100 protein-coding genes, 2 tRNA genes and 2 rRNA genes (1 of these 104 only partly in view) are annotated in these 113,352 nt (G+C 69.8%); 47 read left to right on the top strand and 57 right to left on the bottom strand.

The genetic code is table 11. From position 1 onward, the window contains the following. Positions 1-1,967, bottom strand: partial view of a glycosyltransferase family 2 protein gene (locus ASG52_RS20580; protein ID WP_056247627.1) — the 5' portion only. 1,045 nt of this gene lie to the left of the window's left edge; the window shows 1,967 of its 3,012 coding nt (coding positions 1-1,967); the start codon lies at positions 1,965-1,967; the stop codon falls past the left edge of the window. A gap of 173 nt (positions 1,968-2,140) precedes the next feature. Here ASG52_RS20580 and ASG52_RS20575 point away from each other — a divergent pair, with 173 nt between their 5' ends. The 8 genes from ASG52_RS20575 (at position 2,141) to ASG52_RS20540 (ending at position 11,481) form a co-directional block, all read left to right on the top strand. After that, complete coding sequence (locus ASG52_RS20575; RefSeq protein WP_286159123.1) at positions 2,141-3,496, top strand: hemolysin family protein; 1,356 nt, start codon at positions 2,141-2,143, stop codon at positions 3,494-3,496. Positions 3,497-3,643: 147 nt separating this feature from the next. Further along, positions 3,644-4,057: a hypothetical protein gene (locus ASG52_RS20570; protein WP_056247263.1), complete on the top strand. Its 414-nt coding sequence runs from the start codon at positions 3,644-3,646 to the stop codon at positions 4,055-4,057. Positions 4,058-4,182: 125 nt separating this feature from the next. Beyond that, positions 4,183-4,908, top strand: coding sequence for an SIR2 family NAD-dependent protein deacylase (locus tag ASG52_RS20565; protein WP_056247262.1), 726 nt, complete (start codon positions 4,183-4,185; stop codon positions 4,906-4,908). Between the two features lie 232 nt (positions 4,909-5,140). Further along, positions 5,141-6,580 (top strand): circularly permuted type 2 ATP-grasp protein, encoded by a 1,440-nt coding sequence (locus ASG52_RS20560; protein ID WP_056247259.1) that lies wholly within the window; start codon positions 5,141-5,143, stop codon positions 6,578-6,580. Between the two features lie 109 nt (positions 6,581-6,689). After that, the gene (locus tag ASG52_RS20555) at positions 6,690-7,634 is read left to right on the top strand and encodes an alpha-E domain-containing protein (protein ID WP_056247257.1); all 945 of its coding nucleotides are present in this window, start codon (positions 6,690-6,692) and stop codon (positions 7,632-7,634) included. Between the two features lie 452 nt (positions 7,635-8,086). Beyond that, a complete protein-coding gene (locus ASG52_RS20550; RefSeq protein ID WP_056247255.1) occupies positions 8,087-9,565 on the top strand; it encodes an MFS transporter in 1,479 nt (492 codons plus the stop codon). Positions 9,566-9,775: 210 nt separating this feature from the next. Next, positions 9,776-10,645 carry a transglutaminase family protein gene (locus ASG52_RS20545; protein ID WP_056247253.1) on the top strand — a complete coding sequence of 290 codons (870 nt, stop codon included), beginning with the start codon at positions 9,776-9,778 and terminating at the stop codon, positions 10,643-10,645. Between the two features lie 86 nt (positions 10,646-10,731). Continuing rightward, positions 10,732-11,481, top strand: coding sequence for a proteasome-type protease (locus ASG52_RS20540; protein ID WP_056247251.1), 750 nt, complete (start codon positions 10,732-10,734; stop codon positions 11,479-11,481). Between the two features lie 175 nt (positions 11,482-11,656). On the opposite strand, the gene ASG52_RS20535 is transcribed toward ASG52_RS20540, so the two are convergent. Continuing rightward, positions 11,657-12,202: a TetR/AcrR family transcriptional regulator gene (locus ASG52_RS20535; protein WP_056247249.1), complete on the bottom strand. Its 546-nt coding sequence runs from the start codon at positions 12,200-12,202 to the stop codon at positions 11,657-11,659. A 105-nt stretch (positions 12,203-12,307) separates the two neighbouring features. Between ASG52_RS20535 and ASG52_RS20530 the strand changes: the two genes are divergently transcribed. After that, the gene (locus ASG52_RS20530; protein WP_056247247.1) at positions 12,308-12,859 is read left to right on the top strand and encodes a sugar O-acetyltransferase; all 552 of its coding nucleotides are present in this window, start codon (positions 12,308-12,310) and stop codon (positions 12,857-12,859) included. 128 nt (positions 12,860-12,987) lie between these two features. Here the strand turns inward: ASG52_RS20530 and radC are convergent, their stop codons facing one another. Together radC and map are read right to left on the bottom strand one after the other, a co-directional pair. After that, positions 12,988-13,725, bottom strand: a complete 738-nt coding sequence (gene radC / locus ASG52_RS20525; RefSeq protein ID WP_056247245.1) for a RadC family protein — start codon at positions 13,723-13,725, stop codon at positions 12,988-12,990. Positions 13,726-13,754: 29 nt separating this feature from the next. Next, complete coding sequence (map, locus tag ASG52_RS20520) at positions 13,755-14,576, bottom strand: type I methionyl aminopeptidase (RefSeq protein WP_056247243.1); 822 nt, start codon at positions 14,574-14,576, stop codon at positions 13,755-13,757. A gap of 196 nt (positions 14,577-14,772) precedes the next feature. Here map and ASG52_RS20515 point away from each other — a divergent pair, with 196 nt between their 5' ends. From ASG52_RS20515 to ASG52_RS27465, 3 genes are all read left to right on the top strand, one after another. Beyond that, entirely contained in the window at positions 14,773-15,378 is a 606-nt protein-coding gene (locus ASG52_RS20515; protein WP_056247242.1) for a sulfite oxidase-like oxidoreductase, read from the top strand. A 20-nt stretch (positions 15,379-15,398) separates the two neighbouring features. After that, the gene (locus ASG52_RS20510) at positions 15,399-16,112 is read left to right on the top strand and encodes an FAD-binding oxidoreductase (protein WP_286159122.1); all 714 of its coding nucleotides are present in this window, start codon (positions 15,399-15,401) and stop codon (positions 16,110-16,112) included. 151 nt (positions 16,113-16,263) lie between these two features. Then, a complete protein-coding gene (locus ASG52_RS27465; RefSeq protein WP_156384059.1) occupies positions 16,264-16,443 on the top strand; it encodes a hypothetical protein in 180 nt (59 codons plus the stop codon). A 501-nt stretch (positions 16,444-16,944) separates the two neighbouring features. On the opposite strand, the gene ASG52_RS20505 is transcribed toward ASG52_RS27465, so the two are convergent. After that, entirely contained in the window at positions 16,945-17,151 is a 207-nt protein-coding gene (locus ASG52_RS20505; protein ID WP_056247240.1) for a hypothetical protein, read from the bottom strand. A 141-nt stretch (positions 17,152-17,292) separates the two neighbouring features. Between ASG52_RS20505 and ASG52_RS20500 the strand changes: the two genes are divergently transcribed. Then, entirely contained in the window at positions 17,293-17,565 is a 273-nt protein-coding gene (locus ASG52_RS20500; RefSeq protein WP_056247238.1) for a hypothetical protein, read from the top strand. 155 nt (positions 17,566-17,720) lie between these two features. Here ASG52_RS20500 and ASG52_RS20495 read toward each other — a convergent pair whose 3' ends face one another. After that, the gene (locus ASG52_RS20495) at positions 17,721-17,942 is read right to left on the bottom strand and encodes a DUF6894 family protein (protein WP_056247236.1); all 222 of its coding nucleotides are present in this window, start codon (positions 17,940-17,942) and stop codon (positions 17,721-17,723) included. A gap of 208 nt (positions 17,943-18,150) precedes the next feature. On the opposite strand from ASG52_RS20495, the gene ASG52_RS20490 reads away from it, so the two are divergent. Next, complete coding sequence (locus tag ASG52_RS20490) at positions 18,151-18,477, top strand: hypothetical protein (RefSeq protein WP_056247234.1); 327 nt, start codon at positions 18,151-18,153, stop codon at positions 18,475-18,477. A 502-nt stretch (positions 18,478-18,979) separates the two neighbouring features. Here ASG52_RS20490 and ASG52_RS20485 read toward each other — a convergent pair. The 6 genes from ASG52_RS20485 to ASG52_RS27460 form a co-directional block, all read right to left on the bottom strand. Then, positions 18,980-19,066 (bottom strand) — tRNA-Leu (locus tag ASG52_RS20485). Positions 19,067-19,100: 34 nt separating this feature from the next. Continuing rightward, the gene (locus ASG52_RS20480; protein WP_056247232.1) at positions 19,101-20,291 is read right to left on the bottom strand and encodes an FAD-dependent monooxygenase; all 1,191 of its coding nucleotides are present in this window, start codon (positions 20,289-20,291) and stop codon (positions 19,101-19,103) included. Positions 20,292-20,298: 7 nt separating this feature from the next. Next, the gene (locus ASG52_RS20475) at positions 20,299-20,571 is read right to left on the bottom strand and encodes a zinc-finger domain-containing protein (protein ID WP_056247230.1); all 273 of its coding nucleotides are present in this window, start codon (positions 20,569-20,571) and stop codon (positions 20,299-20,301) included. Between the two features lie 79 nt (positions 20,572-20,650). Further along, complete coding sequence (locus tag ASG52_RS20470) at positions 20,651-20,974, bottom strand: hypothetical protein (RefSeq protein ID WP_286159121.1); 324 nt, start codon at positions 20,972-20,974, stop codon at positions 20,651-20,653. Positions 20,975-21,104: 130 nt separating this feature from the next. Beyond that, positions 21,105-22,031 (bottom strand): hypothetical protein, encoded by a 927-nt coding sequence (locus ASG52_RS20465; RefSeq protein WP_056247228.1) that lies wholly within the window; start codon positions 22,029-22,031, stop codon positions 21,105-21,107. 188 nt (positions 22,032-22,219) lie between these two features. Next, the gene (locus ASG52_RS27460; RefSeq protein WP_156384058.1) at positions 22,220-22,690 is read right to left on the bottom strand and encodes a hypothetical protein; all 471 of its coding nucleotides are present in this window, start codon (positions 22,688-22,690) and stop codon (positions 22,220-22,222) included. Positions 22,691-23,614: 924 nt separating this feature from the next. On the opposite strand from ASG52_RS27460, the gene ASG52_RS26645 reads away from it, so the two are divergent. Beyond that, positions 23,615-24,217: a phasin family protein gene (locus ASG52_RS26645; protein WP_082552664.1), complete on the top strand. Its 603-nt coding sequence runs from the start codon at positions 23,615-23,617 to the stop codon at positions 24,215-24,217. A gap of 693 nt (positions 24,218-24,910) precedes the next feature. On the opposite strand, the gene ASG52_RS20455 is transcribed toward ASG52_RS26645, so the two are convergent. Further along, positions 24,911-26,674 (bottom strand): sensor histidine kinase, encoded by a 1,764-nt coding sequence (locus ASG52_RS20455; protein WP_056247224.1) that lies wholly within the window; start codon positions 26,672-26,674, stop codon positions 24,911-24,913. A 350-nt stretch (positions 26,675-27,024) separates the two neighbouring features. Here ASG52_RS20455 and ASG52_RS20450 point away from each other — a divergent pair, with 350 nt between their 5' ends. The 10 genes from ASG52_RS20450 to ASG52_RS20405 all read left to right on the top strand — a co-directional run bounded on the left by ASG52_RS20450 (position 27,025) and on the right by ASG52_RS20405 (position 36,570). Then, positions 27,025-27,765, top strand: a complete 741-nt coding sequence (locus ASG52_RS20450; RefSeq protein ID WP_056247223.1) for a response regulator — start codon at positions 27,025-27,027, stop codon at positions 27,763-27,765. A gap of 174 nt (positions 27,766-27,939) precedes the next feature. Beyond that, a complete protein-coding gene (locus tag ASG52_RS20445) occupies positions 27,940-28,197 on the top strand; it encodes a hypothetical protein (RefSeq protein WP_156384057.1) in 258 nt (85 codons plus the stop codon). Positions 28,198-28,207: 10 nt separating this feature from the next. Continuing rightward, positions 28,208-28,411, top strand: a complete 204-nt coding sequence (locus ASG52_RS20440; RefSeq protein ID WP_056247219.1) for a hypothetical protein — start codon at positions 28,208-28,210, stop codon at positions 28,409-28,411. A 130-nt stretch (positions 28,412-28,541) separates the two neighbouring features. Next, positions 28,542-30,842: a sensor histidine kinase gene (locus ASG52_RS20435; protein WP_056247217.1), complete on the top strand. Its 2,301-nt coding sequence runs from the start codon at positions 28,542-28,544 to the stop codon at positions 30,840-30,842. Continuing rightward, the gene (locus ASG52_RS20430) at positions 30,839-32,446 is read left to right on the top strand and encodes an ABC transporter substrate-binding protein (protein WP_056247216.1); all 1,608 of its coding nucleotides are present in this window, start codon (positions 30,839-30,841) and stop codon (positions 32,444-32,446) included. Before ASG52_RS20435 ends, ASG52_RS20430 begins: the two co-directional genes overlap by 4 nt. A gap of 253 nt (positions 32,447-32,699) precedes the next feature. Then, complete coding sequence (locus ASG52_RS20425) at positions 32,700-33,599, top strand: helix-turn-helix transcriptional regulator (protein WP_056247214.1); 900 nt, start codon at positions 32,700-32,702, stop codon at positions 33,597-33,599. Positions 33,600-33,926: 327 nt separating this feature from the next. After that, positions 33,927-34,784 (top strand): serine O-acetyltransferase, encoded by an 858-nt coding sequence (gene cysE, locus ASG52_RS20420; protein WP_056247212.1) that lies wholly within the window; start codon positions 33,927-33,929, stop codon positions 34,782-34,784. A 50-nt stretch (positions 34,785-34,834) separates the two neighbouring features. Then, positions 34,835-35,833: a glycosyltransferase family 2 protein gene (locus ASG52_RS20415; protein WP_056247210.1), complete on the top strand. Its 999-nt coding sequence runs from the start codon at positions 34,835-34,837 to the stop codon at positions 35,831-35,833. 70 nt (positions 35,834-35,903) lie between these two features. Continuing rightward, positions 35,904-36,119 carry a DUF3126 family protein gene (locus ASG52_RS20410; RefSeq protein WP_056247207.1) on the top strand — a complete coding sequence of 72 codons (216 nt, stop codon included), beginning with the start codon at positions 35,904-35,906 and terminating at the stop codon, positions 36,117-36,119. A 121-nt stretch (positions 36,120-36,240) separates the two neighbouring features. Beyond that, entirely contained in the window at positions 36,241-36,570 is a 330-nt protein-coding gene (locus ASG52_RS20405; RefSeq protein WP_056247205.1) for a DUF6949 family protein, read from the top strand. Positions 36,571-36,675: 105 nt separating this feature from the next. Here ASG52_RS20405 and ASG52_RS20400 read toward each other — a convergent pair whose 3' ends face one another. Next, a complete protein-coding gene (locus ASG52_RS20400; protein ID WP_056247203.1) occupies positions 36,676-37,308 on the bottom strand; it encodes a S24 family peptidase in 633 nt (210 codons plus the stop codon). Positions 37,309-37,516: 208 nt separating this feature from the next. Here ASG52_RS20400 and ASG52_RS20395 point away from each other — a divergent pair, with 208 nt between their 5' ends. From ASG52_RS20395 to ASG52_RS20375, 5 genes are all read left to right on the top strand, one after another. Further along, entirely contained in the window at positions 37,517-37,867 is a 351-nt protein-coding gene (locus ASG52_RS20395) for a DUF952 domain-containing protein (RefSeq protein WP_056247201.1), read from the top strand. After that, positions 37,864-38,940, top strand: a complete 1,077-nt coding sequence (locus ASG52_RS20390; protein WP_056247200.1) for a quinone-dependent dihydroorotate dehydrogenase — start codon at positions 37,864-37,866, stop codon at positions 38,938-38,940. The genes ASG52_RS20395 and ASG52_RS20390 overlap by 4 nt, the downstream gene beginning before the upstream one ends. 504 nt (positions 38,941-39,444) lie before the next feature. Beyond that, a complete protein-coding gene (locus ASG52_RS20385; RefSeq protein ID WP_056247620.1) occupies positions 39,445-41,757 on the top strand; it encodes an FdhF/YdeP family oxidoreductase in 2,313 nt (770 codons plus the stop codon). Then, entirely contained in the window at positions 41,754-42,056 is a 303-nt protein-coding gene (locus ASG52_RS20380; RefSeq protein WP_056247198.1) for a hypothetical protein, read from the top strand. Before ASG52_RS20385 ends, ASG52_RS20380 begins: the two co-directional genes overlap by 4 nt. 56 nt (positions 42,057-42,112) lie before the next feature. After that, on the top strand, positions 42,113-43,393 hold the full coding sequence (locus ASG52_RS20375) for an MFS transporter (RefSeq protein WP_056247196.1): 1,281 nt from the start codon (positions 42,113-42,115) through the stop codon (positions 43,391-43,393). On the opposite strand, the gene ASG52_RS20370 is transcribed toward ASG52_RS20375, so the two are convergent. From ASG52_RS20370 to tesB, 5 genes are all read right to left on the bottom strand, one after another. Then, a complete protein-coding gene (locus ASG52_RS20370) occupies positions 43,387-46,008 on the bottom strand; it encodes a DNA translocase FtsK (protein ID WP_056247194.1) in 2,622 nt (873 codons plus the stop codon). The genes ASG52_RS20375 and ASG52_RS20370 overlap by 7 nt on opposite strands. Positions 46,009-46,177: 169 nt before the next feature. Then, positions 46,178-47,434, bottom strand: a complete 1,257-nt coding sequence (locus ASG52_RS20365) for an outer membrane beta-barrel protein (protein WP_056247192.1) — start codon at positions 47,432-47,434, stop codon at positions 46,178-46,180. Positions 47,435-47,787: 353 nt separating this feature from the next. After that, a complete protein-coding gene (locus ASG52_RS20360; RefSeq protein WP_056247190.1) occupies positions 47,788-49,290 on the bottom strand; it encodes an ammonium transporter in 1,503 nt (500 codons plus the stop codon). An 82-nt stretch (positions 49,291-49,372) separates the two neighbouring features. After that, positions 49,373-49,711 carry a P-II family nitrogen regulator gene (locus ASG52_RS20355; RefSeq protein WP_056247188.1) on the bottom strand — a complete coding sequence of 113 codons (339 nt, stop codon included), beginning with the start codon at positions 49,709-49,711 and terminating at the stop codon, positions 49,373-49,375. Positions 49,712-50,009: 298 nt separating this feature from the next. Further along, positions 50,010-50,870: an acyl-CoA thioesterase II gene (gene tesB / locus ASG52_RS20350; protein ID WP_056247186.1), complete on the bottom strand. Its 861-nt coding sequence runs from the start codon at positions 50,868-50,870 to the stop codon at positions 50,010-50,012. A gap of 105 nt (positions 50,871-50,975) precedes the next feature. Between tesB and ASG52_RS20345 the strand changes: the two genes are divergently transcribed. Further along, positions 50,976-52,241, top strand: coding sequence for an FAD-dependent monooxygenase (locus ASG52_RS20345; protein ID WP_056247184.1), 1,266 nt, complete (start codon positions 50,976-50,978; stop codon positions 52,239-52,241). 116 nt (positions 52,242-52,357) lie between these two features. Here the strand turns inward: ASG52_RS20345 and ppa are convergent, their stop codons facing one another. Together ppa and ASG52_RS20335 are read right to left on the bottom strand one after the other, a co-directional pair. Continuing rightward, positions 52,358-52,897, bottom strand: a complete 540-nt coding sequence (gene ppa / locus ASG52_RS20340) for an inorganic diphosphatase (protein WP_056247182.1) — start codon at positions 52,895-52,897, stop codon at positions 52,358-52,360. Positions 52,898-53,040: 143 nt separating this feature from the next. Further along, positions 53,041-53,547 (bottom strand): GNAT family N-acetyltransferase, encoded by a 507-nt coding sequence (locus tag ASG52_RS20335; RefSeq protein ID WP_056247179.1) that lies wholly within the window; start codon positions 53,545-53,547, stop codon positions 53,041-53,043. A 295-nt stretch (positions 53,548-53,842) separates the two neighbouring features. On the opposite strand from ASG52_RS20335, the gene ASG52_RS20330 reads away from it, so the two are divergent. Then, positions 53,843-54,568: a fused DSP-PTPase phosphatase/NAD kinase-like protein gene (locus tag ASG52_RS20330; protein ID WP_056247177.1), complete on the top strand. Its 726-nt coding sequence runs from the start codon at positions 53,843-53,845 to the stop codon at positions 54,566-54,568. Positions 54,569-54,718: 150 nt separating this feature from the next. Here ASG52_RS20330 and lpxD read toward each other — a convergent pair whose 3' ends face one another. The 13 genes from lpxD to ASG52_RS20265 form a co-directional block, all read right to left on the bottom strand. Next, on the bottom strand, positions 54,719-55,777 hold the full coding sequence (gene lpxD / locus ASG52_RS20325) for a UDP-3-O-(3-hydroxymyristoyl)glucosamine N-acyltransferase (RefSeq protein ID WP_056247176.1): 1,059 nt from the start codon (positions 55,775-55,777) through the stop codon (positions 54,719-54,721). Positions 55,778-55,822: 45 nt separating this feature from the next. Further along, positions 55,823-58,414: an outer membrane protein assembly factor BamA gene (bamA, locus tag ASG52_RS20320; RefSeq protein WP_056247174.1), complete on the bottom strand. Its 2,592-nt coding sequence runs from the start codon at positions 58,412-58,414 to the stop codon at positions 55,823-55,825. A gap of 374 nt (positions 58,415-58,788) precedes the next feature. Beyond that, positions 58,789-59,946, bottom strand: coding sequence for an RIP metalloprotease RseP (gene rseP, locus ASG52_RS20315; protein WP_056247172.1), 1,158 nt, complete (start codon positions 59,944-59,946; stop codon positions 58,789-58,791). A 162-nt stretch (positions 59,947-60,108) separates the two neighbouring features. Then, the gene (gene dxr / locus ASG52_RS20310; protein ID WP_056247170.1) at positions 60,109-61,287 is read right to left on the bottom strand and encodes a 1-deoxy-D-xylulose-5-phosphate reductoisomerase; all 1,179 of its coding nucleotides are present in this window, start codon (positions 61,285-61,287) and stop codon (positions 60,109-60,111) included. Between the two features lie 29 nt (positions 61,288-61,316). After that, positions 61,317-62,171, bottom strand: coding sequence for a phosphatidate cytidylyltransferase (locus ASG52_RS20305; RefSeq protein WP_056247168.1), 855 nt, complete (start codon positions 62,169-62,171; stop codon positions 61,317-61,319). After that, positions 62,171-62,950, bottom strand: coding sequence for an isoprenyl transferase (locus ASG52_RS20300; RefSeq protein WP_056247167.1), 780 nt, complete (start codon positions 62,948-62,950; stop codon positions 62,171-62,173). The genes ASG52_RS20305 and ASG52_RS20300 overlap by 1 nt, the downstream gene beginning before the upstream one ends. 167 nt (positions 62,951-63,117) lie before the next feature. Then, the gene (gene frr, locus ASG52_RS20295; protein WP_056247165.1) at positions 63,118-63,681 is read right to left on the bottom strand and encodes a ribosome recycling factor; all 564 of its coding nucleotides are present in this window, start codon (positions 63,679-63,681) and stop codon (positions 63,118-63,120) included. A gap of 122 nt (positions 63,682-63,803) precedes the next feature. After that, a complete protein-coding gene (pyrH, locus tag ASG52_RS20290; RefSeq protein ID WP_056247163.1) occupies positions 63,804-64,526 on the bottom strand; it encodes a UMP kinase in 723 nt (240 codons plus the stop codon). A 141-nt stretch (positions 64,527-64,667) separates the two neighbouring features. Beyond that, complete coding sequence (gene tsf, locus ASG52_RS20285; RefSeq protein ID WP_056247161.1) at positions 64,668-65,588, bottom strand: translation elongation factor Ts; 921 nt, start codon at positions 65,586-65,588, stop codon at positions 64,668-64,670. A gap of 117 nt (positions 65,589-65,705) precedes the next feature. Next, entirely contained in the window at positions 65,706-66,773 is a 1,068-nt protein-coding gene (locus ASG52_RS20280) for a 30S ribosomal protein S2 (protein ID WP_056247160.1), read from the bottom strand. Between the two features lie 279 nt (positions 66,774-67,052). After that, complete coding sequence (locus ASG52_RS20275; protein WP_082552673.1) at positions 67,053-68,723, bottom strand: methyl-accepting chemotaxis protein; 1,671 nt, start codon at positions 68,721-68,723, stop codon at positions 67,053-67,055. 254 nt (positions 68,724-68,977) lie between these two features. Further along, positions 68,978-69,961, bottom strand: coding sequence for a phytanoyl-CoA dioxygenase family protein (locus tag ASG52_RS20270; protein WP_156384056.1), 984 nt, complete (start codon positions 69,959-69,961; stop codon positions 68,978-68,980). 14 nt (positions 69,962-69,975) lie between these two features. Beyond that, complete coding sequence (locus ASG52_RS20265; RefSeq protein ID WP_056247156.1) at positions 69,976-71,958, bottom strand: acyl CoA:acetate/3-ketoacid CoA transferase; 1,983 nt, start codon at positions 71,956-71,958, stop codon at positions 69,976-69,978. A 474-nt stretch (positions 71,959-72,432) separates the two neighbouring features. On the opposite strand from ASG52_RS20265, the gene ASG52_RS20260 reads away from it, so the two are divergent. Both ASG52_RS20260 and ASG52_RS20255 read left to right on the top strand, forming a co-directional pair. Continuing rightward, positions 72,433-73,635, top strand: a complete 1,203-nt coding sequence (locus ASG52_RS20260; RefSeq protein ID WP_056247155.1) for a pyridoxal phosphate-dependent aminotransferase — start codon at positions 72,433-72,435, stop codon at positions 73,633-73,635. Positions 73,636-74,194: 559 nt separating this feature from the next. Further along, on the top strand, positions 74,195-74,503 hold the full coding sequence (locus tag ASG52_RS20255; RefSeq protein ID WP_056247153.1) for a hypothetical protein: 309 nt from the start codon (positions 74,195-74,197) through the stop codon (positions 74,501-74,503). Positions 74,504-74,517: 14 nt separating this feature from the next. On the opposite strand, the gene ASG52_RS20250 is transcribed toward ASG52_RS20255, so the two are convergent. From ASG52_RS20250 to ASG52_RS20195, 12 genes are all read right to left on the bottom strand, one after another. Continuing rightward, positions 74,518-74,952: a prepilin-type N-terminal cleavage/methylation domain-containing protein gene (locus ASG52_RS20250; protein WP_056247151.1), complete on the bottom strand. Its 435-nt coding sequence runs from the start codon at positions 74,950-74,952 to the stop codon at positions 74,518-74,520. A gap of 8 nt (positions 74,953-74,960) precedes the next feature. Then, the gene (gene gspG, locus ASG52_RS20245) at positions 74,961-75,401 is read right to left on the bottom strand and encodes a type II secretion system major pseudopilin GspG (protein ID WP_056247615.1); all 441 of its coding nucleotides are present in this window, start codon (positions 75,399-75,401) and stop codon (positions 74,961-74,963) included. Positions 75,402-75,418: 17 nt separating this feature from the next. Further along, positions 75,419-76,630, bottom strand: a complete 1,212-nt coding sequence (locus tag ASG52_RS20240; RefSeq protein ID WP_056247146.1) for a type II secretion system F family protein — start codon at positions 76,628-76,630, stop codon at positions 75,419-75,421. Next, the gene (locus ASG52_RS20235; RefSeq protein ID WP_056247144.1) at positions 76,630-77,214 is read right to left on the bottom strand and encodes a prepilin peptidase; all 585 of its coding nucleotides are present in this window, start codon (positions 77,212-77,214) and stop codon (positions 76,630-76,632) included. Before ASG52_RS20235 ends, ASG52_RS20240 begins: the two co-directional genes overlap by 1 nt. Positions 77,215-77,221: 7 nt before the next feature. Further along, positions 77,222-79,666, bottom strand: a complete 2,445-nt coding sequence (gene gspD, locus ASG52_RS20230) for a type II secretion system secretin GspD (RefSeq protein WP_056247142.1) — start codon at positions 79,664-79,666, stop codon at positions 77,222-77,224. Positions 79,667-79,879: 213 nt separating this feature from the next. After that, positions 79,880-80,572: a type II secretion system protein N gene (locus ASG52_RS20225; protein ID WP_156384054.1), complete on the bottom strand. Its 693-nt coding sequence runs from the start codon at positions 80,570-80,572 to the stop codon at positions 79,880-79,882. Beyond that, on the bottom strand, positions 80,569-81,159 hold the full coding sequence (gene gspM, locus ASG52_RS20220; protein ID WP_056247137.1) for a type II secretion system protein GspM: 591 nt from the start codon (positions 81,157-81,159) through the stop codon (positions 80,569-80,571). Before gspM ends, ASG52_RS20225 begins: the two co-directional genes overlap by 4 nt. Next, a complete protein-coding gene (locus ASG52_RS20215) occupies positions 81,156-82,241 on the bottom strand; it encodes a PilN domain-containing protein (RefSeq protein WP_156384053.1) in 1,086 nt (361 codons plus the stop codon). The genes gspM and ASG52_RS20215 overlap by 4 nt, the downstream gene beginning before the upstream one ends. A gap of 28 nt (positions 82,242-82,269) precedes the next feature. Beyond that, the gene (locus ASG52_RS20210) at positions 82,270-83,949 is read right to left on the bottom strand and encodes a GspE/PulE family protein (RefSeq protein ID WP_286159120.1); all 1,680 of its coding nucleotides are present in this window, start codon (positions 83,947-83,949) and stop codon (positions 82,270-82,272) included. Positions 83,950-84,089: 140 nt separating this feature from the next. Then, positions 84,090-85,889 (bottom strand): long-chain-acyl-CoA synthetase, encoded by a 1,800-nt coding sequence (locus tag ASG52_RS20205; RefSeq protein WP_056247135.1) that lies wholly within the window; start codon positions 85,887-85,889, stop codon positions 84,090-84,092. Positions 85,890-86,148: 259 nt separating this feature from the next. After that, complete coding sequence (gene metA, locus ASG52_RS20200) at positions 86,149-87,141, bottom strand: homoserine O-succinyltransferase MetA (RefSeq protein WP_056247133.1); 993 nt, start codon at positions 87,139-87,141, stop codon at positions 86,149-86,151. Positions 87,142-87,191: 50 nt separating this feature from the next. After that, a complete protein-coding gene (locus ASG52_RS20195) occupies positions 87,192-88,484 on the bottom strand; it encodes an O-acetylhomoserine aminocarboxypropyltransferase/cysteine synthase family protein (protein WP_056247131.1) in 1,293 nt (430 codons plus the stop codon). Positions 88,485-88,929: 445 nt separating this feature from the next. Between ASG52_RS20195 and ASG52_RS20190 the strand changes: the two genes are divergently transcribed. Further along, entirely contained in the window at positions 88,930-89,373 is a 444-nt protein-coding gene (locus tag ASG52_RS20190; protein WP_082552662.1) for a cupin domain-containing protein, read from the top strand. A gap of 215 nt (positions 89,374-89,588) precedes the next feature. Then, positions 89,589-90,455 carry a branched-chain amino acid aminotransferase gene (locus ASG52_RS20185; RefSeq protein WP_056247127.1) on the top strand — a complete coding sequence of 289 codons (867 nt, stop codon included), beginning with the start codon at positions 89,589-89,591 and terminating at the stop codon, positions 90,453-90,455. 159 nt (positions 90,456-90,614) lie between these two features. On the opposite strand, the gene ASG52_RS20180 is transcribed toward ASG52_RS20185, so the two are convergent. After that, the gene (locus ASG52_RS20180; RefSeq protein ID WP_056247611.1) at positions 90,615-92,291 is read right to left on the bottom strand and encodes a thiamine pyrophosphate-binding protein; all 1,677 of its coding nucleotides are present in this window, start codon (positions 92,289-92,291) and stop codon (positions 90,615-90,617) included. A gap of 319 nt (positions 92,292-92,610) precedes the next feature. Between ASG52_RS20180 and ASG52_RS20175 the strand changes: the two genes are divergently transcribed. The 10 genes from ASG52_RS20175 to ASG52_RS20130 all read left to right on the top strand — a co-directional run bounded on the left by ASG52_RS20175 (position 92,611) and on the right by ASG52_RS20130 (position 101,161). Next, the gene (locus ASG52_RS20175) at positions 92,611-93,132 is read left to right on the top strand and encodes a flavin reductase family protein (protein WP_056247608.1); all 522 of its coding nucleotides are present in this window, start codon (positions 92,611-92,613) and stop codon (positions 93,130-93,132) included. Positions 93,133-93,285: 153 nt separating this feature from the next. After that, positions 93,286-93,558, top strand: a complete 273-nt coding sequence (locus ASG52_RS20170; protein WP_056247125.1) for a phosphopantetheine-binding protein — start codon at positions 93,286-93,288, stop codon at positions 93,556-93,558. A gap of 59 nt (positions 93,559-93,617) precedes the next feature. Then, entirely contained in the window at positions 93,618-94,814 is a 1,197-nt protein-coding gene (locus ASG52_RS20165) for an acyl-CoA dehydrogenase family protein (RefSeq protein WP_056247122.1), read from the top strand. 53 nt (positions 94,815-94,867) lie between these two features. Then, a complete protein-coding gene (locus ASG52_RS20160; RefSeq protein ID WP_056247120.1) occupies positions 94,868-95,800 on the top strand; it encodes an amino acid--[acyl-carrier-protein] ligase in 933 nt (310 codons plus the stop codon). A gap of 9 nt (positions 95,801-95,809) precedes the next feature. After that, on the top strand, positions 95,810-96,745 hold the full coding sequence (locus ASG52_RS20155) for an alpha/beta hydrolase (protein WP_056247118.1): 936 nt from the start codon (positions 95,810-95,812) through the stop codon (positions 96,743-96,745). A 23-nt stretch (positions 96,746-96,768) separates the two neighbouring features. Then, on the top strand, positions 96,769-97,026 hold the full coding sequence (locus ASG52_RS20150; protein WP_056247116.1) for a hypothetical protein: 258 nt from the start codon (positions 96,769-96,771) through the stop codon (positions 97,024-97,026). Positions 97,027-97,031: 5 nt separating this feature from the next. Further along, entirely contained in the window at positions 97,032-98,408 is a 1,377-nt protein-coding gene (locus tag ASG52_RS20145; protein WP_056247115.1) for a class I adenylate-forming enzyme family protein, read from the top strand. Beyond that, a complete protein-coding gene (locus ASG52_RS20140; protein ID WP_286159119.1) occupies positions 98,405-99,148 on the top strand; it encodes an SDR family NAD(P)-dependent oxidoreductase in 744 nt (247 codons plus the stop codon). Before ASG52_RS20145 ends, ASG52_RS20140 begins: the two co-directional genes overlap by 4 nt. A gap of 263 nt (positions 99,149-99,411) precedes the next feature. Further along, the gene (locus tag ASG52_RS20135; RefSeq protein ID WP_056247113.1) at positions 99,412-100,371 is read left to right on the top strand and encodes a GNAT family N-acetyltransferase; all 960 of its coding nucleotides are present in this window, start codon (positions 99,412-99,414) and stop codon (positions 100,369-100,371) included. 112 nt (positions 100,372-100,483) lie between these two features. After that, positions 100,484-101,161 (top strand): SGNH/GDSL hydrolase family protein, encoded by a 678-nt coding sequence (locus ASG52_RS20130; protein WP_056247111.1) that lies wholly within the window; start codon positions 100,484-100,486, stop codon positions 101,159-101,161. Positions 101,162-101,168: 7 nt separating this feature from the next. Here ASG52_RS20130 and ASG52_RS20125 read toward each other — a convergent pair whose 3' ends face one another. The 7 genes from ASG52_RS20125 to ASG52_RS20095 form a co-directional block, all read right to left on the bottom strand. Next, positions 101,169-102,296 (bottom strand): acyltransferase family protein, encoded by a 1,128-nt coding sequence (locus tag ASG52_RS20125; RefSeq protein WP_056247109.1) that lies wholly within the window; start codon positions 102,294-102,296, stop codon positions 101,169-101,171. Further along, on the bottom strand, positions 102,293-103,486 hold the full coding sequence (locus tag ASG52_RS20120) for an acyltransferase family protein (protein WP_056247107.1): 1,194 nt from the start codon (positions 103,484-103,486) through the stop codon (positions 102,293-102,295). The genes ASG52_RS20125 and ASG52_RS20120 overlap by 4 nt, the downstream gene beginning before the upstream one ends. Beyond that, positions 103,486-104,826 carry an O-antigen ligase family protein gene (locus ASG52_RS20115; RefSeq protein WP_056247106.1) on the bottom strand — a complete coding sequence of 447 codons (1,341 nt, stop codon included), beginning with the start codon at positions 104,824-104,826 and terminating at the stop codon, positions 103,486-103,488. The genes ASG52_RS20120 and ASG52_RS20115 overlap by 1 nt, the downstream gene beginning before the upstream one ends. A gap of 175 nt (positions 104,827-105,001) precedes the next feature. After that, entirely contained in the window at positions 105,002-106,498 is a 1,497-nt protein-coding gene (locus ASG52_RS20110; protein WP_286159118.1) for a GumC family protein, read from the bottom strand. A 348-nt stretch (positions 106,499-106,846) separates the two neighbouring features. Beyond that, the gene (locus tag ASG52_RS20105; protein ID WP_056247104.1) at positions 106,847-108,823 is read right to left on the bottom strand and encodes a right-handed parallel beta-helix repeat-containing protein; all 1,977 of its coding nucleotides are present in this window, start codon (positions 108,821-108,823) and stop codon (positions 106,847-106,849) included. After that, a complete protein-coding gene (locus tag ASG52_RS20100; protein ID WP_056247103.1) occupies positions 108,820-109,971 on the bottom strand; it encodes a glycosyltransferase family 4 protein in 1,152 nt (383 codons plus the stop codon). Before ASG52_RS20100 ends, ASG52_RS20105 begins: the two co-directional genes overlap by 4 nt. Further along, entirely contained in the window at positions 109,958-110,755 is a 798-nt protein-coding gene (locus ASG52_RS20095) for a polysaccharide deacetylase family protein (protein ID WP_056247101.1), read from the bottom strand. The genes ASG52_RS20100 and ASG52_RS20095 overlap by 14 nt, the downstream gene beginning before the upstream one ends. A gap of 331 nt (positions 110,756-111,086) precedes the next feature. On the opposite strand from ASG52_RS20095, the gene ASG52_RS20090 reads away from it, so the two are divergent. Further along, positions 111,087-112,400: a lipopolysaccharide biosynthesis protein gene (locus ASG52_RS20090; RefSeq protein WP_056247099.1), complete on the top strand. Its 1,314-nt coding sequence runs from the start codon at positions 111,087-111,089 to the stop codon at positions 112,398-112,400. Between the two features lie 526 nt (positions 112,401-112,926). On the opposite strand, the gene ASG52_RS20085 is transcribed toward ASG52_RS20090, so the two are convergent. From ASG52_RS20085 to ASG52_RS20075, 3 genes are all read right to left on the bottom strand, one after another. Then, positions 112,927-113,003: transfer RNA gene (locus tag ASG52_RS20085), tRNA-Met, on the bottom strand. Between the two features lie 37 nt (positions 113,004-113,040). Next, a 5S ribosomal RNA gene (rrf, locus tag ASG52_RS20080) occupies positions 113,041-113,156 on the bottom strand. A gap of 118 nt (positions 113,157-113,274) precedes the next feature. Further along, a 23S ribosomal RNA gene (locus tag ASG52_RS20075) occupies positions 113,275-113,352 on the bottom strand; the annotation flags it as partial.

Genomic DNA, 113,352 nt, shown 5'->3' with positions numbered 1-113,352 from the left:
AAGTCGATGCCGCTCGCCTCCGGCAGGTCGGCCCGCAGGCCGGTCAGTTCGTCGGTGCGCAGATAGACCGCGTCGAGCCCGGCTTCGGCGAGGCGCGCGCTCATCGCCTCGACATGGGTCTCGATGCCGCCGCCGAAATCGTGGGTGACGATGAGCGCGACGCGCCGGCCCGCCGCCGCGGTCGCGCGGCGGGCGAAGCGGTAATGGTCGAGGCGGCGCCGCGCGAAGCGGGCCGGATCGACCTGGATGTGAGTCTCGATCCGGCGCTGGTAGTCGGCGTGCTTGGTCAGCACCGTGCGGAAGATGTCGGCGCCCTTGGTGGCGATGAGCGCTCCGAACGAGACCGAGCCGGAGTGGAACACGAACACGTCGTGGGCGAGCACGTTGGCAAAGCCGGCCTTGAGCGCCCGCATGCAGAAGTCGTTCTCCTCGCCGTAGCCGCGTCCGAAGGTCTCGGCGTCGAGGGGGCCGACGGCGTCGATCACGGCCCGGCGCATGTAGAAGCAGAAGCCGACGCCGGTCGGCACGGGGGAGCGGGTGCCGGCGTTGCAGACCTTGGCGTAGGCGTCGATCTCGGCAGGGCCGATCTCCAGCTGCGCCTGGTTGTCGATGCAGAAGACCGGGTAGCTGCAGATCGTGGCGTTGTTGGAGAACGGCGTCACCGTGGCGATGCGGGAATCGTCCGCGGCGTGCCGGAGCAGGCGGTCGAGCCAGTCGCCGAAGACGACGATGTCGGCGTTCAGCAGCACCACGTCGCGGCACCCCGCCAGCTCCAGGCCGCGGTTGCAGGTGCGGACGAAGCCGAGGTTCTCAGAGTTCCGTTCGAGCACGAACAGGCCGCGCCCGGCCAGCTGCGCGAGCGCGGCGGAAAGCGCCGGCTCGGGGCTGGAATCGTCGATCACGAGGAGGGCGAAGGACGTCGCCTGGCGCGCGCTCAGCACCGCATGGATCGCGCGAAGGGTGTCGTCCCGGCCCTTGTAGACCGGCATGATCAGGACGACCGATGCCCCCGCGAGGTCGGCGGCGGCCCGCGCTTGCGCCCACTCGTCCTCGCTCGGCGCGACCTGCGTCGGCCAGGGCCCGCGCCCGTAGGCGTTCGGCTTGAAGCCGCGTTCGCGTCCCACCGCGAGGTAGTGGAAGAACGGGTTCACGCCGGGGGCGATCTCGCGGCGGTACTGCGAGCGGTAGAAGCGGATGGAGAAGTGCGGGTTCGGGTCGCGGTCCTCGCGCACGCCGAAATCGAGGAAGTGGCGGATCGGATCGACGCCGGAATGGCGGATGTCGGCGTTGCGGTCGAGGTAATACGCTTTGTCGAATTCGGCGGCGACCGCCTCGTAGACCTGCGCGTCGGTGGCGTCCGCCGGATCGGCCGGGAGCCGGACCGCCGCCCCCGTTCCCCGCCGCTCGGGCAGGTTTTCCGCGGAGGGATTCAGCCGCCGTGTCGAAACGAGATGGTAGAACGGGCTGACGTCGAGGCGGCGCACATGAGCGTGGGCCTGGAGATAGGCGGTGCCGTCGAAGGCCTCGTTCGGCGACAGCCCGCGCCGCCAGCCCTTGGTGAGGTAGTGTTGAAGCGGGTCTTCCCCGCCCTCCTCCAGCCCGGCGACGCGGGCGTAGAAGCGGGCGTCGAAATACGGCGCGATCACCTCCGCCTGGAGCGCGACAACGTCCGGCCCCGGCCGGGTCGGCACCCGCAGCCGCTCGGGGGCCGAGAGCCGGGCGTAATGGAGGAGCGGGTTCTCCGGCACGCCGTCCGGCAGATGGCGGTCGGCATAGTAGAGCGTCGCGAACACGGCCGACGGGTTGCGGCCCTCGCGCCAGCCGTGGTCGAGATAGTGCAGGAGCGGGTCCATCCCGCCCGCGGCCACGTCGGGATATTCCGTCCGGTAGAACTCCGCGTCGAAGAAGGGTTGGGCCGACGCGGCGTCGCGGCGTTTCGGCCGAAGCAGCCTCGGCAGCTTGATCACGATCAATCCTTCGTCACGGCAATGGGCAGCGGCATCGGCTTCCGCCCGGTCCCTACACCGTCGATGGCGAAGCCTGGGAGCGAAAAGATGGCGCCAGCCCGCCGCCCCCCGAGGATTGATCCGCGCCCCCTTCCCCCGCCCCCGGCTTCGGCCTTAATTGCAGCCTGCCGCCGATGGGTGCGGTCATCGATGCGGCATCGCCCCGGGAGGGCACGATTTCCGACGGTCTCTGGTCTTCGGCGCTCGGTCTTCTGGCCGTCGTCGCCCTCGTCCTCGCCAACGGCTTCTTCGTCGCGGCGGAATTCTCCCTCGTGGCGGTGCGGCGCAGCCGGATCGCCGAACTCGTCAACGAGGGCCGGCTGAACGCCAAGGCGCTGCAACGCGCCACCGACCGGCTCGACGCGCATCTCGCCGCGACGCAGCTCGGCATCACCCTGTCCTCGCTCGCGCTCGGCTGGGTCGGCGAGCCGGCGCTCGCGCATCTGATCGAGCCCGCCTTCGCGTGGCTGCCGCCGATGGCGGTGGGCGTCACCACGCACACGCTCGCCGTCGTGCTGGCGTTTGCGATCATCACCACCCTGCACATCGTGCTGGGCGAGCTGGCCCCGAAAAGCCTCGCGCTCCAGCGCAGCGAGCGCACCGCGCTCGTCATCGTGCGCCCGCTCGGCATCTTCCTGCTGGTGTTCGGCCCGGCGATCCACTTCCTCAACGGGCTCGGCAACGGCGTGCTGCGGCTGCTCGGCCTGCGCCCCGGCGAGGGTGAGGGCCACCTCCCCTCGCCCGCCGAACTCAGCCTGCTCGTCACCGCGAGCCACGAGGCCGGCCTGCTGCACGAGGCGCAGGAGGACGCGGTCGCCCGCATCCTCGCCATCGGCGAGCGGCGCATCCGCGAGATCATGACGCCGAGGAACGAGGTCGACTGGGTCGATCTCGGCGATTCCCAGGAGGAGATGATCGAGGCGGTGCGCGCCTGCCGCCACGAGCAGATCGTGGTGAGCCGCGGCCAGATCGACGACGTCGTCGGCGTGCTGCGCAAGCAGGACCTGCTGGACCAGTTCCTCGACGGCAAGCCGCTCGACGTGAAGGCCGCGACCCGCGAGCCCATCGTCGTCCACGAGGGGCTCGCGATCCTCAAGGTGCTGGAGATGTTCCAGACCAAGCCCGTGCGCATGGCGATCGTCGTGGACGAGTACGGCAGCCTGGAGGGCATCATCACCCAGACCGACCTCCTGGAGGCCATGGCCGGCGAGATTCCCGAGCCCGGCGAGGAGAAGATGGTGGTCGAGCGCGAGGACGGCTCGCTCCTCATCGACGGCATGATGCCGGCGGGCGACGCCTTCGACCGCCTCGGCTTCACGGACAAGCCGCGCTCGGACGACTTTTCCACCTTCGCCGGCTTCTTCATCGTCCATCTCGGCCGCATCCCGACCGAGGGCGATGTCATCGAGGCCCAAGGCTGGCGCATCGAGGTGGTCGACATGGACGGACGGCGGATCGACAAGGTGCTGGCGCAGAAGGTGGCGGCTTAACGGGCAACGAGGCAGCGGCGGCACCGAGCGAAACGGCAGCTTTTATCGAATGTTGTTGTCCGCAACCGTTCGGCCACAGCTGCAATCAGGGCGACATGGTACCAGGGCGTATCTGTTCTCGTCAGGCTGCCTCCCGTGCTCCGGAAAATGCTCCCTCTCGGCGTCGCCGCCGCGTTCCTCGGCGGCTGCGCCTCGACGCCGCTCGTGCCCTTCAACGCCGACCAGACGAAGTCCCGGGAGCAGGAAATCAGGCTGAGTTTCGCTAGACTGGTCGCGCGCAGCAACGCCCTCGGCGTGGACAACTGGCTGGTCGGCAAGCGCTACTACAACAGCGCCCAAATCAGCGTTCCGCCGCGGGAGGCCGGGATCAATCCCGTCTGCGTCAAGGTAACGGTCGCCAACGACGTCACCGGCGTTCGCAACCGCGGTATCTCGGGCGATGTCGTCGAGGGACCGAGCGGCATGTCGGTCACCATCAACAAATACGCCGACGACTCCGACCAGCGCTGCAAGGCGCCATTCACGCCGTTCCCGGAGCTGGAAACGCTGTCGCCGAAATAGCCGCGCGGCCACCCTGTTTTGGTCGAGACAGCGGATGGACGAGACTTGCAGGTCAGGTGCATCTCCGTCAGCCTGTCGCCGGGATCGGCCAGGGGCCGAATGCGAATTGCCGTCGCCGGGACACGATGAACATCGAGAACATCTTCGTGCTGACGGGTGCCGGCATCTCCGCCGAGAGCGGGCTCGGCACGTTTCGCGACCGCGGCGGGGTGTGGAGCCGGTTCGATCCGATGAAGCTCGCCACGCCCGAGGCCTTCGCCGCCGATCCGGTGCTGGTGCACGACTTCTACAACATGCGCCGCCGCGACGCGGTGAAGGCCGAGCCCAACCCGGCCCACGCGGCACTCGCCCGGCTGGAAGCGGAGCTGACGGCGCGCGGCGGGCGGCTTTTCCTGTGCACGCAGAACGTCGATGACCTGCACGAACGGGCGGGTTCGCGCGAGGTCGTCCACATCCACGGCGAGTTGGTGCGGGCGCGCTGCACGGCCTGCGGCGCCAGCCGGGAGTGGCGCGAAGACCTTTCGGTCGAGACGCCCTGCCCGGCTTGCGAAAAGACCGGCGGGATGCGGCCGGACGTGGTGTGGTTCGGCGAGATGCCCAAGCATCTCGACGCGATCGAGGATGCGCTGCTCAAGTCCGATCTGTTCGTGGCGATCGGCACCTCGGGGGCGGTCTATCCGGCGGCGGGCTACGCCGCGCAGGCGCGGGAATTCGGCATTCCGACGCTCGCGCTGAACCTGGAAGCCGCCGACAATGCCGGGATGTTCGCCAAGACCCGCCTCGGGCCCGCGAGCGAGACCGTGCCGGCCTTCGTCGCCGACATTTTGGCAGGGGGTGACGGCGCGGGCTGAATCACGCCCCTCCGAGCGTCGCGGGGACGGGCCTGCGCCCCTGATCCGGTGGATTCCCGTGCGGCATCGGCTTTTGCCGCAAGCCGGCATCCACCTTTCGGGCCGACGCTCTAGTTCCCCCAAAACGTCGCCGCACGGGAAGCAGGGCCGGCGGGCGGGGCATGGCTCCAACCGTCGCCGTGGCCTGCCTCTTGCTCCGGTACGGCGGAAGACGATGGGAGGGGTGGCGCGGATGGCGCACACGGCGTTCGACGAGATGAACGGGGGCGGGGTCGGCCAAGCCGATCCGGCTGCCGTGCGGCAGGCCTACGACATCCTCAAGGCCTGGCTCGACAAGACCTCCCCGGAGCATTTCAACACCCGCCGCAGCCAGGCCGAGATGCTGTTCCGGCGCATCGGCATCACGTTCGCGGTCTACGGCGCCAACGAATCGACCGAGCGGCTGATCCCGTTCGACATCATCCCCCGCGTGCTGACCAAGCCCGAGTGGGACTTTCTGGAGCGCGGGCTGAAGCAGCGGGTCACCGCGCTCAACGCCTTCATCAACGACATCTACGGCGCCGAGGAATGCATCAAGGCCGGGATCATCCCGCCCGACCTCGTCTATCGCAACCCGCATTACCGCATGGAGATGCGCGCCTTCGACGTGCCGCACGATCTCTACGTCCACATCGCCGGCATCGACATCGTCAGGACCGGCGAGAACGACTTCTTCGTGCTCGAAGACAACGCCCGCACGCCCTCCGGCGTCTCCTACATGCTGGAGAACCGCGAGGTGATGATGCGGCTCTTCCCCGAGCTGTTCTCGCGCCACCGCGTCGCACCGGTCGAGAATTATCCGGATGCCCTGCTCGCGACCCTCCGCAGCCTCGCGCCGCACTCGGCCACGCGCGACCCGACCGTCGTGCTGCTGACGCCGGGGCGCTACAACTCCGCCTTCTACGAGCACTCGTTCCTGGCGGACAAACTCGGCGTCGAACTGGTGGAGGCGGGCGACCTCTTCACCAAGGACGACGTGGTCTACATGCGCACCACCGAGGGGCCGCGCCGGGTCGACGTGATCTACCGCCGCCTCGACGACGATTTTCTGGATCCCCTCGTCTTCCGCCCGGATTCGGTGCTCGGTGTCCCCGGCCTGATGAACGCCTACGAGCGCGGAAACGTGACGCTCTCGAATGCCGTCGGCACCGGCATCTCCGACGACAAGGCCGTCTACAGCTACATGCCGGAGATCGTGAAGTTCTTCACCGGCGAGGAGCCGATCCTGCACAACGTGCCGACCCATCGCTGCCGCGAGCGGGAGGCGTTCTCCTACGTGATGGACAACCTCAAGGACCTCGTGGTCAAGGAGGTCAACGGCTCGGGCGGCTACGGCATGCTGGTTGGCCCGCACGCGACCAAGCGCGAGATCGACGAGTTCGCCAAGAAGCTGCGGCACGCGCCGGACAACTTCATCGCCCAGCCGACGCTCTCGCTCTCCACCTGCCCGACCTTCGTGGCCTCGGGCGTCGCCCCGCGCCACGTGGACCTGCGCCCGTTCGTGCTGGCCGGCGCCGACGAGATCCGCATCGTGCCGGGCGGGCTGACCCGCGTCGCCCTGAAGGAGGGCTCGCTCGTGGTCAATTCGAGCCAGGGCGGCGGCACCAAGGACACCTGGGTGCTGGATGCGTGAGCATCCCGACCACCCGCTGAGCAACTTTTCCGTGGGGCGCCGCGGGCCTCTGCCTCGAAACCGGGCAGATGCCACGCCGACCGCCACCACGCCCGCGAGCTGAACGCCCATGCTGTCCCGCACCGCCGACAACCTCTACTGGCTCTCGCGCTACGCCGAGCGCGCCGACTTCCTCGCCCGCATCCTCGACGCGGCCCATCGGCTGGCGGCGCTGCCGTCGAGCTATGGCGGGCGCGAATCGAACGAGTGGGCCTCGGCCCTCCTGTCGGCGGGCGATCCGGAGCTGTTCCGCACGCTCTACGACACGGTCAACGAGCACACGGTCTGCAACTTCCTGGCCTTCTCGGCCGCCAACCCGTCCTCGATCCGCTCCTGCATCGCCACCGCGCGGGAGAACGCCCGCTCGATCCGCACGGCGCTCACCACCGAGATGTGGGACACGATCAACGGCGCGTGGCTGGAGCTGCGCTCCTACGAGGGCCGCGACTTGAGCCGGGAGGAGTTCACGCAGTTCCTCGACTGGGTGAAGCGCGTCTCGCTCACCTTCGACGGCTCGGCCTACCGGACGATGCTGCGCAACGACGCCTACTGGTTCACCCGGGCCGGCACGGCGATCGAGCGGGCCGACAACACCGCCCGCATCCTCGACGTGAAGTACCAGATCCTGCTGCCGGCCTCCGAGCGGGTCGGCGGTTCGCTCGACTACTTCCAGTGGACCACGATCCTGCGCGAGGTCTCGGCCTTCAACGCCTATCACTGGGTCTACCGCGAGAGCATCAAGCCGCTGCTGGTGGCCGACCTGCTGATCCTCAACCACGAGATGCCGCGCTCGCTGGCGAGCTGCTACCGCATGCTGGTCGAGCATCTCGACCTCATCGCCGACGCCTACGGCCGCCGCGGCGAGAGCCAGCGGCTCGCCAGCAAGATGCGGGCGAAGCTCGGCAGCGCCGACATCGAGCGCGTCTTCGCCTCGGGCCTGCACGAGTTCATCCAGGGCTTCATCGGCGAGAACAACGCGCTCGGGGCGGCGATCAGCGAGCAGTATCTGGTATGATGGTGGCTTCGGCCTGATCGCGACGGCGGCACAAGCATCGCCTCTCCCCGCCCGAAGTCGGGCCGGCTCATCTTCGGTCTTTGCTTGCCGATCCGGGTCAAGCCCTGGATCGGTCGGGGAGAGGGGGAAGCACGAACCCCGCCGCGCGTCCGTCGTCGCACCGGCTTTTGTTGCACCGCACCTATATTGCCTGACTCAGATCCCCTGCTCACGCTGTAAATCACAAGAGAATGTCGCTTCGCGACAATCTCCATCGTCACGACGGATCAAACTGCGCAGGGCTGCAGGGCTGTCTCGCGCAGGCTGCACGCCTCATGAATCAAAAGTCGGGGCGCTGCTCCTCGGGAGGATGGCGGCGGCCGGGCGCGCGCCCGCCGCGCGGGCGTACCCGCATCGCCACCGTCCCGACGAGCCCGAACGATCGCCCCGGACCGCCACGGAGAGACCGAGGGATGCTGTCGCAGCACGTCGAATCCGACAAGGAGTGGAAACCGTCCGACTGCACCGTCACCGAGCCGGCGACGGTCAACCGGGCGATTTCGGCGGCCTCCATCGGCAACGTCGCCGAATGGTACGATTTCGGCGTCTACGCCTTCTTCGAGCCGGTGATCCAGAAGGTGTTCTTCTCCAACCTCTCCCATCCGATGGGCGAGATCGCGACCTTCGGCCTGTTCGCGGTGGCGTTCCTGATCCGGCCGCTCGGCGGGGCGTTCTTCGGGCCGTTGGCCGACCGGATCGGCCGCAACAAGGTGCTCGCCGCCACCATGATCCTGATGGCGGTCGGCACCTTCGCCATCGGCTGCATCCCGAGCCAGGAGAGCATCGGCCTCCTGGCGCCGCTCCTGCTGCTCGCCGCCCGCCTCGTGCAAGGCTTCTCGACCGGCGGCGAGTACGGCAGCGCCATGACCTTCATCGCCGAGTACGCCCCGGACCGGAAGCGCGGCTTCCTCGGCAGCTGGCTCGAGTTCGGCACCTTCACCGGCTACCTGCTCGGCGCCATCGTGGTCACGCTCGCCCACATCGCGATGACCGAGCAGCAGCTGCTCGACTGGGGCTGGCGCCTGCCGTTCTTCCTCGCCCTGCCGCTCGGCCTGATCGGCCTGTATCTGCGCTCGCAACTCGCCGAGACGCCGGCCTTCGCCGCCCTCGAACAGGAGGCCGAGGAGCGCGAGAAGAGCGCGCGCGCGACCCAGAGCTACCGCGACGTCTTCGCCCTGTGGCCCTACGCTCTGGTCTGCATGGGGCTGGTGCTGGCCTGGAACGTGCCGAACTACATGCTGACGGCCTACATGCCGACCTACGTGACGCAGACGCTGCCGACGATGCAGGGCAGCGGCGGCATCTCGGCCACGGCCTCGCAGGTCCTCCAGATCGTCGTGATGGTGATCGCGCTGCTGGCGATCCCGCTGGTCGGGCACCTGTCGGACCGGTTCGGCCGCAAGCCGTTCGCGCTCGCCGGCGCGGTCGGCCTCGTGGTGCTGGCGCTGCCGATGATCCTGCTGATCCGCAGCCAGAGCGAGTCGGCGGTGTTCACCGGCCTCCTGATGATGGGCCTGCTGCTGATCTGCTTTTCCGCCACCATGCCCTCGACCCTGCCGGCGCTGTTTCCGACCAACATCCGCGCGACCGGGCTGTCGATCGCCTTCAACGTCTCGGTCTCGCTGTTCGCCGGCACGACCTCGCTGGTGGTGGGCTCGCTCGTCGCCTTCACCGGCGACCTCAACTGGCCGGCCTATTACCTGATGATCGCAGGCGCGATCGGCGTCGCGTCGGTGCTGGCGATCCGCGAGCCGAACGGCTCCAGCATGTGGGGCTCGCCCCCGGCCGCCGCGAGCGAGGCGGAGGCGCGCGACCTCGTGGCGAGCTACAACGCCGCTTCGACCGGCACCGCTGCGCCGCCGCTCGGCCCCGTGCCGCCGCAGGTGGTGTGAGACGGGCATAAGCTCCGTCCTGCCAACGCTTTGGGCACGCAAGGCGATTCCCAAAGCGCGCATCCCGCCCTATAGCGTGCTGCTGTTTCACGGAAACAGCAGCACGCTATAGCTCTTTGTAGCCGCACGATGATTTCGGAAAACCGGATTCCACTTTTCCGCATCGTGCTCTAGCTTGCCCGCAAGGCGCCGAGGCAGGACCATCACGGCATGCGCATCCGCATCGTCCACGACACCGTCTACACCTACGAGCAGCCGGCCCGCGGCCTGATCCAGCTCATGCGGCTGACACCGCGCGACCATGACGGGCAGCACGTGCGCGAGTGGCGCATCGAGCCCTCCGTGAACGGGCGGCTGACCGCGCGCGAGGACGGCTACGGCAACCTCGTCCACTGGTTCACGGCGGACGATCCCACCGACGCGCTGACCGTGCGGGTGACCGGCGAGGTCGAGACCTTCGAGACCGACGGCATCGTCCGCGGCGCGGTCGAGCGCCTGCCCGACCTGTTCTACCTGCGCGACACGCCGCTGACCGAGGCGAGCCCGGAGATCCAGGCTTTCGCCAAGCGCGTCGCGGGCGAGGGCGACGGCAGCCCGTTGGCGATCCTGCACCGCCTGCTCGCCGCCGTGCCTGAGACGGTGGCCTTCGTCCCCGGCCCGGCCAGCGCCAGCACCAGTGCGGCGCAGGCTTTCGCCGCGGGCAGCGGCGTCTGCCAGGACCTCGCCCAAGTCTTCGTCACGGCCGCGCGCCATCTCGAAATCCCGGCCCGCTACGTCTCCGGCTACGTCCGCCGCGACGACGAGGAGGAGGACGCAGCCCACGCCTGGGCCGAAGCCCTGGTGCCCGATCTCGGCTGGGTCGGGTTCGATCCGGCCTACGGATTCTCGACCACCGAGGCGCATGTCCGCGTCGCCACCGGCCTCGACTATCTCGGCGCCGCCCCGATCCGCGGCAGCCGCACCGGCGGCGGCACCGAGACGCTGACCGTGACGCTGCAGGTCGGCGAAGGCGGGGCACAGGCGCAGCGCAGCCGGGGGCAAGGTCAGGGACAGACGCAGAGCCAATCGCAGGGCGGCTGAGGCCTGCCCGAAAGATCGGCTTGCCGGGCAAGGCCGCGCCGTGCCATCCGGCGGGCTCAAGCGTTCCTGCAAGGCCCCGTGCCGCCATGACCTACTGCGTCGGAGTGCTCGTCGAGGACGGGCTCGTGATGATCGCCGACACCCGCACCAATGCGGGGCTCGACAACATCTCGACTTACCGCAAGCTCCACTTGTTCAACGTCGCCGACGAGCGGGTGATGATGCTGGCCTCGGCCGGCAACCTGTCGATGACGCAGTCGGTCCTGTCCATGCTGCACGAGGGCGTGGACGACGAGGAGACCGAAGGGCCGCCCCCGCGCCTGCGCGACGCGCCGACGATGTTCAAGGCGGCCCAGCTCGTCGGCCGGGCGATCCGCCGCGTGCGCGAGATCGAGAAGGCCGGCGCCGAGGCGGCCAACCTCCGCATGGAGGTCTCGTTCCTGTTCGGCGGCCAGATCGGCGCCGAGCCGATGCGGCTGTTCATGATCTACTCGGCGGGCAACTTCATCGAGTGCAGCCGCGACGCGCCGTTCCTGCAGATCGGCGAGCACAAATACGGCAAGCCGATCCTCGACCGCGCCGTCACCTTCGAGACCGACCTCTACGATGCGCTGAAGGTCGGCCTCGTCTCGATGGACTCGACCATGCGCTCGAATCTCGGCGTGGGCCTGCCCATCGACATCGCGGTCCTGCGCCGCAACGCGCTCGCTCTCGAAGTGAACTACCGGATCGAGGCCGGCGAGACCTATTTTCACGACCTGCGCGAGCGCTGGTCGGCGGCCTTGCGCGCCGCGCACCGGGCGATCCCGCGCCCGCCCTACGGGCCGCCGCGATAGGCCAACACCCTCCAACCCCCTCGTCCCATCCCCCCTCATCCTGAGGTGCTCAGCCGAAGGCTGAGCCTCGAAGGAGGGCTCCAGCTCGCGCGCGATCCGCTGGAGCCCTCCTTCGAGGCTTCGCTTTCGCTCCGCGCCTCAGGATGAGGGGGATGGGCGGGATTGGCCGGCGTCCCTACCCCACCAGCCGCGCGACGATGGCCCACACCGCCTCCCGATCCGCCGGGGCGCGGTCGACCGAGCGGTGGATTGACAGCCCCTCGATCATCGCGTCGAGCGCCTTGGCCGTCTCCGGGGCGAAGTGGCGCCCCAATGCCGCGCGGCTCTTGTCCATCCAGTCGCGCATGACGGCTTGCAGCGCGGGGCGGCGGGCGGCGAAGGCGTAGAGTTCGTAGCTGAGCAGCATGGTGCGCGGCGTTGCCCAGCTCTCGTCCACGACGAGATCGACCACCGCCTCGCAGGCTTCTTCACGGTTCGAGGCCGCGGCGAGCCGCTCGGTGAAGCGGGCCGCCACCGTGTCGGCGAGCAGCGTGAACGCCTCGCTCAAGAGCGGCTCCAGCCCCTCGAAATGATACGTCATCGAGCCGAGCGGCACGTCGGCGGCAGCCGCGATTCTGCGATGCGTGGTGCCGGCGACGCCGTGCTCGGCCACCACGTCGAGGGCAGCGCGCAGGATGCGGGCGCGGCGGTCGGGATCGTGGCGGCGCGAGGCGGAGGGCAAGCGGGCTTCCGGCGGTTGGCTTTTCAAAACGATGCGTACATATGTACGCATCGCTTCCGGCAACGGAAGCCCCTCCCCTCGGATCCCCGACACGGAAGGCCTCGGATGACGACCAAGACGCAGAAGCAGCGAATGCTGGCGGGCGAACTCTACGTCGCCGACGATCCCGAGATCGCCGCCGACAATCGGCGCATCTCGGAATGGATGGACCGCTATAACGCGACCAACACCCTGAGCCAGCCGGAGCGGCAGGCGCTTCTGGAGGAAGCGTTCGCCAGCGTCGGCGCGGGCTGCAACATCCGCCCGCCCTTCACCTGCGATTACGGCTACAACATCCGCCTCGGGCGCGGCGTGTTCCTGAACTTCAATTGCTGCATCCTCGACGTGGTCGCGGTCTCCATCGGCGACCTGACGCAGATCGGCCCCGGCGTGCAGATCCTCACCGCCGACCACCCGCGCGACCCGGCCGAGCGGCGGCAGATGCTCGAATTCGGGCGCCCGATCACCATCGGGGCCAATGTCTGGATCGGCGGCGGCGCCCTGATCCTGCCCGGCGTCACCATCGGCGACGACGCCATCATCGGCGCCGGCAGCGTCGTCACCCGCGACGTGCCGCCGGGCGGCACCGCCGTCGGCAATCCGGCCCGCCTACGCTGAATCAAAGGTTTCGAAAGGACGAGTCCTTTCGTGGGTCCAGGGCAAAGCCCTGGTTTGAAGGGAAACCGGGGCGCTGCCCCGGTGCCCCGCCAAAGGACTTGGTCCTTTGGAATCCCATGACCAGGGACTCAGATCAGCTTTAGACCTTTCAGGCTGGCGTGGCCGTCGCGGCCGAGGATGACGTGGTCGTGGACCACGATGCCGAGGGGGTCGAGCACCGTGACGATCTCGCGGGTCATGCGGATGTCGGGCCCCGAGGGCGTCGGATCGCCGGACGGATGGTTGTGCGCCAGGATGATCGCGGTGGAGGACAGCTCCAGCGCCCGCCGCACCACCTCGCGCGGATAGACCGGCGTGTGATCGACGGTGCCGCGGCCCTGCACCTCGTCGGCGATGAGGTGGTTGCGCCGGTCGAGAAAAAGCACCCGGAACTCTTCGCGGGGCGAAAAGGCCATCGTCGCCCGCAGGTATTCGATCAGAGCGCTCCACGAGGCGAGCAGGGGACGGGCCGCGATGGCGCCCTTGGCGAGGCGGCGTCCGGCGGCCTCCATCAGCTTCAGATCGGAAATCACCCCCGCGCTGACGCCCTCGACCTCGGCGAGCCGCGCCGGCTCGGCGGAGAGCACCTCGGCGAACGAGCCGAACCGGCGGATCAGCGCCTTGGCGAGCGGCTTCACGTCCCGCCGGGGGATCGCCCGGAACAGGGCGAGTTCGAGCAGCTCGTAATCCGGCAGCGCATCGGGCCCGGCTTCCGCGAACCGGGCGCGCAGGCGCTCGCGATGGCCGTGGTAGTGCGGCGCCTCCGCGGGCATCGCCTCGGCGAGCCCCGGCAGGTCGGCGGCGGGATCGGGCGGCCGGCGGGCCATCGCGGTCGGCGCGTCGTAAGGACCGTCCCTCAGTCCTGGGGCTTGGGCTGGTCGAGCCCCTTGGGCGAGAGCGTGAAGATCTCGAAGCCGGTCTCGGTCACCGCCACGGTGTGCTCGAACTGCGCCGAGAGCGAGCGGTCGCGGGTCACGGCGGTCCAGCCGTCGGCCAGCACCTTCACGGCCGGGCGGCCGAGATTGATCATCGGCTCGACGGTGAAGAACTGCCCGGCCTTCAGCGGCACGTCGTAGCTCGCCTCGACGTAATGCAGGATCGTCGGCGCGTCGTGGTAGACGCGGCCGAGCCCGTGGCCGCAGAAATCGCGCACCACCGAGCAGCGCTCGGCCTCCGCGAAGGTCTGGATCGCCCGGCCGATGTCGTTGGTCGAGCCGCCGGGGCGCACCACCTGGATGCCGCGCATCAGCGCCTCGTAGGTGATCTCGCACAGGCGCTGCGCCTTGCGCGGCACCTCGCCGATATAGGCCATGCGGCTCGAATCCCCGTGCCAGCCGTCGAGGATCAGGCAGATGTCGAGGTTGACGATGTCGCCCTCGCGCAGGGGCTTGTCGTTGGGGATGCCGTGGCAGACGACGTGGTTGATCGAGGTGCAGATCGACTTGCGGTAGCCGCGGTAGAACAGCGAGGCCGGATAGGCGCCGTTGTCCATCCCGAACTCGAAGGCGAGCTTGTCGAGGTCGTCCGTCGTGACGCCGGGCTGGGCCGCCTCCATCAGCAGGTCGAGCGCCTCGGCCGTGAGGCGCCCGGCGCGGCGCATGCCCGCGAAGCCCTCGGGGCCGTGAATCGGCGGCTCGGGCGCGCGGCGCCCGGCCTCGGCGGTCTGGTCTCGGCTCACGGGGCTCGGCTCGTAGAATTCGTGCGTACGGGGCGATCTGAAGCTCGTTCTACGCTTCGTCGCCAGCGCCGCCAACCCGGATGAACGAGGAGCGCGCCCGCGTTGCGGCCTCCTTTCTCCCGTGCCAGACGGTTCCGAGGATCGCGCGACCCGCCGACGGCGTTGAAGGGTCGCCCAGGGCATGCGGAGGAAGGGTATGGCGACGCGCGGTTTCACGGGGCGCCCCCCGGCGGCGGAGATCGCCAAGCGGCTGCCCCCCGGCCAGCACCTCACCGACGACTTCCCCGTGCTGCAGATGGGGCCGACGCCCCGCGTCGCGACCGAGGGCTGGCGCTTCACCCTGCGCCAGGGTTCGCGCCCGCTCGCGAGCTGGACCTGGGACGAATTGCAGGCGCTGCCGCGCACCCGCTGGGGCGGCGACATCCACTGCGTCACCAAATGGTCGAAGTTCGACACCGCATGGGAGGGCGTCACCATCGACGACCTCTTGGCCGCCGCGGGCCTGGAGGCGCCGACCGGCTTCGTCCTGGCCGAGGGCCACGACGACTACACCACCAACATCCCCGTCCCCGACCTCACGGGCGGCAAGGCGATGATCGCGACCCTCTACGAGGGCCAACCGATCGAGCCCGACCACGGCGGACCGGCGCGGCTCCTCGTGCCGCATCTCTACTTCTGGAAAAGCGCCAAGTGGGTGAAGGGGTTGCGCTTCACCGAACGCGACGAGGCCGGCTTCTGGGAGCTGCGCGGCTACCACATGTACGGCGACCCATGGCGCGAGCAGCGCTTCACCGGCGATTGAGGACTTTTCCGCAGGTGGCCGTGGCCGATCCCTTCCGCTGGCGCTCCACGACGATCCGGGCGATCGCGCCCGCGACCGCGCGGGTGAAGAGCTTCCGCTTCGAGCCGCTCGACGGCCCCCACCGGGCCGGCCAGCACGTCGACGTGCGGCTGATCGCGCCCGACGGCTATCAGGCGCAGCGCAGCTACTCCATCGCCTCCGCCCCCGGCGATCCGGCGGGCCTCGAACTGATGATCGAGCGGCTTCCCGACGGCGAGGTCTCGGGCTTCTTCGACGAAATCGCCGAGGTCGGCGATGCGATCGAGATGCGCGGGCCCGTCGGCGCCTTCGCCTGGGGCGCCTCCGAGGGCGGCCCGGTGCTGCTCGTCGGCGGCGGCTCGGGCGTGGTGCCGCTCATCGCCATGGTGCGCGAGCGCGCCTTGCGCGCGCCGCACGTGCCGATGCTGCTGCTCTACTCGGTGCGCTCGGCGGCCGAGGCCATCGCGCGGGGCGAACTCGCGGCGCGCTCCCGCGACGAGACCGGCTTCGACCTGACGCTGCTGCTGACCCGCGAGGGCCCGACCGCGGGGCGCCGCATCGACCGGGTGATGATCGACACCGCCATCGAGTGCCTCGGCATGCCGCGCCACAGCTTCGTCTGCGGCGGCAACGCCTTCGTCGGCACGGTCGCCGACCTGCTGGTCGATGCGGGCGTCCGGCCCGCCACCATCCGCACCGAGCGCTTCGGCGGCTGAGGGCACCCGAATCAGGCTTCACACGCGCGAAAACGCTGTCCGCTGCGGCGAGGACCGCGACGACGGCGGCGAAATCAGAAATCGGGCGAGAAAAATATTTCCGTCGCCCTATCTCCCGGTGATGAAAACAAATCTGATCCAGCGACGGTTCGTGGCGTCGATGCTTGGCGGCATCGCCTGCGGCGCCATCGTGCTCGGCCTGCTCGCCACGTTGTGGCCGAGCCAGGCCGCCCCCCTCCCGCCCGTGCTCGTCGGGCTCGCCGGCGTGCTGGCCCTGGCGGGCGGGGCCTTCGGCTCGCTCTACGCCCTGGAGCGGACCCGACACGGCTGAGAACCGAACGAAAAAGGGCGCCGCCGGGGGACCGGGGCGCCTCGAATCATGGACGTAGCGACCGTAAGCCGCCGGCCGATCCCGCGCGGCCTCATGGCTCTTGCCGAGCCGCCCGTATCGAAAACCGGCCCGCTACCACTCGAAGAACGAGTCGAACCCCGGCAGCAGGCACATCAGCGTCGCCGCCGCGCCGACCACACCGGCCATCATCACCGCCACCGCCACGCGCGCATCTCCTCGCCGACCTTGCCGGACCGAACGTCGCAGCGGCGCAGAAGTTCAGGTCCGGGCGATCACCATTTGATGAAACGGTCGGCGCTCGGGCGTGCCGCCAGGGTGAGAGCGATCCCTCCCAGCGCCCCGGCGATCATGATGGCCACGGCCAGCGTCATGTCGGCTCCCCTCCAGACGGCAGCGTGCGACGCTGCCTGGAGATCAACGGGGCCGGAACATGGTCCGTGCCGTGCGGCAGATTGGCATGTCTTGTCAGAGAGCGGACGGTCAGCGCGCCTTCCGCTTGGTTGCCCCCTTGCCCGCCGGCCGCGGCTTGGGCCGCTTCGGTCTCGCGGCAGAGCCGGTCGCGGCCTTGGTCATCTCGGCCAGCATCACCCGCTGCTGGCGGCGGACGGCGTTGGCGCCGTGGCCCATCCCGAAGCCGGCGGCGCTGTTGGCCGCGGAGAGCCACAGGCTCAGCGCAGGGTTCTTCATGATGCGACCTCCGGGCACCAACGGCGCCCGCGCGCGATCGGTTTCAGCGGAGCCGCATCCGCTGCGGCACAATTCGCCGCGACGGCGGTTTCCCAAGGGAAGCGCCGGCCGGTGCCGGCGCATCCGAACCGGAGACCGACCATGAAGCGACTCGCCCTCACCTGCGCGCTGGCCCTGTCGGCGGCGGCCCTGTCGGCCTCGGCCCAGGCGCAAGGCACGATCCGCGGCGCCGAGCGCGGCGCGGAGGACGGCAACCGTGCGGCCGGTCCGGTCGGCGGCGTGGTCGGCGGCGCCGTAGGGGCCGCGACCGGCACCGTCGGCGGCGTGCTCGGCGTCGATCCCGACGCCCGCCGCGAAGAGCGCCGGGAAGAGCGCATGGAGCGCCGCCCCATGCGCGAGCGCGACGGCCGCTAGAGCATCGTCCCGAAAGGTGGTTTCCGGCTTTCGGAAAAAGACGATGCGGCACAAGGATATCGAGCATCGCCCCGAAAGGTGGCTTCCAGCTTTCGGAAAAAGACGATGCGGCACGATCCTACGAAGCGATCGGGGGCGGTTCGCCGCCCCCGCCCTCACCCGCCGACGAAGGGCCGCACCAGCACGCGCCGGCCGGTGAGGTCGTGCACGCTCACGTGCCACTCGCCCCAATCCTCCCGCCCGTCGAGCGCGCGCATCACCTCGCGGGCGACTTCGCCCGCGCGCCGCGTCAGACGCTCCGGCAGCCGGATCTCCTTGCCCTTGGCATCGAACACGCACTCGTATCCGTTCGTCGCATGGAAGCGGTATCGGGCCATCGTCGTCCCTGTCCTCCTCACCGACTCGTTGACGCCTATGTTCGCGCTTCGTTCCATATGAGGACAACCGGCAGACGAAGGCAAGCAGCAGAGAAGCTCGCGATCGCACGCGCCGGCGGGATGAAATCCCGGGCTCGCGCGTATTCAGGCACCGTTCAAGCGCGCCGCATCATCCATGAGGCCTAGCTTGAAGCTGATGGAGTTTCCTATGCGCCTCACCTCCCTCGCCGTCTGCGCGGCGCTCGTCGGCGGCATGGCGGCGGTCAGCACGCCGGCCTCGGCCCAGTATTACGGCTACGGCGCCCCCGGCTACGGCGGCGGCTACGGCGTCGGCTACGCCTACCGGCCCCGCTGGCAGCCCAATCCCTACGATCCGACCCGCGCCTGGCGCGAGCGGCGCCTCGCTCGCGAGAACGCATGGCGCGCCAACGCCGCGGCCGCCGCGGGCGACTATTACGGCTACCGCCACTACAGCCACGGCGCCCGCGTCTGGGACCGCCGCTCGCGCATCGACCGCGCCTATTCGGGCTACTGAGATCGTCCCGACGCAGCAGACATAGGCGCCGCGCCGTGCAGGGTGCCCCGCCCGCCTGACCGGGCGGTCTCGCGGCGCCCACCTTTACCGAAGACCATGGGGCCGTGCCCGACCTGAAGCGATCAGGCCGGGCGCGGCCCTCGTCGCATCGGGGGAGCGGGATCACACGACCAGAACATTGGCACGGGTGAGCGCCGCCTTGTCGTCGAGCACGGCGAGCGTCACCGCCGCCGCCCTCCATGCAACGTCCGCATCGCAGAACAGGGAGCCTGTCGCCGGCCGGAGCCGCTTCTCCCTACGGGTCGAGCTTTCCGATCCGGCTTTGCCGCGCCGGGTCGGCCCGAGCGAGACGGCCGGCGTGGTCGAGCGCGGTACGCGCCGGTGGCGGGGCTGAACGCTCGACGCGTGTCCCGCCAGCCGGCCGACGGTGCGGCGGGGACGTTCGCGACCATGTCTCGGCTCCCCGCGTCACCGGGCAGCCCGCACCCACGAACCCAAAAACTGGTGCGGACGGCGGGACTCGAACCCGCATGGCCGTGGGGCCGCAAGATTTTAAGTCTCGTGCGTCTACCGGTTCCGCCACGTCCGCATGCCGCCAGCGGTAGCGGGGCGGTGGCGCCAGATCAAGCGGCGGGTGGCGTCCAGCCGTAGAGCCACGCGTAGCGCGCGGCCATGCCCTCGGGGCCGATCCGCCTCATCACCGTGTCGCGGGCGAACCCGACGATCCGGCCGGCGTGGTAGACGCGGCCGTTGCGCCGCGCCGCCCGCTGCACCGCCGCGACGCGTTTCGCTCGGGCGGCGGCGTAGGCGGCGAGCGCGGCCGACACGTCGGCGTGGACGGCCAGCGCGGCGGCCAGCACCGCCGCGTCCTCGATGGCGAGCGCGGCGCCCTGCGCCAGGAACGGCAGCACCGGATGGGCGGCGTCGCCCAGGAGCGCGATCCGCCCCCGCGCCATCGGTCGCGCCGCGGGGCGATCGACCAGCGACCACACCACCCAGGCGTCGGGCGTACTCAGCAGCTCCGCCAGCGGGGCGGCGGCGTCGGGGAAATGGTCGCGCAACGCCGCCGGGTCGCCGATGCGGCCCCAATCCTCGTCGCCCTCGCGCTCGGGCGCGATGGCGACGACGTTGAGGCGTTTGCCGCCGCCGACGGGATAATGCACCACGTGCCGCCCGGCCCCGAGCCACAGCCCGGTCTCGTCGCCCTGGAAGGCGTCGGGCGCGGCCTCGCGCGGGATCAGCGCGCGCCACGCCGCCTGCCGGTGCAGCCGCAGCGGCCGGGCGTCGAAGCGGGTCCGCAGCCGCGAGCGCACCCCGTCGGCCCCGACGACGAGATCGGCCCGCAGGGTCTCGCTCTTCCCGCCGTCGATGCCCGACACGGTGAGCGCGATCCCGTCCGGCCCTTCCGTCAGATCGGTGATCTCGCGGCCCACACTCAACCGGATGCCGGGGCGCCCGCGCACGGCGTCGAGGAGCAGCGTCTGCAGGTCGGCGCGGTGGATGACGTAGTAGGGCGCGCCGTGCCGCTCGCGAATGGAAGCGCCGAGCCGTATTCCGCCGAGGGTGCGGCCGGTCGTCAGCGCCCGCACCCGCACACCCGGCGGCTCGTCGGCGGCGCGCCGCAGGGCCGCGCCGAGGCCGAGCCCGATCAGCACCGCGCTGGCGTTGGGCGAGAGCTGGAGCCCCGCCCCCACCTCGGAGAACCCGGTGCGCCGCTCGATCAGCGTCACGGCATGGCCCGCGCCGGCGAGCGCGAGCGCGGCGGTGAGCCCGCCGATGCCGGCCCCGACGACGGCGATGGAAAGGCCGCTCACGTCGGGGTCAGGCGGCCTGCGTGCCCCGGCCAACGCCGTCGGCCGCCTCGCTCCAGACGCAACCGGCCGGCTCGGCCGCGCCGGCCTTCAACCGGGCGTCGTAGCGAAACAGCGTCGAGCAGTACTGGCAGATGATCTCGGTGTCGGCGCCCATGTCGAGGAAGACGTGCGGATGGTCGAACGGCGGCAGCGCGCCGATGCACATGAACTCCTTCGAGCCCACCGCGACCACCGGCAGGCCGGGCTGGTTGTGGAAGTGCGGAACGCCCTTGTCGGCCATCTCAGGTCCCTGCTCTCGCCCCGCCCCTCGCCTCTCGGGACGGTCGGGAGCCCGGTCTAACCCGCAAGCGGCCTGACGGCTAGCGCGTCCGGCGCTCGCCGCAGGACTCGCAGATGCTGTCGAGCACGCCGTCGAGGCGCTTCTGGCGCTCGGTGCGGGCGTTCGGGTCGATGTCGGGGGCGGCGTCGCGGCCGGGCGGCACGGTCTGGCCGGTGCCGGCGCGGTAGGGGGCGTTGACCGTGGTCTCCGGCCCGCCGCCGGTGCCGGTGATCGGCGCCGCCCCGGCCGATCCGAGCGCGAACACCCCAAAAACCGGCGCCGCCAGCGCCAGCCCCCACCGCGCGCGCCGCCGCGTCCGCGTCCCGTCGGCCACCGCGCCCAGATCCGACACCGTCTTCTGCATCCCTCTCTCCGATCGTCCGCGCCTCAAGCGCTCAAAGCGTCCGCCGCATCGGCCGTGTCGCCGGCCGTTGCATTTGGAGTGTTGACGCATGGGGCGCCGCCGATGATCCGGGCGCGCGGCGCGGGGCGTGCTACGGCGCACGGATGCGGGGCCCCAAAACGGCCTGCGCCCTCGGCCTCGGCGCGTGCCGCGCCGCGTCCTCGCCCCCTTCCCCTTGCCCGTCCTCAGCCCCTTGCCCCGCCGCGCCCCCTGCCCCTCGCCGGAGCGCGTCCCTCGCCGCGCGCGCATCCCCTTGCCCTGCGTCCCCCGGCGCCGCCTCCCCGCGCGCCGCGTCCGCCGGCGTCGCGCCCCTAACGCCCCGGGCGATCCGCTCGCCCAACAGATCGAAGGCCTCCTCCTCCAGCGGCACGCCGGCCGCGGCGTGCGCCCGCGCCCAGGCCGCGGACCGCGCCTCCTGCCTTTGGGCCGCAAACGTCTCGTAGCGCCGGGCGATGTCGGCGCGGAGCGCCACGAGGTCGAGCTTCTCCTCAGGTCCGCCCTCGGACGCCGGCTCGACCTCGTCCAACAGCTTCTTCAGGCCGACGAGGTTGCGCAGCATCTTGGCAGTGTCGAGCTTGCCCGCCCGCTCCAGCCGGATCAGATCGTCCTCGCGACCGCGGGCGATGAGCAGCGCGTCGAGTTCGCCGATCTGCCGCGCGAGGTGGACGCGCAAAGCCGTCCGCAAGGCGCCGTCCGGCCCCGCCCGGCGCTGCGCCCGCCCGACCGCGGATTGCGGCGCGATCGTCTCCGACAGGCCGCAGGCGCGAAACAGCGATTCGGCCCGGTCGCGCCGCGCGCCCAACGCCTCGGCGAGGTCGCCCGGATCGACGCCGGGCACCCGCGCCACCCGGGCGAGCGCGGCGACCCGCGCGTCCGACCACTTTTGCGGCCGATGCGCCTCGCGCGCCCGCAGCACCGCCGGCCGCCAGTTCTGCACGAGGTTCCACCGGCACACGGTGGAATAGGGCACGCCGGTGCGCGCCGCGATCTCCTGCGGGGTCAGATCGCTCCCCCGCATGAGATCACCGACGTCGCGACGCGCCGCCGGACCATGACGGGGAGCCCAGGCCATTTTTGCGGCCCTCTTCGGAGATGGATTTTTGGGATGGTGGGGAGGCTAGCCGGAGGAGCGGGGCGCTGTCAAGGCATATTATCCTATTAAGAATACCTTTGATCACGATACTTTTTTTGCAAAAATCACTGAACCTACTTTAGGCTGCGTGGACTCTTGGGGTTCCCGTTCGATGTCGGGCGTGACTCAAGGCTGTCTTTTGGAGGGCAGCCTTGAGCGTTCAGGATCACTAGGTTCTCAGCAACGCGCAAGGATCGAGCGCTCCTTTTGAATTCATATATTTCTTCGGCCGAAACAAGAAATCTCGAACACAAATATCGCATTGCTGCTATGCGCCGGTTGTCACGTTTCAGCTTGTCTTTATCGATTTTTGAGACCGTCGCAGTCATTGCGATATCAGCAGCTTCATTGTTGAGCCGCTCTGCCAATCTTTGCAAGGACTGAGGACCTGTATAGCAAGACTTAGCGTCTTCTGTTATAACAAGAACGACATTTGCCGCCGCGGGATCGAGCGCCATATCCCAGTAATTTGCATAGCGCGTTACCATCAATTGGCTTTGTGTAAACCAATAGTATTCCAAGCCAGTCAATTTTGGCATCGACATCCGATCATCCCTAGTGACGCTAGCATATTGGAAGAATAAGCTGTAAACACATGCATTCAGATTTTTTGGATAAATACGCAGAATAGTGATTTTCTATTTATCACATTTACCGTGTGCATCGTCTCGAATTGCAGCGTCGTGATACGATGCAATTCCGGAGACCGGCGATATTCTTTTTTCTGCCGCACCCCTGGATGGATTGCGAATTTTTATCCCGTGAAAATTCTTTGATCCGTCGTTTTTATCACGGCTCTTGAGGGCCTTGGAGAAGGATAATATGTTATTTTTCATTGATCGGCTCCTATTTTTGCTCAACAATTATTCGCCCTAAGAAAATTGGGTAGGCACTTCAAAACAACAAGTCCAATTTTGAAATATAAATAAATAAATTGAGCCGCACGGCGAAACAGACAATCTGACTGTTTCGTTTTAGTGAGATGGCTTCTAAAATTGTCTCTTTACGAGGCTAAAAAGGGACAGGGAAGCCTTCACTTATCAGCTGATGTCTACCCAGTACCGGGCGTGCGCCCCGAGAAAGGTTTCAATCCGGCATGTGCTCATTTCTGGCGTACCGCCCAACTCCGGGAGGATCACCGACGGTCTTCATTTCGGTGCCTCATAGCCACCGCCCATCGCTGCCTCTTATTAATTACCGGCACAAACATAACTTGGATCACGAGACTGCGTGCTCGATCATATATTTATTTTGTGGCGGGTCAATATCTTACGAGAAATGCAAGCCAATGTTATAAAATTGAAAAATCAATCTCACCGAATATTGATTTTTGATCTTGTTTTTTTATCCAGAGACATGATTTAGATGCAGTGCAGCACAAGGGAAATCTTAGAAAATCGACGAGGCAATCAACCTATCGGTTTGACATATCATGCTGTATCCGTCACCACAATTTCGGGAAGATAAAAATGACATCAAATCACAATACTAATGAAAACAAAAATCACCTCAATCCTGGCAGGACCTCCGACAACATGAAAGATAAAGCCGATAAGACCACAGATCAGAGCGCGAAAGCGGCGTATGAAGCTCGGGAGGGCGTCAGCAAGATTGTCGATCTCAACGAGCGTGCTGCACAAAGCACCCAGCAGTTGATGCAAGAAGGTCTCGAGACGGCCTCGAATCAGGCACGAGATGTCGGGGATCAATTGAGTCGCGCATTCGGCTACACCGGCGAAGATAGCGAGCGCCTCGCTCAGCAGTCCAAGCAGAACATGGAAGCGGTCGCCCACTGCGGAACGGTATTTACTCAGGCTTTCCAGGATGCCTCACGGATCTGGCTTGATCTGGGACAGAAGCAGTGGCAGCGCAATCTCGACGGCCTGAACAAGCTTGCTCGCACAAAATCGGTGCAGGAGTTTTCCGCAATTCAAAGCGAGCTTGTTCGCGAGGGACTGCAGTCCATGATCCAAGATGGCAAAGCTATCACGGAAACATCAGCCCGTGCTGTCGAGGAAGCCAGCAAGACTTTCTCCAGCATCACGCAGCAGGGTTCGGCCCCGGCGCGTTGAAGTAAATAGAGCGTTCTTCTCCGACGCGGATGCCAGTTCGGCGAAAGAAGAGCGCATCATGACGGCGGCCCTGGAGATGCGCTGCGGCCCAACGTGGTCGAGCGCAGCTCTCGGTTTTGCAGAAAGATTTCTGGGTGGCCTGGCTGGATGGCAGACAGAACCTCCGCTCCCGGATAAGCAGCCGAAGTCGGACTGCACTCCCTGCAAGCCATTCGGAATTCCAAAGTTTTGGCTGGCCATACGCAACGCGCTGCGGACGTGAATTAGACTCGACGAAACTTTGCATGGAACGCCCAGGACCTTGCGCAATGGCCGTTTGGTTAGCCCCTTGTGAGACGAAGCCGCAAGAGCCTTTGCTGTCTTACGGAAGTTTCTGGCGGTATCTTCAGTCACATGCCGCCGAAAGTATTGAGCATCGACCCGAAATTGGTTGCGGCTTTCAAAAAAGCCGATGCAGCACAAGAGCCTTGAGCATCTGCCTGAATCCGATATCCGGAACGATGCTCTAAAGCGCATCCCCACGAAGTGAAAGCCGGTTCGTTGAAAAAATGCACGATACAACAAAATCTTAGACCCACCAGTTTGATGCAATCACCTCGGATACCGCTCTAACGACATCTGATTCAGTCAAGAACAGACCTCACGATTGCCCGATAAGGGTCGTAAGCGAATAAACTTCGCCTCTCGCTCGCGTCAGTCCACCCCCACCGCAGCTTCCGGAAACCGCATCGAAAACGTCGCCCCCCTCCCCGGCCCGTCCGAAAACGCCTCCGCCCGGCCGCCGTGCAGTTCGGCGATGCGTTTGACGATGGAGAGACCCAGGCCCGTAGAACCCTCGCCGCCGGTGGGTTTGGCGGAGAGGCGTTGGAAGCGGCCGAACAGGCGGGCGGCGTCCTCCGGGGAGAGGCCGGGGCCCTCGTCGGTGACGGCGCAGATTGTGGCCCCGCCCTCGCGGCGCACCGACACCGCGATCGCGCCGCCGGGTTGCGAATACTTGATCGCGTTCGAGACGAGGTTGTCGAGCGCCTCGCGCAGGCGCTCGGCGTCGCCGCTCATCGTCAGCGTCGGCGGCACCGCGGCGGTCAGGCGCTGGCCCTTGGCCTCGGCCAGCGGCCGGTTGGCCTCGCACACCTCGCGGGCCAGCCCCGCGAGGTCCACGGATTCGCGCCGCAGGGTGATGTCGAGGGCGTCGTTCATCGCATCCGCCATCAGGCTGTCGATCATGCCGATCAGCCGGGTGGCGGAGGCGCGCACGTGCTCGACCTGCGTCGTCATCGCGGCTCTGGGGGGCGGGGCGCCGGGATCAGGCTCCAAGCCCGTCTCCAAGCCGATCAGGTCGGCCAGCATCTCGGAGCGGCCCAGGATCACCGCCAGCGGGTTTTTGAGGTCGTGGGCGACCGTTCCCAGAATCTCGGTCTTGAGGCTGTTGGCCCGGCGCAGGTCCGAGCGCTGCAGGGCGAGCCGCCGGTTCGCCCGGATCAGCTCGGCGGTGCGCTCCGTCACCCGCTGCTCCAGGGTGACGTTGGCCCGTTGCAATTGCTCGTAGAGGATCACGTTGTCGAAGGCGATCGAGAGCCGCCCGGTCAGCAGGGTGATCAGCGCCCGGTCGGTGTCGGAGAGCGGGCGGTCGGCGTCGATCAGCGCGACGATCTCGCGCCCGCTCGCGGTGCGGACGTAGAGCGTGGAAAAATGCTCGCCGAAATTGTGTTGACGCGCCGCGAAGGCAGCCTCGACCACGGGGCGGATTTTTTCGTCAAGTGATTCGGGGGTGGCGCCGTAGAGGCCCGATCCGGCCAGCACGCTGAACGCACCGTCGCTCGCGTCGGTGTGGCCCTCGCGCAACACCAGGATTCCGGCGCATTCGGCGTTCAGCAGCGAGGCGACCTGCGTCAGAACCCCCTCGGCGAGGCGTTTCATCGACTTCTGATCGAGCAGCATCGGGGCCGCATCGATGATGATCTCGAGCCCGCGCCGCGTCTCGTCCAGCCGCTTGAGCTGCTGGTAGGCCCGGAGCGCCGCGGTCAGGCTGGTGAACAGCCGGTCGGCGGTGAGCTCGGTCTTCGCCTTGTAGTCGTTGATGTCGTAATCGACGATCACCCGCTGCTCCGGCGCCTGCCCCGGCTGCCCGGTGCGCAGGATGATGCGCACCGTCTCGTCCTTGAGATCGCGCCGGATGTAGTCGACGAGGAGGAGCCCGGCGTCGTCGGTCTCCATCACCACGTCGAGCAGGACGATGGCGATATCCCTTCGCTCCGCCAACAGCTTACGGGCTTCCGCCGCGGAGTGGGCGGAGAGGATTTCGAGGCCCCGGCCCTCCAATTCGTAGCCGGAAAGCGCGTAGCGGGTGCCCTCGTGCACCGCCGGGTCGTCGTCGATCAGCGCGATGGTCCAGGTGCCGGCGCGGGGCCCCGCGACTGGCGGCTCGTCGGGCATCAGTTCGAGCAGGTCGTCGTCCATGGATCGCTCCCGGGCGGCCGAGAATCACCGGCCCCGCGCCGTTTTTCGACCTAACGCAGGCCCCGTGCGGTTCGAAACCGCACCCGCTGAAGAAATCCTGGTGAAAGGTGGACCGGCTCTACCAATTTCGCATCGCCTGAGGTCTACGATCACTTGGCGGCGCGGCCCAATCCTGCATTGAACGCGCGATCTTTGTGTGCGGGAGAGGTCTCGGCGCGTCGCCAAGCGGGGACGCTTCGGGCATTGTAAACACCGGACTCCGGGATCACGATGCGGCATCGCGGTTCGATCGAGGAAAGCTTCACGCCGATGGCGCAGACCGTCTCGCCGGCTCACGGAACCTTGCCGCGATGAGCGGATCTTCCGGCCCCCACATCGTCGTGGTGGACGACGAGCCCGACGCCCGCGCCATGGTCGGCGACTATCTCCGCCTGCACGGCTTCGACGTGGCGCTCTGCGACGGCGGCCGCGCGCTGCGGGCGCATCTCACGGAGCGCCAGCCCGACCTGATCGTGCTCGACCTCAACATGCCGGAGGAGGACGGGCTGTCGATCGTGCGCGATCTGAAGGCGCGCAGCCGCATTCCGATCATCATGCTGACCGCCACCGCGAGCCCGATCGACCGGGTGGTGGGGCTCGAACTCGGCGCCGACGATTATCTCCCCAAACCCTGCGAGTTGCGCGAACTCGTCGCCCGCGTGCGCTCGGTGCTGCGCCGGGCGATCACGACGCCCGGCCCGGCCCAACCACCGGAGCCGGCCCCCGTGGAGGCGCCCGCCCGGCGGGTGCGGTTCGGGACGAAGTGGCTCGAACTCGACGCCGTGCGGCTGCGCGACGACCAGGGTATCGAGCAGCCGCTGACGCGCTCGGAATTCGATCTGCTCAAGGCGTTCGCCGACCATCCGAAGCGCGCGCTCTCCCGCGAGCGCCTGCTCGATCTGGCCGACGCCCGCGATCCCGACGCCTTCGACCGGGCGATCGACGTGCGGATCAACCGCATCCGCAAGAAGGTCGAGCCCGATCCGGCCAATCCGCGCTTCATCCGCACCGTGCGCGGCCTCGGCTATGTCTTCCGCCCCGAGGGCGACTGAGGCCAAAGTTTAACGAATTGTTACGTCGCCGCCCCGCCGACGTAACAGAAGCCGCCCGATCCCGTGATCCCGGGACGGGCGACGCAAAATCCCGGACATGCGGGCTCCCTACAAGCCTCCCATCGACGACGGCACAAGCCGCGGGGGGATGTCATGCGGGGATGGATTTCGATCGTGGCCGTGAGCGCCGTGCTCTCGGCGGGGCTGGTGGCCGGACACGCCGCGGCGGATTCTATCACGGCGGCCCCGACCGCCACGGCGACATGGAGCGACCCGCCGGCCAGGATCGCCCCCAAGCCCGTGGTCGTGGCGCCCGCCGTCAAGGTCGAAGCCGCCGCCGGCCCGGCCTGCACCGCCAACGCCTTCTCGCTCGCCTCGGCCTGCACTGCGCAGGGCCGCGCGGTGCGCGTCATCGCCCTGACCCAGCGCTGAGGAGCGGCCGATGTCACATTTCTCGAAAGACCTCCTCGACGCCTCCCCCGAGACCCTGGCGGCGCTACGCGATCTCCTGCACGGCGCCGGCAACAGACGCGGCGGGCAGCCGGTCTGGGTGCCGCCGTCGAAGGAAGGCCGCTTCGTCGGCGGCAAGGCCGGGCGCGCGGCGCCGGTGCGCAAGCGCGGCTTCGCCGCGCCGATCCGGGCGTGATGCCGCGCCGACACGTCCCGGCATGACGGATCGGGTTGCCGGGCGGGAAGCCCTTGTCGCGCCGCGCGTTTCCGGCAACGATCCCACGCGTCGGTCAACCGCTCTGCGAAGGGCTTTGCGCGGGTCGAGGATGCGGGTCGGGCGGAAGATTGCCCTCGTCGGCGGCGTCCCGATCCTGGTGGCCGCAGCCATCGCGGCGGCGGGCTGGGTGCTGCTGGCGCAGGAGCAGCGCGCCCGCACCGGCGCCCTGCTGGCGGCGCGCATCTACCACGACCTCACCGTCGCCCGGACCGAGCGCGAGGCCTATGTCGCGGCCCGCCCCACCGAGCGGGCGGCGCGCGAGGAGCGCTTCTTCGCGCTGGCCTCCGACGCCCGCCGCGGCCTCGACGCGCTCCAGAGCGATGTCCGCACCCGGGGACAGGCCGAGCGGGTCGCCTCGGCGCAGCGGACCCTCGACCGATCCATCGAGCGGATGCGGGCGCTGACCGCGCTGACGCGGGAGAACGACGGCCTCGTCGCCGAGATGGGCCAGCGCGCGGGCCGGCTGGTCGAGCTGGCCGATCAGGCGCGGCTGCGCCAGCAGGGCTCGAACGCCGACCTCGCCCGGACGCTGGCCCGGAAGGTCGAGCGGCTGCGCATCGCCCGCGATGCGGTGGCGCGGATCAACGCCCTGTCGGCGGCGCTCGCGCGGCTCGATCTCGCCGAGGCGCGCGCGGCTGCGGGCGAATCGACCGCCGCGCCCTCCCCCGGCCCCGCCGACCTCGCGCATGTCGGCGGCGAGCTCGTCACGGCCCTGCGCGGGTCGGGCCGGGAGGGGGATGCCGACGCGCTCGCGCCCCTGCTCGCCGCCCGCGCGACCGGGCGCGGCCCCGACCGGGCGCTCGACGAGCGGATCGAGCACCTGCTGAAGATTCTTTCCTCGGAGCAGCGGTCGCTGCACGACGAGGTGAGCCAGCTCCTCGCCTACGCGATCGAGGCCAACGAGACCGGTCAGGCGACGCAGAACATCGGCATTACCGCGCTCAAGCTCGGGCAGCGCACCGCCGACGCCCTGAACCGGCGCGATCCGCAAGGGGCGGGCGCCATGCTGGCGGAGGGCGAGCGGCTGTCGGCCACCACGGCCGGCCTGCCGATCTCGCCGCTGATCCAGGGCGACATGATCGACGCCATCGACGGCTGGCGCGGACGGCTGGCCACCACGGTCGAGGGGGTGACCCGCCAGAACGCGATGATCGCCGAGATGGACGCGCTGGCCAAGGCGATGAGCGACAGCGCCAACGCGCTCAACGACATCGCCCTGGAGGAGGCCGACCGCTTCGGCGAATTCCTGCGCCAGCTCCTGCTGGTCGGGGCGGCGGGCGGCCTGCTGCTCGGCGCGCTCGCAGCACTCGCCGTCGCCCGCTCGATCCTAGTGCCCCTGCGCCAGCTTCAGGGCGACATGATCGCGCTCGCGGCCGATCCGAAGGCCGCCGGGCTCTCAGGGTTGCAGCGGGCGGACGAACTCGGCGACATCGCGCGCGCCACCCACTTCTTCGTCACCGAGATCGGCCGGCGCGAGCGGGCCCTGCGCCGGGCCAAGGATCAGGCGGATGCCGCGCTCCACGACCTGCGCCAAGCCCAGGACGACCTGATCCGCGCCGAAAAGCTCGCCTCGCTCGGCCAGCTCGTGGCGGGCGTGGCGCACGAGATCAACACGCCCCTCGGCATCGCGCTCACCACGGCGACGCTGGTGCGCGACGAGACGCAAGCCTTCCGGGCGGTCGTCGCCGCCGGCACCCTGTCGCGCTCGCGCCTCAACCACTTCGTCGATCGCGTCGGCGAGGGGGCGCAGCTCCTGTCCTCGAACCTCACCCGCGCCGCCGACCTCGTCCACGGCTTCAAGCAGGTCGCCGTCGATCGGGCGAGCGACGAGCGCCGCAGCTTCCCCCTCGACGTCTGGCTCGACGAACTGCTGGCGAGCCTCCAGCCGATGCTGCGCAAGGGCGGCCACCGGGTCCGGCCGGACTGCCCGCCGGGCCTCACCGTCGATACCTATCCGGGCGTGCTGGCGCAGGTCGTCACCAACCTCGTCGCCAACGCCGTGGTGCACGGCTTCGCCGAGCTGAAACCGGACGCCCACGGCACCATCGTGGTGCGGGTGCAGTCGGCGGGCGCATTGGTGCGGATCGAGGTCGCCGACGACGGAATCGGCATCCCGCCGGAAAATCTCGGCCGCATCTTCGATCCGTTCTTCACCACCGCCCGCTCCCGCGGCAGCACCGGACTCGGGATGCACATCGTCCACAACCTCGTCACGGTGAAGCTGCATGGCCGCATCGCCGTCGAGAGCGAGCCCGGCACCGGCACCACCGTGCGGGTCGAGTTCCCGGGCGAGGTGCCGGGCGGCGAGCGGCCGATCGCGAGGGCGCCGGCGGGCGCGGGGGCCGCATGAGGCACCTGCCTCTCACCCTTCTGGCCGGGCTGGCCATCGGACTCGCGGGCCCGGCTGCGGCGACCACCCTGGTCTATTGCTCGGAGGGCAATCCGGAATCGCTCGATCCCGGTCGCGTCACCACCACGACCGCGATGAACGTCACGTGGCAGATGTTCAACAACCTCGTCGAGTTCGTGCCGGGCACCACGACCTTGCGCCCGGCGCTCGCCGAATCCTGGGCCGTGTCCGACGAAGGCCGGACCTACGACTTCACCCTGCGCGAGGGCGTGCGCTTCCACGCCAACGCTCGGTTCGCGCCGAGCCGGACGCTGGACGCCGACGACGTGCTGTTCAGCTTCCTCCGCCAGTGGCGGGCGGACCATCCGTATCACCGGGTCGGCGGCGAGACCTTCGGCTATTTCCGCGATCTCGGCCTCGCCGACCTGATCCTGGGGATCGAGCGGCTCGACGCGCGACGGGTGCGCTTCCGCCTGCGCGAGGCCGACGCGACCTTCCTGCCCAACCTCGCCCAGGCCTTCGGCGGCATTCTTTCTTCTGAGTATGCCGCCCACCTCGCGGCCGCGAACGACCCCGAGGAACTGGCCCGCGCGCCGATCGGCACCGGTCCGTTCCGCTTCAGTGGCTATCGCCCGGACGTCGCCGTGCGCTACCGCGGCTTCCCGGATTACTGGCGCCGGCCCGAAGGATCGGAGCCGGTCGATGGCCTCGTCTTCTCGATCACCCCGAACGCGGCGGTGCGGCTGACCAAGCTCAAAGCCGGCGAGTGTCAGGTGGCGGCCTTCCCCGTGCCCGCCGACCTCGAGGCCGTGCGCGCCGACCCCGACCTCGCCCTGCTCTCGGGGGAGGAACTCAACGTCGCCTATCTCGCCCTCAACACCACCCGCCCGCCGATGGACGACGTGCGGGTGCGCCGGGCGATCAACCTCGCCATCGACCGCCGCGCCATCGTCGAGGCCGTCTACGGCGCGGCCGGGCGGCTCGCCCGCAACCCGCTGCCGCCCGGAAGCTGGGCCTTCCACGGCGACTTGCCCGACCTCGCCTTCGACCGCGAGGCGGCCGTGCGGCTGCTGGCCGAGGCCGGCCTTGCGCAGGGCTTCGAGACCGACCTGTGGTTCCTGCCGGTGAGCCGGCCCTACAATCCCGACGGTCGGCGCGTCGCCGACATGATCCAGGCCGACCTCGCCCGGGTCGGCATCCGCGCCCGCCTCGTCACGCGGGACTGGGGCGCCTACCGGGCCGCGCTCTACGCGGGCGAGCCGACGGCAATGCTCTACGGCTGGACGAGCGACAACGGCGACCCCGACAACTTCCTCAACGTGCTGCTCGGCTGTCAGGCCGCGCCCCCCGGCGGGGCCAACCTCGCCCGCTGGTGCGACCCCGCTTACGATTCCGACATCCAGGCGGCGCGGCGCACCGACGACCGGCAGACCCGCACCCAGCTTTACCGCGCGGCGCAGGAACGCTTTCGCGAAGCGCTGCCGTGGGTACCGCTCGCCCACACCGTGGTCCACATGGCGGCGCGGCGCACGGTCGCGGGCTTCCGCATGGACCCGCTCGGGCGTTACCTGTTTGAGGGCGTGACGCTCTCCGACCAACCGTGAAAAACCTTCACGAACTTGCGAGCTTTCTGGGGAACGCCAACCAGACCATCAAATATTTTATCCACTATCGCGTTCGCATGGATGCCACGCCCGCGGTATGGGTTGCGCGGGCACGGCCCGCGCGCCAGATGGGCAAAGTCATTTTGCTGCAACTGCGAGATTGGCCTGTGCGTTGCAGCAAAAGGCAGCCGCGGACTTTGAGCGCGGGACGCGAACCATGCGTCGACATTCGGACGAGAGGTGAGTTGAGGCCATGACCGACGCGGCCCAACACGAGGCGGATTTCCTGAACGAGCTGGGTCGGCGCGTGCGCCACGCCCGGACCGTGCGCGGACTCTCGCGCAAGCTGCTTTCCCAAGCCTCCGGCCTGTCCGAGCGCTACATCGCCCAGCTCGAAGGCGGCCAGGGCAACGTCTCGATCATCCTGCTACGGCGCGTGGCCAACGCCATGGGCATGCGCCTCGACGACCTCGTGGCGGCGCAGGAAACCTCCTCCGACTGGCGCGTGGTCCGCGACCTCCTGGAGCAGGCGAGCCCCGACCAGATCGCGCTCGCCAAGTCGGCGCTCGCCGGCTCGGCCGGCGTGGACAACCGCGTCGTGCGCCGCCGCGTGGCGGTGGTGGGCCTGCGCGGGGCCGGCAAGTCCACCCTCGGGCGGATGGCCGCCGCCCATCTCGGCTGGCGCTTCGTGGAGTTGAACACCGAGATCGAGCGCGAGAACGGCCTCTCGGTCGGCGAGATCTTCGCGATCTACGGCCAGGAGGGCTATCGCCGCCTGGAGCAGAAGGCGCTGCGCCAGCTCGCCGAGCATCCGGGGCCGATGGTGCTCGCCACCGGCGGCTCCATCGTCGCCGAGCCGCTGACCTACGACCTGCTGCTGTCCTCGTTCTACACCATCTGGCTGAAGGCGCGGCCCGAGGAGCATCTCCAGCGGGTGCGCGATCAGGGCCATGTCGAGGGCAAGGGCGACCCTACCTCGGTGCTGGAGGACCTGCGCGCGGTCCTGCTCAGCCGCGAGCCGCTCTACGCCCGCGCCTCCGCCGTGGTCGATACCTCCGACGTGCCCGTGGACGTGATGGCCGGACGGCTGATCGAGGTGATCGAGTCCCGTTTCAGCGACAACGAGAACGGCGGACGGCGTCCCGCCGCTTAATATGGGCCTCAGGCGGCCGCGTCCGCGGCCTCAGGCTTTTCGCTCCGTTGGACGCCTCGGCTTAGCCGAGGCCCACTGCGCGGGGCGCTCTTCGCGCCCGGCCATACGGCCGTTCCCTCTGCGAGCGGGTCTGCTTTGTAACGTGGCGCCCCTCTTGATGCGGGCAGGTCCGGCCCCAAGCTGTACGACCATGCCGCGCCGCGGTAGGGATCGATCTTGCTCAAGGACCGTCCGCGCGAGAGCGATCGTTCTTCAGCGAGTCGCCGAACAACCGGCTTCGTCTCGCTCGCGCGATCGAAAAATTCGCTTCCCATCGAGGAGGAATGCATGTCCGCCAGTCCTTCGCTCAGCCCCGTGGGGCGCGAGGCGATCGCCGGCATCGTCGATCCGCTCTGGACGCGGATTCGGGGCGAGGCCGAATCGGTTTTGCGCGACGAGCCGTCGCTCGCCTCCTTCTTCGTCGCGACGATCCTCAACCATCCGACCCTGGAGGGAGCGGTGGGCCACCGCGTCGCCGCCCGCCTCGGTCACAGCGCGCTCCCGACCGAACTCGTCGCCCACGGCTTCCACGAGGCCGTCGCCGACGATCCCGCCATCGGCCAGAGCATGCGCGCCGACATCCTCGCCGTGATGGACCGCGATCCCGCGACCACGCGGGCGATCGAGCCGCTGCTCTACTTCAAGGGGTTTCACGCGCTCCAGGCGCATCGGCTGGCCCACTGGTACTGGCACCAGGGCCGGCGCGATCTCGCCCTCTACCTCCAGAGCCGCTCATCCGAGGTGTTCCAGACCGACATCCACCCGGCCGCCCGCATCGGCCGCGGCGTGTTCTTCGACCACGCCACCGGCGTCGTCGTCGGCTCGACCGCGGTGATCGAGGACGACGTGTCGATCCTGCACGCGGTGACGCTCGGCGGCACCGGCAAGCACGGCGGCGACCGCCACCCCAAGATCCGCCGCGGCGTGATGATCGGCGCGGGCGCCAAGATCCTGGGCAACATCGAGGTCGGGGCCTGCGCCCGCGTCGCCGCTGGCTCCGTAGTTTTGCGCCCGGTGCCGCCCCACACCACCGTCGTCGGCGTCCCGGCCCGCGTCGTCGGGGCCGCCGGCTGCGCCGAACCCGCCCGCTCGATGGATCAGCTCGTGGCGATGAGCGAGTTCGTGGACATCGCCGGCGGCATCTGAACGGCCGCTCCGGGCGAGCGCACCGGCTGCCGTTTCGTCGAGGTGACGCCTTGAAGTTTCGCCTTCCCTTCGGCATCGGGGCACGCTGGAACGGCCGGCCGGACTGCGAGCCGCTGGTCGTCCCGGACCCCGCCGACTTCACCCTGGTGGCCATCGCCAAGGACGAGCGGCGCTATCTCGCCGAATGGGTGGCGCACCACCTCGCCATCGGTGTGCCGCGCTTCATCCTGTTCGACAACGACAGCACCGACGGGACGGGCGCGTACCTGCGCGACATCGCCGCCCAGGTGCCGGGCCTTCAGGTGATCGACTGGCCCTCCGTCGAGGGCGCCTCGCCGCAGCGCTCGGCCTACAACCACGCGATGACGCTCGTAGGGACCGAGTGGGTCGGTTTCATCGACATCGACGAGTTCCTCGTTCCCTGGCGCGACGGTTCGCTGCGGGCCTATCTCGACCGGGCCGGCGACGACGTGTCGGCGATCCACGTCAACTGGCGCGGCTTCGGCTCGAACGGGCGTGAGGCGCCCGACTATCCCCTCGTCACGCGCCATTTCACGCGGGCAGCAGTGCAGGGTTGGGACAACAACCGCCACTACAAGACGCTCGCCCGCGCGAAGCGGCTCGGAGAGGTCTTCATCCATCACGCGGTCGTCACCGAGGGGCGCCGGGTCCAGTCCGATTTCAGCGACCTCGCCGCCAAGCGGGTCGGCGCCTCCCGCCACGTCATCCACGACGGGATCCAGCTCAACCACTACCAGTGCAAGACCTATCCCGAGTTCCGGGCCCGGATGCAGCGGGGTCAGGCGAACTTCCCTGCCGGCCACCCGGACAAGGACGGCCTCGATGCCAGCCGGACGCGCTTCGACGCCCTCGACCGCAACGAGGAAGAGGATACGCGCATCCTGCAGTTCCACGACGGCATGCTGCGCATGCTGGCGCGGATCGCGCCGGACGATGGGTGGCCCAAGCTCATCCGGGCTGCCGATCGAGCCCCGCTCCCGGCTTGCTTTGAAGCCCCGCCGCGTGGCAAGCCGCCGGGATCGGCTTAGCCCCCTACACCGACGTCGCCGCGGGACTTCGAGCCCCGGCGCGTGGACCTTTCGCGAAAGAGGAAACGGCGTGAACAAGACCGAGACCGCCAAGTTGCAGGACTACCTGCGCCGCAAGTTCGCCAACGCCAACATCCGCGTCGTCGCGATGAAGACCGGCGATTCCGCCGAGGTGTTCATCGGCGAAGAGTCGATCGGCGTCCTCGCCGACGACAAGGAGGACGGCGACGATTCCTTCACCTTCCGGATGGCGATCCTCGACATCGACCTCGAAGAAGAGGCTTGAGCCGGCGCCGCCCGCGCCACCGTGCCTGTGGGCGGCGTTAACGTTGAGGAAAGGTATTCCTTAACAGGACGTAAACGATCGGCCAGAGTACGCGTCTCATCCTGAAAAGGAGCGTCGCGTCATGGCCCTGAGCCCGTCCTCGATCGAATCCCTCCAGGCGCTGGTCGTCGGGCTCGCGCTGGCGGGCCTGATGGCGAGCGCCTTCGAGTTCGCCACCAACCGCCGGGCGAGCTTCCGCCTGCTGGAATCGGGCGGCGTTTCGACGCTGGCCGCCCTGCCGATGCTGGCCTTCGTCGCCCCCTTCATCATCCTGCGCAACACCCTGCGCGGCCGGAAGCTGGAGCGCCGCCCGATCCCGTTCGTGATGATCGCGACGATGATCGCCTGCGGCTGGGGCCTGCTCTCGGGCCACATCGCCCTCGACGTGGCGCACATGATCGCGGGCCAATAATCCCGAGAGGCGACGCCTCTCGCCCCCGCGACGGCGGGGCGGCGGTCATCCGCCGGGCGCCCGAGAAACGACCGGAAGTCGGCTCTCGGGCAACACAGTAAATCCCTACTGCCGCACCCACATCACCCGCGCCATCCAGGCGATCTCGGCGAGCGGCACCGTGCGGTCCTCGTGCTCCGGGTTGAGGGAGATGAGTTCCACGGTGCGGGCGGTGCGGCGGCGCAGTTCCTTGGCGAGCACCTCGCCGTTGGCGAGCCGCGCCACCACCCGGTCGCCCTTGCGCACGCTGGCGGTGGGCGAGACGATCAGCACGTCGCCGTCGCGGTAGAGCGGCTTCATCGAATCGCCCTGGACTTCGAGTGCGAAGGCCCGGTCCCCGCCGAGATCGGGAAACTCGATCTCGTCCCAGCCGGGCCCGCCCACCGGCATGCCCTCGTCGGTGAACAGGCGGCCCGAGCCCGCCTGGGTCAGGCCGATCAGCGGCACCATGATGCGGGCCGGCCCCTCGCGGGACTCGATCAGTCGCAGGAAGTCGTCGAGGCTGGCGCCGGTGGCGGCGAGCACCTTCGAGACCGATTCGGTCGAGGGCCAGCGCTTGCGCCCGTCCGGGCCGATCCGCTTCGAGCGGTTGAAGCTCGTGGCGTCGAGGCCGGCACGGCGGGCGAGCCCCGAAGCGGAATAGCCGTAGCGCTCGGCCAGACGGTCGATGGCAGCCCAGATCTGCTCGTGCGACAGCATGACGGCCCCGGCCCGGCGCGCCTGCCGATGGGACAGACGGCCTAGTCATAGGAAACTAGAACCAGCCGAGATCGAATGCAATCGCGGCCGCAGGAGCCGGGCAGTCTCGCATCACGGGGCTTCCGGGTGAAGGCACGAATCCGCCCGGTTGCGGCTGGAGCCGGCGAGCCCTATCGCTCCCCCGTCCGCAGGAGCGGGAAGGAGCCCCATGCCCCTCGTCTACAAGATCTGCCCGCGCCTCCTCTGGCAGGAGGCGGAGGCGCAAGGGGTGTTTCGCGGGGCGCCGGTCGATCGCGCCGACGGCTTCATCCATTTCTCCACCGCGGATCAGGCCGCCGAGACCGCCGCGCGCCACTTCGCGGCCCAAGGCGATCTGCTGCTGATCGCCGTCGAGACGGACGCCCTCGGCGAGGCGCTTCGCTTCGAGCCGTCCCGCGGCGGCGCGCTGTTCCCCCACCTCTACGGCGAGCTGCCCCTGAGTGCCGTCCGCTCGGTCGCCGAACTGCCGCTCGGCGCGGACGGGCGCCATGTCTTCCCGGAGGAGGTAATCGGTCGATGATCGAGGCGCTGTTCCCCCTCGCGCGGCCGATCCTGCACGGCCTCGACGCCGAGACCGCCCACGACCTCACCCTGCGGGGTCTGAGCCTGCTGCCGCCGCGTAGCCCGGCCCCGGACGACGCCGCGCTCGCGGTCGAGCTGTTCGGCCGCCGCTTCCCCAATCCGGTCGGGCTCGCGGCGGGCTTCGACAAGGGCGCGCGGGTCGCCGACGCGCTGCTCGGCCTCGGCTTCGGCTTCGTCGAGGTCGGCGGCGTGGTGCCGCTGCCCCAGCCCGGCAATCCGCGCCCGCGGGTGTTTCGCCTCACCCGCGACCGGGCGGTGATCAACCGCTTCGGCCTCAACAGCGAGGGCCTCGACGCGGTCGCCGACCGGCTGAAGGCGCGGGCCGGACGGCCGGGGATCGTCGGCGTCAACATCGGCGCCAACAAGGAATCGTCGGATCGGCTGGCCGACTACGTCGCCTGCACCGCGCGGCTCGCCCCCCACGTCGCCTTCCTCACCGTCAACGTCTCGTCGCCCAACACGCCGGGCCTGCGCGACCTTCAGGGCGAAGCCTTTTTGGACGACCTGCTCGCCCGCGTGGTCGCCGCCCGGGACGCCTCCGGGGCGCGCCCGGCCGTGCTCCTCAAGATCGCCCCCGATATATCCCTCGACGGCCTCGACGCCATGACCGGCACGGCTTTGCGCCGCGGCATCGACGGGCTCGTCGTCTCGAACACCACGGTCGCGCGACCCGCCTCGCTCGCCGAGACGGCGCTCGCGGGCGAGACCGGCGGCCTCTCGGGCCGCCCGCTCTTTTCCGCCTCGACCCGCTTGCTCGCCGAAACCTTCCTGCGGGTCGGCGACCGCATCCCGCTGATCGGCGTCGGCGGCATCGACTCGGCCGAGACCACCTGGACCAAGATCCGCGCGGGCGCGCGGTTGGTCCAGCTCTACTCGGCGCTGGTCTACGAGGGACCGGGGCTCGTCGGCACGATCAAGCGCGGGCTGGTCGATCGGCTCCGGGCGGAGGGCTTGAGCAGCCTCGCACCGGCCGTCGGGCGGGATGCCGCCGACATCGCGCGAGGCGTCTGACAGCGGCGCTCCGTCATGACGAGGCGGAGCCGAATCCACGCTGCGGTCTCCAACCCACCCCCTCATCCTGAGGTGCGGAGCGAGGCGGAGCCTCGAAGGAGGGGCTTGGGTGGATGAACCGGTCGAACCGGCTCTCGCGATCCTGCAAGGCACTGCCGACCGCCACGCGACGGTGGGCGCTATCCGCTGAGCCCCTCCGCAGCGTGCGATCAGACTCCGCCATGCCCACCGGCATTTTCTTGCATTGCAGCAAAATACCGAGCCTTTCACAGTCGTTTTCTCAGCTCCACCACCCTGTAGCTATTCGAATTATGAACAATGCATCGCGATAAGGCGGCATAGCCCGCGCCTGAAGCATGCCTCCCCCGGCAATCGCCGCTCATCCACTCGCAAATGCGAGATGGTAATTTGCGAAATCGACACCCGAACTCGCTCCGCCCTGCGGAGCCGAGGCGTCGGATGGGCGAAGCGATTTCTCGTAACAACGCGAAGACCGGGCTCTCGATGGACCGTTCGCAAACCCTGCCCAAGCGCTCCTCCGCCGCGGGCGGCTGGGGGGCTTTGAAGAGCTGCGGCAAGCACCTGCTCGGCAGCCGGGCGCCGCTCTCCGGGGCGCGGGCCCTGCTCTCGGCCAACCAGCCCGACGGGTTCGATTGCCCCGGCTGCGCCTGGGGCGATCCGGCCCACGGCTCCTCGTTCGAATTCTGCGAGAACGGCGTGAAGGCGGTCTCCTGGGAGGCCACCGACAAGCGCGCCGCCCCGCGCTTCTTCGCGCGTCACACCGTCTCGGAACTGCGCGGCTGGACCGACTACGCGCTCGAGAGCGAGGGCCGCCTGACGCATCCAATGCGTTACGACGCGGCCACCGACACCTACCGCCCGGTGGAGTGGACGGAAGCCTTCGCCGAGATCGGCGCGACGTTGCGCAGCCTCGGCAACCCGGACAGGGCCGAGTTCTACACCTCCGGCCGCGCCTCGAACGAGGCGGCCTACCTCTACCAGCTCTTCGCCCGGACCTACGGCACCAACAATTTCCCCGACTGCTCGAACATGTGCCACGAGGCCAGCGGCATCGCGCTCGTCCAGGCCATCGGCATCGGCAAGGGCACGGTGCTGCTCGAAGACTTCGAGAAGGCGGACGCGGTCTTCGTCGTCGGCCAGAATCCCGGCACCAACCATCCGCGCATGCTGGGCGATCTGCGCCGGGCCGCCGAGCGCGGCGCCAGAATCGTCGTGCTCAACCCCGTGCGCGAGCGGGGACTCGAGCGCTTTGCCGACCCGCAGAACAGCGTCGAGATGCTGCGCGGCGCGAGCCGCCCCATCGCCAGCCACTATCTGCAACCGAAGCCCGGCGGCGACATGGCGGCCTTCCGCGGCATCGCCAAGGTGGTGTTCGCCCGCGACGCGGCGGCGCTCAGCGAGGGCAAGCCCTCGCTCCTCGACCACGCCTTCCTCGCGACCCATACCCTGGCGTTCGAGGAGTACCGCGCCGCGGTCGAGGCGACGGAATGGGTGGCGATCCTCGACCAGTCGGGGCTGCCGCGTGAAGAAATCGAGGCGGCGGCCGAGGTCTATCTCGGGGCGGACAAGGTCATCGCCACCTGGGCGATGGGCGTGACCCAGCACCGCCACTCGGTGGCGACGATCCGCGAGATCACCAACGTGCTGCTCCTGCGCGGCCATGTCGGGCGGCCCGGCACCGGCCTGTGCCCCGTGCGCGGCCATTCCAACGTGCAGGGCGACCGCACGGTCGGCATCAACGAGAAGCCGCCGACGGCCCTGCTCGAAGCCCTGGAGCGCGAGTTCGGGCTCGGGATGCCGCGCAAGCACGGCCACAACGTCCTCGGCGCCATCGGCGCGATGCTCGACGGCTCGTCGAAGGCCTTCATCGGTCTCGGCGGCAATTTTCTACGCGCCACGCCCGACACGCCGCTGGTCGCCAAGGCGCTGGCCGGCTGCGAACTCACCGTCCACATCGCGACGAAGCTCAACCACTCCCACCTCGTGCCCGGCCGCGTCTCCTACGTGCTGCCCTGCCTCGGCCGCACCGAGGTCGATCGCAACAGCCGGGGCAAGGTCCAGATCGTGACCGTCGAGGACTCGATGAGCATGGTCCACGGTTCGGGGGGCATCAACAAGCCGGCCTCCCCGCATCTGCGCTCCGAGGTCGCCATCATCGCCGGCATGGCCGCGGCGACCGTGGGCTCCGAACGGATCGACTGGGAAAACCTCGCCGACGACCACGACCGCATCCGCGACCTGATCGAGCGCACGATCCCCGGCTTCTCGGGCTTCAACACTCGTGTGCGAAAACCCCGCGGCTTCATGCTGCGCAACCTCGCCTCCGAGCGCGTGTTCGAGACGGCGACGGGGCGCGCCAACTTCTCCAGCGGGCCGCTGCCGGTGGCGACCGAGCACCAGCGCGCGAGCGTCCTCGGCGAGACCTTCGTGCTCCAGACGTTCCGCAGCCACGACCAGTACAACACCACCGTCTACGGCCTGGATGATCGCTACCGCGGCGTCTACGGCGAGCGCCGGGTCGTCTTCGCCCATCCGGACGATCTCGCCGCGCTAAAGGACCGGTTCGGCGAGCGGGTCGATCTCGTCGGCGTCGGCACGGATGACGGCGTCACGCGGCGGGCGGAGGATTTCCGCCTCGTGCCCTTCGACATGCCGCGCGGATCGCTCGCCGGCTACTATCCGGAACTCAACGTGCTTGTGCCGCTCTCGGCCTTCGGCGAGTTCTCGGACACGCCGACCTCGAAATCGGTGCTGGTGCAGGTCCGCGCCCGCGCCGCCGCCGCGAAGGCCGCATGAGCGAGCCGCCCGCCGACGCCGAGACCTTCCTGGCGACGACCGACACCATCGCGGCGCTTCGCCCCGAACTGAGCCTGCTGGAATCCGGCATCCTCGCCGGGCTCCATCTCGGGCTCGCCGACGACAGCCGCAGCTTCGCCCGCGTCTTCGGCGTCGAGCACGCCCTGGTGCTGCGGGCGGTGGAGACGCTGGCCGGCGAGGCGCTGGTGAGCGTGACCGCGCGCGACGCCCGGACCCAGCGCACCCGCTACGCCGCGAGCGAGGTCGGGCGCAGCGTGCTGGCGGTGCTCGCCGCTTAAAGCCCATTGCGGCGCGGGCGGGCCGCCGCCACCCTGTGCGGGTGGAGAGCGCCCGAATGTCGTCCCGTGAAGCGCCCGATGATCCTCGGCGCGCACCCAGCCTGCTGACCCGGCGCGGGCGCATCGGGCTGTTCACCGGCCTCTACCTCTACCAGGGCACGGTCGCGGGCTTCGCGACGCTGGCGCTCGCCAACCATCTCGCCGCGAACGGCCACGGCGCGGGCGCGGTCGGCTCGCTGCTGGCGCTCATCGGCCTGCCCTGGGTGTTGCAGCCGCTGCTGTGGGGGCCGCTGCTCGACCGGGCCGCGCCGCATCCGATGGGGGCGCACCGCGTCTGGCTCGTCCGCGGGCTGTTCGGCGGCCAGATCGCGCTCTGCCTGCTGCCGCTCCTTGGGGCGTGGCCGGACCCGACGGCGCTCGGCACGGTCCTCCTCCTCCACAGCCTCTGCGCTTCGCTCGCCGACACGGCGACCGACCGGATGATCGTGGCCAACGTGCCGGAGGGCGAACTCGGCCGCGTCAGCGCCTGCACCCGCGCCGGCTTCGTCACGGGCTCGGCCCTCGGCGCGGCGCTGTTCGGCTGGCTGCTGCCGGAGTTCGGCATCCCCGTCGCCGCCGTCCTGCTGCTGGCCCTCACCACCGCCCTCGTGCTCGCCACCGCCCTCGTGCGCGAGCGGCCGAGCGACGCCCTGCTACGAGTCGGGCCGCCCCCGCGCTTGATGGTCTCCGAAGCGCCCCGCGCGTTGGCCGCGCATGGGCGGGGCGTCGTGCAAGTCTTCGCCGCCTTCCGCCATCGCGAGGCGCTTCTGCTGCTGGCTTTGTGCTTCGGGATCGATTTCGCGCTGGCGCTCTTTCAAGTCCCCTTCGCGGTGGCAATGGTGCGCGACCACGGCTGGGAGGCCGGGGCGCTCTCGCAATTGCAGGCGCTGCTGGCGTTCCTCGGGGGCACCCTCGGGGCCGGGCTCGTCGGATTCGCCGTCGATCGGATCGGGCCCTCACCGGCTCTGCGACGGCTGTGCCTCGCCTGCGCCGCGGCCTTCGCCGTCATCGCGCTCTTGGTCGTCGGCGGGTTCGAGGCGCGGGGCGGGCCGCTCATCCTCGGGCTGGCGAGCGTGGTGCCGGCGCTCCTCTACGTCGCGCTCCAGCCGACCGTGGTGCTGGCGAGCCGGACGCAGGGCGTGTCGGCGACGCAGTTCCAGATCTTCATGGCGGCGATGAACCTCGGCGACGTCGCCGGCGCCTCGCTCGCGGGTGCCGCCGAGCGCTGGGCCTCCCCCGCGGCGACGGCCTGCGGGGTGGCCCTCGTGTTCGGGCTGGCGTCGATGCGGCGTCAGTAATCCTGCGCTTCCGGCTCGACCAGGATCTCGCGCTTGCCCGCGTGGTTGGCGGGGCCGACGAGGCCTTCGGTCTCCATCCGCTCCATCAGCGAGGCGGCACGGTTGTAGCCGATCTGGAGGCGACGCTGGATGTAGGAGGTCGAGGCCTTCTTGTCCCGCATCACCACCGCGACCGCCTGCTCGTAGAGATCGCCGCCCTCGGAGCCGCCGAACTGGCCGGCATCGAAGACCGGGCCGTCCGAGGCCGCAGCGGACGCCGCCTCGGCCTCGTCCGCCGTGACGGCCTCCAGATAGGAGGGCCGGCCCTGGCGCTTGAGGTGGGCGACCACGCTCTCGACTTCCGAATCCGAGCAGAACGGCCCGTGGACGCGCGTCGTGCGCCCGCCGCCGGCCATGAACAGCATGTCGCCCTGGCCCAGCAGCTGCTCGGCGCCCATCTCGCCGAGAATCGTGCGTGAATCGATCTTCGAGGTGACCTGAAAGCTCATCCGAGTCGGGAAGTTGGCCTTGATCGTGCCGGTGATGACATCGACCGAGGGACGCTGCGTCGCCATGATCAGGTGGATGCCCGCCGCGCGGGCCATCTGGGCGAGCCGCTGGATCGCCCCCTCGATGTCCTTGCCGGCCACCATCATCAGGTCGGCCATCTCGTCGACCACGATGACGATGTAGGGCAGCGGATTGAGGTCCATGACCTCGTCCTCGTAGACCGCCTCGCCGGTCGAGCGGTCGAAGCCGGTCTGGACCGTGCGGGTCAGGGTCTCGCCGCGGGTGCGGGCTTCCTCCAGGCGCGCATTGAAGCCGTCGATGTTGCGCACACCGACCTTGGACATCTTCTTGTAGCGCTCCTCCATCTCGCGCACGGCCCACTTCAGGGCGATGACCGCCTTTTTCGGATCGGTGACGACCGGCGACAGGAGGTGTGGAATGCCGTCGTAGACCGACAGTTCCAGCATCTTGGGATCGACCATGATCAGGCGGCACTCTTCCGGCTTCAGCCGGTAGAGCAGCGACAGGATCATCGTGTTGATGGCGACCGACTTGCCGGAACCCGTCGTGCCGGCCACCAGCAGGTGCGGCATGCGAGCGAGGTCGGCGATGATCGGCTCGCCGCCGATGTTCTTGCCCAGGCACAGCGCGAGCTTGTGCTTGGTCTCGGCGAAATCTGCGGAGGCGAGGAGTTCGCGCAAAAAGACCGTCTCGCGCTTCATGTTCGGCAGCTCGATGCCGATGGCGTTGCGGCCCGGCACCACGGCGACGCGGGCCGAGACGGCGGCCATTGAGCGGGCGATGTCGTCGGCGAGGGCGATCACGCGGCTCGACTTGGTGCCGGGTGCCGGCTCCAGCTCGTAGAGGGTGACGACCGGGCCGGGGCGCACGGCCAGGATGTCGCCGCGGACGCCGAAATCCTGCAGCGTCGCCTCCAGCATGGTGGCGTTCTGCTCCAGCGCCTCGGCCGAGACCTCGGAGCCGGGTGCGGCCTCGCGCGGGCGGGCCAGGAGTTCGAGGGCCGGGTGCTGGTAGGCGCCGGGCTCGGGGCGGAATTCGGGGGCCGGACGGGGCCGGGCCGGCTGCGGCTGGGGCGCGGGCCGCGACACGCGCGAGGCCGGGGCCTCCGTTTCCGGCGCCTCGTCGTCCTCGAGGATGGCGGCCGGGCGCGGCGGCGCGGCGGGGCGGGCGGGGGCTGCGGTGGGGGGCGCCTCGTCCGCGTCGGTCTCCTCGTTCTCGAAAACCGGCTCGCGGCGGGCGGCGGTGGCGCGCGCCGGGGTGTGGGCCGTCCAGGGGGCCTCCTCGTCCTCGAAGGCGCGGCGGGCGGCGAGCGCGGGCGAGGCGCCGGCATAGGCGAGCCCGTCGCGGGCGTCGGCCGGCGCCTTCCAGGCCTCGACCCGGTCGCGCAGCGACGCGCGGCCGCGCATCACCGCATGGGCGAGCGCACCCAGCGAGAGGATGCCGAGGCTCGGCTCGTCGGTGTCGTGCCGCTCCTCGTAGGCGCGGGAGGGCACGCGGGGCGCCGGGCGGGCGGGGGCGTAGGCGACCTCCTCCTCGTCCTCCGGGGCCGGCTTGGCGGTGCGGCAGGCGGCGGTGAGGCTCAGGATCGCGACCGCGGCGAAGGCGAAGCCGGCGAACGCCGCGAACGGGCCGATCAGCCGCCTTGTGCCGGCGAGCAGGGCATCGCCCGCCACACCGCCGAGGCCGGTCGGCAGCGGCCAGCGGGCGGTCGGCGGCAGGGCGCTCGCCACCGCGCTGACGCAGAGTACGCCGAGGATCCACAGGACGAGGCGCACGCCGCCATGCGGCAGGTCACGCTCGCGCATCAGCCGCATGCCCCACAAAGCGGGCGGCAGGGCGAGCGCGATCGAGCCGAGGCCGAGGAGCTGCATCGCGAGGTCGGCGACCACCGCGCCCGCGCGCCCGAGCACGTTGTGGGCCCGGTGGTCGGTGGCGTGGTTGAGGCTCGGATCGTCGATCGACCACGTCGCGAGCGCGACGATGAGGGCGATGGCGCCGGCAAACAGGATGAGCCCGCCGCACTCCGTCAGCCGCTTGGCCAGGAACGGCCGCAGGCTGTCGACGAACGTATCGTAGGGCGACGCGGAGCGGCGAAGGGAACGCATGCGAACAACCGGACCAATGGCAACGGTACGGTAAGGCTAACGCGACCCCGTTAACGGCGGGCTAAGCAAACGCCTCCGGAAACGAAAGAAGCCCCGGAGACCATCCGGGGCTTCGATCTTGTGGCCGTCTCCCGCGCCTTGCGGACGCGAGAGGCGAACTCGGCTTCCCTTAGAAGGTGAAGCCGGTCTCGAGCAGGTAGCGCTCCTGCGACTTCTTGAGCCCGTCGCGGCCGAAGCCGAAGCCGGCGGTCACGTCGTAGGCCTGCACCGTCGCGAACTCGCCGCGGATGAAGTAGCGATCCCAGGTGAAGGTCGGGGTGATGGTGAACGACAGGGCCGAGCTGCCCGGGCCGTAGAGCACGCTGGTGGCGCTGTTCACGTCGCCGACCCGGCCGCTCTGGGTGATGTACTCGACGCGGCCCGCCAGACCGAAATTCTCGGTGAAGGAGTAGCCGGCGAGGAAGGCGGCACCGAACGTCTCGGCACCGATGATCGGGCTGAAGTAGTTCGGCTTGGCGTCGACGTTGGTGTACTGGATGTACGGCGCGATGATCCACGGGCCGTTGGCGTAGGTGTAGTTGGCGCTGACGATGCTGCTGTTCTGCAGCGGGTTGATCGTCGCGAACTGGAACCGCAGGCTGCGGGTCGAGGCGTCGAAGTCGGAGAAGTGGGTGCCGCCGTTGACGCCAATGGTGTTGTAGTCGTCGAGCTTGTAGGTGACCAAGCCGGTGACCCAGTTCAGCTCACCCGAGTAGAACCCGTCGGTGACCGCGAGCGAGGCCGAGAGCGGGCCGCTCGAATAGTTCACCTGGACGCCCTGGTTGATGAAGTTCTCCTGGTTGAACAGCAGGCCGCGGCTGATGTTCAGGTTCTGGTAGGAGAACAGCAGCTCGGAGCCGATGTTGGTGAACATCCGGCCAGCCTGGACCGACCACTCGTCGGTGATCTGCCACTTGCCGAACGCGACCGGGACCGGGCCGAACAGCAGGTCCGTCTGGTCGAGCGAGCTGAACAGCGGCAGGCCGAGCGCCGGGATCGAGTAGAGGCCGGTATGCACGTAGAACTGCAGCGGACCGTCGGCCTTCTGGATCCAGCCCTGGAGGTTGGTGAAGTCGACGCGGGCGTAGCGGTCGTCGGGCAGGCCGAACGGCGCCGACAGGCCGGTGTTGAACGCGTTGGTCTGCGCGTAGGCGAAGCCCGTGACCGCGCCGCCGACATAGATGTCGCCGAAGCCGGTGGTGAAGCAGGCCGGGTTCGGGTTGGCCTTGATCAGGCCGGCGAAGGCCGGAGTCGTGATCGCGGCCTTGCAGTGCTCGACGGCGATCACCGGCGGCACCTTCGCCGGAAGGTCGGCGGCCAGGGTCGGGCCGGCGGTGAAGGCGGCCAGTGCGGCCACGGAGGCCTTCAGCGTCAGTCGGATGGTCATCGAGCTCTGCCCCGGTTGTTTGATACGGCCAAGGTGCAGGAGAGGCCGGTGCATCGCAAAAGGAAGCTTTGGGCAATTGCCTAAAACGTAGGCAAATACGGCCGAGCTTCGGCGATGCCATGGAACTGTTGCCGAAGGAACACATCTGTGACAGCCGCCGGAACAACAGTCAGGGCGAGGTCGTGCCCAATCCAACCGAGACCTCATGCCCGCCGGACCGAGTTCTCCGTCCTCCATCGAACCGGCAAGATGCATCGCGAATCACGAAGGGCCCCGACGCATCGCGCCGGGGCCCTCCAGGGATCGTTGGCGGCCCCGCCCCGGACGCGAGGTCCGGGGCGGGGTTCGCAGGATCAGTAGTTGTAGGCGCGCTCGCCGTGATCGGCGATGTCGAGACCCTCGCGCTCCTCTTCCTGCGTGACGCGCAGGCCGATCGTCAGGTCAACGAGCTTGTAGAGGATCGCCGAGCCGAGGCCCGACCACAGGATGGTGAAGCCGACCGCCTTCGCCTGGGTGATGAGCTGGGCGGTCATGTCGTAGGCACCGAGCACCAGCTCGCCGGGCTTCGTGGTGTAGTCCGGGATGCCGGCGCCGCCGAGATCGGGCGAGACCAGGATGCCGGTGGCGAGCGCACCGAGGATGCCGCCGACGCAGTGGACGCCGAACACGTCGAGGGAGTCGTCGTAGCCGATGGCGTTCTTGACGGTCGAGCACATCACGAAGCAGGCACCGCCCGCGACGAAGCCGAGCACGATCGAGCCCATCGGGCCGGCGAAGCCCGCGGCCGGCGTCACGGCGACGAGGCCGGCGATGGCGCCCGAGAGCATGCCGAGCAGCGACGGCTTGCCCTTGGCGGCCCATTCCACGAACAGCCAGGACACGGCCGCGGCGGCGGTGGCCACGAAGGTGTTGATCATGGCGAGCGTGGTGGTGCCGTTGGCCTCGAGGTTCGAGCCGGCGTTGAAGCCGAACCAGCCCACCCACAGCAGCGAGGCGCCGATCGTGGTCATGGTCAGCGAGTGCGGGGCGAGCAGGTCGCGGCCGTAGCCGATGCGCTTGCCGAGCATCAGGCAGCCGACGAGGCCGGCGATGCCCGCGTTGATGTGCACGACGGTGCCGCCGGCGAAGTCGAGGGCGCCCCACTTGAACAGCAGGCCGGCGTCGGCGAGCGTCGCGTCGTACTCGGCCTGGGCGGCGGCGTTGGCGGCGCCACCGGCTTCGGCGAGCTTCTTCGCGGCCTCGGCGAACACGTCCGGACCGCCCCAGTACCAGACCATGTGGGCCATCGGGAAGTAGATCAGCGTGACCCACAGGATGGAGAACACGATCAGCGCGGAGAACTTCATCCGCTCGGCGAACGCGCCGACGATGAGGCCGGGGGTGATCATCGCGAACGTCATCTGGAAGCAGATGTAGACGTATTCGGGGATCACGACGCCGTTGGAGAAGGTCGCGGCCACCGAGTTGGCGTCGACGCCCTTGAGGAAGGCCTTGCCGAAGCCGCCGATGAAGTCGTTGAGGCCGCCGCCGTTGGTGAAGGCGAGGCTGTAGCCGTAGGCGACCCACAAGAGGCAGACGATCGAGGCGATGGCGAAGACCTGGGTCAGCACCGAGAGCATGTTCTTGGTGCGGACGAGGCCGCCGTAGAACAGCGCGAGGCCCGGCACGGTCATCATCAGGACGAGGACCGACGAGAGCAGCATCCAGGCGGTGTCGCCCTTGTTCGGGACCGGCGCGGCGGCGGCGGCGGCCGGCGCGGCCTCGGGAGCGGGCGTCTGGGCCAGCGACGGCTCGACGAGGAGGAGGCCGAAGGCGGCCCCTCCCAGACCGAGCGCGAGAAGGGTACGAAGTTTCATGGGACGGAAAGCTCCTGATCGCGTTCTGCGAGAGCGTTGCGAGAGGTGACCGGGCAGCCGGACGGGCCGCCGAAGCGGGGCGTCAGAGGGCGTCGACGTCGGTCTCGCCGGTGCGGATGCGGACCGCCTTCTCCAGCGGCATGACGAAGATCTTTCCGTCGCCGATCTGGCCGGTGCGGGCGGCGCCCGCGATGGCGTCGATGACGCTGGTGACGAGGTCGGCGGCCACCGCCACCTCGATCTTCAGCTTGGGCAGGAAGCTCACGGCGTATTCGGCGCCGCGGTAGATCTCGGTGTGACCCTTCTGGCGGCCGTAGCCCTTGACCTCGGTCACGGTCAGGCCGTGGACCCCGATGCCGGTCAGGGCGTCGCGGACCTCCTCCAACTTGAACGGCTTGATGATCGCCATCACGATTTTCATGGGCGGCGCCCCCTGATTGTTCATTCATGCCGGCCGCGCACCGGCCGAGACCCAACGGCTCGCAGATGTCGGAAGACCCTGCGATCGGGCGCCCTCATTCAAGGACCATGCCAAGCGGAACCATTTTGGAGTTCGTGTTTCTGCCCAAGGGGTAAGCGCAAGGCGCGCGCAGGGCAGGCAGAGCCAGAGCACGCATTGCTCACAAATTATGCAAATAGATGGTCGATGCGGCAGTTTTGAATGCGGATTGCGCGGCCAAGCTTCTTCCGACTTTGAAACGCCTCCAAGATGGGCGTTTTCAGCGGCGTTGGCGGATCAGGCCTTCCTGGGCGACGGAGGCGATCAGATGTCCGGCCTCGTCGTGCAGGGTGCCGCGGGCGAATCCGCGGGCCCCGGACGCACTAGGCGCGTCCTGCGAATAGAGCAGCCACGCATCGGCCCGGAACGGGCGGTGGAACCACAGGGCGTGGTCGAGGCTCGCCGACTGGATGTCGGAATCGAACACGGTGCGGCCGTGCGGGATCAGCGTGGCGTCGAGCAGCGTCATGTCCGAGGCATAGGCGAGCACGGCGCGGTGCAGCGCCGGATCGTCCGGTAGTGGCTTCGTCGTGCGCATCCAGACATGGTAGCGCCCCGGCCGCGGGGTGCGGTCGCGGTAGCGGTCGGTCTCGACCGGGCGCAGCTCGATCGGCCAGCTTTGGGTGAAGTAGGCCAGCATCGGCGCCGGCACGATGCTGCCCTCCGCATGCGCGAGCGTCCGGGCGTCGGCGAGCGCATCGGGGCCCGGCACGTCCGGCCGCTCGGCGGCGTGCTCGAAGCCGGCCTCCGCCTCATGGAACGAGACTGACATGGCGAAGATCGCCCGGCCCTTCTGGATCGCCTTGACGCGGCGCGTGGTGAAGCTGCCGCCGTCGCGGATGCGCTCGACCTCGTAGACGATCGGCACCGCCGGATCGCCGCCGAGCAGGAAGTAGGCGTGCATGGAGTGCGGCACCCGCGCCGACATCACCGTGCGCGAGGCGGCCACGAGGCTCTGCGCCACCACCTGCCCGCCAAACACCCGCGGCCAGCCGATCGGCGGCGAGATCCCGCGAAACAGGTCGGTCTCCAGGCGCTCCAGGTCGAGGATCGCGAGGAGTCCGTCGACGGGATCGGGCATGGAAAAATCCGGAGCGGTGACGAGGAGGGGCCGCGGCGCGGCTATCACTCGACGCGGGCGCCCGGCAAGGGCATGGGAGAGCTGTATCGCTTAGGGGAGAGGCCGATGGGCGAGATGGGTCGCCGTTCCGGGAGCCGCAGCCTGCTCGTGGCGGGGGCGGGCCTGCCCGGCCTAACGCTCGCGGTGGCGCTGAAGCGGGCGCACGGCCCGGCCCTCGACTTGGCAGTCTGTGATCCCGGCCTGCCCGCGGGCGCGAGCCGCCATCGCGGGCGCGCCTACGCCGTGGCCGCGGGGCCGCGGCGGATGCTGGAGCGGCTGGGGCTGTGGGAGGCCATCGCGCCCGCGGCCGAGCCGATGCGCCGCCTGGTCATCAGCGACAGCCGGGTCGGTGACCCGGTGCGGCCGGTCTTCCTCACCTTCGGCGACGATGCGACCGAGACGGCCGACGGCGAGCCCTTCGCCCACATGGTCGAGGCCGAGCCGATGGCCGCAGCCCTTCTCGACGCCGCCCGCGAAGCAGGGGTGCGGCTGGTGCCGCAGGGCGTGCGAGCGGCTGTGCCGGAGGCCGGCGGCATCCGCGCCGCGTTCGGCGACGGCAACTCCGAAAAAGTCGCGCTGGTGGTGGCCGCGGACGGCGCCCGCTCAAGCCTCCGGGAAGCGGCCGGGATCGGTTGGGTCGGCTGGTCCTATCCGCAATCGGGCATCGTCGCGACGGTGCAACACGAACGCGACCACGAGGGCCGGGCCTTCGAGCACTTCCTGCCGAGCGGCCCCTTTGCGATCCTGCCGCTGAGGGCCGGTGGCGACCTCGGCCACCGCTCCTCGATCGTCTGGACCGAGCGCAGCGCCGACGTGCCGGCGCTGCTGGGCGGGGATGAAGCCGAGACGCTGGCGGAGATCGAGCGGCGGTTCGGGGCGGAACTCGGCCGGCTCGCCCTGGAGCACGGCCCCTCGGCGCATCCGCTGGCCTTCGGCATCGCCCGCAGCTTCCGGGGGAAGCGCCTTGCGCTGCTGGGGGACGCCGCCCACGTGATCCATCCGGTCGCGGGCCAGGGGCTCAACCTTGGGCTCGCCGGGGCAGCGGCCCTGGCGGAGGCCGTGACGGAAGCGCTGCGGCTTGGGCTCGATCCGGGCAGCGACGACGTGCTGAAGGTCTACGAGCGGGCGCGCCGGTTCGATACGGTGGCGATGGCCGCCGCCACCGACGGGCTCAACCGGCTGTTCTCGAACGACAGCCTGCCCCTGCGCCTCACCCGCGACCTCGGCCTCGGCCTTGTCGATCGCCTGCCGGGCCTCAAGGACTTCTTCATCGGCCAAGCCGCGGGCCGGCGAGCCCAAGGCCCCCGCCTGCTCCGCGGCGAAGCATTGTAAAAGTCCGAGTTCCCAAAGGGATCATCCCTTTGGTGGGGTGCCGGGGCAAAGCCCCGGCGTCTTCCCAGGGCTCTGCCCTGGACCCGCGAAAGGACTTGTCCTTTCGAAACCTGGACTCACTTGGCCTTGTTGGCCTTCTCGCGCTCGATGCCCTCGAGGATGAGGCGGTGGGCCTCCTCCTTGTCGCCCCAGCGGACGACCTTGACCCACTTGCCCGGCTCCAGATCCTTGTAGTGCTCGAAGAAGTGCTGGATCTGGTGCAGCGTGATGTCGGGCAGGTCGGTGTAGTTCTCGATCCGGTCGTAGCGCTTGGTCAGGTGGCGCGAGGGGACGGCGATGATCTTCTCGTCCTCGCCGGCATTGTCCTCCATCACCAGCACGCCGACGGGGCGCACGCTGATGATCGCGCCCGGCGCGATGGCGCGGGTGTTGGCCACCAGCACGTCGCACGGGTCGCCGTCGCCCGACAGGGTGTGCGGGATGAAGCCGTAATTGCCCGGGTAATGCATCGCCGTATACAGGAAGCGATCGACGACGAGGGCGCCGGCCTCCTTGTCCATCTCGTACTTGATCGGCTCGCCGCCGATCGGAACCTCGACGATCACGTTGACGTCGTGCGGCGGGGTCTTGCCGATCGAGATGGCGTTGATGTCCATGGCGTCTGCTTTCTTGATGCCGGCCGCGTCGGCCCGACCGTGTCGGAGTGCGGCAACCGTTCGCTGTCTTAGGGCGCGCGCGCGCGAAAGAAAATCGGCCTATCGGACAGGAACCCCCGAGTGTTGCCGCCGCACCAGAGCTTTCAGGTGAAGAGATAGGCGGTCTTCGGCAGGCTGAAGCCCGAGACTCGCTCGAACCCCTCAGGCCCCGGCACGCCGCCGAGCCGCTCGTAGAAGGCGCAGGCGCGGGAATTGTCCGCCAGCGCCCAGACGCCGATGCGGGTCAGCCCGCGGTCGATCAGGTCGTTGCGCACTGCCCGGAACAGGCGCGTGCCGAAGCCGAGCCCCTGAAACTCGGGGGCGATATAGAGTTCGTCGATCTCGCCCTCGGCCCGCATCGTCCGCTCGCGCGCCCGGCCGTAGGCGGCGTAGCCCGCGATCCGCTCGCCGAACTCGACCACCGCGAGCCCGCGCCCGCCGCCGATCATCGCCCGCCACGCCGTGCCGCCGCGCCGCGCCAGAAACCGCTCCAGGGCGACCCCTGGAATCACCCCCTGATAGGCCTCGCGCCAGGACGCGTCGAACACCCCCGCGAGACCGGCCGCGTCCGCGGGGCGGGCTCGACGGATGCTCACGGTGTTCGTCGCCATGGCCGGCTCCGCTGTGGGAATTACCCGGTATGATGCCGGCAAAGGCCGTGGTTCGGCAACGGGGTAAGGGGTTCGGAGAACCCGGCCATCGTCCGAAAGCGCGACAGCGGTTTCGCGGCGCGAAGAGCGCCGCGCGCAGCGGGCCTCGGCTCTGCCGAGGCGTCGAGCGGAGCGAAAGCCTCAGCCCGCGGAGGCGGGTGCCGGCGACTGAGGCCAAAAGGTCGGAACCCATACGCGTTGTCGCCTGAATCCTGGGCTGTTAGAGGGACAATCCCTCCGGCCAGCCCCGCGTCCCGTGTTCAACCGCTTCCTTCCCCCCGAGACGCGCTACGCGCGGCGCATGGCGCGCATCGCGAAGTTCGAGAAGCCGATCGCCGGGCCGGTCTCGCGCGCCAAGGCGTGGGCCAACATGCTGCTCGTCGATCACGGCGTGTTCCGGCTGGCCTATCTCAACCGGCACCGCATCGGCACCGGCCTCGTCTGGCGCTCGGCCCAGCCGACCCCTCACCAGCTCGCGTGGTTCAAGCGCCAGGGCGTGCGTACCGTGGTGTCGCTGCGCGGCGGGCGCGAGCACGGCTCCTGGCCTCTGCAGCGGGAGGCCTGCGAGCGGCAGGGCCTGCGGCTGGTCGAGTTCGTGCTGCGCTCCCGCGAGGCGCCCTCGCGCGAGACTCTGATGGCCGCCAAGGCCTTCTTCGCCGGCATCGAGTACCCGGCGGTGATGCACTGCAAGTCCGGCGCGGACCGGGCCGGGCTCGCCGCCGCCCTGTTCCTGATCCTGCACGAGGATCGCCCGGTGCGGGAGGCCCTGCGCCAGCTCTCGCCGCGCTACGGCCATTTCCGCTTCGCCAAGACCGGCATCCTCGACGCGTTCTTCGCCGCCTATCTCCGCGAGGGCGAGCCGCAGGGCCAGAGCTTTTCGGACTGGGTCGAGCACAGCTACGACCCCGAGGCGCTGAAGCGGGATTTTCGCGCGGGGTTCTGGTCCGATCTCGTCGTCGATCGGCTGCTCAGGCGCGAATAGAGCATCGGCCCGAAAAGTGGCGGCCGGTTTTCGGAAAGAGCCGATGCGGCACAAAGACATAGCGAATTGTGCTGGATGAGCATCCAGAACAATTCGCTATGCAGGGCGCTGCCCCTGTACCCCGCCGAAGGACTTGTCCTTCGGGAACCCCTAGTTTTCGTCTTTGGAATCGCTGCCGGAGCGTTCGGCCAGCCGAGCCAGCGTCGTCAGTTCGCGGAACCAGGCCCGCACGGGCTTGGCCGGCGTGCCGCCCCAGCGCGAGCCCGGCGGCACGTCGCGGTTGACGTTGGAAGAGCCGGCGATCTGCGAGCCCATGCCGATGCGCAGGTGGCCGACGACGCCGACCTGCCCGCCCAGCACGACGTAATCCTCCAACGTGGTCGAGCCGGAGATGCCGACGCCCGACACGATCACACAGTGGCGACCGATGACCACATTGTGGGCGATCTGCACGAGGTTGTCGATCTTGGTCCCCTCCCCGATCACCGTGTCGCGCGAGGCGCCCCGGTCGATCGTGGTGTTGGCACCGATCTCGACATCGTCCTGAACGATCACCCGGCCGATCTGCGGTACCTTGAGATGGCCGCCCGGCCCCATGGCGAAGCCGAAGCCGTCCTGGCCGATGCGCGCGCCGGGATGGACGATGACGCGGTTGCCCACCAGCGCGTGGGTCAGCGTGCTGCCGGCCCCGATCGAGCAGTCGCGCCCGATCCTGACGTTCGGGCCGATCACCGCGTTGGGGCCGATCACCGAGCCCGAGCCGATCTCGGCACCGGGCCCGACCACCGCGCCGGGATCGATCCGGACATCGTCCTCGAGACGCGCCTGCGGATGGACGTGGGCGCCGGGCGAGACGCCGTCCGCGGCGAACAGCGAGCGCGGCCGCATCGCCTCGCCGTAGAGGCGCGCGAGCAGGCCGGCATAGGCGCGGTAGGGATCGCGCAGCACGAGCGCCACGGTGCCCTCGGGCACGCGGGCGGAAAAGCGCGGCGAGACGAGGCAGGCGAGCGCCTTGGTCGCGGAGAGCGCCTCGCCGTAGCGGGCGTTGTCCATGTAGGCGATCTCGGACGGTCCCGCCGATTCGAGCGGAGCCGCCCCGGTGACGGGACGGGCCGGGTCGGCGCCCTCGGGCAGGGAAACGCCGCAAGCCTCGGCGACGGCGCCGAGGCTCAGGCCGCCTTTCGGCGTGATGAAGAGCGTGTCTGACATGAGACGACAACGCGCCGACCCGCGAAGGGTCGACGCGTCATGGGATCAGAAGCGCGAGCCGCCGGAGAACCGGAACGCCTGGAGCTGGTCCTTGCCGACCCGGCCAAAGCCGTTGTTGATGCCCTCGTCCTTCGAGAGCGCGTAGGCGTAGTCGAAGCGGATCGGGCCCAGCGGCGAGTTCCACAGGATCGAGGCACCGACCGAGGAGCGGATCTTGGCGCTGTCGCGGACGTTCACGCACTCGGGCTCGACGGTGATCGCACCGGCACCGAAGCTGTTGTAGTTGCAGGTTCCGCCGCGCTGATCGGCCGTGCCGTTGATGAAGCCATCGCCGTTCACGTCGAAGTTGCGGCGACCCGAGTAACCGAACAGCGTACCGGCGTCGGCGAACACGGCGCCCTTGATGCCGAGATCCTTCGGGACGCCGGGGATCGGGAACTGAACTTCGAGCGTAGCGCCGACATAAGTCGTACCGCCGATGGCGTTGGAGCGGGCGTCGGCGCTGCCGACGTCGCGCGGACCGAGGCCGTTCGGAGCGAAGCCGCGGACCAGCGATGGGCCGAGGAAGAACTGGTCGGTGATCCGCAGCGGGTTGCCGTCGAGCGCCGAGATGTGACCGCCCTGGAGGCGGACGAAGCCGATCACGTCCTCGAAGAACAGCTCCTTGTAGTAGCGGGCGTCGCCCGTCACGCGGAAGAACTTCGAGTCGCCGCCGATGCCGGCGACGTCGGGCTTCAGCTCGCCGTAGAAGCCGTTGGTCGGTCGCTGCAGGTTGTCGAGCGTCGAGTAGGCCAGCGTCACGCCCGCGAGCGAGGTCAGGGTCTGGCCACGCGAGCCCTTGAGGGCGATCGACGCCTCGCCGTTATAGGCGCAATCCGGATAGACCGGCAGTCCCGTGCCCGCATAGGGGTTGGGTATCTGGTTGCCGTTCGGGCCGAGGATCGTCGCCGGCTGCGTCGTGTTGGTGACCCCGGGGATCGCATTCGAGCAGTCGTTGTAGGGCCGCTTGGCCGTGTTCGGGATCGTCAGCTCGGTGTTGTAGAGCGAGTAGCGGAAGGTGACGCCGAAATCCTCGGTGATCGGCAGGCCGACGCGGAGCTGGCCGCCGTAGACGGTCGTCTCGTAGCGCGAGTAGCGGGTCAGGTCCGAGTACTTGTAGAAGGCGTCGAAGCCGGCCGCCATGCGGTAGCCGAGGAAGTACGGCTCGGTGAACGAGAAGTCGAAGCCCTTTGCGTACTGGCCGCCCTGGGCGGCGACGCGGACGTACTGGCCGCGGCCGAGGAAGTTCGACTCGGAGACCGAGACTTCGCCGATGATGCCGTCCTGAGTGGAGTAGCCGCCCGCCACCGAGAACGAGCCCGTGGGCTGATCCTCGACATCGATGTTCACGACCACGCGGTCGGGCGAGGAGCCTGGCTCGTTGGAGAAGCGGACCTTCTTGAAGAAGCCCAGACCGTTGAGGCGGCGCTCGGCGCGATCGACCAGCACGCGGTTGTAGGCGTCGCCCTCGGTGAGGTCGAGTTCGCGGCGGATGACGTAGTCGCGGGTGCGGGTGTTGCCGCGGATGTTGATGCGCTCGACGTAGACGCGCGGGCCGTCCTCGACCACGAAGCCGAGGGAGACCTGGCGGGTGGCGGGGTCGCGCTGACCGGTCGGGCGGACCTGGGCGAAGGGATGGCCCTGGCGGTTGACCTCGTTGGTCACGCCGACCAGCGACTTCTCCACGTCCTCGGCGTTGTAGACGTCGCCGACCTGGGCGCGGATCTGGCCGTCGAGGGCCTCGCGATCGACGCCGGGGATGCGCGGGTCCACGGCCACGGCGCCGACGGTGTACTGCTCGCCCTCGTCCACCGTGACGGTGACGACCCAGCCGGCATCCTCGGGGGTCTCGACGTAGCGGGCGTCGGCGTTGACGACGCGGAAGTCGGCGTAGCCGTTCTTGAGGTAGTAGCGACGCACCAGCTCCACGTCCGCCGCGATGCGATCCGGATCGTAGACGTCGGAGGTCTTGATGAACGACAGGAAGTTCATCTGCGTGGTGGTCATCAGCCCGCGCAGGGTCGATTCGGAATAGGCTCGGTTGCCGACGAAGTTGATCGAGCGGACGCCGGTCTTGTCGCCCTCGTCGATGGTGAAGACGACGTCGGAGCGGCCGTTCGGGAGGTCGACGAGGCGGTAGCTGACCTTGGCGGTGCCGCGGCCGTAGCGCTTGTACACGTCGCGGATGCGCTCGACGTCGGCCGCGATCACGGCCTGGCTCAGGGCGCCGCGCTCCTTGGACTCGACGATGCCTTCGAGCGTCGCCTTCTCGACCTTCTTGTTGCCCTCGAAGAAGACGCGGCCGACGATGCTGTTCTCGCGCACCCGCACCACGGTGGTGCCGCCGCGGGCCGAGACCTGCACGTCGGAGAAGAGGCCGGTGGAGAGGAGGTTGCGCCGCGCCTCCTCGGGCGAGCCCGAGGCGGTGCCGGTGACGTAGGAGCGGATCGTGCCGGAATCGACCCGCTTGTTGCCTTCAACGAGGATCTGCTGGGCGTGAGCGACCTCACCGCCGAGGATCACACCGGCGGCGGCGGCGACCAGAACGATGGCCTGCTCCGCCGACTTGCGCCGGCGCTTTCCCGTCATCGACATCATGTAATCGCCCGTCTCTTTTTATCTCAGCACGGGTTCGCACCCGCAGGCCGCCGTCCTTTTGAGACAGGCCGCCCTCTGGTCCCAGCCACGCTTGTATCGGGAATCCCCTGCGACGCAACGCGGGGGAGGTCCGCCGTTAAGGGATTTTGGGGGGTCGTGGCCTTCGCGCCACTTAACGCCGCGCCACTTGCCCACAGGATCGCGGATCAGGGTGAATGGGGCGTAAATGCGGCCCCGATCACGGCTTTTCGGAACGGGACCGGACCACGGCAAGGCCTCGTTAACCATGGCTCCGAATCGGAATCATGGCCTTCATTCACGAAAAAGGCCCGGCCAAGGGGCCGGGCCTGACAGGCGCACCGAAGACGGTGGCGCTAGGTTCCGCGGCTGAATGAGGCGCCGAGGTTCAGGATGTCGTTCCAGGCGGCGAACAGCATCAGCATCAGCACGAAGGCCAAGCCGATGCGGAATCCGATCTCCTGAGCGCGCTCGCTCAGCGGCCGGCCGCGCACCACCTCGAAGGCGTAGAATAGGAGGTGGCCGCCATCGAGCAGCGGGATCGGGAACAGGTTGAGCAGCCCGATCGAGACCGAGAGGAGCGCAATCAGCCCGATCAGGCCGCCGACGCCGCCGACGCGGGCGACCTCTCCGGAGACACGGGCGATGCCGATCGGCCCGGAGAGCTGGTCGGCAGATTCGCGGCCGGTCACCAGCTTGCCGATGTAGTCGAAGGTGCGCTCAACCACGAAGTAGGTCTCGGCGACGCCGAGCTTGAGCGACTCGTAGGGGCCGTAATGCACGAGCTTGGCCGCGTCGCCCCGCGGTCCGTTGATGCCGAGCCGGCCGAAGCGGTGGCGGCCGAACGGGGTGCGGTCCTCGATCTTTTCGGGCACCGCGGTTAGCGTCGTCTCCTGCCCGCCGCGATCGACCGTGACCGAGAGCGAGGAGCCGGCCGCGCCGGAGACGACGCGCTGCATCTCGCCGAAGGTCGCGATGGACTGGCCGTCGATGGAGCGGATCACGTCGCCGGGCTGGAAGCCGGCGCGCTCGGCGGCGCTGCCCGCCTGCACCGCCTCGACGCGGGCCGGCGTCTCGTAGCGGCCGTTGAGGTAGATCGCGCCCGCGAACACCGCGATCGCCAGGATGAAGTTGGCGATGGGGCCCGCAGCCACGATCGCGGCGCGCTTGGCCACCGGCTGGGTCGGGAAGCTGACCGCGCGCTCGCGTGGGCTCATCCGGGCAACGGCCTCGGGATCGGGCACGCTGGCGCCGTTGGCGTCGCCGACGAACTTGACGTAGCCGCCGAGCGGGATGGCGCAGAGCTTCCAGCGGGTGCCGCGCCGGTCGTTGAAGCCGACGAGTTCCGGCCCGAAGCCGATCGAGAAGGCGTTGACGCCGACGCCGCACCAGCGGCCGACGAGGAAGTGCCCCATCTCGTGGACGAAGACCACGATGGTCAGCACGAACAGGAACGGGATCACCGCGCCGAAGAAACCGGCCGCGTTGCCGCCCATGCTGCTGAGGAAATCCATTCCGGCACCCTTTTGGCCGCGATCGTCTCGTCTCCGCCCTGACAGGGCGGCCCCCCGAGCCGCAAGTCGCGGATCGTCGCACGCCGCGCGGCCCGGCGCGAGACCTTTCGGCTATTTCGATTCGCGCCCGCCTGCCCGGTCCCCGTCAAGCCTGCGCCAGGGTTAACCGGCGGCGCGCGCCTGCGGCACGGCTTCCAGGCTCCAGGCCCGCACCTCGGCGTCGATGGCGAGCGCCTCCTCCACGTCCCCGGGGGCGCGGGTGTAGACCGGCGCGAAGCGCTCGCAGGCCCGCTCGACCAGCTCGGCGATGCCGTAGAAGGGGATCGCGCCGCGAATGAAGGCGGCGACCGCGATCTCGTTGGCGGCGTTCATCACGGTGGGCGCCGCGCCACCCTCCCGCAGCGCCGCGCGGGCGACGCGCAGGCAGGGGAAGCGCGCCTCGTCGGCGGGCTCGAAGGTGAGGCTGCCGGTAGCGGCGAGATCGAGGGTGCGCCCGCGGGCGATCTCCAGCCGGTCGCCGAGGCCGAGGCAATGGGCGATCGGCACGCGCATGTCCGGCATGGCGAGCCCGGCCGTGACCGCGCCGTCGCGCCACGCGATCAGCCCATGCACGATCGATTGCGGATGGACGATCACGTCGAGCCGGGCCGCCTCGATGGCGAAGAGGTGGTGGGCCTCGATCAGTTCCAGCCCCTTGTTCATCAGCGAGGCGGAATCGATGTTGATCTTCATGCCCATCGACCACGTCGGATGGGCGGCGGCCTCCGTCGGGCTCGCGGCGGCGATGCGCTCGCGCGCCCAGGTGCGGAACGGGCCGCCCGACGCCGTCAGCGTCATCTTGGCGATGTCGGACACGCGCCCGTCGCCCATCGCCTGGGCCAGCGCGTTGTGCTCGGAATCGACCGGCAGGATCCTGGCGCCGTAGCGGGCGGCGTCGCGCATGAAGGCGTCGCCGGCGCAGACGAGGCTCTCCTTGTTGGCGAGCGCGATGGTGCGCCCGAGCCGGAGCGCCGCGTGGGTGGGCTTGAGGCCCGCCGCCCCGCTCACCGCGGCGACGACGATGTCGGCCTCGCGGGCGACCGCCTCCAGCACCGCGCCCTCGCCCGCCCCGTTCGGGATGCCGGAGCCCGACAGCGCCTCGGCGAGCGCCGGGCCGGCGCTCTCGTCGGCAAGCGCGGCGAAGTCCGGCCGCATCTCCAGGGCGAGTTTCGCCAAAGCCGCCGCATCCTTGCCGCCGACCAGCGCGCCGACGCGGAAGCGGCCGGCATGCTGGGCGAGCAGATCGGTGGTCGAGCGGCCGATCGATCCGGTGGCGCCGAGGACGGTGACGGTGAGGCTCACAGCGAAAATTCCTTAGAGGCGGCCGGCGATCAGGCGGTGAGCCGCAGCACGGCGAGGCAGAGGCCGGCGAGCAACGCCACGGCGAAGAAGCCGTCGAGCCGGTCCATGACGCCGCCATGGCCGGGGATCGAGCGGCCGGAATCCTTCACGCCGTAGCGCCGCTTGAGCGAGGATTCGACGAGGTCGCCGCCTTGGCTGAGCACCGAGGCGATCCCGCTGAAGAGGGCGACCACGGGCAGCGAGACGGCGGGCAGCGCGTCCCAGCCGTGGTTTCGGGCGATGGAAGCCGTCACGGTGCCGGCGACGATGCCCGCGGTCAGCCCGCCGAGCGCCCCGGACCACGTCTTGTTGGGGCTCACCCGCGGCATCAGCTTCGGCCCGCCGACGAGGCGGCCGGTGACGTAGGCCAGGATGTCGGTGGACCAGACCACGGCGAACATCCAGGCCGGGCCGACGAGGCCGATGGCGGGATCGATCCGCAGCAGCGTCGGCACCAGGGCGACGACCGCGCCGCCGAGCAGGCCGCACACCGCCTTGCGCCGGGTGATGCCGCGCCCGAGCACGACGAGGCCGACGCAGCCGGCGATGAGAACGAGGAGGAAGATCAGGCCCGGCGCGCCGAGGAGCGCGGCGGCGGCGAGGCCCGCGAGCGTCGCCCCGGTGACGCCGAGCAGCGGCAGCAGCGGCTCCGAGCGGGTCATGGCCAGCCACTCGGCGGCGCCGACGGTGCCGGCGATGAGCCAGACCAGGGCAAACGCCCAACCGCCGATGAAAAGCGTGCCGATCACCGCGGTGCCGAGCACGAGGGCCGAGATCGTGCGCAGCCGGAACTCGCGGGTGGCGAAGGGCGAGCGCGCCGCCCGCACGGGGGGGGATTCCGCCATCAGCGGGCCGCGGTCCCGAGGCCGCCGAAGCGGCGGTCGCGGCGATGGTACTCGGCGAGCGCCGCGACGAAGGCGGCGTGGTCGAAGTCGGGCCAGAAGCCCGGCTCGATCACGTACTCGGCATAGGCCGTCTGCCACGTCAGGAAGTTCGACAGGCGCTGCTCGCCGGAGGTGCGGATCACGAGGTCGGGATCGGGGATGCCGGCGGTGTCGAGGGCGCCCGCGATCGTCGGTAGGTCGATCTCCTCCGGCCGCAGCCGACCCTCGGCGACCGAGACGGCGATCCGCCGGACCGCGTTCAGGATCTCCTGGCGACCGCCGTAATTGAAGGCGACGACCAGCGTCAGGCCGGTGTTGTCGCGGGTGCGCGCCTCGGCCTCGTCGAGGAGCGCGGCGATGTCGGCGGAAAGGCTCTGGCGCTCGCCGATCACCCGGACGCGCACGTTGTTGGCGTGGAGGTCGGCCAGATCGCCGCGCACGAACAGGCGCAGCAGGCCCATCAACTCCATGACCTCGGTCGGCGGGCGGCGCCAGTTCTCGGAAGAGAAGCTGTAGACGGTGAGGTAGGCCACGCCGAGTTCGATCGCCGAGCGCACCGCGCGGCGCACCGCCTCGACGCCGCGGCGATGGCCCTCGAACCGGGGCAGCCCTTTGCGGGCGGCCCAGCGCCCGTTGCCGTCCATGATGATGGCGACGTGGCGGGGAGCCGGACGCGCCGTCCCGTCGGGGGCGGCGTCTGCGGCCTCCCCGATCTGCCGCGCGCCTTCCGAGCGAACCACTCTCGCCTCTCCCCGTCAGGCCGAACAATCATGGTTTCGAAAGGACAAGTCCTTTCGCGGGTCCAGGGCGGAGCCCTGGTCGGCGAAGCCATCCTCAGGGCTCCGCCCCGAGACCCCGCCAAAGGGCTTGCCCTTTGGGAACCCCTTACAATCGATCAGACAGGCTCTTAGACCTGCATGATCTCTTTTTCCTTCGAGGCCAGCACCTGATCGACCTCACTGATCGCGTCGTCGGTGGCCTTCTGCACGTCGCCGGCCTGACGCTTCTCGTCGTCCTGGCTGATGGCGCCGTCCTTCTCCAGCTTCTTGAGGATGTCGAGCCCGTCGCGGCGCACGTGGCGCACGGCGACGCGGGCCTCCTCGGCATATTTGTGGGCGACCTTGACCATCTCCTTGCGGCGCTGCTCGTTCATCTCGGGGATGCGCAGACGGATGGTCTGGCCCTCCGTCATCGGGTTGAGGCCGAGATCGGATTCGCGGATCGCCTTCTCGACGGCGGTGACCATCGAGCGGTCCCACACCGAGATCGAGAGCAGGCGCGGCTCGGGCACGCTGACGGTGGCGACGCCGGCCATCGGCATCATCGATCCGTAGGCCTCGACGTTGATCGGCTCGACCAGGCTCGGCGTCGCCCGCCCGGTGCGCAGCGAGCCGAGATCCTTGCTGAGCGAGGCGATGGCGCCCTGCATGCGGCGCTTGATGTCGCCGAGATCGAAATCCAGTGTGGCCATGGTTTTGAAAATCCCGACGCGTTCGGGTGGCAGATCGGCGCGAAGGCGCGAAGCCTCCGTCGCGGTGGCGCTACATGAACGAAAAACCGTGGAGCCGCAAATAGCGTGGCGCGGCGTTTCGCCTACGGCACCACGCGGGTCGAGACCGATTGGCCGGTCAGAATCGCGGTGACCGAACTCGGCGCGTGGACCGAGCCGACCACGATGGTCAGCCGACTCTCGCGGGCGAGCGCGAAGGCCGCGGTGTCCATCACCTTGAGGTCGCGGGCGATGGCCTCGTCGTGGGTGATCGTGTCGTAGCGGATCGCCTCCGGATCGCGCTTCGGGTCCGCCGAGTAGACGCCGTCCACCTGCGTGGCTTTCAGCACCGCGTCGCAGCGCAGTTCCGCCGCGCGCAGGACGGCGGCCGTATCGGTGGTGAAGTATGGGTTGCCGGTGCCGCCCGCGAGCACCACGACCTGCCCCTTGTCGAGATGGTGCAGCGCCGGCTGGCGCGCATAGGTCTCGCAGATCGTCGGCATCGACACCGCCGACATCGTGCGCGCCTGAACGCCGGCGGCGTTGAGCGCGGTCTCGATGGCGAGCGAGTTCATCACGGTCGCCATCATGCCGAGCGAATCGCCGGTCGCCCGGTCGATCCAGCCGGCCTGGGAGATGCGCGCCCCGCGGATGAGGTTGCCGCCGCCGACCACGATGGCGATCTCGATGCCCTGGGCGACCGTGGCGGCGATGTCCTCGGCCAGGGACGCCAGCATCGGCGGATGGAGCCAGAACCCGTCGGGGGCGGCGAGCGCCTCGCCCGAGAGTTTGACCAGGACACGGCGGTAGGGCGTCGTCTCCGGCATCGGATCCTCGTCGGCTTGGCTGCTGGCGCCGGCTTCTAGCAAGACGGGGACCTAAACGTCGAGGGGCGGCGGCATCGCTGCCGCCGCCCCTGGCATGACTTGACCTCCAACCGACCGGCCTGCCGGTCGCGCGGTTGAAAATTACCGCGACATGCTCGCGACTTCGGCCGCGAAGTCCGGGGCCTCTTCCTTCTCGATGCCCTCGCCGAGCGCGTAGCGCACGAAGCCTGTGAGCTTGACCTCGCCGCCGGCCTTGCCCGCGGCTTCCTTGAGCACCTGCGAGATGGTCTTGGAGCCGTCGTGGACGAAGGGCTGCTCCAGGAGGGTGACCTCCTTGTAGTAGCTCTTCAGGCCGCTCTCGACGATCTTGGCCATCACGTGGTCCGGCTTGCCGGCGTTCTTCTCGCGCAGGATGTTCGACTCGCGCTCGACCACGGCCGGATCGATACCCGAGGCGTCGAGCGCGACCGGGTTGGTCGCTGCGATGTGCATGGCGATCTGGCGGCCGAGGGTGGAGAGGACCTCGACGTCGCCCTCGGACTCGAGCGCGACGAGCACGCCGATCTTGCCGAGGCCTTCGCTGATCTGGCCGTGGACGTAGGAGGCGATCACGCCCTGGGCGACTTCCAGCTTGGCGACGCGGCGCAGCGTCATGTTCTCGCCGATGGTGGCGATCAGGTTCGAGAGCTTCTCCTGAACCGTCTCGGACGAGCCGGGGAAGGTCGCGGCCTGGAGGCCTTCGAGCGTGCCGTCGGTGTTCAGCGCGAGCTTGGCGGCCTCGCGGGCGAAGGACTGGAAGGCGTCGTTGCGGGCGACGAAGTCGGTCTCGGAGTTCACCTCGACGATCGCGGCATGGCGGCCGGCGGACTCGACGGCGACGAGGCCCTCGGCGGCGACGCGGCCGGCCTTCTTGGCGGCCTTGGCCAGACCCTTCTTACGCAGCCAATCGACGGCGGCCTCGAGGTCGCCGTTCGTCTCGTTGAGCGCGCCCTTGCAATCCATCATGCCGGCGCCGGTCTTTTCGCGAAGCTCCTTCACGAGTGCGGCGGTGATGTTGGCCATGGCGATCCTCTTGAGGTCTGGAAGTGAGTGAGCCCGGCGCTCTTTGAAAGCACCGGGCTTTGCAGGGGTATGACGGTGCCGCCGCCGGAACGCCCCGGCGGCGAAAATACGGTCGACTTAGGCCGCAGCGGCCTCGACGAAGCCGCGGGACTGGGCGATCCAGCCGTCGCGCTCGATGCGGCCGTTGAGCTTCAGGTCGGCGTCGAGCTTGGCCACGTCCTCGGGCTGCATGGCGGCGATCTGCCAGTAGTGCCATACACCGGCGTCGTTGAGCTTCTGCACGAGCTGCGGGCCGACGCCGTTGAGCTTGGTCAGGTCGTCGGGCGCGCCGCGGGGGGCTGCGAGCTGCTCGAAATGCTCGGTCGACTCGGCGAGCGCGGCGACATCGGCCGGGGCGATCGCGTCGGAAGCGACGGAGGCCGCGACATCGTCGTTGGCCGGGGGCAGCTCCTCGGCGGTCGGCTCCTCGGAGGCGCCGACATCGATGCCGAGCGCACCCTGGCCGCGGCCGATGCCCTCGATCGCCGCGCGGGCGATCAGGTCGCAGTAGAGCGCGATGGCGCGGCCGGCGTCGTCGTTGGCCGGGACGATGTAGGAGATGCCGTCCGGGTTGCAGTTCGTGTCGACGATGGCGGCGACCGGGATGCCGAGGCGCTGGGCCTCCTTGATCGCGAGCTGCTCCTTGTTCGTGTCGATCACGAACAGCAGGTCGGGCACGCCGCCCATGTCCTTGATGCCGCCGAGCGCCTTCTCGAGCTTGTCCTTCTCACGCGTCAGCATGAGGCGCTCCTTCTTGGTGAGGCCGACGGCCCCGCCCTCGAGCGTCTCGTCGACCTTGCGCAGGCGGGCGATCGAGCCGGAGATGGTCTTCCAGTTGGTCAGCATGCCGCCGAGCCAGCGGGAGTTGACGTAGTACTGGGCCGAACGCTTGGCGGCTTCCGCGATCGAATCGGCCGCCTGGCGCTTGGTGCCGACGAACAGCACGCGACCGCCGCGGGCGACGGTGTCGCTCACCGCCTGCAGCGCGGCGTGGAGCGCCGGCACGGTCTGGGCGAGGTCGATGATGTGGATGTTGTTGCGGGTGCCGAAGATGTAGGGCTGCATCTTCGGGTTCCAGCGGTGCGACTGGTGCCCGAAATGGGCGCCGGCCTCGAGGAGCTGGCGCATAGAGAAATCGACGGCCATGATCTTTGTACTCTCCGGTTATACCGCCGCGGAGGGTGCAGCCGGCTGAGTGCCGGCCACCGGAAACGCCTCATTCAGGCATGAGGCCACTCCGCGTGTGGAATGGGCCGGGGCGTTAGCAGAGGCGGGCGGGAATGGCAAGGCGAAGCCGGGATGCGGGTCGATCCGCATCCCGGCTTCGCCTTGCCATTCCCGCCCGACATCGATTGGATCACGCCTGTCTATGCCGACGGCGTCCGACCGTCGGCACCGGGTCAGTCTCCGCGTCTTCGCGCGGCTCTACGCGGCCCGCACCGTGGCGAGGAAGCGGGACATCTCCGTGCTCAGGCTGTCGGCCTGCTGCGCCAGCTCGGAGGCCGCCCCCAGGACCTGGGAGGCCGCCGCCCCCGTCTCCTCCGCCGCCTGAGCGACGCCCGCGACGTTGCCGGTCACCTCGGACGTGCCGGCGGAGGCCTGCGCCACGTTGCGCACGATCTCTTGCGTCGCCGCGCCCTGCTCCTCCACCGCCGCCGCGATGCCGGTGGCGACGCCGCTGATCTCGCGGATGCGGCCCGCGATCCCGTCGATCGCCGTGACCGCCCCGCCGGTCGCCGCCTGGATCCGGGCGATCTGCGCCGAGATCTCGTCGGTGGCCCGCGCCGTCTGGTTGGCGAGTTCCTTCACTTCCGCCGCCACGACCGCGAAGCCGCGGCCCGCCTCGCCGGCTCGCGCCGCCTCGATGGTGGCGTTCAGCGCGAGGAGGTTGGTCTGGCCGGCGATGGTCGAGATCAGCGCCACCACGTCGCCGATGCGCGAGGCCGCCTCGGAGAGGTCGCGCACCAGGGAGACGGTCTGCCCCGCCTCGCCGGCGGCGATTCCGGCGAGTTCGGCCGAGCCCGCGACCTGCCGGCCGATCTCGCTCACCGAGGAACCGAGTTCCTCGCTGGCGGCGGCGACCATGCCGACATTGCCGGCCGCCTGTTCGGCCGCCGCCGCGACCGCGGTGGAGCGACCGGCCGTTTCCGAGGCGATGGCCGTCATGCTCTGCGCCGTCGTCTGAAGCTCGGTCGCGGCGGCGGTGACGGTGGCGAGGATGCCGCCCACGGCGTGCTCGAAGCCGTCGGCCATCTGGCGCATCCCGGCCTTGCGCTGCTCTTCCGCCGAGGCGCGGGCGAGCGCGGTCTCCTCTTCCAGCTGACGGGTGCGGATCAGGTTGTCCTTGAACACCTGCACCGCCCCGGCCATCGCGCCGATCTCGTCGCGGCGCCGGGCGAAGGGAATCGGCGCTTCGGCGTCGCCGCCGGCGAGGCGCCGCATCGCGTCCGTCATCCGCTCGATCGGGCGCGAGACGCCGAGGAAGGAGAAGATCATTGCGCCGATCGCGGTCAGGGTCGTGACGCAGAGTGCGATCAGCGTGACCTGAACGGCCGTGCTCTGCTCGGCCCGGAGGGCGGCGTCGATCGTCTTGCTCGCGGCCAGGTTGACACCGACGAGCGCCTGCGCCGCGTCGGAGACAGCGAAGTAATGCGTGGCCATTTGACCGCGGAAAAAGGTGAGCACCTCGTCCTGGCGTTCCGGCGGAATGGAGCGGAGCCTTTCCCAGGTAGGCTTGAGCAGTTCCAGATTGGCCCGCAGATTGTCGTAGATCCGACGCTCCTCCGGCGAGGATACGAGCGCGCGGTACTCTTCGATCTTGGCGTTGCGCGCGCGTGCGAAGCTCTCGACCTTCTCGATGCTTTCCGTGCGTGCGGCCGCATTCTCGGCCGCCACGTAGCGGAACTGCCAGAGCCGTGTCCGGATCACCAGGGCGTTGATGGCGTGAGCCTCGTTGATCGACGGGATGGTGTTGTCGAGCAGGCTCGCCGTCCGCGTGCCGATCGCGTCGAGCTTCATTAGGGCGAGCGTGCCCTGCCCCGCGGCCAGGAGCAGCATGAGCGTGAACAGGCCGAGGAGAGTCCGTTTGAGCGTCATCGTCATGGGATGAATCCGTCTTCAATCCACTGACGAATCGACGCCCAGCCTTAACAAACTGCAAAGCCAGAGGGGTAGATCCGAGAACTTTCGTGAAAGACTCAATGCACCGTCACAGCAGGGAACTATATTTACAGCACCCGACAAGCAGAACCGGATTTCGGCGGCAGAGCGTGCACCTTGCGGTGTCGTGGGCATTCCATCCGAAACGACGAGGCTGGCCCTGAAGGCAGCCCCTCCCACAAGAGAGGACTTTAGAGCCAGACGCGTTGCTCGATCTCGTCCGGTCTGTAGCGATTCACGTACTGGACCATGCGCGGGCGGTCCGCGGTGTTGGGGCTCGCCCCGTGCGGCAGTTCGTGGCGCCAGATCACGAGGTCGCCGGCACGGGCCGGAATCGGCACCGCCTCGGCGCTGAGGTCGATCCTCCGCGGGTCGGCGTCGCCGATCTCGGCGAGCCAGCCGTCGAGCCGGTGGTGGAAGCCCGGCACCACCTGCAGCGCGCCCTGGTTCGCGTCGGTGTCGGTGAGATACAGGATGCCGCCGGTCGAGAGCGGGCGCGGGGAGGCGAGGCTCATGTCCCAATGCAGGTGCGGGCCGGGGAAGCGGTAGCCCTCGTGCTCGGGCGGGTTGAAGCCCATGCGGTCGGTCGAGGACCACAGGTCGCTGGTGCCGTAGAGCTGGGCGAAGGCCTTGTGGATGCGGGGCGAGCGCCGCGCCACCTCCAGAGCCGGGTCCTGGAAGTGCTGGATCATGATGCCGTTGGTGCGCGGGCCGTACCAACCGGACGGATCGTCGGCGCGCGCGTCGAGCAGGCGCCACAGCAGCGCCTCGGCCGCGGCGGCCTCGTCCGGCTCGATCGCCCGGCGCAGCACCACGTAGCCGAGCCGCTCCCACTGCGCGAGGTCGTCGGCCTCAAGGACCGGCACCATCGCGTCGATCGCGGCCAGCGCCCGCGCGGTGGCTTCCGGCACCGGATCACCGGCGACCCACGCGTTGTAGCGCGCGATCTTTTCGGAGTTGGGCGGACCGGCGGTGGCCACCACCCAATCCGCGAAGGCATCGAAATCGGGCCGCGTCTGCCCGAGATGCCGGTACGCCTGCTCGATGCCGAGCCCGAGCAGGTCGAGCAGGATGCGGTCGGCCATTTGGCTCGGCGCGGGCTTTTGGGAGCGCATCGTCTTGCGCTCCCAGTAATCTTCGATCCCGGCGATGCCATGCAACATATTGGTGGCCATCGCGAGAACCGCGGTCAGGCCGCCGAGGCGACCGCGGGCGAGATCTTCTTGCGGGCGCGCTTGTCCTCGGTCGTGCCGACGAAGGCCTGGGCCTCCTCCTTGCGCTCGAACACGTGGGGAGCGACGCCGCGCTTGGTCAGGGCCTCCTCCATCTTCAGGCGCAGGAAGGCGCTGGTCGCGTAGCGGGTCGTCGTCGCGTAGTAGTTCGCCTGGAGGTATTGGATCATCCCGGCGTAGTCGTCGTAGAGGTTCTCGTTGAGGCGGAAGCCGTCGTGGTTGATCACCGCGTTGACGCGCTGGCCGGCCTTGCGGCACGCCTCGACGATGGTCATGCGAAGCTCGTCCATGTCGCTCTTCACCCGGCAGTACCAGCCCTCCAGGTTGATGAAGAGGATGTTGCGCTCGGCGTCCAGGCTGACGCGCGACTTCAGATCGAGGTTGAGCAGGTCCGAGAGCAGCTCCATCGGATCTTCGCGGAAGATGCGCGCGTCCATCGGTACGGGGTTCCGCACGATCGGGGCGAAATCCATGTGGGCGAGGATGTCGCGCTCGACGTCGATGCCGGGCGCCACCTCGATCAGTTCCAACCCCTCCCGGGTGAGCTGGAACACGCAGCGCTCGGTCACGTAGATTACCGGCTGCGAGCGCTCGACCGCGTAGGGGCCTGAGAAGGTGTTCTGCTGGACCGCGGTGACGAACTTGCGGGCCTTGCCCTCCTTGACGATCTTCACGACGCCGTCCTGCACGGCGATCTCCAGGCCGCCCGCGGTGAAGGTGCCGGCGAAGACGACCGAGCGGGCGTTCTGCGAGATGTTGATGAAGCCGCCGCAGCCGTTGAGCTTGCCGCCGAACTTCGAGGTGTTGACGTTGCCGGCCTCGTCGCACTCGGCCATGCCGAGGCAGGTCATGTCGAGGCCGCCGCCGTCGTAGAAGTCGAACATCTGGTTCTGGTCGATGATGCAGTCGGCATTCGTCGCCGCGCCGAAGCTCGACCCCGAGGCCAGCACGCCGCCGACCGCGCCGGCCTCCGTCGTCAGCGTGATGTAGGGGGTGATCTTCTCCTCGTTCGCCACCGACGAGATGCCCTCCGGCGCGCCGACGCCGAGGTTGACCACGCCGTTCGGCGGCAGCTCGAAGGCGGCACGCCGGGCGATGATCTTGCGCTCGTTGAGCGGCATCCGCTTGATGCCGGTGACGGGGACGCGGATCTCGCCCGCGAGCGCGGCGTCGTACATCACGCCGTAGTTCATGCGGTGCATCTCGGGCTCGGCCAGCACCACGCAATCGACGAGGATGCCGGGCACCCGCACGTCCTTGGGCAGCAGGTAGCCGTCATCGACGATGCGCTCGACCTGGGCGATGACGATGCCACCGTTGTTGCGCGCCGCCATCGCCTGGGCGAGGCAGTCGAGCGTCAGCGCCTCCTTCTCGAACGAGAGGTTGCCCGACGGATCGGACGAGGTGGCGCGGATGAAGGCCACGTCGATCTTAGTGGCGGTGTAGAACAGCCACTCCTCGCCATCGACCTCGACGAGCTTGACGATGTCCTCCGTCGTCAGCTCGTTGACCTTGGCGCCGCCGTGGCGCGGATCGACGTAGGTCTTGAGGCCGACCTTCGAGAAGAGCCCGGGCTGGCCCGCGGCGCAGGCGCGGTAGAGCTGCGAGATCACGCCCTGGGGCAGGTTGTAGCCGCGGATCAGGTTGTTTTGCGCCGCCTGCGCGACCTTGGGCATGCGCCCGAAATTGGCGGCGATGACCCGCGACAGCAGGCCGTCATGCCCCAGGCGCCCGGTGCCGAGCCCCTTCGAGTCGCCCGCGCCCGCGGTCATGATCAGGGTGAGGCCCCGCGGCGAACCCGTCTCGACGAAGCGCTTCTCCAGCGCGGCGTGCAGGGCCTCCGGGATGCAGCTTTGGACGAAGCCCGTGGTGGTCACGACGTCGTTCTCGCGGATCAGCGCGATCGCCTCTTCCGCCGTGATGACCTTGTTCTTCTTCATGAAAACCGCATTCCTCCGCGTCTTCCGGCCCGGCGGCGCGGTTGAGCCCGCCCCTCGCCGTTCCACCCGAAACGATGCAGGCCGACCCCGCGATCCGGAAGCGTCCGGCCCGCGTGATCGGCTGGATTTTGAATGCATTCGTTATTGCAGTGCATCGAACAACTTCGGCACCGCAAGAAAATGCATCGCTTGAACCTGACAATACCGCAAAAGCCTGCCCGCGCACGCCTGAAAAACTCTTCTGTCACCGCTCAGAAAAATTGCGCGAAGCTGCGGACGACATTGGGCGCCGGGAAACCGGACCACGGCGCCGTGCGGGATTGCGGCCAGGGCGTGGTGTAGAAAATGCCAGCAACGGGCGGCGGGTATCGGCTCCCCGGCCTTGTCGCTCCGGCACGGCGGGACTACGAGGGCGCGCGGGTCCCAAATCGACATCCGGCCCGGACGCAAACGCAGAATTTTCGGAGTTCTCCCATGGGCTTTCTCGCCGACGCCCTCTCGCGCGTCAAACCCTCCGCGACCATCGCGATGACGCAGAAGGCCCGGGAGCTGAAAGCCAAAGGCGTCGACGTGATCAGCCTCTCGGTCGGCGAGCCGGACTTCGATACGCCCGACCACATCAAGGAGGCGGCGATCGATGCGATCCGCTGCGGCGAGACCAAGTACCCGCCCGTCTCCGGCATCGTGCCGCTGCGCGAGGCCATCGTGAAGAAGTTCAAGCGCGAGAACGGCCTCGACTACAAGGCCTCGCAGACCATCGTGGGCACCGGCGGCAAGCACGTCATCTACAACGCGCTGCTCGCCACCCTGAACCCCGGCGACGAGGTGGTGATCCCGCGCCCCTACTGGGTGTCCTATCCGGAGATGGTGGTGCTGTGCGGCGGCACGCCGGTCTTCGTCGAGACCGACATGGCGCACGACTTCAAGCTCCAGGCGGAGGATCTGGAGCGGGCGATCACCCCGAAGACCAAGTGGATCATCCTCAACTCGCCCTCGAACCCGTCCGGCGCCGCCTACAGCCGCGACGAGCTCAAGACGGTGACCGACGTGCTGATGCGCCATCCCCACGTCTGGGTGCTGACCGACGACATGTACGAGCACCTGACCTACGGCGCCTTCGAGTTCGTCACCCCGGCTCAGGTCGAGCCCGGCCTCTACGAGCGCACGCTCACCATGAACGGCGTCTCGAAGGCCTACGCCATGACCGGCTGGCGCATCGGCTACGCCGCCGGTCCGGAGCCGCTCATTAAGGCGATGGACTTCGTCCAGGGCCAGCAGACCTCGGGCGCCTCCTCGATCTCGCAATGGGCGGCGGTGGCCGCGCTCGACGGCACGCAGAAGCACCTCGCCCGCTTCAAGGAGGCGTTCCAGGAGCGGCGCGACCTCGTGGTCTCGATGCTGAACCAGACGAGCGGCCTCAAGTGCCCGACGCCGGAGGGCGCCTTCTACGTCTACCCGTCCTGTGCCGAGCTGATCGGCCGCAAGACCGAGACCGGCAAGACGCTCGAGACCGACGAGGACTTCGTCACCGAACTCCTCCAGGCGGAAGGGGTCGCGGCGGTCCACGGCTCAGCCTTCGGGCTGGGCCCGAACCTGCGCATCTCCTACGCCACCTCGAACATGGCGCTGGAAGAAGCCTGCCGCCGCATCCAACGCTTCTGCGGCTCGCTGCGGTAGTTTTTGGGGTTTTGCCGCGGGCGTGGTGACGCCCGCGGCGCAGTCGATCGAGGCCGTTCGACCGGTTTCCCCGTCCATCCGCCTCATCCTGAGGTGCGGAGCAGCGGAGCCTCAGGATGAGGGGATGGACGGGAGGAAGCGGCCGGGCACGCCGTGTTCCCTGCGGGACGAAGGGCGAATGGTCGCCGGGCCGATGGTTGCTCCCGCGCCCGCGGACCTCTACATCGGCCCTCCCCGCGGCCGATGCGCCCGATGGTTTCGCGAGCCCTCTCGGGCCGGCGTGGCAGCGGGGCCGGCAGTGACGGGACGGTGCGGACCAGTTCTCTGCATCGCACCTGTGAGGCTTAGTGGGCCGAGCGGCTGCAGGCGTGTCGGGGGCGCGGGGAACAGGAACCGCGATTCCGGCGCATGGCCCACCTGAAATCCCGCCGGCGGACACAGAGCCGTGGGCGGCGGCCGCAGCCTTGTGGATGCGGCACATTCGGATGAATCCGGAAACGAAACGCTGACGGATGTGGACTTAAGCCTGCGGTTCGAGAACCCAGGAAACCGGCTGTTAATGCCCCGTCCCACGCACCGCACGGCAGCCCGCAACTACCTGCCGGAATCGCGGCTCGAAGACCTCGCCTTGCGCCTGCGCCGGCTCGCCAACCACCGCGGCTTCGTGCGCGAGGAGATCACCAGCCCGCTGCTGCTGCGCTTCCTGCCCACCCCCTCGTCCCCGCCCTTGCGCGGCGCGGCCGAGACCTACGCGAGCGAATTGCGCCACAAGCTCAAGGAGGCCGACCTCGACGAGGATCAGGTCGCCTACCTGATCCTCCATGCCGAGCAGGAGATGGACGTGGCCCATGCGCGGCTGACGGGTTAGGGCGACTTGTCGGGTTAAGGCGAGTTGGCCGGGAAGGGCGCGAGCCGCACCGTCTCGACCTCGACCGGGCGGCCCCGCGCGGTCGCCACCTCGATCCGCACCCGCAACGGCATCCAGCGCGGCCCCTCCTGGGCGGGCGGCGATGGGGCCGCACCGGCCTCCGGCTCCGGCGGGTTCGGCAGCGGCAGGTCGAGGGTCTGGAGGCCGACGCGCCAGCGGCGCCCGTCGGTGACGCCCTCGCGGCCCCCGGCGGCGACGGCGGCGGGCGTCAGCGGCTCTTCCAGCAGGGAGCGGGCGAGCCGCTCGGCGCCGGTGCGGTCCTCCACCGCCGCCCAGCCGACCCGCGACTGGATCAGCCCGCGCTGCACGACGAGGCTCAGCGCCGCCACGATCGCGAAGGCGACGAGCGCCTCGATCAGGGTGAAGCCGTCGCGGGCGCCGACCCTCACTGAGAAAACTATTCCTTGCCGATCATGCCGGCGCCGCGCTGGCCTTCGGCGCCGAGCGAGACGATGGCGTAGGGGCCGGACTTGCCCGGCGCGCGGTACTCGTAGGCGCGGCCCCAGGGATCGGCGGGCACGTTCGACTGCTTGAGGTAGGGCCCGCTCCAGGCCTCCGCGGCGGGCGGGCGCTTCACCAGCGCGTCCAGGCCCTCGCTGGTGGACGGATAGCGGCCGTTGTCGAGGAAGTAGAGGTCGAGCGCCGAGGAGAACGACTCGATCTGCAGCCGCGCGGTCTTTTCCCGCGAGCTGCCGAGATAGCCGAGCACGCGGGGGCCCGCGAGGCCCATGACGAGGCCGAGGATCACCAGCACGACCAGAAGCTCGACCAGGGTGAAGCCGCCTTGGCGGTCGCGGGTGCGTCGGTCGCGGCGCAGAGCCGTGAGGGAGCGGGACATGGAAACCTCGAGACTCATCACATCAGCATGTCGTTGATGCTCATCAGCGCGGTCATCACCGAGATGATCAGCCACGCGATCAGCACGCTCACCACCACCATCACCGCCGGGCCGACCACCGCGATCACCCGACCGAGCGCGGCATCGAGCTTGGCCTCGTAGAACACCGCCACCCGGCTGGCGCTGTCGGCGAGATCGCCCGCCTCCTCGCCGACGCGCAGCATCTGCACGACATGGCGCGGAAACAGTTTTCCCCGCGTCAGCGCCTCCGAGAGGCGCTTGCCTTGGCGGACATCCGCGGTCACCCGGTCGATCTCGGCCCCGGCGCCCGGCAGGCGCACGACGCCGCGGATCAGGCGCAGCGCCGTCGAGATGTCGACTCCGTTGCGCACCAGGATGGCGAGCGTGCGGCAGAAGGTGACGGTGAGTTCGTGCGCCAGCACGGTCTTCGAGAGCGGCAGCGCCGCGACCAGCCGCAGCCACAGGCCGCGCTCGCGCCCGAGGCGGTTGACCAGCATCGCGCCCCCGAGGATCGCCGCCATGCCGATCACCACGGCGTCGAGGTTGCGGTTGAGGAAGGCCGACATGTTGAACACGACCAGCGCGCTCGGATCGATCCGTTCGCGAAAGCCCTGGAGCGCCACCTCGAATTTCGGGATCAGGTAGATCAGCACGAAGAACAAAACCGCGATCGCCGCACCGACGAGGAAGAGCGGGTAGGAGATCGCCGAGACGAAGCGCTTCTTCAGCCGCTCGCCGCGCTGGCGCTCGGCGGCGAGCCCGGTCAGGGCCTCCTCCAGCCGGCCCGCGGTCTCGGCGACCTCGACCATCTTCACGTAGATCGGCGGGAACAGCCTCGGGTGCTGGCTCAGCGCCTGCGACAGGCTCTTGCCGTGGGAGAGGGCGACGTTGAGTTCGCGCAGCACGGCGGAGAGCCAGCGCTTGCTCTCCATCTGCACGAGGATCGCCAGCGCCTCGTTGAGCGCCACGCCGCCTTTCAGCAGCATGGCGAGGTCGAGGGTCATGGCGGTGATCTCTTCCGGGCGGGGCTCCGGCGTCAGCAGATCGCGCAGGGAGCGCCCGGTGGCGGCGGCCTTGGGCTTGGCCGCGATCGGGGTCCAGCCGCTGCGGTCGAGTTGCGCCATCACCTCGGCGCGCGACTCCGCCTCCATGGTGCCGGAGAGGAGCTTTCCGGCCGCGTCCAGCGCCTGATACTCGAAGGCGGGCATCAGCCGACCGGGACCGCGGCAACGAGCCAACCGAGAGCGAGCGCCGGCGCCAGCACTGCGCCGAAGGCCAGCCGCTCTTCCGGCGTGCCGCCCTGTATCGCCAGCACTCTTCGTCCGACGAGCAGCAAAATTCCAAAAAAACTCGCGCCGAACAGGCACCACGCGAAGCCGCCCGTGCCGACGAGCAGCCCGCCGGCGGCGGCGAGCTTCACGTCGCCCAGCCCGATCCCGTCATGGCCGCGGCGGCGGAAATAGACTTCCCGCAAGGCCCACAGCGCGCCGCCGCAGAGTAGGCAGTCGAGGGCGACCAGGGTGAGTTCGGCACTCACACTCTCACCGGCCTCGACGGTCGCGGCCACGCGCCACGCGATGCCGAGAAGGCCAAGCGCCAGCGTGGCGCTGTCGGGGATGGTGAAGTCGGTCAGGTCTTGCCACGCGATGCGGGCCGCGAGCAGCGCGAGCGCCACCCCGGCCGCGGCGAGCCCGAGCGGGCCGGTGCCGAGGGCGAGGATCGCGAGCGCTCCGGCGCCCGCTACACCGAGGCAGGCGAGGCCGTGATCGTCGGCGCTGACGGGCCGGGCCATGATGGCCTCACGGCTTCACGACCACGGGCCGCGCGGCGGCGGGCGCGCGCCCGCCGCGGCGGGCGGCGGCGTCGTAGAGCTGGCCGCGGTAATCCTCGGCCACGCGCTGCGCATCGCGGCCGGAGCGCACCACCACGGGGCGGATGAACACGACGAGTTCGGTCCGGTCGGCGGCGTTGTCGGTGGAGGAGAACAGATCGCCGACATTGGCGAGCCGGCTCAGGAACGGGATGCCGTCGCGCCCGCGAAGATTCTTCTCCTGGATCAGGCCGGCGAGCAGTACGGTCTGGCCGTTGGGCACCGAGATCATGCTGGCGACGCGCCGCTTTGAGATCGTCGGGGTCAGCGTCTTCACCGTATCGACGACGGCGGAAATCTCCTGCTCGATCTGCATCGTCACCGCGCCGTTCTGGCCGATGCGCGGGATGACGTTGAGGATGATGCCGGTGTCGCGCATCTCGACCTGATTGACGAGCGGCGCGCCCGGCACCGTCACGCTCGTCGCCTGCGTCGTGGTGATCGGCACGGAATCGCCGACCTGCAGGGTCGCGGGCTGGTTCTCCAGCACCACGAGCGAGGGCGAGGACAGGATCTTGACGTCGGTGAAGCCGTCGAGCGCCGAGATGACGATATCCGGCCCGGAATAGCCGCCGACGAGGAAGTTGAAGCCGGCGCCGCCCGGCGACAGTTTGTTGGCCACGCCGCCGGAGGCGCCCGCGGCGGCGCTGAGCAGGCCGATCGAGCCCTTGTTGCCGCCGATGCCGATCCGGCTCGAATCGAGGAAGTACTGCACGCCGTACTTGAGCTGGTCGGTCAGCCGCACCTCGGCGATGGTGACGTTGATGGCGACCTGCACCGGGGTCGCGTCGAGGCGCTGGAGCGCCGCGTGGATCTTCCGGTAGGTCTCGCCGTCGGTGTAGGTCACGACCGCGTTCTGGGCCGGGTCGGCGCTGATCGAGACGCGCTTGTTCCCCGAGCGCTGCGTCAGGTCGAGGCTGCCCCCGCCCATCATCGCGCCGTCGATGCCGCCGCCGCCATTGCCCTGCCCCTGCCCGGCCTGATCGCCGAAGGCCGAGGCGAAGCGCGCCTTGAGCAGGTCGGCGCCGCTGCCGCCGTTCTGGTTCATCCCGCCGCCGGAGCCGACGCCGGTGCCGCCGAGGCCCGACCCAGTGGACGACATGCCCCCCGACGACATGCCGCTCCCCATGCCGCCGCCGCCCATCCCGCCACCCATGCCGCCGTCGGTGCCGCCGAGGCCGGAGCCGGCTTGGCTCGACAGGCCCGAGCGGGCGCCGCCGAGGCCGCTGCCGGACATGCCGCCACCGAGCCCGCTCATCATCCCGGAATTGCCACCGCCGAACAGGCCGTTGACGACGCGGGCGAGTTCGACCGCGTTGCGGTAGCGCGCCTTGTACACGAACACCGTCTCCTCGGCGGCCTCCGCCGTGCCGTCGAGCTCGCGCACGAAGCCTTCGGCGCGGCGCAGCAGGCCGGCGTTCTTCGAGGTCGCCAGCACGGCGCGCAACCGCCCGATCGGCTTGAACTGGATCAGGCCCTGCCCGGAGCCGTTCTCGCCGGTGTCGAACAGCTGGGTCAGTTCGGCGACCACCGCCTCGGGCCTGGCCCGCTTCAGCTCGAACAGGCTCACCGTCTGGCCGCGCATCCAGTCGGCGTCGAAGGCCAGGATCGCGCTCACCGCCTCCTGCCGCTTGGGGCCGGGACCCTTGACGATCATGGTGTTGCGGGTCGCGTCGAACCGCAGGCCGTCGGCATCCGCCACGAAGCCGGAGACGAGCTTCGACATCGTCGCCGCCGAGACGTAGCGCAGCGGCACGACCGAGACGCCGTAGCCGGGACCGCCCGCGCCGAGATTGACCGTGCCGAGCCCGGCGGCGGCCGGGACGATGCGGTAGCCGGTGCCGGCCTTGCTCATCGAGAAGCCCTGGCCGGCGAGCACGCTCTCCAGCGAGGCGAGCAGTTCGTTGCGCGAGAGCGGCCGGGGCGACGAGATGGTGATCTGGCCCGAGACGTCGGCGCCCATGGTGTAGTTGAGGCCGAGCGTGTCCGAGAGGATCGCGTGGACGACATCCTTGATCTCGGCCCGCTCGAAATTGAGGCGAAAACCCCCGCCGTTCACCGCATCCTGCGCCGGGCCGCCGCCGATCTCGATGGCCTCCGCCTGCTCGGACAGCCCGCCGAGGCCGGTGCCCGCGGTGCGATCGACGTCCTCGGGGCCGAAATAGCGGCTGCGCCCGACGCCGCGCGCCGGCTGGGTCACCGCGTCCGCGGCCGGGCGGGCGGCCCCGCCGCCGCGAATCGGCTTGGCCGAGAGGTCCATGCCCATTTCCGGCCCGGTCAGGCCGGTGCGCGGCAGGGTCTGTCCGGCAGCGGGCGCGAGGGCGGCCAGCACCAGCAGCAGGGAGGGGAGCAAGGCGCGCCGGAGCGATGGCATCGGGTTCTCTTGATGAGGCCGACGGTAAGCTTACCGGCGGGTCCGGCGCCTGCCCATGCGGGCCTTGGCCCGAACCACCGCTTTCAACCGCGCCGTGCTCGATTTGACACACAATTTGGTCAATCGAGGTTAACGCGTTGAGAAGTCCTTAACCCCGGCGCATCCGGGCCGGCCCCGCGCGCGAATGCAGCCACGGAAACGCGAGCGTTTGGCTCAGGGCACGCGGACGACGGCGCCTTCGGGGAGGCGAGCGCCCGGCGCGGCGGCGGGCGGCAGGGCGAACAGGCGGTAGGTCTGCTCGCGCTCGCCCTCGCGCAGGACGACGCGGTCCGGCGCGATCCGGTCCACCCGCCACGCATCGACCTGATCACCCACCCGCAGGCTGAGCGATGCGCCCTCCTGCCGGCTGACCAGCGCCACCGCCCGATCGACGCCGGCCACGATCCCGACGAGACGCAGTTCCGGCGGCGGGCTCGCGGGCGTCTCGATCGGAGGCGGCGGCGGGGCCGCGTAGGCCACGGGTTGGTCGGGGCGCCGCCGCGAGGGCGCGAAGAGCGGACGCTGCCGGAAGCCATCGAGATCCTTGAAGGCCATCCGGCTCAAGGGGTTGGCCGATGGGGCGATCTGCGGGAGCGGGAGTTCGGGCTCGGGCGGCGGCTCGACCAGGGCGGTCTCGGCGGGCGCCTCGGGCTCGGGCGGGGCCGCGGCGATGGCGGGCTCGGACGGAGCGGGAGAGGCCGCGGGGGGCGCGGCGGGTTTGCGCCCGAGGCGCGCATCCTCGGCCTGCCGCAAGGCCTCCTGCTCGCGGACCCAGGCGGGGGAGCCGAACGGGCTCTCGGCCAGCGCCGGGCTCGCCGCAGCGAGGAGAAGGGAGAAGGACAGGGCGCGCGCGGAAAAACCCATCATGTGCGGCCCTCGCGGCGGTGGCCGCGGATCGCCAGCGCGACGCGCAGGGTCGGCTGCGGGTCTTCGACTGCTGCGCCGCGGCCGGCCTGGGTGCGGATGTTGATCGATTCGACCGTCAGCAGCGGCATCCCGGCCTCAAGGGTGGCCAGGAGATCGAACAGGCCGTCATTGGCGATGTCGAGGCTCGCCCGCAGCAGCACGCTGCGGCCGTCGTCGGCCTCGTCCTCGCCGCGCACCTCGATCAGCCGCCCGCCCGCGGCATCGACCAGCGCGCTCAGGCGGCGCTGCATCTCGGCCCGCGCGAGGCCCGGCGCGGCGGCGTCGAGGAAGACCGAATGGGTCCGGGTCGCTTCCGGCCCCTCCCCTTCGCGAGTCTTGGCCTGCTCGGCGGCGAGGCGGCGGATGCGGGCCTCGATCTGGGTGATGCGGGTGCGGTTCTCCTCCACCGCTTGGCTCGCCTCCCACCACGCGGCGAGACGGTCGAGGGTCAGCGCCGCCAGAAGCAGCGGCAGGCCGACGAAGAATGCGACCGAGAGGGGTCCGATCCAGCGGCGGAGCGCCGGCGGGACACGCGGATCGGCGCTCATCGCCCAGCCTCCGCCCGCTGGCCGGGCGCCCGGCTCGCCACGATGTCGAAGGCCTCGCGCCGCTCGGCATCGCGGATCACCGGGGCGGCGAAGCGCACCGCCGAGAGGCCGCCCTGCCCTTCGAGCAGGCCGATCAGCGCGGCGGCGTCGTCCGAGCGGCCGACGACGCGGACTTTTGAACCGTCGGCGTCGAGTTCGCGCAGCACCGTGCCGTCGGGGAGCGCCGTGCTGAGCCGGTCGATCAGCACGAGGGTGCTGGATTCCGGGCGCTTGGCAGCGAGCAGCGCGGCCTCGCGGGTGCCGCCGGGGCCGGAGCGGGCGGCGAGCCGCGAGCGGAGCGCGGCGAGATGCGAGCCGGTCTCGGCCTGTTCGGTCTCGGCGGAGTCCGCCAGAAGCGCGGCCGCGAGGCAGGCCGGAATCAGGAGGCCGAAGGCGAGGGCGGCGGCGAGCGCCACCGGGCGGCGGAGCGGGCTGGCCCCGCCTGCGCCGGGGCGACCGCGGTAGAGGTCGATGGCGAGCGGCGCGTCGAGGGGTGCGGCGGAACTGCCGAGCGCCGTCACCTCGAGGCCGGCCCCCGTCAGCGCGTCGAGATGGGGGGCGACGAGGTCGGCGGAGGTCGCCAGCAGATCGACCGCGATGGTGCCGTCGGGGCCGGCGGGCTCGGGCACGTCGTAGCCGTAGAGCACCCGGTCGGGCCGCCAGGGCGTCAGGCGCTCCAGGCGGTGGGACAGGATCGGCCCGAGATAGTCGCGCCCGGCATCCGGCAGGCGCAGGGTGCGGGCGAGGAAGAGGTGCGGCGGCAGCCGCAGTTCGAGGCCGCGCCCGGAAAACTCCTTCGGGGCCGCGCCGTCGAAGGGTCCGCGCGGGGTCACCCGGCCCTCGCGCACCTCGTAGAGCGCGAGGCCGTCGCCCTCGACCACCGCGACGCGGCGGCTGCGGTCGAGGAAGCGGCCGAGGCGCGGCTCCAGGGCCGCCACGAAGGCGTCGAGCAGCAGCGAGACCGCGCCGCCGACCTTGGCGACGAGCGGCGAGGCGCCGAGGCGGCCCCTGAGGGCGGCCGACTGCGCGAAAAATCCTGCCATGCGGGTCGAGGCCGTCATCGCCGCCCCGCTAGCCGGTGATCCGCATCACTTCGTCGAGGGAGGTGAGACCCTGCCCCGCCTTGGTGATGCCGTCGTCGAGCATGGTGGTCATGCCGCGGGCCCGCGCGGCCTCCAAGATGCGGGACGGGTCGGGCTCGCGCCGCACCAGCGGCTCGATCTCGGAATCGATGGTCAGCACCTCGAACACGCCGACCCGGCCGCGATAGCCGGTGCCGCCGCAATGCGGGCAGCCCACCGCCTTGAAGTAGTCGCGCCGCTCGGGCGCGGGCGTGCCGCGCTTCGCGCAGATGTCGAGGGCGGCCTCAACCGCTCGGGGATCGGGCGCCTTGCACTTCTCGCACAGCCGCCGCACCAGCCGCTGGCCGAGCACGCCGCGCAACGAGGCCGCGATCAGGTACGGCTCGACGCCCATGTCGGCCAGCCGCACCACTGCGTCGGCGGCGGTGTTGGTGTGGAGCGTGGTGAGCACGAGGTGGCCGGTGAGCGCGGCCTGGATGCCGATCGCCGCGGTCTCCCGGTCGCGCATCTCGCCGACCATGATCACGTCGGGGTCGTGGCGCAGGAACGAGCGCAAAGCCGTCGCGAAGGTGAGCCCGATCTGCGGCTTCACCTGGGTCTGGTGGATGCCGGGCAGCTGGTACTCGACCGGGTCCTCCACCGTCACGATCTTTCGCGAGGGGTCGTTCAGCATCGAGATCGCCGTGGCGAGCGTCGTCGTCTTGCCCGACCCCGTGGGGCCGGTGACGATCAGGATGCCGTGCGGCTCGGCCAGCAGCCGTTCCATCGATTGCTGGTCGCGGACCGACATGCCGATGCGCTTGAATTCGAGCAGGCGCGTGTCCTTGAGCAGGATGCGCAGCACCGCGGTCTCGCCGTAGAGCGTCGGCATCACGGCGACGCGCAGGTCCGCCTCTTGGCTGCCGACCTTGACGTTGGTGCGCCCGTCCTGCGGCAGGCGCCGCTCGGCGATGTCGAGCCCGGCCAGGATCTTCACCCGCGACAGGATGGCGGGCGCCATGTGCTTGGCCAGCGTCTGCTGCGCCCGCAGATGGCCGTCGATGCGGAAGCGGACGCGCAGATCCTCGCGGCCGGTCTCGATATGGATGTCGGTCGCGCCCTGCTCGACGGCGCGCTCCAGCATCGCGTCGATGGCCCGCACGATCGGGGCGCCGCGGGCGAGGTCTTGGAGCGTCTCGACATCGTCGGAGAAGGCGATCTCGGCCGGGATGTCCTCCGCCTCGGGCGCGGCTTCCGTACCGCCGCGCTCGAACAGCGCCTCGATCTCCTCGAACGAGAGCACGGCGAGCGAAACGGATGCGCCGAGGGCGAGGCTCGCGGCCTGGATCGGCTCGGCGAGCGAGGGGTCGGCCACGCACAGCAGCGGGCGGCCGGAATCGGAGACGGGATAGAGGAAGGCCTCGCGCAGGAAGCGCCGCGACAGCCCGTCGAGGAGATGGGGCGCTTCGGCGATGCGCTTGATCTCGGCCCGCGGCAGGCGGTGGAAGGCCGCGATGGCGTCCGCCAGATCGCCGGGGGGAAGCCGGCCCTCGCGCCAGATCGCTTCCGCGGCGCCGGCGCCGGCTCGGGTGCCGCGCGACTCGCCGGATTCGGCGCCGTGGCGGGCGCGCAGGAAGGCGAGGAGGTCGCCGCCCCCGGTCGCGTCCGTGCTGTGCGCCCCTGCCTGCACCGTCGTCTTCCGCTCGGGCCCGCTTTCGCTTCTCAAGAAGCGCGAAGCCGCGGGGTCCGTCCAGCACCGGGCCTCCATCATGGGCGGCCGGGCGTCAGGAAGCGGTGGAGATGTGGCGGATTGACGACAAGCGCCTGGCTCTACAGCCGCAGGGTGCCGGCCGCGATCCGCCCGTGAAGCGCCGGATCGAGCAGGCGATAGGCGCCGTCGCGGTCGATATAGAGCGGGTCGGCGGTGCGGGCCGGGTCGTAGCCCTCCTCCGCCAGCACCGCCTTCTTCTGCTTGAAGGTCTCGGTGTGGCCGAGTTCCTCGGTGAGGCGCAGGAACAGCGGCCGGGCATAGGCGGGCAACCGCTCGGCCATGTCGGAGTGGAGCCGGGCGAGGTCGAAGCCAAGGCCAACGGTGAGGGCCGCCATGCCGGCGCGGCCGTCGGCGCCCGGCACCGCGACGCCGTAGACGCAGGCTTCCATGACTCCGTCGGTACGACCGAGCGCCTCGGCGACCTCGGTGGTGGCAACGTTCTCGCCCTTCCAGCGGAAGGTGTCGCCGATGCGATCGACGAAGTAGTAGTAGCCCTGCGCGTCGCGCCGCATCAGGTCGCCGGTGCGCATCCAGGCGTCGCCGGGCTTCACCACGTCGCGCAGCACCTTGCGGTCGCTTTCCGCCGCGCTGGTATAGCCCTCGAAAGTGTATTCGGCCTTGTCCGACAGGCGGCCCAGAAGCTCGCCGGACTCGCCGAATTCAGTGGGCACGCAGCGCCCTTCAGCGTCGCGTAAGGGCAGGCCGGTGGCGACGTCGTGCCGGACGATCAGCGCGGGCGAGCGCCGCGCCATGAAGCTCGGCACGCGACCGACCGCACCGACCTTGCCCTCGACGTTGTAGAGCGAGAGCGTGCCCTCGGTGGCGGCATAGAATTCGAGGATGCGGGGAATCGCGAACCGCTCCTGGAAGCGCTCCCACACCTCCGGGCGCAGGCCGTTGCCGGTGCAGAGGCGCAACGAGTGCGCCCGCTCCTGCGGGGCGGGGGGCGCCAGCGTCAGGTAGCGGCACAGCTCGCCGATATACTGGAACAGGGTCGCGCCGGATTCCGCGACATCCGACCAGAATCGGCTCGCCGAGAATTTTTCGCGGATCACCACCGAGCCGCCGCCGAGCAGGACGCTGCCCGGCGCCACGACGCCGCCGACGCTGTGGTAGAGCGGCAGGCAATCGTACATGCGGTCGTCCGGCCCCGGATCGGCGAGGCCCGCGAACCAGTGGGTCCACATCATGATGCGGTGATGGCTCACCCGGGCGGCCTTCGGCAGGCCGGTGGTGCCGGAGGTGTAGATCAAGAGTGCCGGGTCGCGCAGGCTCACCGCGGGCGCCTCGTCGGCGGTGAGCGGCTCAGCCCCGAACCGCGCGGCCTGCGCCGCGAGCGAGGCCTCGGCGCCCTCTCCCTGCCAGCACAGTTCGGGCGGCGATGCGAGATGCGGCCACGCGCCCTCGACCGCCTCGGCGAGGTCGGTCGCGGCGATCAGGATGCGGGGCGCGGCCGTATCGATGCAGTAGGCGAGCCCGCGCTCGCGCAGGTTGGTGTTGAGCAGCGCCACCCGCACGCCGACACGGGTCAGCCCGAGCCAGATCGCGAGATAATCGGGCCGGTTGCGCATCATCAGCGCGACGGTGTCGCCCTTGGCGAGCCCTTGGGCCAGCGCCCAGCGGGCGTAGCGATGGCGGCGCGCGGCGAGATCGCCGTGGGTCAGGGTCTCGTCGGTGCCGATCAGGGCCGGCGCGCCGGCCCGCTCGGCGGCGACCGCGTCGAGGACCAGCGGGAAGATGCGGTCCGGGTTGGCGTCGATGCGCGCGGTGCGCTCCAGCGCGCCGATCCAGCCGGCGGTGGAGGAGGCACGCGGCGGCGGGGCGACGGAGGCGGCAGAGGCGATGTCCAGAGTCGTCATGGGCGTATCCGTTCGATCGCTTCGTGGCCCGAGCATCCCCCCTCCCCGCACGCGGGGAGAGGGCTTCGGCGACCTCGTCGTCGCCGGAGCGAGCCGGCAGGCGAAGGTGAGGGGGCTCCGGCGGAGGAGGCTCCTTCGGATGCGCCCCCTCACCACCGCTACCGCTTGTCGCGCCGACGACGGGGTCGTCGCGACCCTCTCCCCGCGTGCGGGGAGAGGGGAATTCAGCTTCGCCCGCGCGGGTTAACCGGACGCGTCGTCACGCCACCGCCTCGCTTGCCATCCGCAGGGCCCGGTTGGCCGCGACCAGCGAAAGCCAGTTCCGGAAAAGACGGGCGGCGCCGTCCTGCCAGGCGGCGGGGCGGGGTGGGGTGGCGTCCATGGCGGGGAAGTCGGCGTGGAGCGCAGGCGCGCGGCGGAGCCGAGCCAGGGCGGCGAAGGCCTCAAGCCGCGCGGTGGAATCGTCGGTGTAGTAGTTCTCCGGCAGGCCGGGGCAGGTGTCGCGGCTGCCGTCGAGGAAGCGGCCGACGTCGCGGCGGTATTCGCGGGCGAGCGTGTCGGCGTCGTATTCCGGGTGCCCCTGCAGGAACACCATCAGGCTCGCGCCCTCCCGCACGAACAGATCGACGCCGACATCCTCCGAGCGGCGCAGCACGGTGTAGCCCTTGGCGGTCAGCTCGGACTCGGGCAGGTCGTTCCAGCGGGAATGCGGCACCGGCATCACCGGGCTCATGCCGGCGAGCAGCGGATGCACGCTCGACGCGGCGCAGGAATAGACACCGGAGAACTTCGTCGCCATCGGCCGACGCTCGATGCCATCGAGATGCAGCACCGCGGCATGCGCCGCGAGGCATGAGAACAGCGTCGAGACCGTGCCTCGGGCGGCCCAATCCACCACCTCGGTGAAGTCGGCGTAATACGGCTCTTCGTCGAGGCGGGCGGCCTTCGGCTCGGAGCCGGTGATCACGAGGGCGTCGAGCCCGGCCGAGGGCAGCGCAATGTGGGGCGCGTAGAACCGGTCGAGATGGGCCCGCGCCAGGGGCCCGCGCGGCACCGAGGCGAGGCTGAAGAAGCTCAGCTCCACATCCGTGCCGATGAGGCGCCGGAACTGCCGTTCGGTCTGGACCAGCGCCGTGTCCGGCATGTTGTTGAGGAGCCCGATCCGCAGGCGCGGCGCGGGCGCCGCCGCTTCGAAGTGGGGCGGAGCGGTCTCGGCGAAGCGGACCTCGCCGGAGGCAGCGTGTTCCAGCATGCGTCTCTCCTCTCGAACGGGATGGGGCCGGGCGCGCCCGGCTTCGCGTGTCAGGCCGCGAGCGCCAGGGGCCGGGCGGCAGCGAGCGCTTGGTCGAGGTCGGCGACGATGTCGTCGATATGCTCGATGCCGACGCTGATCCGGATGGTCTCGGGCAGCACGCCCGCGATGCGCTGCTCGTCCGGCGTCATCTGGCGGTGGGTGGTCGAGGCCGGATGGCAGGCGAGCGACTTGGCGTCGCCGATGTTGACCAGCCGCTTCACGAGCTTCAGCGCGTCGTAGACCGTCTTGCCGGCCTCGAACCCGCCCTTCACGCCGAAGGTCAGCAGCGAGGAGCCCTCGCCGCCGAGATATTTTTGGGCCATCGCGTGGTTCGGGCTGTCGGGGAAGCCCGCGTAGTTGACCCACTCGATGCCCGGATGCGCCCGCAGATACTCGGCGACCTTGCGGGCGTTCTGGACGTGGCGCTCGACGCGGAGCGCCACCGTCTCGATGCCCTGGAGCAGCAGGAAGGCCGACATCGCCGGCAGCACCGCGCCGGTGGTGCGCTGGTAGACGCTGCGGGCGCGGGCCGCGAAGGCGCCGCGGCCGAAGCGCTCGGTGTAGACGAGGCCGTGATAGGACACGTCCAGCGTCGAGAATTGCGGGAAGCGCTCGGGGTGAGCGGCCCAGTCGAAATTGCCGGAATCGACGACGACGCCGCCGAGCGTGGTGCCGTGCCCGCCCATGAACTTGGTGAGCGAGGCGATGACGATGTCGGCCCCGTAATCGATCGGCCGCATCAGGATCGGCGTCGGCACGGTGTTGTCGACGACGAGCGGCACGCCGTGGGCGTGGGCGACCTTCGCCAAAGCTTCGATATCGCAGATGTTGCCGGCCGGGTTGCCGATCGATTCGCAGTAGACCGCGCGGGTCTCGCCATCGATGAGTTTCTCGATGTCTTCGGGCTTATCGCTCGCGGCGAAGCGGGTGACGATGCCCTGGCGCGGCAGCACGTGGGCGAGCAGCGTGTGGGTGGTGCCGTAGAGCTGCGGCACGCAGACGATGTTGCCGCCGTGGTCGGCCAACGTCGCGATGGCGTAGTGCAACGCCGCCTGACCGGAGGCGACGGCGAGCGCCGAATGGCCGCCCTCCAGCTCCGCGACGCGCCGCTCCAGCACGTTCACCGTCGGGTTGGCGATTCGGCTGTAGCGAAAACCTTCTTCCTCCAGGTTGAACAGGGCGGCACCGTGATCCGCGCTGTCGAATGCGTAGGCGACGCTCTGGTAGATCGGCACGGCGACCGCGTGGGTGGTCGGATCGTGATCGAAGCCGGCGTGAACGGCGATCGTTTCGCTGCGCATGGTGCTGTGTCGTCCGTAGAACCCGAGGGTCGGCGGGCCTGCCGCAAGGCCGGGACCACGCCGGAATGTGCCGAAACGGCACGCGATCAGCAGTGCCCGGCGAGGCCTGCACCGTCGCGGTGTCGAGTTGATTTTGATGGAAGATCAGGGGGATGGCCGGACGACTCACAGCCTGGGGGCCGACTTTCCCGCCGCATGGTTGCGGAATTCTACGTAGAAAGGCTGTCTCAGCGTGAAGCGGACGTGCCGTTTCGACCACTCTACTTCACAGCCAAGTCACGATTTGGCCCGAATTCCAGTCCTCGCGTTTCCGCCGTTAGCCATACGCTCACTACGACCTTGCAAGATCAAGTCGTCTGTGGTGGTGCTGACTCGGGGGTGCCTCCGGAGTGGTCCTGGACACCCCACCCGATCTCTGAGCGAGGAAGACGTGTCTACCACCCCGATGATTGCGTCCGTGACGACGGGCGATTTGCGGCCGGCTCCGATCGAGCCGAGCTGGGTTCACGAGGGGATGCCGATCGCGCGCAACACCATGCTGTCGCGCAGCGCCGACCGCCTGGCCTGGACGCTCGTCTGGGACTGCACCGCCGGCAAGTTCGAGTGGCATTACGACATCGACGAGACGATCCACTTCCTCGAAGGCTCGGCCACGATCAGCGACGGCGTGAACCCGGCCAAGACTTTCGTGGCCGGCGACGTGCTGTTCATCCCCCGCGGTGCGGTCTGCCACTGGCATGTCGAGAGCTACGTGCGGAAGGTCGCCTTCTGCCGCCAGACCCAGCCGAAGTATCTCGCCCTCGCGCTTCGCGCCTTCGCCAAGGCCAAGAAGATGCTGCGCCGCAAGTCCTCGACGAGCGTCGGCGGCGGTCTGCTCGAAGCGGCCTGACGCCTCCTTCATCCAACCCCTCCCCCTCATCCTGAGGTGCCCGCCTTGGCGGGCCTCGAAGGAGGGCTCCAGGGATCGCGCGCAAGCTGGAGCCCTCCTTCGAGGCTCCGCTTCGCTCCGCACCTCAGGATGAGGGCGGGGGGAGGAAGTCGCCTGAAAATCGCGGGACCGCTGCCGGACGGCCCCACTTTTCCCCCCTCTTCGAGGCTCGCGCCATGACGACGTCCGAGACCGACACCTGGACCTTCTTCGAGAGCGCGTGGCATCCCGGAAACGTGCGGATCATGGGGCCGCGCAGCCACGGCGCGTGGCTCGGCTCGACGGTGTTCGACGGCGCCCGCGCCTTCGAGGGCGTGACGCCCGACCTCGACCTGCATCTCGCCCGCGTCAACCGCTCGGCGGTGGCGCTCGGCCTTGAGCCGAAGGTGTCGGTCGCAGAGTGGACCGACCTCGTCGCGCAGGGGCTCAGCCGCTTCGCGTCGGACGCGGAACTCTACATTCGGCCGATGTACTGGGCCGAGAGCGGGTTCGCCGGCGGCGTCCGGTTCGATCCCGCCTCCACCAACTGGTGCCTGTCGATCTACACCGCGCCGATGCCGCTGCCGTCCGGCGTGCGCGCGACGCTCTCCCCCTTCCGCCGCCCCTCGATCGAGGTCGCCCCGGTCGATGCCAAGGCGGGCTGCCTCTACCCGAACGGGGCCCGCGCGCTGACCGAGGCGCTGTCGCGCGGCTTCGGCAACTGCCTGATGCTCGACGGGCTCGGCAACGTCGCTGAATTCGCCAATGCCAACGCCTTCCTGGCCCGCGACGGCGTGGTCTACACCCCCGTCCCCAACGGCGTGTTCCTGGCCGGCATCACCCGCGCACGGGTCATCGCGCTGCTGCGCGGCGCGGGCGTCGAGGTGGTGGAGAAGACGCTGCGCTACGACGACTTTTTGAGCGCCGACGAGGTGTTCACGGCGGGCAACTTCGCCAAGGTCGCGCCGGTGACCGGACTCGACGACAGGCGGTTCGAGCCGGGGCCGATGTTCCGGCTGGCGCGGCAGTTGTATTGGGACTTTGCGCACGGGCGCCAGAAATGAGCGCCCTTCCCTCTCCCTCCGCGGGAGAGGGTGGCCCCCGAAGGGGGGCGGGAGAGGGGAGCGACGCTGCCGACGAAGGCGCGCGTCATCCGACGCATCGATCTATCCTGAACCGTCGCTCCGCTCTCCCGCCTGCTCCGCCGAGGGGGGGAGGGTTTTTTACTGCCCCGCCAAAGCCTTCTCCCTGATCGCCGTCAGCGTCGCGCCGGGCGCGATGGCATCGACCGCGATCTTCACATGGATGATCGCCGGCCGCCCTGCGGCCAGCGCCGCGTCGAGCGCAGCGGAAAAGTCCTCCGTCCGCTCCACCGTGAAGCCGACCCCGCCGAAGGCGCGGGCGTAGGCCGCGAAATCCGGATTCACGAGGTCGGTGGCGCAGACGCGACCGGGGAAATCGCGTTCCTGATGCATCCGGATCGTGCCGTAGCTGGCGTTGTCGGCGACGATGCAGACGATGTTGAGCCCGTACTGCACGGCGGTGGCGAATTCCTGGCCGTTCATCAGGAAGTCGCCGTCGCCGTTCACCGATATCACGATGCGCTCGGGGTGCAGCCGCTTCATCGCGACCGCGGCGGGCACGCCGTAGCCCATCGAGCCGGAGGTCGGCGCCATGTGGGTGGCGAGCCGCCGGAAGCGGTAGAAGCGGTGGATCCAGGCGGCGTAGTTGCCCGCGCCGTTGCACAGGATCGCGTCGGACGGCAGCGCGTCGCGAAGCTGGATCATCACCTCGCCGAAATTGACCGCGCCGGGCTGGGGCGTCGCCGTCTCGCTCCAGGCCAAGTACTCGGCGTGGCCCGCCCGCGCGCCCTCCGACCACGGCGTTGCCGCGGGTGCGGGCAGGCGCGCGAGCGCGGCGGCCGTGCGGGTCGGGCCGGCGTTGATGGCGAGATGCGGGACGTAGACCCGGCCGAGTTCCTCCGGCCCCGGATGGATGTGGACGAGGCGCGTGCGCGGAGCCGGAATGTCAAGGAGCGAGTACATCTGGCTCGCCACCTCGCCGAGCCGCCCGCCGAGCACGATCAGCAGGTCGGCGGCCTTCACCCGCGCGACGAGCTTGGGGTTGGCCGCCAACCCCAGGTCGCCCGCGTAGTTCGGGTGCAGCGGGTCGAACAGCGGCAGGCGGCGATAGCTCGTCGCCACCGGCAGGTCGAAGCGCTCCACGAAGGCGCGGATGTCGGCATAGGCGCGCTCGTTCCAGCGGCTGCCGCCGAGCACGAGGAAGGGGTTTTGCGCTTCCGCGAGGAGCCGGCTCAGCCGCTCCAGGTCCTCGATTCCGGGCGCGGCCTCGACCGGCACGAAGGCCGGCGCCGTCGGGCCGGGCACGGGGTCCTTCAGCATGTCCTTGGGCAGCGCCATCACCACCGGGCCGGGACGACCGCCGCAGGCGACGTGGAAGGCACGGGAGACGTATTCGGGCACCCGCGCACCGGTCTCGATCTCGGTCGCCCATTTCGAGATCGGCCCGAAGGCGGCGCGGTAATCGACCTCCTGCCACGCCTCGCGGTCGCGCAGACCCCGCTCGATCTGGCCGACGAACAGGATCATCGGCGTCGAATCCTGCTGGGCGATGTGGATGCCCGCCGAGGCGTTGGTGGCGCCGGGGCCGCGGGTGACGAAGCAGATGCCGGGCCGGCCCGTCGCCTTGCCGTGGGCCTCCGCCATCATCGCCGCTCCGCCTTCCTGACGGCAGACGGTGATGGGGATGCCGGACTCGTGCAGCGCGTCGAGCACAGGCAGGTAGCTCTCACCCGGCACCGCGAAGACGTGGCCGACGCCGTTGGCGACGAGTTGGTCCACGAGCGCCTGGGCGGCGGTACGGGAGATCGGATCGGACATCGCGCGCACCTCGGATTGGGGCGACATCCGCCCGGAAAGCTGTTCCGGATCGGGACCGCGCCTCCGTCCGGCCTCGCGTTCGTGCCGCGACCGGACAGATTTCGGCCCCTCCGGCCGGGCCCTTCATTTGCAGAAGAGGCCGCGAGGACCGGATCGGCATAGGCGCCAACCGATAACGTCCGGTTTCGAACCGGACTGAGGCGGGCGTCACCGGGTCGGACCTCGAACGAAATCCCCGCTCTTTCGGATGGTCGATGCCATGGCCGCGTACCGGAGTTCCTTTGCGACGAGTATCCGGCTCGCCCCGCCCGAGGGCGCGATGAGCATCCCCGATGTCCCGCCGCCGCCGGTGGCGGATGCAGGCCTGTTGAAGCAGGCGATGCGCCGCCTCGTCGGCGGGGTCGTCGTGGTCACGGCCGGCAGCGGCGAGGACCGGGTCGGGCTCACCGCCACCTCGGCGGTGTCGCTCTCGGTCGATCCGCCGACCATGCTGGTCTGCGTCAACCGCGCCTCCTCGACCTGGCCGGTGATCGTGAAGCGCCAGCATTTCTGCGTCAGCATCCTGGCCGCCGGGCACCGGCCCGTCGCCGAGCGCTTCGCCGGGATCGGGGCGCTCCGCGGCCCCGCCCGCTACGCCGGCGCCGAATGGACCACCATGGCGTCGGGCGCTTCGGGCCTCACCGAGGCGCAGGCGATCATCGATTGCGACCTCGAAGAGGTCATCGAGCGCCACAGCCACGCCATCCTGCTCGGGGCCGTGCGCGAGGTGCGCCTCGGCGGCGGGCCTGCGGGCGCGCTGGTCTACGGCGGCGGCAGCTTCATCGACCTGTCGCAGCCGTGACGAAGCATTCGATTAACTGAACAAGTCCTTAAAACCCGAATTCGGATTGATTCGAAAATTCGGAAGAGACCTTATCGCGGCGATGATTGTATCGCCGCCGGAAAGGTCGCAGCCCACCACCAGAACTGCAACTGACCAGAGGCGCGAGACACCATGTCGGAGATGATGACGCAAACCGTGGCGAACCGGACGATGGGTCTGGCCTACGAGATCGCCGGGCGGCACGCGATCAAGCCGGAATTCGGCGCGGGCGACGCGCTGGTCGATGTCGGCCTGTCCTCGCTCGACCTGGTGAACCTGATGATCGCGGTCGAGGCCGAGTTCGACATCATGATCCCGCCTGCGGCCCTCACCCCGAAGAACTTCTACTCGATCGAGACCATCGCCCGGATGGTCGAGACCGTGAAGGCGGCCCCGTCCGCCTGATCTGCCGAAATCTAAAAAGACTGCCGGCGCGGCCGGCTTCAAATCTTGGGAGCCAAGCCATGACCATCCAGCCGATGACCGGTCCCGACGACGTCCTCGCCACCGACCTCACCGCCCGCGCGGCGGCTGTCGCCGCCGTCGCCGCCCTCCACGCCGAGGCGGTGGACCGCGACGGGCGCTTCCCCGAGGAAGCGGTCGCCGCGCTGAAATCACAGCGCCTGCTGGGCGCCGCGGTGCCAATCGAACTCGGCGGCGAGGGCGCCACCATCCGGGCGCTCGCCGACATCGCCTACGCGCTCGGCCGCGCCTGCGCCTCGACGGCGATGATTTTTGCCATGCACCAGACCAAGGTGGCCTGCCTGACCCGGCACGGCCGCGGCGACGTGTGGCGCGACGGCCTGATCCGCCGGATCGCCGACGAGCAGCTACTGCTGGCCTCCTCGACCACCGAAGGCCAGGGCGGCGGCAACGTCCGCTCCTCGGCCGCGGCCATCGAGACCGATGGCGAGAGTGTGAGCCTGGAGCGGGCCGCCACCGTGATCTCCTACGGCGCCCAGGCCGACGGCGTCGTCACCGTCGCCCGCCGCAACGCGGACGCCGCCGCCTCCGATCAGGTGCTCTGCGTCTTCCTCAAGGAGGATTACACGCTCGAACGCCTGAGCGGCTGGGAGACGCTCGGGATGCGCGGCACCTGCAGCAGCGGCTTCCGCCTCGTCGCCAAGGGCCGGCCCGAGCAGGTGCTCTCCGCCCGCTACGGCGACGTCCACAACCAGACCATGACGCCGGTCTCGCACATCCTGTGGTCGAGCGCCTGGGCCGGCATCGCCGCCTCCGCCGTCGATCGGGCCCAGGCCTTCACCCGCACCGCCATGCGGGGTGCCGGCGGCGTCGCCCCGCCCGGCGCGCTTCACTACGCCCGCGCCGTGTCGAGCCTGAAGCAGGCCCGCGCGCTCATCGTCCAGGGGCTCGACCGGTTCGAGGCCGCGGGCGACGACGCGGCGGCCCTCGCCGGCCTCGATTTCCAGACCGCGATCACGATGCTCAAGGTCGAGGTGTCGGAACTCGCCGTCGCCGCGGTGTCGAGCGCCATGCGGGCCAACGGGCTCGCGGGCTACCGCCAGGACGGCGCCTTCAGCGTCGGCCGGGCGCTCCGCGACATCCTCTCGGCGCCGATCATGATCCACAACGACCGGATCGTCGCCAACCTCGCCACCGCGACCCTGATGTCCCCGGTCGCCGCCTCGCTCAGCGCCTGATCCCGCCCTTTTCCCTGCCCTTGCCCACCCTCTTCCTTCGAGAGATTGCCGCCATGAACATGCCCGTGATGAACGCGCCGGCCGCCCCGCCCGCGACCGATCCGCTCGACTCCCTGTTCGACGCGATGTTCAAGCCGATGAACGCGCAGGGCGTCTACGCCCGCACCGGCGCCTACGAGTCGGTGGTCGAGGCGCTCGCGGCCTTCATCTCGGCCCGCCGCGACGAGGGCACCGAGGTGTTCCGCTTCCCGCCGGTGATGAGCCGCGCCCATCTGGAGCGCCACGGCTACCTCAAGAGTTTTCCGAATTTGCTGGGCTGCGTCTCGTGCCTGGAGGGCTCGGAGACCGAGATCCGCGGCTACGCCGACCGCCACTTGGCCGGTGGTGACTGGACGGAAGGCCTGGAGACCGCCGACCTCGTCCTGACCCCGGCCGCCTGCTACCCGGTCTACCCGATCGCCGCTGCCCGCGGGGCGGTGCCGGAGGCCGGCTACCGCTTCGACGTCGCCTGCGACTGCTTCCGCCGCGAGCCCTCCCGCCATCTCGACCGGCTGCAATCCTTCCGGATGCGCGAATACGTCCGCATCGGCACTCCGGAGCAGATCGTCGCCTTCCGCGAGGCTTGGATCAAGACCGCCACCGCCATGGCCGACGAACTCGGCCTGACCTACACGGTCGAAACCGCGAGCGATCCGTTCTTCGGGCGCCTCGGCCAGATCATGGCCTTCAGCCAGCTCGAACAGGCGCTGAAGTTCGAGCTGCTGATCCCGCTGCGTGGGGCTGCCGCCGGCACCGCCTGCATGAGCTTCAACTATCACCGCGAGCATTTCGGCACGACCTGGGGCCTCAACCTCGCCGACGGCGAGCCGGCGCACACCGGCTGCGTCGCCTTCGGCATGGACCGCCTTGCCGTGGCGATGTTCGCCACCCACGGCGCGACGCTGGCCGAATGGCCGGCCTCCATCCGCGCCGCGCTCAAGCTCTGAGCCGCCGCGATGGCCCTCGACCCGCATGTCAGCCGCTTCCTCGACATGATGGCGCTCGGGGGCTCGGGCGGCATCGACCTCGCCGCCCGGCGTGAGGGCCTGCGCGGGCTCTCGAAGCTCGCCGCCGCCGGTCTCGCGACCGGCCCGGTAAGCGTGCGCGACCTCACCATGCCCGGCCCCGGCGGCGCGCTCGCGCTTCGGCTCTACGCGCCGGAGGGCGAGACGGCGGGCCCCGGCCTCGTCTTCCTACACGGCGGCGGCCTCGTCACGGGTGATCTCGACACCCACGACGCGCTATGCCGCACGCTCTGCGACGCGGGCCGGATGCGGGTGGTGGCGGTCGAGTACCGACTCGCCCCCGAGCAACCGTTTCCGGCGGGCCTCGATGATGCGCTCGCCGCAACCCACTGGGTGGTGGAGCACGCGGCCGACCTCGGCATCGATCCGGCGCGGCTGGCCGTCGGCGGCGAGTCGGCCGGCGCTGGCCTTGCCGCGAGGGTTTGCCAGGAGATGCGCGAAGCCGGCAAAACACTCGCCGCCCAGCTCCTGATCTGCCCGGTGCTCGACATACACGGTGTCGGCGCGTCCCGCCGCGACTTCGCCCGCGGCTACTTTCTCGACGAGGCGACGATCCAAGGCGACCTGATCGCCTGCGGACCGGAGGCCCTGCCGAACCCGCGCTTCTGCCCATTGCGCGAGACGGAGATGACGGGCCTGCCGCCGGCCCACATCCACACCGCCGAGTACGACCCCGTGCGCGACGACGGCGAGACTTACGCCGAGCGCCTGACCCGCGCGGGCGTGCCGGTCGTCCACGCCCGCCACGCCGGCATGATCCACTTCTTCTACGGCCTGGGGCGGCTCGTCCCCCGCTCCCGGCCCATCCTTTCCGAGATCGCGCGAGACTTCGCGGACCTCCTGCGAAGCCCCGCGCCCAACGTCTGACCTTTCGATTTGTGGAGTATCCGATGTCACTGCGTTCCACCGTCCACGCCGAGATCGCCGCCGTCGCCGCCGAGCAGGAGAAGCGGATGCCGCCGATCACCGACGACCTCGTGATGCTGGAGACCGAGTTCGACTCGCTCTGCTTCGCCCTGCTGGTCGCCCGCATGGAGGACCTGACCGGGGCTGACCCGTTCTCCGAGATGGAGGCCGACGACCTGCCCGTGACGGTCGGCGACCTCGTCGCCCTCTACGACCGCGCCGCGGCCCGGAAGGCGGCGTAAGCGCCATGATCCTGCGCGAGAGACTCTTGGAAGGGGGCGGGCTCGACGGCCTGTTCCTGTCCGACCATCGCGAGAAACGGGATCTCGCCGGGATCGTCGGCGGCTCGCGCGACGCGTCGGTGAGCGAAACGCTTGCCGGCAAGCGCGTGCTGCTGGCCGTCGGCGGGCAGATGGCGGCGGCCCGCGCGATGCTGGCCCTCGACGGCCTCGTCGCGCGCCTCGCCCTGGTGCCGCCGGGGCTCGCCCCGGAGCACGTCGCCCGCATCGCCGCGGATTCGGAAAGCCAGATCGTCGTCTGCGACGCGGAGGGCCTGTCCGAGGGCGACCTGCCCGGCCTGCCGCGCATCGACATCGAGGCCGCGGCGAAGGCTTCGGCGGAGACCGGCCAAGAGACGGGCCAAGCGACCGAGTGGGCGCTCGCCACCTCCGGAACCACCGGTGCCCCGAAGCTCGTCGCTCACACCCTCGACGGGTTGGCCGGCGGCATCAACAAAGCGGCCGCGCCGGAGCCCGGCACGGTCTGGTCCACCTTCTACGACATCCGCCGCTACGGCGGCCTCCAGGTTTTTCTGCGCGCGATGCTGGCCCCGGCCTCGCTGGTGCTGTCCGACCGGCACGAGCCGGTGCGCGACTATCTGATCCGGGCCGGCGAGGCGGGCGTCACCCACATCCTCGGTACGCCCTCGCATTGGCGGCTCGCCCTGATGAGCAACGCGCTCACGCGGCTCGCGCCGCGCTACGTCCGGCTGTCCGGCGAGATCGCCGACCAGACCGTGCTCGACCTCTTGCGCACCGCCTTCCCCGAGGCCCGCATGGCCCATGCCTACGCCTCGACCGAGGGCGGCGTCGGCTTCACCGTCGAGGACGGGCGCGAGGGTTTTCCCGCCTCGCTGATCGGGGCGCGGTCAGGCATCGAGATCGCGGTGCGCGACGACGCGCTCTACGTCCGCTCCGGCCGCACCGGGCGGCGCTATCTCGGCACCGCGCCCGAGCCGCTGATGGCCGAGGACGGCTTCGTCGATACCGGCGACCTCGTCGAGCGGCGGGGCGAGCGCTTCCACTTCCTCGGGCGGCGCAGCGGCGTCATCAATGTCGGCGGCGCCAAGGTGCAGCCCGAAGAGGTCGAGGCCGTGGTGAACCTCCATCCCGGCGTGTCGATGTCCCGCGTGCGGGCGCGGCCCAACCCCATACTCGGCGCCGTGGTCGAGGCCGAAGTCGTGCTGCGCGCCGGCACCGACGCCGCCGATCCGGCGGCGCTGAAGAAGGCGATCATCGCCCATTGCCGCCCGCGCCTCTCCGGCCACAAGGTGCCGGCGAGCGTGCGCTTCGTCGACGATCTGCCGCTCACCTCGGGCGGCAAGCTTGTGCGGAGGATGCCGTGACCGAGATCCGTGAAGGCCGCCTCGTCGTCGTCACCGGAGCGAGCCGGGGCCTCGGCCTCGCCATGGCCTCGACGCTGGCCGCCGAAGGGTTTCGCGTTGTCGCCCTGGCGCGACGACCCAGCGAGGCGCTTGAGGCGGCCTGCGAGGTCGCCCCCTTCGGCGCGATCCGGTTCATGGCCGCCGACCTCGGCGAGATCGACGCGCTGCAAGGGCTCGTCCAGCGGATCAAGGCGGAGCACGGGCCGGTCTACGGCCTCGTGAACAATGCCGCCATCGGCACGCCGGGCCTGCTCACCACCATGCCGGCCAAAAAAATCTCCGAACTGGTCCATCTCAACACGGTCGCCCCGATGGTGCTCACCAAGTACCTCGCCCGCAGCATGATGACGGCGGGCGCAGGCCGCATCGTCAACGTCAGCTCGATCATCGCGTTCACCGGCTACAACGCGCTCTCGGTCTACGCCGCCACCAAGGCGTCGATGATCGGCTTCACCAAGTCGCTCGCCCGCGAGGTTGGCCGCCTCGGGGTCACGGTCAACGCGGTGGCGCCGGGCTTCATCGAGACGGCGCTGACGGAGGGAATGGACGAGGCCGAGCGATCCCGCGTGGCCAACCGCAGCGCCCTCAAGCGCCTCGCCGAGCCGCAGGACGTGGCCGACGCCGTCGCCTACCTGATGTCGGAGAAAGCCCGCAACATCACCGGCACGGTGCTGACCATCGACGCCGGCAGCACCGCCTGATTCTTTTGACACTCTTCCCATTCACCCCCTCATCCTGAGGTGCGAGCGAAGCGAAGCCTCGAAGGAGCCCTCCAGTTCGCGCGCGATCCCTGGAGCCCTCCTTCGAGGCCGCTTCGCGGCACCTCAGGATGAGGGGGATGGGTGGGACGGCCCCACCTTCCCCGCAACCCAAACCCACTGCCGACCTGACTCCCGATCCGAACGGACGCCCCCCCGCATCCGCTCCGGGCCCCAAGCTCAGCGAAGCTCCGAGAGTGTCGCCGATGTTAGCCCTGTCCGACGCAGATGATGTCCCCGTCTTCGCCCAGCCGGAGGCGCTCCCAGCCGCACCGGAGCCGGTCAAGGCGCGGGCCAAGACGCGCTGCCGCACCATCGAGGAGAGCGATCTCGACGCGGTGATCGGCCTGCTGCGTGCGGGCTTTTCCGACCGCTCGGAGGCCTATTGGCGCCAGGGCCTCGCCCGCCATCGCGCGCAACCGCTTCCCGACGGCGTGCCGCGCTACGGCTACCTCGTGGAGCGGGAGGGCGAGCCCGTCGGCGTGCTGCTGGCGCTCTACCGCGCGGTCGAGGGCGAGAACGGCACGCACTGGCGCTGCAACCTGTCGAGTTGGTACGTGAAGCCGGAATACCGCTCGCTGGGCACCCTGCTCGACGGCTTCGCCATGCGCGACAAGACGGTGACCTACGTCAACGTCTCGCCCGCGCCGCAGACCTGGGCGATGCACAAGGCCCGCGGCTTCAAGACGATCTGCGCCGGCCAGATGCTGACCCTGCCGTGGCTCGGCCGCCACCGCGGCCGGGCCCGCGCCGTCTCGCCCGAGACCCTGGCGCTGCTGCCCGAAGCCGAAGCCCGGCTGGTCGCCGACCACGTGTCCTACGGCTGCCTCGGCCTCGTCTGGTCGGATGGCGACAAGGCCGGAGCGCTGCTGTTCCAGCGCCGCGGCATCAAGGTGCTGCGGGGCCGGCTCGGCTGGCTGCGCTTCCCCGGCCTCCAGCTCGTCTACCACTCGGCCGATCTCGATCTGGCCGCCTGCCTCGGCGCCGTCGGCCGGCACCTGCTGCTGCGCCGCGCCATGCCCTGGTTCGTCCTCGACGCCTTGGAGCGCCGCGCCGACCTCCCCGGCCGCTACTTCCCCGGCCGCGCCCCCAAATTCGCCCGCGGCCCCAACCCGCCGATGGCGGGCGATCTGGCTTATACGGAGATCGTTTTGTTCGGGGCATGAGGCGGCCTTCGGTCGATTCTCAAGCGTTCAAGTGCATCCCCTCTCCCCGCGTGCAGGGCGAGGGGATGCGGTGGCGGCCGAAGCGAACATCCGAAAGCTTACGAGAGCCGCTATGCCGTCAGCCCCCATCCTCGACCGCCGCCGCTTCGGTCTCGGACTCCTGGCGACCGGCCTCGCCGGCACCGCCGAAGCCGCGCCCGCCGCGATCGTCTGCTGGGGCGACAGCCTCACCTTCGGGGCCGGGGTGCAGACCGATGGCGGGCGCTATCCCAAAGTCCTGAGCCGGCTCTTCACGCCGCCGCGCCCGGTGCGCAATGCTGGGATCGGCGGGGAATCCTCGACGCAGGTGGCGGCCCGGATGCTGGCCGATCCGCGCGCGCGCGAGGGCGTGGCGGTGATCTGGGCGGGGCGCAACAACTACGACGACCCGAATCGGGTGCGGGCCGACCTGCGGGCGATGGCGGCGCGGTGCGGGCGCAGCCTCATCCTGTCGATCCTCAACGCCGACGTGCCGGAGGAGCACCGGGGTCGGCCCGGCCACCGGGCGATCCGCGCGCTCAACGATGCACTCCGGGACGAGCACGGCCACCGCTTCCTCGACGTCCGCGGGCCCCTGGTCGAGCGCGGCCTCGCGATGAACGGGCTCGTCCCGACGGCGCAGGACCGGGCCGACATCGTCGACGACGTGCCGGCCAAGGCGCTCAGAGCCGACCACATCCACCTCAACGACGCCGGTCAGGCGGTCATTGCCACGCTGGTGCGCGACGCGCTTCTCGCCCGCGGCTGGTGAGGCGGCGTCAGCGCGCCGGAGCCGCCAGCGGCGCGCCTTCGGCCGCCCCTTGGGCCGGCGCGCCGGCACCGGGCGCGTCGAGGCGGCGGCGCAGCCGGGCGAACGGGCGCTCGACGAGGCGGTGCATCGCGGCGGCGAAACCGAGCGTCAGGGCGCCGCCGACGACGCCCTGGACGAGGTGAGAGTCCGAAAGACCCGCCACGGCTTCGATCATCGCCGCGTGCACGAGGTAGATCGTGTAGGAGTAGAGGCCGATCCGGGTCAGCAAAGGCGCCGAGAGCAGCCGCGCCGCGCGCGCGCAGGCGCTGCCGCGGGCGGGCTGGAGGAGGCAGGCGAACAGCACGAACAGGGCCCCGCCCTGGACCGTGTAGCGCAGGGTCTGCCGAAAGGTTTCGTCCCGCACTACGAGGGTGGCGCCGAGTACGCCGAGCGCGGCCAGGGCCTGCCAGCCGCCGGGGCGATAACCGGCTTCACCGTCGAGCAACGGGTTGCGCCACAGCGCGAGGCAGCAGCCGAACAGGATCGAATCCGCCCGCGTATGCGTCCAGATATAGGTGTCGGAGGCGTCCGCCAGCGTCATGACCGCGGCGACCCGGAACGACAGCACGACGCCGCAGGCGATCAGGCAATAGAGCGCGAGCCGCGCCGCCGAGACCCGGCCGAAAGCCATCAGGAAGACGAGCGGGAAGAGCAGATAGAAGTGCTCCTCGACGGCGAGCGACCAGAGCGGCAGCGGTAAGGCGCGAGCGATGTCCCCGCCCAGCACCGTGACGTAGTTGCCGGCGAACGCCGCCTGCATCAGCACCACGACTGGATCGTAGGGCCCCTTCAGCCAGCCGAACGCGTAGAGCCCCCCGACGAAGAGAAGCGTGAGGTAGAGCGGCGGGAAGATGCGGAAGACGCGGCGCAGGTAGAACTTCCGCAGGCTGATGCCGCCGGTGTTGAGCGCCTCGAACCGCAGCAGCGTGGTGATGAGGTAGCCGCTGAGGAAGAAGAAGATCGTCACCCCGAGCCCACCCGGCACGATATGCCCGAGCTCGGCATGCGACAGGAACACGAGCCCGACCGCGAGCGCGCGGATGCCGTCGAGCTGCGGCAGATGCGGCATGCTGTTCGGTTTCAGCGTCGGGTTCATGCCGGCTTCCTGCGGGTCGAGGCGGCGCGGCCGAGGAGGCCGTCGCGGGTCTGGAGATGGCGGTCGATCAGGCCGCGCAGGCGGCGGCGCAAGACGGGTTCGATCCAGCCGGAGACCATGAGCGCCGCCGCCACCGCGGCGGCGATGCCGGAAAGAAGGCTCGCCACCGGATCGACGCCGAGCGCCAGCATCGCCCGCATGGCGAGTACGCCGACGAAGGTGTGGAGCAGGTAGAGCGGATAGGTCGAGAGCCCGATCGCCCGGAGCGCTGGCGCGCGGCGACCGAGCGCCCGCAACAGGCGCTCGTTGTGGCGCACCGAGAGCAGGAACAGGCCGAGGAAGCCGAGATAGAGCGCCAGCGGCACGGCGAGCGGCGTCCACGAAGCCGGATCGAGTTCGAGGGTCGCCCGCGTGAAGCGCGCGTCGTAGCCGATCTGGAACAGCGAGCCCGCGAGGCACAGGGCGGCGAAGGCGAGGCGCCAGCCGGTCCAGCCGCCCCGCGCGGCGGCCCAGATCACGACGCCCAGCGCAAAGTCGCAGCCATGGGTGACGAGCAGCAGCTTGGCGATGCGCGTCGAGATCAGCACGTCGAGGCCCGGCACCAGCGCGGTGGCGGCCACGCACCATGCGAGCGCGCTGAAGCTTCCGAGGGCGGCCACCGCCGGTTCAAGCCGGTCGGCCCGGCCCAGCGCCAGCAGCGCGAAGACGAAGGCGTAGAAGCTGATCTCGATCCCGAGCGTCCAGTAGACGCCGTCGATCCAGCGCGGCGCGGGAAACAGCACCAGGGTACGGAGATAGCGGCCGGTCAACTCGGCCACGCCTTCCGGCGCGAAGCCGAGCGCCAGGACGAAGGTGAGGCTGGCGCAGAACCATGCGCAGGGCAGGAGCCGCAGGGCCCGGCTCTCCAGGAAGCGCCGGGGCGTGGCCCCGGTCGCGGTGTAGGCGATGACGAAGCCGGAGATGACGAAGAAGATCGGCACGCCGATCCAGCCCGCGGCGCTCACCGGCAGCAGGAAGGGGAACGGGCCGGAGGACGCGGCCGGCGTCCCGAGCAGGCCCGCCGCCTCGCTCGACGGCACGAGCCAGGCGGTGCAGGCGAGGTGATAGAGCATCACGAGACCGGCTGCGGCGAAGCGCAGGGCGTCGAGGCCGATCACCTGACCGGACGGCGCCGTCTTGTCGGAGGGCATCAACGGACGACTCCGTGGGGGACGCCGCCCGCGCCGGGGAACGGCATCGCGGGCCGGTAGCTGCGGCAGAGGACGAACAGGCAGTAGAACTGAAAGATCGCCGACATCCGGTTGTGCGCCAGGAAGAGGAAGCCGGTGGCGCTGTTGAGGATGAACACGATCAGGATCGCCGAGAGCAGGAAGGCGCAGCGGCGCTCCAGGCTCGGATGGGCGAAGATGGCGGCCGAGATGAACAGCAGGAAGAGGTACAGGACGCCGCCGACGATCCCGAGCCCGACCATGATGTCGAGGAAGGAATTGTGGAAGTCCGGCGTGAAGAAGTACAGCTCCTGCTCCCACAGCCGCCACGCCTTCGAGAACGGGTCGGTGTTGAAGAAGCTGAGGTAGCCGTAGCCGAACAGTGGCCGCTCCTTGATGGCGTCGATGGCGTAGGGCCAGAAGGTGCTGCGGCCGGTGAAGTCGGCGCTGCGGCCGACCGCGGTGGCGAGTTCGCCGATGCCGATGAAGGGAAGGCTGAGCGCGAGCAGGATCGCGAACGCGGTGACGAGGGCGAAGATCGGGCGGCCGAACCGCGGCAGCAGGCGGGCGGCGAACAAAGTCATCCCGGCGACCACCGTGCCGCTCACCGAGGACATCGAGTTCGCCAGGATCAGGCCGAGCCCCAGAATGCCGAGCGCAGGCCAGCGCAGGCCGCGCGGGCTGTCGCCCGGCAGGAACAGCAGCACGAGGATCGCGATCGAGGCCGACATGCCGTGGACGGTCTTGTTGGCGTAGGCGCCGAACAGCTCGCCCGTCATCAGGAGGCCCGGCCGGTTGATGTCGGTGCGCACCGTGTCGGGGGTGATCACCACCAGGGCCAGCGAGATCGCGACGAGGACGACGTTGGTCCAGGCGAAGATGCGCAGGAAGCGCGCCGGATGGACCACCGAGGCGAGGGCCGCGGCGATGACGATGTTGAGCACCAGCATCCCGGCCGGCACGATCGCGGCCATGGGGGCGGGCGACCACGTGGCCGAGAGCAGGATGTAGCCGGCGAGCGGCGCGATCCCGACGAGGCACAGGTCGAGCCCGTTGCGCAGGAAGTCCCGCAAGACGATCCACGCGGAGCAGGCGTAGAGGCCGAGCCAGAGGCCGACATAGAGCAGGTTGCCGCGGTTCGACGGCACGTGGGACTTGGCGTTACCGAGTTCGTCGCTGCCACCGGCAAACGTCGCGTAGAACGCGTTCACGCACATCAGCACCGCGAAGACGACGAACGCCGTGCGCCACAGCTCGCCGGTGGCGCGGCGCGGCGCGACCACACTCGGCGCGGCGGAATACGGGATCGCGGTGTCGCTCATGGTGGTGGCGCTCTCGTTCTCGGCGCTGTCGTTCCTGGCGCTCTTGGCATCACGCGCGGTCGGGAGGGGCGGTGTTGGGCCAAGCCTCCCACGAAACTCCTGCCGCACCGTCGCCTCGGGGGTCGAAACGGCGGGCGGCAGGGGATTTCGCGGGACAGGCTTAACCGAGCGGTGGTCAGCGGAAGTCGCGCGGGGTCCAGGCGGCCTCGCGACCCGACGGCTCGGTCGCGGCCGGGCGGGGGCCGGCGGTCTCGCGCACCGGGCTCGCCTCGCCGCGCAGCACGCCGAGGGCGATGGCGGCCAGGATACCGAGCACGCCGCCGATCAGGGTGCCGAGCGCCAGGATGACGGCCTTGCTCAGGTTGGTCGATTGGTCCGGCGGGATCGCCGCGCCGATGGCCCGGACGTTGTTGAGGTTCACCTGCGTCTGCTCGGTCAGTTCGCGGGAGCGGGAGAGATACTGCGCATACAGGGTGCGGCGGGTCTCGGCCTCGCGCTCCAGCTCGCGCAGCTCGGTCAGCGCCCGGCTGTCGGCGAAGGAGGCGCGCGACATCGACTCGACGGTGCGGCGCAGCTCCTCCTCGGTCTGCTTGGCGCGGCGGTAATCGTTGCGGGCGGCGTCGCCGATGCGGCGCAGCTCCTGATCGAGCTGGTCCTGCAACGCGTCGATCTCGCGGCCGACCGAGGCCAGATCGGGATGGCGCGGCCCCAGCACGTTGGCGAGGTTCGCCTTGCGGCGGCGCGCCTCGGTGATCTGGCCGCGCAGCTGCAGCACGGCCTGCGACTGCACCGCCTCGCTCAGGCCGTCGAGCTTTCCGTGGAGGGAGGCCGCCTGCTCCATCCGGGCGAGCGCCTCGGTCGAGCGGGCGCGCGCCGTGACGAGCTGGGCGTTGAGGTCGCGCAGGCGGCGGTCGCGGGTGAGCGTGCCGTCGGCGCTGACGAGGTCGTTCTGGCTCTTGAAGGTCTCAACCTTGTCCTCGGCCTTGCGCACGGCGGCGCGCAGCTCGGCGAGCCGATCGTCGAGGGAGGCGCCGGAGCGGCGCGCGAGGTCGGCGCGGGTCTTGTTCGCCTGCTCGGTGTAGATCGCCACGAGATCGTTGGCGATGCGGGCCGACTTGTCGGGATCGCGGGTGGCGACCGTCACCTCGATCACGAAGCTGCGCTCGGCGCGTCGCACGGCGACCTTGCGCTCCAGGGCCTGAAGCGCGCTCCGGCGCGGGTCCGGCGTGCGGGCCGCGGACGCGCCGAAGAGGTCGGTGATCGCAGAGCGCATCCGGCGCAGCAGGCCCGGCGGGTTGCCGACGAATTCGGGGTCCCGATCCAGCCCCTCGCGGGCGACCAGCGCGTCGAGCACGGCGCTGGAGCGCAGCACCCGCATCTCGTTCTCGACGGTGGCGACCTGGGCGTCGGCGTTGTCGACGCTCGGCGTCACCTCGCGCTCGACCACGCGCAGGCCGCGCGGATCGATGATGACCTGGGCGGTGGCGACGTAGCGCGGCTCCATCGTCGCCACGACACCGACGGCGCCGAGCAGGCCGAGGACGAAGGCGAGGCCGATGATCCAGCGCCGCCGCCGGAGCATCCCCATCACCATCACCGGACTGACCGACCGCGCCTGACCGGCGGATTCGGGGCGCCAGTCGAAGGAGGAGAGCGGCACGGCTCCACGCATGCTGGTGTGGCTCGTCATTCCACGAAAACCGGATGCGATCCGGTCCCTCTCATCTCGGCGATCGCGGAGACCGCTCATCCGATCCGCCCGGGACAGGCCCGAGCGCTTGGGCGAAAGACTGCAAGGGTGCTGCCGGTTGGGATGTGTCGCGGAGGGACAGGAATCGGTTTTTTGGGAGTGTGCGGTGGGGGAGTCACTGCCCGCTCTGAACCTCACCGAACGAGGCTGTGCCGATCCGGGAGAGGATTTTTGGGACAAAACCATACCCCGCGTCGGTCCCGCGCATCCCCTCTCCCCGCACGCGGGGAGAGGGGAAACAGCGGCATCCTCGTGGGTAACAAAGATACTTCAGCGCCGCGGGCTCGGTGCCAGCGGCAGCCCGGAACGGAGCATCCGCGTCGTGTCGAGGCGAAAATGGCCGCCGTGGATCGGCGGGGCGGCGAAGGCGGCGGGGTCGGAGCCGGTGGGCAGCGGTTGCATCCGCATCGCCTCGACATTGCCGGCGACGATCTGGTCGCCAGGGCGGGCGGGCGGCTCGTAGCGGAACGGCTCGCTTCCCCAAAACACGTTGTCGGTCAGGCGGTTTTCCCGTGCCGCGCCGGGCTCACGGGCCAGCAGAACGGCGAGCGGCGGGTAGCGGCGGCGCCACAGGCTCGAGCCCGTCGGCATGGCGGCCAGCGCCGCACGGATCTCCGAGGTCGGGTCGGCGACGGAGGGGGCGGCCCAGTTGAGGCCGCGGGCATCGACGTGGATCGCCGGGCTCGCATCGGCGAAGACGTTGCGGGTCACCACGTTGTCGCGCCCGCCGCCGATGAAGGCCGGCTGATCGACCCGCAGGAACAGGTTGCCCTCGACCGTCAGGCCGCTGGCCATGTCGTCGAGATAGACGCCCTTCACCTCGAGCCCCGGCCCGGTGCGGATGTCATGCAAAAAATTGCCGCGGATCACCGAGCCGCGCGCGGTCCAGTCGCGCCCGGCATAGATCGCGCCGGAATCGGTGGCGCCGTCGAGAAGCCGCGTGAGTTCGTTGTCGGCCACGAGATGGTCGTTGCCGCGCAGATACACCGCGTAATCGACCGCATCGTGAAAATAGTTGCCGACGACCCGGTGGCCGACGCCGTCGAGTTCGACCGCCGGGCTCTGCGTCCGCGACAGGCGGGCGTAGCGGGTGAGCCGCGTGTCGCGAAGGAACAAGCCGCCGGGGTTCAGGCTCGGCCGGTCGCCGGCCACCAGCCGCACCGCGCCGAAGCCGGTATCCGACACGGCGCAGGCCTCCAGCCCGCCGCCCTGCACGCCCTCGAACACGGCGGCGCGCAGGCCCGACCATCCGAGCGCGCTGTTGCGCACGACGACGTCGCTCCCGCCGCGGGCGGTCAGCAGGTCGCCGCGGCTCCGCTCCAGCCGCAGCGACTCGATGCGGACATGCGCGGCGTTCTCCAGGCTGATCAGCGTGTCGGCGACCGAGACCTCAACCGCGCCGGCCCCGTCGCGGGGCCAGACCAGCAGGAGGTTGCGCGATGCGTCGCGCCACCATTCGCCCGGCGTGTCGAGTTCGGCGAGCGCGTGGACGATGCGGGCGCGGGCGACAGCGCGAATGCCCTCGTAAGGCTTCGTGCCGAGCCGCACGAGCGCCGGGGCGGAGGCCGGCACCGCGGCGGGAACCGTCTCGAACAGCCAGCCCCAGCTCCAATAGCCCTCGGCCCAGAGATCGGCCTCGCCGCGCCACGCCTCAGGTTTGGCGCCCTCAATCCGGATGCTGGTCCCCGCCGCCTCGGGCCCGGCGGTGACGCGGGCGAACCCCTCGTTGGGCCATTGTGCCGGATGCAGCGCGCCTTTCGCGTCGAACACCTCGAAGGTGAGCGGCGGCGGCGGCGGCCCGAGCAGGCGCGGCGGGCGAATACGCGGATGAGCCGCCATCGCCTCGGGCAACCGGAACGCCCTCACCCGGCCGCGCGCGCTCATCGGCAGGCGCGCCGCGAGGTCCTTGGGCAAAGCCACCGCCTCGACCGGCTCGCTGCCGACAACGCGGGTCGTGCCATCGGACGCGCCACGGATCACCAGCGGCGCGCCTTGCGTGCCGCCATGCTCCGGCCCGATGCGGGCGTAGCGGCTGAGACGGTGGAGGCCGGACGCCAATTCGATCGCGACCGGCCGCGCGGGATCGCGCGCCCGCAGGCTTGCCACCTCATCGAGCGCCCGATGCAGGTCCATCGGCGGCCGCACGTAGATCACACGCTCCTGCCCCGCAGCGGAGGCCGGCAGCGAAAGAAGCCCGAATCCGAACAGCAGCGCGCGCCGCCACCCCGCCCGATGCGGAACCGTCACGGCCAGGCCGCGAGGATCGGCCGCAAGCCGTCGAGATAGCCCTGCACCGCGGCCTCCGACGTGTAGCCGGTCAGCGCGCGGGAAGCGGCCTCGCGGAGCGCCTGGCGGCGGGGCGCGTCGTCGAGCAGGGCCAGCGTCGCCTCGATCCAGGCTTGCGTTTCGAGTTCGCGCACCTCGCCGCAGCCTTCCACGGCGACCAGATCGCGGGCGATGCCGGAATGGGGCGAGGCCAGCACCGACGTCCCGCTCTGCAGCGCCTCGTGGACGACGATGCCCCAGACATCGCCCCGGCTCGGGAACAGGAAAAGCCGGGTAGAGGCGTAGACCGCGGGCAAAGCGGCTTGCGTCAGGTAGCCGTCGAACTGCGCCGCTATTCCGGCTTGCGCGAACCGCGCCTCCATCTCGGCCCGCAACGGCCCGTCCCCCGCCACCCGCACGGAAAGCCGACGCCCCCGCGCGGCGCAACCCAAAATCACGTCGGTGAAGAAGCGCGCGCCCTTCACCTCCTCGTTGAGGATGCCGCAGAACAGCACGTCGTAGGGCCGCTTGGAATCCGGCGGCAGCGGCCCGGCGGGCGCCCAAGCGGGAAACAGCGGGCTCGTCGCGAATTTTTCCGGCCCGATCCCGTAGAGCGCCAGCAGCCGGGCGCTGCCCGCGCTCGGGCCGATGCCGCCGCGGGCGCCGGAGACGATGGCTTTGCGCAGCCAGCGATGCGGCGTCGAGCGCTGCCCCGGATCGGTCTCCGGCACGCCGTCGGTGCGGATCAGGTAGGGAATGCGCCGGAGCCGGGCGTAAGCGGCCGCCATCAGCATCGTCGGCGAGAAATCGTTGAGCACGATTCCCACCGGGTCGAGCGCGGCCAGCCGCGGCACCACCGCGGGATTGACGTAGAGGTTGCGTACGGCGTCCCGGTGCCAGCGCAGGCCCGGCAGCACCGCGTGCCGGAACAGGCGCGGCGCCTCCACCACCCATTGCCGGGCGGCCTCCCGCGGCGTGCAGGACAGGACATGGAGCGGCCGGTCGAGCCGCTCGGCCAGCCGCTCGTAGAGGACATGGGTGTAGGGCGCGAGCGCCCCCGTCACCACGACGACCGGGCGCCGCTCGCGCGCCTCCGGGGAGATGACCGGCACGCGCTCAGGCCGTCCCATCGCGGTGTCTCCTCAAGCGCGATCCCCCGAGCAGCGCCTCGAACTCGAAGTCCGACCAATGCGGCTCGACCACGTGGCGCGGCATCAGAAAAAAGTCGTCGGCGCTGCGAGTATGACCGCGCCGGGTCGTAAAGAAGGTGCGGAAACCCGCCTCCCTGGCAAGCGCCGGATCGCGGGCGGGATCGAAATCGTGCCCGGCCACGCCCCACGGGCAGGCGAAATGATCGACCGGCCGGCCAGCGAGCGCCGAGAGGTCGTGCCGCGAGCGGGCGAACTCGGCGGCGATGTCTTCCGCGCCGAGACCGCTCAATCTGAGATGGCGCGCCCCATGCGAGCCGATCTGCAAGCCCGCGTCCAGCCACGCCGCCACGTCGGCGCGGTCCATGTAGCGGCGCTCGCCCGGCGCCTGCGGCGGCGCATCGAGCCAGTCGCTGACGAGGAAGACGATGGCCGGCAGGCCGAGATCGGTCAGGACCGGCATCGCCACGTCGCGGTTGTCGGCGTAGCCGTCGTCGAAGGAGATCAGGAAGGCGCGCTCCCGCGCCGGCCAGCCCGCGGCGAGGCGGTCGTAAGCCGTGTCGGCGTCGATGAAGTCGCCGTGGCGCCCGAGCAGGCGGAGCTGGTCGGCGAAGCGCTCCTGCAACGCCGCCGGAATCTGGTGATAGCACAGGGTGTAGAGACCGGGCTCGGCGCAAGCGAGCGAGCGCAGCAGCGCGCCGCCGCGCAGGGCCAGTCCCCGCAAGGCCGGCGTGTCGCGCAATGTGGTCTTGACCCAGTGATACATGGTCACCTCGCCCTACCATCTCCCCTACAATGTTTCGGTTCATTTCTGCAGATGGAAGTGTAGGACTTTGAAGCCCGATGGTTAATTCAACAAAAAAGATTCACACCCGGCGATGGCGACATGGATTACTGCATCCACTGGCCCGTGGCTTGCGCCGGAGCAGCCACGTGCGACGCGTCCGTCCCCCGCCGGGACAGGCCTCAGAAAAGCGGTGTTCATGACGGGTCATCTGACGATTTCGACCCCGGGGCCCGCCCCCGGATGGCACAGACCGACCTGTCCGCGGACGGCCCTACGCCGTCCGTCCTCGCTCTAGCGCGGAACGCATCCGATGCATGACACCGCCCCCCTTCCGCTCGGCGAGCGCCTGCGTCTACGCGCCCAGAGCTTCGTCCGCCGCCCGCCCGCGGCCTTGATCTCGCTCGCCGACCAGGGCGTCGTCAGCGGCTTCGGCTTCGTCAGCGGCATCGCCGCCGCGCGCCTGCTCGGCATCGTCGAGTTCGGGCATTTCGCCCTGATCCTGATCGTGATCTCGTTCGCGCAGGGGCTGCACAACGCCCTCATCACCGCGCCGATGATGACGCTGGCCGGCTCCCGCGGCTCCGTCTCGCGCATCTACGGCGCCAACATCCTGATCGCCGCCTTCCTGCTCTCGGTGCCCGGCGCGGTGTTCGTGATTTTCGCTCTCACCTTGAGCGGCCAGATGTCGCCCGCAGCGCTCATCGCGGCCTGCGCCCTAATGCTGGCGCAGAACATCCAGTTCACCCTACGCCGTCTGCTGTTCGCTCGCGGCAAGGGCCTGCGGGCGCTCGCCATGGATTGCGCCCGCGCGGCGGGCTTCCCGGTCGCCGCCGGGCTGATCTGGCTCCAGCACGGGACGGTCGGGGTCAACGGCTTCGTCGGGATGCTGGCGCTCACCTCGCTGGTGACCAGCCTGCCATTCATGATCTGGGTCGGGCGCCCGCTCCTGCGGGATTCGGCTTCGGTCCAGCTCGGGGCGCTGAGCCGGCGCCACACGCCGATCGCCCGCTGGCTCCTGCCGATCGTGTTCGTCACCTTCGCCCAGGAACAGCTGGTGTGGATGGTCGCGGGCACCTCGCTCGGCCTCGACGCCCTCGGTGGATTGCGCGCGGCGCAGTACCTCGTCGGCACGGTGCTGATCCTGCTCAGCGCCACCGAGAATGTTTTGCCGGTCCGCGCCGCCCGCGCCCACACGGAGGGCGGCGAGGAGGCCCTGCGGCGCTACGTCGTGAGCGCCGGCATCCGCCTCGGCGCGCCGATCGTCGCGATCCTGGCGCTGCTCGCCGGCCCCGCCGAGCTGTGGCTGACCCTGATCTTCGGCTCGGAGTTCGCGGCCTATGCCGGCTGTCTGCGCATCCTCTCGGTCGGCGTTCTGGTGATCCTCGTGCGCGATCTGGCGGCGCATTACTTCCGCGCCAAGCAGAACACCCGAGTGATCTTCGAATCCCTCGGGGTCAGCATGGTGGTCTCGCTCGCCGTGGTGGTGCCGCTGATGCAGCACGCGGGCGTCACCGGCGCAGCCGCCGCCGTCACCGTCGGCCACATCGCGTCGCTGATCTACCTCGTGGCGGCGATGCGCTGGCAATCGCGGCCGGTGATGGGATGGCTGGCGCGCGCGCGCTGAGGTTCCGGGCGCCCGGAGCGGCTTCGAGCGGCTCCGGGTCTCCCCTCCCCTGCTCAAGGAGGCGGCGGAAACCCGAATCCGCCGGCTTTTACCCAGCCATGAAACAGCCTGAGCCCCTGCCGGATGCCCGGCAGGGCTTTTTTTGTTCCTCGTGCCAGGGATTGCCGCCGCCCGATCCGCCCTCGCAAGCACACCTTCCTGGTGGCGCGGAGCCGCCCGTTGCACAGGCGACCCGTCGGCTGCGTCATATGCTCAACCCGGCAGCCCCTTTGAGCTCCCCGTCGTTGCGAGGCGGAGCTCAAGCAATCCAGCGCTCCGCCCCCGAAAGAAGCGCGCACGCGGCCGTGCCGTCGGAGCGGGTTCGCCCTTTCGATAGAAGTCGCGCCCTGGATCGCTTCCGCTTCGCCTCGCGATGACGGTGTAAAGCGGAATGAGGGCGGATCGATCAATCAGGTGCGAGTGGCCGAACAGCAAAAAGCCCCGTGCGGTAGCACGGGGCTTTTGGTCTGGCGTATGTCGGCGATGTTGGTTGCGGGGGCTGGATTTGAACCAGCGACCTTCAGGTTATGAGCCTGACGAGCTACCGGGCTGCTCCACCCCGCGGCGGTGTCGGTGTTGTTATCGGTATCGGGCTGGGCAGGCCTGGCGGCGACCGACTCTCCCGTGTCTTGAGACACAGTACCATGGGCGCTGGTGCGTTTGACGGCCGAGTTCGAGATGGGATCGGGTCCTGGGCACACCGCTCAGGCCACCAGGCCGGCGCAGCACAATTTTTTGTCACTTGGGGGGTTCGGCAAGCATGACCGTCGGTGTCTACCGTCGGTCGGTCTGTTTCGTGACGTTCGTGGTTTTGATCCGGACACGGATCATGAGAGCGATCAAGCCGATCGGGCGATTAGTACCGGTCAGCTCAGCGCGTTACCGCGCTTGCACTCCCGGCCTATCGACGTGG

The sequence above is a fragment of the Methylobacterium sp. Leaf456 genome (genome assembly GCF_001425465.1).
Taxonomy (GTDB): Bacteria; Pseudomonadota; Alphaproteobacteria; order Rhizobiales; family Beijerinckiaceae; genus Methylobacterium.
This window is presented reverse-complemented; position numbering and strand designations above follow the sequence as displayed.

What these genes read in the sequence shown, in the direction of transcription:
- ASG52_RS20475 (WP_056247230.1), bottom strand. Translation starts at nt 20,571, where the DNA reads ATGGCCGACAAGGGCGTTCCGCACTTCCACAACCAGCCCGGCCTGCCG.
- tesB (WP_056247186.1), bottom strand. Translation starts at nt 50,870, where the DNA reads ATGCCCGATCCCGTCGACGGACTCCTCGCGATCCTCGACCTGGAGCGC.
- ASG52_RS20400 (WP_056247203.1), bottom strand. Translation starts at nt 37,308, where the DNA reads ATGCTGTCGCACGAGCAGATCTGGGCTGCCATCGACCGTCTGGCCGAG.
- ASG52_RS20490 (WP_056247234.1), top strand. Translation starts at nt 18,151, where the DNA reads ATGCGCCTCACCTCCCTCGCCGTCTGCGCGGCGCTCGTCGGCGGCATG.
- lpxD (WP_056247176.1), bottom strand. Translation starts at nt 55,777, where the DNA reads ATGTCAGACACGCTCTTCATCACGCCGAAAGGCGGCCTGAGCCTCGGC.
- ASG52_RS20470 (WP_286159121.1), bottom strand. Translation starts at nt 20,974, where the DNA reads ATGCAGAAGACGGTGTCGGATCTGGGCGCGGTGGCCGACGGGACGCGG.
- ASG52_RS20260 (WP_056247155.1), top strand. Translation starts at nt 72,433, where the DNA reads ATGGGCTTTCTCGCCGACGCCCTCTCGCGCGTCAAACCCTCCGCGACC.
- ASG52_RS20505 (WP_056247240.1), bottom strand. Translation starts at nt 17,151, where the DNA reads ATGAAGAACCCTGCGCTGAGCCTGTGGCTCTCCGCGGCCAACAGCGCC.
- ASG52_RS20335 (WP_056247179.1), bottom strand. Translation starts at nt 53,547, where the DNA reads ATGGCGACGAACACCGTGAGCATCCGTCGAGCCCGCCCCGCGGACGCG.
- ASG52_RS20130 (WP_056247111.1), top strand. Translation starts at nt 100,484, where the DNA reads ATGCCGTCAGCCCCCATCCTCGACCGCCGCCGCTTCGGTCTCGGACTC.
- ASG52_RS26645 (WP_082552664.1), top strand. Translation starts at nt 23,615, where the DNA reads ATGACATCAAATCACAATACTAATGAAAACAAAAATCACCTCAATCCT.
- ASG52_RS20255 (WP_056247153.1), top strand. Translation starts at nt 74,195, where the DNA reads ATGCCCCGTCCCACGCACCGCACGGCAGCCCGCAACTACCTGCCGGAA.
- pyrH (WP_056247163.1), bottom strand. Translation starts at nt 64,526, where the DNA reads ATGCCGGAGACGACGCCCTACCGCCGTGTCCTGGTCAAACTCTCGGGC.
- ASG52_RS20110 (WP_286159118.1), bottom strand. Translation starts at nt 106,498, where the DNA reads ATGCGTGGAGCCGTGCCGCTCTCCTCCTTCGACTGGCGCCCCGAATCC.
- metA (WP_056247133.1), bottom strand. Translation starts at nt 87,141, where the DNA reads ATGCTGGAACACGCTGCCTCCGGCGAGGTCCGCTTCGCCGAGACCGCT.
- ASG52_RS20305 (WP_056247168.1), bottom strand. Translation starts at nt 62,171, where the DNA reads ATGGCGGAATCCCCCCCCGTGCGGGCGGCGCGCTCGCCCTTCGCCACC.
- ASG52_RS20240 (WP_056247146.1), bottom strand. Translation starts at nt 76,630, where the DNA reads ATGCCCGCCTTCGAGTATCAGGCGCTGGACGCGGCCGGAAAGCTCCTC.
- ASG52_RS20370 (WP_056247194.1), bottom strand. Translation starts at nt 46,008, where the DNA reads ATGCGTTCCCTTCGCCGCTCCGCGTCGCCCTACGATACGTTCGTCGAC.
- ASG52_RS20425 (WP_056247214.1), top strand. Translation starts at nt 32,700, where the DNA reads ATGACCGACGCGGCCCAACACGAGGCGGATTTCCTGAACGAGCTGGGT.
- ASG52_RS20540 (WP_056247251.1), top strand. Translation starts at nt 10,732, where the DNA reads ATGACCTACTGCGTCGGAGTGCTCGTCGAGGACGGGCTCGTGATGATC.
- ASG52_RS20360 (WP_056247190.1), bottom strand. Translation starts at nt 49,290, where the DNA reads ATGAAACTTCGTACCCTTCTCGCGCTCGGTCTGGGAGGGGCCGCCTTC.
- ASG52_RS20390 (WP_056247200.1), top strand. Translation starts at nt 37,864, where the DNA reads ATGATCGAGGCGCTGTTCCCCCTCGCGCGGCCGATCCTGCACGGCCTC.
- ASG52_RS20100 (WP_056247103.1), bottom strand. Translation starts at nt 109,971, where the DNA reads ATGGGACGGCCTGAGCGCGTGCCGGTCATCTCCCCGGAGGCGCGCGAG.
- ASG52_RS20570 (WP_056247263.1), top strand. Translation starts at nt 3,644, where the DNA reads ATGCTCCCTCTCGGCGTCGCCGCCGCGTTCCTCGGCGGCTGCGCCTCG.
- ASG52_RS20270 (WP_156384056.1), bottom strand. Translation starts at nt 69,961, where the DNA reads ATGGCCACCAATATGTTGCATGGCATCGCCGGGATCGAAGATTACTGG.
- ASG52_RS20345 (WP_056247184.1), top strand. Translation starts at nt 50,976, where the DNA reads ATGGGCGAGATGGGTCGCCGTTCCGGGAGCCGCAGCCTGCTCGTGGCG.
- ASG52_RS20145 (WP_056247115.1), top strand. Translation starts at nt 97,032, where the DNA reads ATGATCCTGCGCGAGAGACTCTTGGAAGGGGGCGGGCTCGACGGCCTG.
- ASG52_RS20555 (WP_056247257.1), top strand. Translation starts at nt 6,690, where the DNA reads ATGCTGTCCCGCACCGCCGACAACCTCTACTGGCTCTCGCGCTACGCC.
- ASG52_RS20575 (WP_286159123.1), top strand. Translation starts at nt 2,141, where the DNA reads ATGGGTGCGGTCATCGATGCGGCATCGCCCCGGGAGGGCACGATTTCC.
- ASG52_RS20115 (WP_056247106.1), bottom strand. Translation starts at nt 104,826, where the DNA reads ATGAGCGACACCGCGATCCCGTATTCCGCCGCGCCGAGTGTGGTCGCG.
- ASG52_RS27460 (WP_156384058.1), bottom strand. Translation starts at nt 22,690, where the DNA reads ATGTCGATGCCAAAATTGACTGGCTTGGAATACTATTGGTTTACACAA.
- cysE (WP_056247212.1), top strand. Translation starts at nt 33,927, where the DNA reads ATGTCCGCCAGTCCTTCGCTCAGCCCCGTGGGGCGCGAGGCGATCGCC.
- ASG52_RS20280 (WP_056247160.1), bottom strand. Translation starts at nt 66,773, where the DNA reads ATGGCCGTCGATTTCTCTATGCGCCAGCTCCTCGAGGCCGGCGCCCAT.
- ASG52_RS20120 (WP_056247107.1), bottom strand. Translation starts at nt 103,486, where the DNA reads ATGCCCTCCGACAAGACGGCGCCGTCCGGTCAGGTGATCGGCCTCGAC.
- ASG52_RS20095 (WP_056247101.1), bottom strand. Translation starts at nt 110,755, where the DNA reads ATGTATCACTGGGTCAAGACCACATTGCGCGACACGCCGGCCTTGCGG.
- ASG52_RS20435 (WP_056247217.1), top strand. Translation starts at nt 28,542, where the DNA reads ATGCGGGTCGGGCGGAAGATTGCCCTCGTCGGCGGCGTCCCGATCCTG.
- ASG52_RS20365 (WP_056247192.1), bottom strand. Translation starts at nt 47,434, where the DNA reads ATGACCATCCGACTGACGCTGAAGGCCTCCGTGGCCGCACTGGCCGCC.
- ASG52_RS20385 (WP_056247620.1), top strand. Translation starts at nt 39,445, where the DNA reads ATGGACCGTTCGCAAACCCTGCCCAAGCGCTCCTCCGCCGCGGGCGGC.
- ASG52_RS20395 (WP_056247201.1), top strand. Translation starts at nt 37,517, where the DNA reads ATGCCCCTCGTCTACAAGATCTGCCCGCGCCTCCTCTGGCAGGAGGCG.
- ASG52_RS20455 (WP_056247224.1), bottom strand. Translation starts at nt 26,674, where the DNA reads ATGGACGACGACCTGCTCGAACTGATGCCCGACGAGCCGCCAGTCGCG.
- ASG52_RS20275 (WP_082552673.1), bottom strand. Translation starts at nt 68,723, where the DNA reads ATGACGCTCAAACGGACTCTCCTCGGCCTGTTCACGCTCATGCTGCTC.
- ASG52_RS20430 (WP_056247216.1), top strand. Translation starts at nt 30,839, where the DNA reads ATGAGGCACCTGCCTCTCACCCTTCTGGCCGGGCTGGCCATCGGACTC.
- frr (WP_056247165.1), bottom strand. Translation starts at nt 63,681, where the DNA reads ATGGCCACACTGGATTTCGATCTCGGCGACATCAAGCGCCGCATGCAG.
- ASG52_RS20515 (WP_056247242.1), top strand. Translation starts at nt 14,773, where the DNA reads ATGGCGACGCGCGGTTTCACGGGGCGCCCCCCGGCGGCGGAGATCGCC.
- ASG52_RS20565 (WP_056247262.1), top strand. Translation starts at nt 4,183, where the DNA reads ATGAACATCGAGAACATCTTCGTGCTGACGGGTGCCGGCATCTCCGCC.
- gspD (WP_056247142.1), bottom strand. Translation starts at nt 79,666, where the DNA reads ATGCCATCGCTCCGGCGCGCCTTGCTCCCCTCCCTGCTGCTGGTGCTG.
- gspG (WP_056247615.1), bottom strand. Translation starts at nt 75,401, where the DNA reads ATGTCCCGCTCCCTCACGGCTCTGCGCCGCGACCGACGCACCCGCGAC.
- ASG52_RS20150 (WP_056247116.1), top strand. Translation starts at nt 96,769, where the DNA reads ATGTCACTGCGTTCCACCGTCCACGCCGAGATCGCCGCCGTCGCCGCC.
- ASG52_RS20205 (WP_056247135.1), bottom strand. Translation starts at nt 85,889, where the DNA reads ATGACGACTCTGGACATCGCCTCTGCCGCCTCCGTCGCCCCGCCGCCG.
- ASG52_RS20440 (WP_056247219.1), top strand. Translation starts at nt 28,208, where the DNA reads ATGTCACATTTCTCGAAAGACCTCCTCGACGCCTCCCCCGAGACCCTG.
- radC (WP_056247245.1), bottom strand. Translation starts at nt 13,725, where the DNA reads ATGGCCCGCCGGCCGCCCGATCCCGCCGCCGACCTGCCGGGGCTCGCC.
- ASG52_RS20170 (WP_056247125.1), top strand. Translation starts at nt 93,286, where the DNA reads ATGTCGGAGATGATGACGCAAACCGTGGCGAACCGGACGATGGGTCTG.
- ASG52_RS20225 (WP_156384054.1), bottom strand. Translation starts at nt 80,572, where the DNA reads ATGATGGGTTTTTCCGCGCGCGCCCTGTCCTTCTCCCTTCTCCTCGCT.
- ASG52_RS20405 (WP_056247205.1), top strand. Translation starts at nt 36,241, where the DNA reads ATGGCCCTGAGCCCGTCCTCGATCGAATCCCTCCAGGCGCTGGTCGTC.
- ASG52_RS20355 (WP_056247188.1), bottom strand. Translation starts at nt 49,711, where the DNA reads ATGAAAATCGTGATGGCGATCATCAAGCCGTTCAAGTTGGAGGAGGTC.
- ASG52_RS20375 (WP_056247196.1), top strand. Translation starts at nt 42,113, where the DNA reads ATGTCGTCCCGTGAAGCGCCCGATGATCCTCGGCGCGCACCCAGCCTG.
- ASG52_RS20165 (WP_056247122.1), top strand. Translation starts at nt 93,618, where the DNA reads ATGACCATCCAGCCGATGACCGGTCCCGACGACGTCCTCGCCACCGAC.
- ASG52_RS20235 (WP_056247144.1), bottom strand. Translation starts at nt 77,214, where the DNA reads ATGGCCCGGCCCGTCAGCGCCGACGATCACGGCCTCGCCTGCCTCGGT.
- ASG52_RS20550 (WP_056247255.1), top strand. Translation starts at nt 8,087, where the DNA reads ATGCTGTCGCAGCACGTCGAATCCGACAAGGAGTGGAAACCGTCCGAC.
- ASG52_RS20125 (WP_056247109.1), bottom strand. Translation starts at nt 102,296, where the DNA reads ATGAACCCGACGCTGAAACCGAACAGCATGCCGCATCTGCCGCAGCTC.
- ASG52_RS20185 (WP_056247127.1), top strand. Translation starts at nt 89,589, where the DNA reads ATGACGACGTCCGAGACCGACACCTGGACCTTCTTCGAGAGCGCGTGG.
- ASG52_RS20380 (WP_056247198.1), top strand. Translation starts at nt 41,754, where the DNA reads ATGAGCGAGCCGCCCGCCGACGCCGAGACCTTCCTGGCGACGACCGAC.
- rseP (WP_056247172.1), bottom strand. Translation starts at nt 59,946, where the DNA reads ATGGATTTCCTCAGCAGCATGGGCGGCAACGCGGCCGGTTTCTTCGGC.
- ASG52_RS20090 (WP_056247099.1), top strand. Translation starts at nt 111,087, where the DNA reads ATGCATGACACCGCCCCCCTTCCGCTCGGCGAGCGCCTGCGTCTACGC.
- ppa (WP_056247182.1), bottom strand. Translation starts at nt 52,897, where the DNA reads ATGGACATCAACGCCATCTCGATCGGCAAGACCCCGCCGCACGACGTC.
- ASG52_RS20190 (WP_082552662.1), top strand. Translation starts at nt 88,930, where the DNA reads ATGATTGCGTCCGTGACGACGGGCGATTTGCGGCCGGCTCCGATCGAG.
- ASG52_RS20180 (WP_056247611.1), bottom strand. Translation starts at nt 92,291, where the DNA reads ATGTCCGATCCGATCTCCCGTACCGCCGCCCAGGCGCTCGTGGACCAA.
- ASG52_RS20215 (WP_156384053.1), bottom strand. Translation starts at nt 82,241, where the DNA reads ATGGCAGGATTTTTCGCGCAGTCGGCCGCCCTCAGGGGCCGCCTCGGC.
- ASG52_RS20155 (WP_056247118.1), top strand. Translation starts at nt 95,810, where the DNA reads ATGGCCCTCGACCCGCATGTCAGCCGCTTCCTCGACATGATGGCGCTC.
- gspM (WP_056247137.1), bottom strand. Translation starts at nt 81,159, where the DNA reads ATGAGCGCCGATCCGCGTGTCCCGCCGGCGCTCCGCCGCTGGATCGGA.
- ASG52_RS20500 (WP_056247238.1), top strand. Translation starts at nt 17,293, where the DNA reads ATGAAGCGACTCGCCCTCACCTGCGCGCTGGCCCTGTCGGCGGCGGCC.
- ASG52_RS20160 (WP_056247120.1), top strand. Translation starts at nt 94,868, where the DNA reads ATGAACATGCCCGTGATGAACGCGCCGGCCGCCCCGCCCGCGACCGAT.
- ASG52_RS20195 (WP_056247131.1), bottom strand. Translation starts at nt 88,484, where the DNA reads ATGCGCAGCGAAACGATCGCCGTTCACGCCGGCTTCGATCACGATCCG.
- ASG52_RS20530 (WP_056247247.1), top strand. Translation starts at nt 12,308, where the DNA reads ATGACGACCAAGACGCAGAAGCAGCGAATGCTGGCGGGCGAACTCTAC.
- ASG52_RS20450 (WP_056247223.1), top strand. Translation starts at nt 27,025, where the DNA reads ATGAGCGGATCTTCCGGCCCCCACATCGTCGTGGTGGACGACGAGCCC.
- bamA (WP_056247174.1), bottom strand. Translation starts at nt 58,414, where the DNA reads ATGATGTCGATGACGGGAAAGCGCCGGCGCAAGTCGGCGGAGCAGGCC.
- ASG52_RS20560 (WP_056247259.1), top strand. Translation starts at nt 5,141, where the DNA reads ATGGCGCACACGGCGTTCGACGAGATGAACGGGGGCGGGGTCGGCCAA.
- ASG52_RS20135 (WP_056247113.1), top strand. Translation starts at nt 99,412, where the DNA reads ATGTTAGCCCTGTCCGACGCAGATGATGTCCCCGTCTTCGCCCAGCCG.
- ASG52_RS20265 (WP_056247156.1), bottom strand. Translation starts at nt 71,958, where the DNA reads ATGAAGAAGAACAAGGTCATCACGGCGGAAGAGGCGATCGCGCTGATC.
- ASG52_RS20545 (WP_056247253.1), top strand. Translation starts at nt 9,776, where the DNA reads ATGCGCATCCGCATCGTCCACGACACCGTCTACACCTACGAGCAGCCG.
- tsf (WP_056247161.1), bottom strand. Translation starts at nt 65,588, where the DNA reads ATGGCCAACATCACCGCCGCACTCGTGAAGGAGCTTCGCGAAAAGACC.
- ASG52_RS20465 (WP_056247228.1), bottom strand. Translation starts at nt 22,031, where the DNA reads ATGCGGGGGAGCGATCTGACCCCGCAGGAGATCGCGGCGCGCACCGGC.
- ASG52_RS20175 (WP_056247608.1), top strand. Translation starts at nt 92,611, where the DNA reads ATGAGCATCCCCGATGTCCCGCCGCCGCCGGTGGCGGATGCAGGCCTG.
- ASG52_RS20495 (WP_056247236.1), bottom strand. Translation starts at nt 17,942, where the DNA reads ATGGCCCGATACCGCTTCCATGCGACGAACGGATACGAGTGCGTGTTC.